This window comes from Antarctobacter sp., assembly GCF_048262615.1.
Lineage (GTDB): Bacteria > Pseudomonadota > Alphaproteobacteria > Rhodobacterales > Rhodobacteraceae > Antarctobacter.
Genome location: NZ_JBLXFB010000006.1, coordinates 112,687 through 225,160 on the forward strand (window position 1 = coordinate 112,687; position 112,474 = coordinate 225,160).

Sequence of the window (112,474 nt, forward strand, 5' to 3'; positions counted from 1 at the left end):
TCAGTCCGGATCGACCTTGCCACGTGTTGCCTTGATCTCACCCCGCTGTTTTTTCGCATCGAGGCGTCGGCGTTTCGAGCCAAGGGTGGGTTTGGTCGGTATCCGGCGTTTGGGTTTTTCGGTCGCTTTTTGCACAAGCTCGGCGAGGCGTTGGCGCGCAATCTCGCGGTTGCGGGCCTGGCTGCGGGTGTCTTCGACCTGAATGACCAGAGCGCCCTCTTTGGTCCAGCGGCGTCCGGCCAGTTTGCGCAGCCGGGTTTTGACGGCAGGGGGCAGGTTCGGGGAGCGTTCTGCCTCAAACCGCAATTCGACCGCCGTGGACACCTTGTTCACGTTCTGGCCGCCGGGGCCGGAGGCGCGGATGAACTGTTCTGTCAGTTCCCAGTCCTCGATGGTGATATGGTCGGTGACGCGCAGCATGGTGTTCATTTAGGGCAAAAGAAAAAGGGCCGCCAGATCAGCGGCCCTTCGAGAATACGGAGGCGGGGCCGGTTAGGCGCTGCCAATCCGGGGGGTTGTCACCCCAGGGGTTGCCCTAGAGCGCATCCTCCCGAACTGTTCCGACACCTCTCTCCAATGCTTCTCTCGACACTGGATCACCTCCTTTCAGCTGTTGAAAACGCAAGATGATGGTGGCACGGGTATCGCCGACCACAAAGTCTTTTTTGCGTATCAAGCTGATTTCTGTTCCGGGCGTGCCTTTGAAACGATCAGACGGAAGGGGATGAGGGCGAGCAGGGCGAGGCTCAGCTTGACCATCCAGTCGGCCGCGGCGAGTGACATCCACAGCGGTGCATCGGGGCCGGAGCCGAGGAACGGCAGGATTTCATTGGCCCAGCTGACGTCATTTGCCGGTTCGATCCAGCTGAGCCCGGCCGAAAAGGCGATGGTGAAGAACAGCGCCGTGTCCAGTGTCGAGCCGACCAGCGTCGAGGCCAGCGGCGCGCGCCACCATGTGCCTTCGCGGAGGCGGTCAAAGATCGCCACGTCCATCAGTTGCGCAGTCAGGAACGCCAGACCGGAGCCGATGGCAATCCGCAGCGTGACTGCCGGATAGCTGTATCCATCGCCTTGCAGCATGATCTGCGTGCCGATCAGCGAGCAGACGACGCCGACGACAAAGCCGGCAAAGACCACCTTCCGCGCCGGGCCGGGGCCGTAGATGCGGTTCATCAGGTCGGTGACGAGGAAGGCCAGTGGATAGGTGAACGCCCCCCATGTCAGCCATTGGCCAAACAGGAACTGGACGAGGATGTTGGAGGCCAGAACGATGGCCGCCATGGCAAGAATGCCGGGAAGATGTGCGCGTGTCATGATGTGACCCGTTTTTGACAAGGTTGCGGGGACTTGATCCGGTTTTCCGGATTGGGCGCACATAAATGCGGCCTGTTGGGGCGTCAAGCGATTTCCGGGATCACTCCGTCACGCGGTATTCGACAAATTCGCTGCGCTGAAAGCTCATGAAGTTGTCGTCGGAGACCATTGTCAGCCGCAGCGCCCCCGCTGCGTCGCGCCAGACCGAAAGCCCTTCGAGGTTGCCATGTCGGTGCGCGGGCGTTTCAATCAGCACTTCTTCGCGGACAATCCGGTCGTCGGACAGGGTAAAGCGGCGAACGCGCGTGCGAAAGGCGATGCCGGAGAAGCCGCGTTCCAGCAGATAGAACCTGCCATCCGGTCCAAAGTCCGCGCCAACGGGCAGAAAGCCGCCGCGCCGGGGGAGCGTGAAGACCTGTGCCCAATCCGTGCCGTCGTAGCGCCAGACGGGGAAGGGGCGTGTCAACTGGCCGGACCGTTCGGGCAGGGTGTAAAGCCGGTCCTGCGCGTCTATCGCCAGCGCCTCAAAGCCAGCGTTGCCTGCCATCAGGCTGAAGGCCTCCGGGCGTGGCAGCGGGATCGCGGTTCCATAGTCCTTGTAGGCCCAGACCCGGTGGGTTCCTTCAAACGAAATGTAGGTGACATTGCTGGCGGACAGGGCCAGCCCTTCGGCATCGTTCAGGGCGCGGGACAGAAAGCGGCTTCTTTCGGTGCGCAGTCGGACGGCGGGGGCGTTTTCCACACCGACAAGGCGCCCGCCTTTGCGAATAAACTGCCCTGTGACGATCCGCGAGCGGTCAGAGAGCGCCACGAAGCGCGTGCCATCGTCGGTGACTTCCAGTCCAGAGAAACCGCCCAGTCGATGCATGCTTGCGGGCCAGTCGATGCGGCCCATGAATTCCGCCTTGGGGCCGGAGCCAAACGTGCACCCCGCCAGAAGCCCAAGCGACAGGCAGGCGACAAGCCGCCTTTGCAGGCGTTTCAACAGTGTTCGGAACATATGCCGGGGTCAGTTCGCGGACAGAACGTCGGCGCATTGGCGCGGCAGATCGCCCAGCGTCAACTCTCGCTTTGGCGGCGAGGGTTTGGCGTTGGGGTCGGGCGGCGGCGGGTTGAGGATACGATCAACCCAGCCTTGGGCCTCCTTGCAACCGTCGCCCGGCGGCGGGGCGGCCTGATCGACGCAGCCGGTCGCGCCCTTGGGACAGCTCAGGCGGACGTGAAAGTGATAGTGGTGCCCCCACCACGGCCGCACCTTGCGCAGCCACGCCTTGTCGCCCTTTTCGTCGTTGCACATCTGCACCTTGGCACCGGGAAAGATAAAGATCCGCGCCACCCGCGGGTCGCTGGCGGCGGCCTTGAGAATCTCGTGGTGCTGTTTGGTCCATTTGTCGTTGGTGTAGGCACCCGACGCGCGGCGCATGGAGATCGACGAGATGTTCTCACGCGCTTTGACCGACAGGTTCAGGTTGTCGGCGGGCAGCATCCAGATGTCGGCGTCCAGACCGATCTGATGGCTGGCGTGGCCGGTCAGCATCGGACCGCCCCGTGGCTGGCTGAAATCGCCCAGATACAGACCGTTCCAGCCGGGTTGCGCGGCGGCATTGCGGCTGAGGTCCTGCACGTAGTCGATCAGGTCCGGATGGCCCCAGTTGCGGTTGCGCGACAGGCGCATGGCCTGCCATGTCGGACCGGTTTCCGGCAATTGCACGCCCCCGGCGAGGCACCCCTTGGCATAGCCGCCGAATGGGGCCGAGGCCTGTGGCGAGGCCTGCGCCTTGGCGCCGAACAGTTGTTTGGCCTGTTTCGATGACAGCACCGGGTCCAGCGGACGGGCCGGGGTGCGGTCACCTGAAATATCGCGCCCGCTGCCGCCACAAGCGGCCAATGCGAGGACAAGGGAAATGGCGGTAACAAAACGGATCATGCGGGTCTTTCTCCCTGCGGATGCACCCAGGTTAGCAGAATGAGGCCCAGCAGGAAAAGCCCGATCACAGGGAGAAAGCCCAACTGGTTGGATTGAGTGGAATAGGTGAAGATCGTGATCATCGCCGGGGCCAGAAAGGCCGTGGCCTTGCCAGCCAGCGCAAACAGGCCAAAGCCCTCGGCGGGCCGCATCGGATCGCAGTGACGCACCATCATCGACCGCGAGGCAGAGTACAGCGCGCCGCCTGCACCGCCGATGACAGCGCCGCAGATGTAAAAGATGATGTCCGGAACCGGCGATCCTTCGGCCAATGGCATCCCGAACAGGCTTTCACGGGACATCCCGACAATGATCGAACCGACAAGGATCAGCACCCAAATGCAGAAACGGATCACCGGCTTTGGGCCGAACCTGTGATCGGCGATACCTCCGACCCAGCTGAGAACAGCCGCCGCGATGGCGGCGATGATGCCAAAAACGCCGACCTGGATCACCTTCCATTCCAAAACCAGCGTCGCGTAAATTCCGCCGTAGGCATAAAGGGCGGTCAGCGCGTCGCGATAAAACAGCGAAGACAGCAGGAAGCTGCGGCAGGACGTGCGGCCCCAGACGCGGATGATTGAGGTCTTCATGTCGGACAGGACGCCGCGCACGCTTGCGGGGGTCTTGCGTTCCAGCGGGTCATCCCGGTTCCACATGAAAAATGGGATCAGGAAAATTGCGAACCACAGGCCGATGAACGGCCCGACAAACCGCGTGCCTTCGCGCGCCTCTGGGTCAAGGCCAAAGGCGGGGGACAGGCCGATCAGCGTCTTTCCGGTCTCGTTTTCGGCAAAGAACAGCAACATCAGGAACAGCGACAGCACCCCACCCCAATAGCCAAAGGCCGTGGCGGTGCCGGAGATGCGCCCGACCTCTTCCGGCGTGCCAAGGCTGGGCAGGATGGCATTGTTCAGGTTGAAGGCGGATTCACTGGCGACAAAGCCCAGCCAGAACAGCGCCAGCACGAAATACAGCCCGGTGCCGTCCGGCTTCAGCATCCACAGAGAAAAGGCGGCGGCAATTGCGATGCCGGTGAACAGCCAGAACCACGGGCGTTTGCGTCCTGTCGCATCGGCCCAGGCCCCCAGCAGCGGCGCGGAAAAGGCGATCGCCAGTCCGGCAATTGTCTGGGCCGAGGACCACAGGCTTTGTGCGCCCGCCTTGGCGGCGTCGCTGCCAGCGCCTTGGGCAAGGAAATAATCGGCGGCGACGGCGGCGAAATAGGGGCTGAAGATAAAGGTCAGGCCAAGGGTGGCATAGGGCTGTTGCGCCCAGTCGAAGAACATCCAACCCCAGATGCGTTGCTTTTTCGTTGGCTGTGCCATGGCTGCCCCCTGCCCAATGCCGCGATAGAACCTATCGCGGCATGGTGTTGCAAGGGGCCTTGCGCAAGGGAAAACTGTGCGGCGGTCCCAGTTGCGGGCTTATGCGGCGTCTTTGGCCTGTGCGGCGGCGATCAGTTCAGGCGCATTGCGGGTTTGCGGGGGCCACGGGCGGGCGTTTTCGGCCTCGATCCATTTCAGCACCCATGCCGGCAGCGGCGGGCTTTCGGTGGGCACGCCAAGCGCCGTGGTCGACCGATCGGTGGTCACGATGCCGTTGGCGTCGGTCAATGCGGTCCGATAAACCGCATGACTGGCGCAGTCGCCGTTTGTCTTCCACATCGATTGATCAATGTAGATGAATCGCTTGTCCCAACCCAGCAGGCGTGAGTGCATTTCTATCTTTTCGAACAGGCGCACGCGCCGACGGTAACGCACGACCGATCCCGCAACGGTCAGGCCCCAGCGTTCACGCTGGAGCACGTCGAACAGCCCGGTTCGATACCCCAGCGGGATACGCCCGAGATCGTAGATCGTCAGTGTGCGCCCGTTGTTCAGTTCCATCCACAGGTCAAGATCCCATGGCATGCAGAGATGGGTCGAGACATGTGTTTCCAAAAGGCCAAGCCGCGGGGCGCGACGGGCGAGATAGCTTTGCCAGAAGAGGCGCAGAAAGGGATACATGGGCTGGCTCCTTTGTGTCCTTGTTGCTGCGCTGCGGCGGGCACGTCAATCAAGACCTTGCGGCACACTTGTTCTTAAGCCTTGGTGCGCATAGGTCTGTGCCAGTCGGACGCGCGGAACAAAGGTCTATCGGATGCAGTCGCTTTTTCAAATTCTGAACATGATCCTCAGCATCGCGGTCTTTGTGATCGTCGCCCATGTGATCATGAGCTGGCTGATCAACTTTCAGATCCTGAACCTGCGGCAACCGATTGTCGCCTCGATCTGGGAGGGGCTGAACCGGCTGCTGGAACCGGTGTATTCGCGCATCCGCAGTATCCTGCCGCCGATGGGCGGACTGGACCTTGCACCGCTGATCGCGCTGATCGGGGTTTACGCGTTGCAGATCATCCTGCGCAACAACGCGGCCTTTTTCTACGGCTTCTGACCGGGCAGGGGGCGCTGCCCCCCTCGGCCTGCGGCCTCCCCCCGGAATATTTTCGGACAGAAGAAGCGGCGGAGTCATGGGGGCCAATGGCTCATATTGTGGCCCGTAGGGGTTGATTCACCGATTCGTAGTATGTGATTGTCTGGCAACGATCCGATCCAGACATATCGACAGGGACATCCATGCCGCGCGACGCCGGGACCGCCGAGGCGCTTCTCAAGGACATCTTCGGCTTTGACGCCTTTCGCCCCGGTCAGGGTGAGATTGTCGATGCCGTGGCGGGTGGCCAGAACGTGCTGGCCATCATGCCCACAGGTGGCGGCAAATCCCTGTGTTTCCAGTTGCCTGCCTTGATCCGCTCTGGGGTGACGGTGGTGATTTCCCCGTTGATCGCCTTGATGCGCGATCAGGTGCGCGGCCTGCGGGAGGCCGGGGTGGCGGCGGGGGCGCTGACCTCTGGCAACACGCCGGAAGAGACCGATGCGGTCTGGGACATGCTGCACGCGGGTGAATTGAAACTGCTGTACCTCGCCCCCGAGCGGCTGGCCAATGTCGGCACGCAGCGGATGCTGGCGCAGGCGAGTGTGTCGCTGATTGCGGTGGATGAGGCGCATTGCGTCAGCCAGTGGGGCCATGATTTCCGCCCCGATTACCTGCGCATCGGCGAATTGCGCCGCGCGCTGGATGTGCCGCTGGCCGCCTTTACCGCCACGGCGGATGTCGAAACCCGCGAAGAGATTGTCACCCGTCTGTTCGACGGTCACGCGCCGACCACTTTTCTGCGCGGGTTCGACCGGCCGAACATCCACCTTGCCTTTCAGCCCAAGGACGGCCCGCGCGCGCAAATCCTGAGCTTTGCCGCCGCCCGCAAGGGGCAGTCCGGCATCGTCTATTGCGGCACGCGCGCCAAGACCGAAGGCATTGCCAAGGCGCTGCGGGATGAGGGGCACTCGGCCTGTTATTATCATGGCGGGATGGAGGCGGGGGACCGTCGCCATGTCGAGGAACGCTTTGCCCGCGAGGATGGGCTGATCGTTGTGGCGACCGTGGCCTTTGGCATGGGGGTCGACAAACCTGACATCCGCTGGGTCGCCCATGCGGATCTGCCCAAGTCGATCGAGGCTTATTATCAGGAAATCGGGCGCGGCGGGCGTGACGGCGCGCCTGCGGAAACGCTGACCCTGTACGGCCCCGAGGACATTCGCCTGCGTCGGTCGCAGATCGACGAAGGGATGGCCCCGCCGGAACGCCGTGCCGCCGATCACGGGCGGCTGAACGCGCTTTTGGGGCTGGCAGAGGCGCAGGGATGTCGGCGCAAGGTCCTGTTGGGCTATTTCGGCGAAGAGGCCGGGAATTGCGGAAACTGCGATCTGTGTGACAGCCCGCCAGAGCTGTTCGATGGCACGCTGGCGGTGCGCAAGGCGCTGTCGGCGGCGCTGCGCACGGACGAAAGCTTTGGCGCCGGGCATCTGATCGACATCCTGCTGGGCAAGGACACCGACAAGATCCGCCAGCGCGGCCATGACAGCCTGCCCACATACGGCGTGGGAAAGGACCTCAGCCGGGGGCAGTGGCAGGCTGTGTTCCGGCAGATGATGGGGCATGATCTGATGCGCCCGGATGCGGAACGCCATGGCGCGCTGGTCATGACCGACCGCGCCCGCCCGATCCTGCGCGGCGAAGAGACAATCAGTCTGCGCAAGGATGCGGTGACAAAGGCCGCTGAGCGGCGTCCGGCGGTCAGGGAACTGGTCCCGGAGGAGGACGCGCCGCTGTTTTCCGCGCTGAAGGCCAAGCGCACGGCGCTGGCACGTGAGGCGCAGGTGCCGCCCTATATGATCTTTCCCGACCGGACCCTGATCGAGATGGCAGAGAAACGTCCGGCCTCGCTGGATGATATGGCGCGGGTTAACGGCATCGGCGCGAAAAAGCTGGAACGATATGGCGCGGCTTTCCTTGAGGTGTTGAATGGCGCGGCGCAAGAGGTTCATCCCCGGCGGCGCAAACTGGCCGTGACCGGGGCGGGCGGCGTCTACGATGCCTTGATGGAGGCGCAGGCCAGCCTGTTGCGCGGGCAGGACGGGACGCAGAAACCGCTGTCCTGCTCGGCCTCCCTGCTGGCGAAACTGGCGGACCGGCCACCGCAGAACGAGGATGCCTTGTGCGCGCTTCTGGGCAGCAAGCGCGCCGACCGGTTTGGCGCGGCCTTCTGGGACGTATTGCAGGGCGGTGCGCGGTAAACCGACGACCCGCAATTGCGCCCGTGCTGGACCTTGCGGGGGGCGCGGACTAGATCAGGGGTTCGACGCAACGGAAAGACGGAGGGGACGGGCGTGCTTGTCGTGATTTCACCGGCCAAGCGGCTGGATTGGCAGGAACGGGCGGTCGAAATGACGGTGCCTGCGTTCGAAAGCGATGCACAGCGGCTGGCGCGGTCCGCGCGCAACCTGACGCTGAAGGATCTCAAGGGGCTGATGGACCTGTCCGACGATCTGGCGCGGCTCAACCGGGATCGTTTTCGCGCTTTCACCGACACGCCCGGACCAGAAGACCTGCGCCCCGCCGCGCTGGCCTTTGCGGGGGATACCTATATCGGGCTTGAGGCCGGGTCACTTGATGCCGAGGAACTGGATTGGGCGCAGGACCACCTGCGCATTCTGTCCGGACTTTATGGTCTGCTGAGGCCGCGTGACGGCTTTCAGGCGTATCGGCTGGAGATGGGTTCGCGCCTGAAGACACGGCGCGGCGGCAACCTGTATGATTACTGGCGCGACCAGATCGCCAAGGCGCTGAACGCGCAGGCCGAGGATCTGGGGACGGATGTCTTGGTGAACTGCGCCAGTCAGGAATATTTCGGAGCGGTTCCTGAAAAGGCATTGAAATTGCGGGTGATCACGCCGCAGTTCATGGAGGACAAGCCCGGCGGACCGAAGATCGTCAGCTTTTTCGCCAAGCGGGCGCGCGGTGCCATGGCGCGTTTCATCATCCAGAACCGTCTGACCGATCCAGAGGGCCTGCGCGATTTCGATCTGGGCGGGTATCGTTATCAGCCCGATATGTCCGCCCCGGACCGCCCGGTCTTTTTGCGCCCCGCAGAGGTTGAGGCGCTGTCGGCCTGATCCGGGTTTATCCCGTGGCTTGGGCCGCGGGCTGTGGCGAATAGAGTTTGATCTTCTCGCCAAGCGCGGCCTTGCGCAAAGGTTTGGTCAGGTAGTCGTTCAGGCCGGCCTCAAGGATGCTTTCGCGGTCACCCGCCATGGCATGCGCGGTGACGGCAATGATCGGAACCTGAGGGCCGTCCCCCTCCAGTGTGCGGATTTCGCGTGTGGCCTGCTTGCCATCCATCTGCGGCATGGAAATATCCATGAAAATCATGTCGGGCCGCCTGTCGCGATACGCCTCGACCGCCTCGATCCCGTTGTTGGCAAAGCGCAGCGACACGTTGAAATCCTTGGCCATCTTGCGAAAGACCAACTGGTTGGTCTTGTTGTCCTCGGCCACGATCACGTCCAGCGGGACCGAAGGCTCCGGGATGGCGGCGGGTGTTTCTGGCCGTGCAGGACTGGGCGGAGACGTAATCGCCTGCGGTTTCGGCGCGTCAATCAGGCTGGGATATTTGGCGGGCCCGATCTTTTCGAGCGTCGAGAAAAGCACCCGGCGGGGGACGGGTTTTTGCAGGATGGCGGCCACCTCGATCCCGGCAAGCTTGCCGATGCGGGCGGGATTGTTGGCCAACAGGATGACCGGAATGCGACGCCCGCCCCGGCAAAGCTGAGCGGCCAGTTCCTGCCCGTTCATATCGGGCAGATCCTGTTCGATCAAAAGCAGATCGGGGCGTGTTTCCATGCGGTCGATCGCCTCGGAGCCGGTCTTGCAGAATTCGGTCTTGAGGCCGATGATTTCCAGCTGTTTTGACAGGATCGCCCGGTTCGCGTTGTGATCGTCGACAACCAAAACGCGTTTCAGGTGTGTGGGCAGGCTGGCGGTTTCGAACACGGCCGGTTCTTCGGCTGGCAAGAGGATGCGCATGCCAAAACAGCTTCCTTTGCCAAGATCCGATTCGGCCCAGACCTCGCCGCCCATCAGTTCGACAAGGCGGCGGGTGATGGCAAGGCCAAGGCCGGTGCCTTCGAACTTGCGGTTGCGATCGTCCTCGACCTGATTGAACTCGCCAAACACGTGATCGACCTTGTCGGGCGGGATGCCGATGCCGGTGTCCTCGACGGTGATATGGATAGCGGTGTCGCCCTCGCCATGGGGCACGCCGACCACCCGCACAAGAACGTGCCCCTGCACGGTGAATTTCACCGCATTGCCCAGCAGGTTCGTCAGGATTTGACGAATCCGCCCCGCGTCGCCGATGAAACGGGTCGGCAGGAACATGTCAAAGTCCACGAAAAGCGCGATATCCTTGTCGCGTGCAGTGGGTTGCAGCAGCATCACCACCTCGTGGATGGCGCGTTCCAGATCAAAGGGTTCGGGATGGAGCTGTAGTTTTTCTGCCTCGATCTTGGAGTAATCCAGAATGTCGTTGATGATCACCAGCAGCGCCTCGCCGGAACTGCGGATCGTGTCGGCGTACAGTTGCTGTTCCTCGTTCAGGGTGGTGTCCATCAGCAGATCTGCCATGCCGACAACCCCGTTCATGGGGGTCCGGATTTCATGGCTCATGTTGGCGAGAAAGGCGGATTTCGCGCGGTTGGCGGCCTCGGCGCGGGTCATTGCCTCTTTCAGGCGTTCCTGATCCTGTTTGATCTGGCTGATATCGACGCGCAGCCCGACGCGGCCGCCGTCGCGTGTCCGGCGTTCATAGACCCGCAACCAGCGTCCGTCCGACAGTTGCTGTTCCTGTTCCGTCTCGGGCAAACGATGTGCGGACAACCGCTCTTCGAGCCATTCCTCTTCGCGACCCTCTGCCTCGGCGTATTGCCCGCATTTCAGGCCGAAGCGCAAAATGTCTTCAAAGCTGTTGCCGCGCTGCATGGCCGGCGCGCTGGCAGCATAGATATCCTTGTATTGCTGGTTGCACATCAGCAGCCGATCCTCGGCGTCGTACATGACAAAACCGTCCGGCATTTCCTCGACCGCCGACCACATGCGCATCAGCCCGGTGATATCAATCCCCAGACTCACGATGCCGCCGTCGGGCAGCCTGCGGTCGCTCAGTTTGACAAAGCGGTTGTTCCACAGCCGCAAAGTCTCATTCGGGATCGTTTCCATGTCCCAACGGCCGCGCATCCGACGTATCCACTCAGTGCCGCGCTCCCCCTGAAGATCGACGATTCCTTCGTCAACAAGCACACCCAGAACGTGTTCATAGGGCGCGCCGGGCGCGATGCTTTCCACGCCTTCGAAAACTTGCAAATAGGCGGGATTGGCCAGTTCGAGGCACAGGTTTTCGTCGTACATGGCAAAGCCGTCGCGCATGGTTTCCATCGCGCTCCACAGCTGATCGGTGACGACCTCGATCTTTTGCGTGGCTTCGCCCAGCTGGTGCATGACGCGCTGGTTCTCGTCCCGGACCACCTTGACCTCTGTCCGGGTCTCCTGAATTTCGTTGCGCAGTTGCAGCGCATGTTTGCCAAGACGGCGGTTGGCCTCAAACAATTCGGCCTGTTTTTGCTCCAGCAGTCGTTCGGCCGCCAGTCGCGCGCGCCGTTCCTGGGCCAGCCGATCGGCCATGTCCATGCCATGCCCTCCTTGCAGGCCACCCCTGACTCATGCGTCGCCGAGGTGAAAATCCTGTTAATCGCGGCGGCATGACAAACGTGTCGGGGTCAGGATTCCCTGACCCTGTCGAATCCTTGTCTTGCCGTGGTCCGCGTGGCACCATGGGAAGCATTGTTCTGAAAGGAGCTTTTTATGCGTCGCTTTGTTCTGGCCGCCTTCGCGGCCGTGGTCGGCCTGTCATCGGTTCAAGCACAGGAGGCCATGCCGGACCGGCGATTCGTGGTCACACGGGATATCGATTATGTCGGGACAGATTTGCAAAATCTGTTCGACACGACGCTGGATGCCTGCCAGCGCACCTGTCTGGACACAACCGGATGCATCGCTTTCACGTTCAATGCCCGGACCAATGCCTGTTTCCCCAAGTCAGAGGTCATCGACCGCGCCGCCTATGAGGGGGCCACATCGGGCCGCGTGGTCGTAACCCCGGCCGATGCGCTTGCGCTGGCCGCAACCCGCCGTGACGATCTGGGTTTCCTGCGCGACAACGACATCACCCACGCCCGCGAAGAAGCGATGGATCTGGCCGTTCGCCACGGCGGCGGACAGTGGACGGTCACGGCGTTGCTGGATGCCGCGCAAGAGGCGCGTGACAACGGCGACCTGAGTGACGCAATCCACTGGACCGGGGCCGCGCTGGCGCAAAACGACGACCCGGCGCTTTGGCTGCAATACGGCCAGTGGTCGATGGACTATGCGGAGTCCGTGCAGGGGGCCGACAAGGACAAATACTACGGCCGCGCGTTGCTGGCCTCGATCAACGGATACTTGCGGGCTGCCGAGGACTCTCAGCGTGTCACCGCCCTGATCGACATGGCCCGCGCGCTGGAGGCCGAAGACCGTGGACGGTTCATGATCCCCGCGCTGCGTCTGGCCGAAACGCTGGACGACCGCCCGGTCGTGACCGAGATGCTGGACGATGCCATCGGCAAATACGGCTTTCGCGTGGACGATCACATCGTCGAGGCCGACACCGCTACGCCGCGCATCTGCGCCAGTTTCAACGAACCGCTGGTCCGCTCGGGGCAGGACTATGCGCCTTATGTCAAGCTGCCCGATCCGCGCCTTGCGGTGGTGCAGGACGATCAGCGCATCTGCGTGACCGGGGTTGAGCACGGCTCGCGCTACACGATCACCTTTCGCTCTGGTCTGCCCGCCCAATCGGGTGAGGCGCTGATCCGCGACGTGCCGATCACCGCCTATGTGTCTGACCGCGCGCCGACGCTCAGCTTTCCGGGGCGCGCCTATGTGCTGCCGCGCACCGCCGACGCTGGCCTGCCGATTGAGACGGTCAATCTGGACGAGGTCGATCTGGTGCTGCGCCGCGTGTCCGACCGCAATCTGGTGCGTGCGATTCAGGACAACTATTTCGGTCGCCCGCTGGGACGCTACGATGAGGATTACTTTGCCCGCGACGTGGCCGAGGAAATCTGGCGCGGCACCGGCGCAGTCGAAAATCGCCTGAACGCCGACATGATGACCCGCTTGCCGATGGGTGACGTGCTGGGCGACCTGCCCGCCGGGATCTATGCGCTGACCGCCGCCGTGCCGGACCCGAAGCAGGGCAGTGAACGCCGCGCGACCCAGTGGTTTATCCTGTCCGACATTGGCCTGACCACCCTGCAAGGTACCGACGGGCTGACCGTCTTTGCCCGTGATCTGGGCGACGCAACGCCGATGGCCGGGCTGGAGGTGTCGCTGCTGGCAGAGGCCAACCGCGTTCTGGAAACCGTGAGCACCGACGCAACAGGTGTGGCGCGTTTCGCGCCGGGTCTGCTGCGCGGCGCGGACGGCAGCGCCCCCGCTTTGGTCATGGCCAAACGCGGCGATGCGGATCTTGCCTTTCTCTCGCTGACCGATCCGGCCTTTGATCTGGCCGACCGGGGCGTTGCGGGCCGTGCGCCCGCCGGGCCGCTGGATGCGTTTATCGCCACCGATCGCGGCGTCTATCGCGCTGGCGAAGTGATCAACGTCACCGCCCTGCTGCGCGATGCGCAGGCCGATGCGGTTGTGGACGTGCCTTTGACCGCCGTTTTGACCCGTCCTGACGGGGTGGAATACTCGCGCCACATCTCTGAGGGCGGCGACTCTGGCGGGCATGTCTATACCCTGCCGCTGGGACCGACCGTGCCACGGGGCACATGGCGTCTGGCGGTCTATGCTGATCCCAAGGGAGAGGCGCTGACCTCCGAGACGCTGCTGGTCGAGGATTTTGTGCCAGAGCGGATCGACTATGACCTCAGCCTGCCGGATGGCCCGATCAACCCGCTGTCGCCGCCGCTGCTGGGGGTCGATGCACGTTACCTGTTCGGCGCGCCGGGGGCGGATCTGGATATCGAGGGCGAATTGCGGCTGGCCACGCGGACCCGGCTGGACACCTTCCCCGGCTATCGCTTTGGCCGCCACGACGATGACGCCATCACCCGGATCGAAAGCTTTGACGCTGACCTGACCACGGACACCACGGGTGCCGCGCAACTGGCTCTGCCGATGCCGGATATCGACCCGCAGGGCCGTCCGATGATCGCCACCGCCGTGCTGCGCCTGTCCGAGGCCTCGGGCCGTCCGGTTGAACGCACCATCTCACGTCCCGTGGCCCCTCCGACGCCGATGATCGGCATCAGGCCCGCCGCAGAGGAGTTCGCCGAAGGGGCAGAGGCGCGGTTCAGCGTGATCGCCGTCGGCCCGGACCTGCGCGCGCAGGACATGGATGTGACGTGGCAGGTCAACCGCGTGCGCACCCGCTATCAGTGGTATCAGGACTACGGCAGCTGGTACTGGGAGCCGGTGACCACCCGTGAGACTGTCGCACGTGGCGAAGGAACGCTGGGCGCGGACCCGCTGCAAATTGCGGCTGAGGTCGACTGGGGCCAGTTCGAGGTTGTGGTCGAGCGTAAAGACGGTGCCTATCTGGCCGCCTCGATGAGCTTTTCGGCAGGCTGGTACGCGCCTGCGGATGCCGCCGACGCGCCCGATATGCTGGAACTCTCGCTGGACAAGCCGGCCTATACGCAGGGGGAGACCGCGACCCTGCGCATGGTCCCGCGTTACGCGGGCAAGGCGCTGGTGACGGTACTGGCCGACCGCGTGATTTCCATGCAGGCGGTTGAGGTCACCGAGGGTGAGAACACCCTGACCCTGCCAGTGACAGAGGATTGGGGCGCGGGTGTCTATGTCACAGCACAGGTGATCCGTCCGATGGATGTGACGGCGGGCCAAAACCCGGCGCGCGCGCTGGGCCTGACCCATGCCGCCGTCGATCCCGGTGATGCACATCTGAACGTCGCCTTTGACGTGCCAGAGGAAAGCGCCCCGCGCGGACCGCTGACCGCCAAGGTGAAAATCGACAACGTGATGCCGGGCGAAAACGCCTATGTCACCGTCGCCGCCGTGGACCTTGGCATCCTGAACCTGACGGCGTTTGAGACGCCGGACCCGGCGGGCTACTACTTTGGTCAACGCCGTCTGGGCGTCGAGATCCGTGACATCTATGGCCGTCTGATCGACGGGATGAACGGCGCGATGGGAACGGTCCGGTCGGGTGGTGACGCCGCAGCAGGCATGCGCCTGCAAAGCCCGCCTCCGACAGAGGCAACCGTCGCCTTCTTCTCGGGCCTTCTTCCCGTGGCGGAGGATGGCAGCGTCGAGGTCTCTTTTGACATTCCCGACTTCAACGGCACCGTGCGGTTGATGGCTGTGGCGTGGTCGCCCTCTGGCGTCGGCGCGGCAGAAGCGGATGTTCTGGTGCGCGACCCTGTGGTGACCTCGGCCTCATTGCCGAGGTTCCTGTCACCGGGGGACGAAAGCCGCCTGCTGCTGGAACTGACCCACGCCAAAGGCGCGACCGGTGAGATGCCGCTGGAGATCACAGCCGAGGGTGTGACGCTGGACAAAAGCGCGCTGCCTGCTGCCGTGACATTGGGGGAGGGCGAAAAGCTGGCGCTGGACTTGCCGCTGACGGCCGCCGCCATTGGCGACCACAAGATCGAAATCGCCGTGACCACGCCGGACGGTCTGCGCCTGACCAAGGAATTGACCCTTGGCGTGCGCTCAAACGATCCGGACGTGGGCACCACCCGCCGGTTCCAACTGGCCGCCGGGCAGACGTTCACACTGGACGCAGAGGTTTTTGCCGATCTACGGGTCGAAAGCGCCTCTGCCATGATGTCCGCCGGTCCGCTGGCGCGGTTCGATGTGCCGGGTCTGCTGGCCTCGCTGGATCGCTATCCCTATGGCTGTACCGAGCAGGTGACCTCCAAGGCGCTGCCGCTGCTGTACATGTCGGCAATTGCCGAGCCGCTGGGCCTTGGCAACAAGGACCGGATCGACCTGCGTATCGAACAATCCATCGCGCAGGTGTTGACGCGGCAGGCCAACAACGGGGCCTTTGGCCTCTGGGGGGCGTGGTCGGGGGATTTCTGGCTGGACGCCTATGTCACCGACTTCCTCAGCCGCGCCAAGGCTGCGGGATACGACGTGCCCGACATCGCGTGGCAGAACGCGCTGGACAACCTCAGGAACCGCATCGCCTATGCGCCGGACTTCGACAAAGGGGGCGAGGATATCGCCTATGCGCTGATGGTTCTGGCGCGTGAGGGCGAGGCCGCCATGGGCGATCTGCGCTATTACGCCGACGAAAAGGCGGATGGTTTCGCCACGCCGCTTGCCCAGGCCCAGCTTGCCGCCGCTTTGGCCAGCTACGGTGATCAGCCGCGCGCCGATGCGATGTTCGGGCGAGCCGCCGCGCGCCTGTCGGCGACACCGGTCTCGACCAAACAGGACTACCGCGCCGACTATGGCAGCACGGTCCGGGACGCGGCGGGCCTGCTGGCACTGGCGGTAGAGGCCCGCTCGGACAGGTTTGACCGCAATGCGGTTGTCCGCCGCATCTCGGACGTGAACCGCCCACTGTCGACGCAGGAACAGGCGTGGTCGCTGCTGGCCGCGCACGCGATGGTTCAGGACCCGACGGTTTCGGGCCTTGCGCTGAACGGCGAGGCACTGAAAGGCCCCTTCGTGCGCCGGATCGAGGCTGCGGGTCTGGAGCCGGTGACGCTGAAGAACACCTCTGACACACCCACCGACGTCACGCTGACCACGCTGGGCAAGCCGCTGGGGGCGACAGAGGCGGGGGGATATGGTTATGCGCTGACGCGCGAATACTTCACCCTTGATGGCGATCCGATCACTGAAATCCACGCGGGTGACCGCATGGTCGCGGTCCTGACGATCAAACCTGCCGAAAAGACCGCCGCGCGGTTGATCCTTGATGATGCGCTGCCTGCGGGGTTCGAGATCGACAACCCCAGCCTGCTGCGGTCGGGTGACATTCGGGCGCTTGACTGGTTGAAGCTGGCGGACGCGGAACATGCCGAGTTCCGCACAGACCGCTTTCTGGCCGCGGTCAACCAGCAGAACGACAAGCCACTTGTGCTGGCCTATATCCTGCGCGCGGTGTCGCCCGGCAGTTTCCATCACCCGGCGGCCCTGGTCGAGGATATGTACCGGCCTGAATATCGCGCCACGACCGCCTCTGACCGGGTAACGATCCTGCCATGAGCGGCGAGACGGTTGCGACAATCCACTGGCGCGCGCTTGACCGCGATGGCGAGGACAAGTGCCGCCTTGCCCGTCTCGATCAGGGTTGGATGCTGGTGGGCCACGCGCGGTTCCGCGATGGCAATGGATGGGCCGCGCTGGACTACGTGATCCGCGTGGATGCGGACTGGCGTACCACCAGCGCCGATGTCACCGGCGAACACGGCGGTGACACAGTGGCCATGCGGCTGGTGCGCGGGCCGGATGGCTGGATCGTCAACGATGAGGCGCGCCCGGACCTGAGTGGGGCCGAAGATGTGGACCTTGCCTTTACCCCGGCCACCAACCTGATGCCGCTCAATCGTCTGCCAGAGGTCGGGCGTCTGGAAACCACATCCGCCTGGGTGCGGTTTCCGGGGCCGATGGTGTCGCAGCTCACGCAGAGCTACACGCGAGAGCGTGGCGGCATGGTGCGGTATTCCGCCGAGGAAACCGGGTTTGAGACACACCTGACCGTTGACGGGCATGGCTTTGTCGCCACCTATCCCGGCCTTTGGGAGGCCGGGTCGTGAAACGGCTGCTCGTACTGGTGGTTGCCCTTTGGGCCTCCGCCTTTGCGCGCGACCGGTTCGACACCTTTATCGACGACACCACCCTGCCGGTGCTTGTGCACGCCACCTCACCCGAGGTGCGCGACCGCAACGGTGAGCTGCTGCGCGCCTACACCATCGAGAACGGCCTTTGGCGGATGGAGGTTTCCCCCGATCAGGTCGATCCGCTCTTTTTCAAGATGCTCGTCGCCTATGAGGACAAGCGGTTTTACAGTCACAACGGCGTTGACCTGCGCGCCACCGCCCGCGCCGCCGGGCAGGCGCTGCGCAATGGCCATATCGTCTCGGGCGCCTCGACCCTGACCATGCAGGTGGCGCGCCTGCTGGAGGATGGCACCACCGGTCAATGGCGCGGAAAGCTGCGTCAGATGCGCTTGGCGCTGGCGCTGGAACGGCAGTTGACCAAGGATGAGATCCTTGGGCTGTATCTGCGGCTGGCCCCATATGGCGGCAACGTCGAAGGGCTGCGCGCGGCCTCCTTGATCTGGCTGGGCAAAGAGCCGACCCGCCTGACGCCTGCCGACGCGGCGTTGCTGGTCGCCTTGCCGCAGGCCCCCGAAAGCCGCCGCCCCGACCGTTACCCCGATGCCGCCCGGAATGCCCGCAACCGGGTGTTGATGCGGATGGCGAATGCCGGGGTCATCCCGATGGCGGCCGCGCAGTCCGACCGGCTGGACCCGGCGCCGCTGGGCCGCAAACAGATGCCACATTTCGCGCCGCACATGGCGGACCGCGCCATCGCGGCGGGCCCCGGTCGGCACGACCTGACGCTGGACCGCGCGACGCAGGCGAGCCTTGAGGATCTGGCCCGCCGTTACATGTCTGGTCGCGACGATCACCTGTCGGTCGCGCTGATCCTCGCCGACCATCAGACAGGTGATATCCTAGCCTCGGTCGGGTCCAAGGATTACACCGACATGATCGGGCAGGGCTTTGTCGACATGACGCAGGCCCAGCGTTCTCCGGGGTCGACGCTCAAGCCGCTGGTCTACGGGTTGGCCTTTGACCGGGGTCTGGCGCATCCCGAAACCCTGATCCTCGACACGCCGGTGCAGTTCGGCAGCTATGCGCCGCAGAACTTTGACGGGGTGTTTCGTGGTGAATTGCCGGTGCGGCGGGCGCTGCAACTGTCACTCAATATCCCGGTGATCCGCCTGACAGAGGCGCTGGGTCCGGCGCATCTGATGGCCGCACTGGAGCGCGCGGGGGTCGAGCCGGGACTGCAAGGCGGCGCACCCGGTCTGGCGCTGGCGCTGGGCGGGGTCGGCGTGACGCTTGAGGAAATGGTGCAGCTTTACGCGGCGCTGGCGCGTGGCGGAGAGGCGCTGCCGCTGCGCTGGCGGGCCGATCAGGACCGGGGCGACATCGTCCCGCGCCGCATTCTCAGCCCGGCGAGCGCGTGGCAGGTCGGCAACATCCTTGCCGATGTCGCGCCGCCTGCCTCTGCCGGGCCGCCGGGGCGCGTGGCCTACAAGACCGGCACCTCGTACGGGCATCGCGACGCATGGGCGCTGGGCTGGACCGGGCGGCACGTGGCGGGCGTCTGGATCGGGCGGCCCGATGGCACGCCAGTGCCCGGTGCCTTTGGCGGCGGGCTGGCGGCGCCCTTGTTGTTCGAGGTGCTGGGCCGGGCTGAGGCGCGGCTGGAGCCGCTGGCCCCGCCGCCGCCCGAGACCCTGCTGGTCAGTCGCGCGCAATTGCCCGAACCGCTGCAACGGTTCGGCCCGCGCGAGGAGGTGCCCGCGCTGCAACTGACCTTTCCTCCCGATGGCGCGCTATTGGCGGCGACGGGGGGCGGGGTGCCGGTCAAGCTGCGCGGCGGTCGCCCGCCTTATACCTTGCTGGCGGATGGGGCCGTTCTTGCCACCGGGTTGCGGCGGCCCGAGTTTCTGGCCCCGGTGCTTGGCCCCGGTTTCACGACGCTGTCGGTGATCGATGCGCAGGGGGCCTCTGGGCGGGTGTCGATCGAATTGCGGTAGGGCGAGAGGCAGGGCACCAACGCCCGGTCCCTGCGGAGGATTGAAAACCGTAACGGACCGGCGTGGTGCGCCATTTCGGCAATCCGCCGCCGGTGCAATCACGGGCGCATTTCCCCGGCCACAATGTGCTTGGCCCGTGTTAGAATCACCCCGAGGTTCGAGCAGACGGAGACGAATATGACGCAGGGGCTGTGGCGGCTGGCGATGGCCGTCGTCCTTGGCGGAGCGGCAGGCGCGGTTCACGCGGCGGATATCGCGCTGTCGGACGGTCAGGACATGGGGTGCCAGTTGCGCATCGACGGACCCATTGTCCCCGGCGATGCGGACCGCCTTGATGGCGCGTTGCGCGACCTGCCATTCCCCGATGGCACAACCCCCGTCGGGCAGCGCATTTGCCTGAACAGTTCCGGCGGATCGCTGGTCGAGGCGGTGCGCATGGGCGATCTGATCGCCGAACGCTTTATGGGGACCGCCGTGCCCGAAGCGGCGACCTGCGAAAGCGCCTGCGCGCTGGTCTTTCTGGGTGGGCGGTTCGCGCACCCAGAGGCGGATGGCAATTTCATCCCCGACCGGGTGCTGCATCCGCGCGGGACTTTGGGCTTTCACGCGCCGGCCCTGGTGGTCGAGGACCGCGCCTATGGCCGGGATGAGATCAACCGCGCCTATTCCGTGGCGCTGGGCAGCATGGGAGAGATCCTGCGCCTGCGGTCCGACCACGCGGCAGAGATCCCGGATTCGCTGTTTTTGACCATCCTCAACACGCCCGCCAGCGACATGACCTATGTCGAGACGGTAGAGCAGGCCGCGCGCTGGCAGATCGAGGTGGCGCCGGTGGCCCTGACGGCTGCGGATATCTCATCGGCGCTGCGTCATGCCTGTCTGAACGCCGATGGCGGGATGCTGGATCAGCGCCCCTCGGACAGCTATCTGTACGGCTCGGCCAATTTGCCCTTTACCTATGCCAACCTTGGGGCCGACCACGCGCAGGTCACGTCGCGCGGGGGATTCCGGGCCGAAGATGTGGCCAGTTGCGACATGACCCTGCGGGCCGATGGCGATCCGCTGGACAGGATCGGCTACGTCACCATCGACGGCGGCGGTGCGAACCAGAACACACGGCGCGAGGTGTACCCCTATATGTTCCATGACCCGCGTCTGCCGTTGTCGGCCCTGCCGGTGGCGCGCAGTGCGGCAGAGACCGGCGAGCAGATCTTTTTCGCGGCCATTCAGGCAGCGGCGCGCGAGGAACTGTCAGAGGTCGAGATCCGGTCCTGCTGGCTGCTGTCGCCCGAGGCGCGGATCGTGAACGTGAACGACTACGTCAATCTGCGGGGCGGGCCGGGGTTTGAGGCCGAGGTGCTGCGCAAGGTGCCTTTGGGGGAAAAGGTGCGGGTGATCGCAACGCAGGATTTGCGCACCCCCGGAACCGGGGACCGGGTCCGAAGCTGCCTGAAGGCCTGCAATGATCTGGCGGTGGACAGTTCCGATATTGACCTACGCGCGCAGGTCGACCGCTGCATCGCCGGGAATGTCTTTTGGTACGAAATCCGCGACGGGTCGGGCACCGCAGGTTATGTCAGCCGCAAATTCCTGAGCGATTGACACGCGCACCCGTCCCGGACCGGAGCCGGGACCTCTGCCTGCTCAGCGAGCGTTGGTGACAAGGTTCCACACGCTGCAATCCCGCCTTCGCGCCCAGCCCGGTGCGTGCTAGCCTTGCGCGGACATTTCCCAGCACGAGACCCGATATGCATATGATATTCAGATCCCTCTGCGCGGCGTTCGCCTGCGTTCTTTTCCTCATACCGCAGCCGTCAGCCGCCGCCACAATCACCCTTGGCGGATCGCAGGAGATGGGTTGCCGCATCTCAATTGACGGCCAGATCGGCAAAGGCGACGCCGAAACGCTGCGGGCGGTCTTTGAAGAGATCGGCTATCCCACGGAATACACCCCGGTCGGGCGGCGCATCTGCCTGAACTCGGCGGGTGGATCGCTGCTCGAAGGGTTGGCGATGGCCGATTTGATCGCCGAGTGGAACTATGGCACGGCGGTTCCTGACGGCGCGTCCTGTGAAAGCGCCTGTTCGATCGTGTTTCTTGCCGGGCGTTTCAACAACCCCGAGGCTGGCGGCGCGTTTAGCGTCGACCGGGTCATGCATCCGCGCGCCCGCGTCGGATTTCACGCGCCCTCTTTGCTGCTGGGGGAACGGTCCTATTCCCGGCAGGAGGTGGACAAGGCCTATGCCATCGCATTGGACAGCATGGCCGGCATCCTTCGCCATCGCGCCGAAAGCCTGACCTCTATTCCGGACTCGCTGTTTCTGGACCTGCTGGGCACCCCGCCCTTCGAGATGACCTATGTCGAAACCGTGGGACAGGCGGCGCGGTGGCAGATTGCCGTGGTGCCGGTCGCCTTGCCCTCTGGCGGGGTTCCGGAGGCCCTGAGCCACGCATGCTGGCATGCCGATTCCGGTCTGCTCGACTATTCCCTGACCGAATACGGCAGCCCCAGTGTTCTGGAGTTCAGTTTTGAGGAACTGACCGACGAGGCGCTTCGCGCGTCAAGCTCACGCGAGTTCCGGTATGAGGGGTCCGCACAGTGCGAACTGGGGATTTTCGCCAGCGGCGGTTTCAACGACTACAGCGCGGTCAATTACGTGGGCGTGGCGCAATACACCGGCGGGGCGACGGATCAGGACGTTTCCGGCACCGTCTATGCCTACATGCTGTATCCGCCGGAACAGCGCATCGACACCCTGCCGATCCTCCGGCCCGGTGAAGACCTGCGGGCGAGCGGGTTCTTTCGTGCCGCGCGCGGCGCGCCCGGCGGCGATGCCCCGACCGGCGGGCTGACCTCTTGCCGCCTGACGCAGACCAACGCGCAGGTCATCAACGTCAATGAGTTTGTGAACCTGCGCGCGGCTCCGGGCCTGCGCGCGCCCATCGTCGGCCAGTTGCGGCTGGCCGAACGGGTGCAGGTGCCGGATATTGGTTTGCTGCTGCCCGTGCGCGGCGCGCCGCGCGGCCCCACCTGTGTCAGTATTTGTGATGGACTGTCGCGCAGCCCGTCCGACGTGGGTCTGAAGGACAGCGCCGAAGGCTGTATCGCAGAGAATATGCTGTGGTATCAGGTCATCAGTTCCTCCGGCGTCACCGGCTATGTCAGCCGGTATTTCCTGACCGACTGACGTCAGGAAAGCCACACTTGCGATCTGCGGCGCGCCGGGGTTTTCTGTCCCAAAGTCCGCGTTGCAGGAGCAGGACCATGTGGAAATACGTGATGGCGGGATGTCTGGGCGTTGTGTCGGCCGGGTCAATGGCGCTGGCGCAAGAGCGCGGCAGCGCCCAGCCGATCCCGGACGACACATGGGCGGCCATGCAGGGGGTCAGCTGGCACAGCGGATTGCCCTGTCCGGCGCGCGCGGACTTGCGGCTGTTGACCGTGCCCTATGTCGACTTCAAGGGCCGTACGCAGTCGGGCCAGTTGATCGTCGCGGCAGATGTGGCACAGGAAATGCTGGATATCTTTGCTGACATTCACGCGGCGGGCTATCCGATCCAGAGCATGAAACTGGTACATCACTTTCGCGGCGATGACGGGTTTTCCATGGCCGCCAACAACACCAGCGCCTTTAACTGTCGTGTCGTGGCGGGCACCTCGCGCCTGTCACAACACGCGCTTGGGCGGGCCATCGACATCAACCCAGTGCAAAACCCCTATGTGAACGGTGGGCGCACCTCGCCCTCTGCCGGGGTCGATTTTGATGAGCGGTCCGAACGCCGGGCGGAAACCGGCGGCGTGATCGTGGCGGGCGATGCGGTGGTGACGGCCTTCAAGAAACGTGGCTGGGGCTGGGGCGGCGACTGGACCTCGATGAAGGATTACCAGCACTTTTCGGCCAACGGGAACTGACGCTTGGCACAGGTCGGTTTGCGCTAGGGCCTATCCGGTGCGCCAAAAACAAGGTCGGCGTGTTGGGCGAGGTAGATCCGCAGCCACGGCGTGAACCGCTCGGGGGTTTCGCAGACGTCTTTGGCCAGTTGAATCCGGTCCACCCAGCGCGTGTCCATGACCTCTTCCGGGTTCGGGTCCAGCGTCATCTGCGGCGTCGCCTCGGCGCGGAATATCTCGACCACCTCGTGTTCGATCAAACCGCCGCCGACTTCGGCGCGGTACTCGATCTGACCCATGTGGCGGGGGGTGACGCCGGTGATCCCCAACTCATCGTCCAGGCGCCGCAATGCGCAGGTATCGGCACGCTCATCCCAATAGGGATGCGTGCAACAGGTGTTCGCCCACAGACCGGGCGTGTGGTATTTGCCCAAGGCCCGCCGCTGAATCAGCACCTCATCCCCGCGTGTCACAAAGACGGACACGGCCTTGTGCCGCAACCCGCGCTGATGCGCGGCCAGCTTGTCGACGGGTTGCAGGGTGCCATCCACCCAAGCGGGGATCATGATCGTCATCGTAAATTCGGGCCTTCGGGGCGTTTCAGGGTCCGGGGTATATAGGGTTTTGCTGCGCGGGTTTGCACGCCGAAAGCGCAGTGGTGGAAAACCCGACTGTGTCGGAGCGCCTGCCGCCCGTAGCCTGAGAGGGATGCATTGACCCTGAATTGAGTGCGACACCGGAGTTAGCGACATGGATTTTGACGCCCTGTTCACCACGCAACTGGACACGTTGAAGTCCGAAGGCAATTACCGAGTCTTTGCGGAGCTTGAGCGCGATTGCGGGGCCTTCCCAAGCGCACGGAGCTTTGATTCCGACGCCCCGGACCGGGTCACGGTCTGGTGTTCGAACGACTACCTCGGGATGGGACAGCACCCGTTGGTCCGCGACCGGATGAAAGACGTGATCGACCAATGCGGCACCGGGGCGGGCGGCACGCGCAATATCTCTGGCACCAACAGCCACCATGTGGCGCTGGAGCGGGAACTGGCGGATCTGCACGGCAAGGAGGCGGCGCTGCTGTTCACCTCTGGCTATGTCTCCAATTGGGCGGCGCTGTCGACACTGGGCGCGCGGCTGCCCGACGCGGTGATCCTGTCCGATGAACTGAACCACGCCAGCATGATCGAGGGCATCCGCCAGTCGCGCGCCAAAAAGGTGATCTGGCGGCACAACGACCCTCAGGATCTGGATCGCAAGCTGGCGGCCCTGCCCGCCAATGCGCCCAAGATCGTGGCGTTTGAATCGGTCTACTCGATGGATGGCGACATCTGCCCGATGGCAGAGATTGTCGAGGTGGCAGAGAAACACGGCGCGATGACCTATCTGGATGAGGTCCACGCCGTTGGCCTGTACGGCCCGCGCGGTGGCGGTATTTCGGAACGTGAGGGGCTGGCAAGCCGGATCACGTTGATCGAGGGCACGCTGGGCAAGGCCTATGGCTGCATGGGCGGCTATGTCGCCGGCAGTCACGCGCTGTGCGATTTCATCCGCAGCTTTGCCAGCGGGTTTATCTTTACCACCGCCTTGCCGCCTGCGGTCGCGGCGGCGGCGCAGACCTCTGTCGCCTATCTGAAATCCTCAAACAGCGAGCGCCGGCAGCAGCGCCGTCAGGTCGCCCGCCTGCGCGCCGCGCTGGACCGGCGCGGTATTCCGCATCTGGACAACCCCAGCCACATCATTCCGGTGATGATCAAGGACCCGGTGAAATGCCGGATGCTGGCGGATATCCTGATGCGCGACTGGGGTATCTACGTGCAGCCAATCAACTATCCGACCGTGCCGAAGGGGACAGAGCGGCTGCGCTTTACCCCCGGACCGCTGCACACGGATGCGGATATTGACCACCTTGTCGAGGCGCTGACCGTGTTGTGGAAACAATGCGCCTTGGCGCATGAGGTGGCGTAGGGCGGGGTTTAGCCCGCCGTCTGGCCCGCCGCACGCGCAGCGGGCCAGGGCCATGTGTCAGAGACGCTCGATCGCCAGGGCGATGCCCTGACCGCCGCCGATGCACATGGTGATCAGCGCCTTGGAGCCGCCGATACGCTCCAGTTCATACATCGCCTTGACGGTGATGATCGCCCCGGTCGCGCCGACCGGGTGGCCCAGTGCGATGGCCCCGCCGTTCGGGTTCACCTTGGCCGCATCCAGCCCCAGCCCCTTGTTCACCGCCAGTGCCTGCGCGGCAAATGCCTCGTTCGATTCGATCACGTCGAAGTCGTCCACCGACAGGCCGGTGCGGGCCAGCAGGTTTTGCACCGCCGGGACCGGGCCGATGCCCATGACCTCGGGGCGGACACCGGCGTGTGCATAGCCCAGTACCCGCGCGCGGGGTTTCAGCCCGGCGGCCTCTGCCGCACTTGCCCGCGCCAGCACCAGCGCCGCCGCGCCATCGTTGATGCCGCTGGCGTTGCCCGCCGTGACGGTGCCGTCCTTCTTGAACACGGTGCGCAGACCGGCCAAAGCTTCGGCTGTTGTCGGCTTGGGGTGTTCATCGACGGCGAAATCCACCATGTCGCGTTTGCGGCGCACCTGCACCGGCACGATCTGTTCGGCAAAGCGGCCTTCTTCGATGGCGCGTGCGGCGCGGGTCTGGCTTTCCAGCGCAAAGGCGTCTTGGTCGGCGCGGCTAACGTCATGTTCGGCAGAGACATTTTCCGCCGTCACGCCCATGTGGCCGGTGCCAAACGGACAGTTCAGCGCGCCCAGCATCATGTCCAGCGTCTTGATATCCCCCATCTTGGCGCCCCAGCGCTGATCGGTGATCGCAAAGGGGGACCGCGACATCGCCTCGGCCCCACCGGCCAATGCGAAATCCGCGTCGCCCAGCATCAGCGACTGCACGGCAGAGACAATCGCCTGCGCGCCCGAGCCGCACAGCCGGTTGACGTTCATCGCGGGCACGCTGTCGGGCACGCCCGCCTGCATCGCGGCGACGCGGCTGAGGTACATGTCACGGGGTTCGGTGTTGATGACATGGCCAAAGACCACATGGCCGATCTGGCCACCCTCAACCCCGGCGCGCTCAAGCGCCGCCTTGGCCGCTGCGGTGCCCAGATCAATCGGGGGCGTGCCCGCAAGGCTGCCGCCAAAGGTGCCGATGGCCGTGCGGGCGCCGCTCAGGATGACGATATCGTCGCTCATGTCTGTTCCTCCTTGGGTTGGCGCGATCATGCGCCCGGCGCATGACTTTGTCAGCCCTCCGAGGGCGTTTGCAAATTGAGACGTAACGGCACGGGCTTTGTGGTAAAACGGTCCGGACCCAAGGGAGGAACCGTGATGTCCGCAAGTTTACAGGTGCTTTATCCGGCGACGGATGGCACTCATTTCGACTATGAGTATTACATCAACACACACCTCAAGATGGTCGGAGAGGTCTGGGGCCCGCACATGAAGTCGGCCTTGGCGACCAAGGGGCTGGCCGGTGGGCCGGACACGCCGCCGGGATTTCATGCCATCGCCACGCTGGTGTTCAAGGATGGCGATGCGATGCAAGAGGCGATGGGCAAGGCCGCGCCGCTGCTGGACGACATCCCCAAGTTCACCAACACCACGCCGCAGATGCTGGTCGGTGAGGTCATCGGCTGAGCGCCGCTTGACAGCGCGGGGCTGCCGCCGCAGCCTCGCGCCATGATCCTGCCTTCTGCCATCGATGCCATCGGCAACACCCCCCTTGTCGATCTGACCCGCGCCTGTGCCGCGCTGGGCGTTGAGGGGCGCATTCTTGCCAAGCTGGATTTCCTGTTGCCGGGGTTCTCGAAAAAGGACCGCGCGGCGAAGGCGATCATCGAGGCGGCGCATGTTGACGGCAGTTTGAAACCCGGCCAATCGGTGGTTGAACTGACGTCGGGCAATATGGGCACCGGGCTGGCCATCGTCTGCGGCATCCTTGGGCATCCCTTTATCGCGGTGATGAGCCGGGGCAATTCGGTCGAACGGGCGCGGATGATGGCGGCGCTGGGGGCCGAGGTGGTGCTGGTCGATCAGGCTCCGGGCGGAACGCCGGGACAAGTCTCAGGCGCGGACCTTGCGCTGGTTGAGGCAACGGCGCAGCGTCTCACCGCTGAGCGGGGGGCCTTTCGCGCCGATCAGTTCGGCCATCCGGGCAACCCTGCGGCACATGAAACCGGCACCGGGCCAGAGTTCTGGGACCAGTCTGGCGGCGCGATCCAGGTCTTTGCCGATTTCGTCGGGTCCGGCGGCACGCTGGCAGGCACGGCGCGGTTCCTGTCGCCCAAAGGTGTGGCCTGTTACGCGGTAGAGCCGCAGGGGGCAGAGGCGCTTTCGGGGGGCGATACCGCGCACCCCGACCATCCGATTCAAGGGGGCGGTTACGGGATGGCGGACCTTGACCATATGCGGAACGTGCCGCTTGCAGGCACAGTGACCGTGACCGGGCAAGAGGCGCGCGAACATGCCCGCCTGCTGGCGCGGACAGAGGGGTTGTTTGCGGGCTATTCCGCCGGGGCCAATCTGGCGGCGGCGGCGCAGCTATTGCGCGGGGCAGAGCGGGGCCGGACCGTGGGGATTGTTCTGTGTGACAGCGGGCTCAAGTACCTGTCGACCGACCTTTGGGCCGAAGCGGCAGGCGACCCAGACGGGCCGCCCGCGTCGGAGAGTTGAGAGAGTCGCTTCGTACCCCTGATTAAGCCTTGGAAGCTTGACGAAACCTTAATCGACGGGCGGCGCAGCGCCCTTTTCCGCGACACGCGATGACCCATCCTCGCCCAGCAAACGCACCTCGCGCTGTGGGAAGGGGACAGAGATGCCCTCGTCTCGAAATGCATCCCAAAGCGCCAGATAGACATTGCCCCGGATGTTGGTCAGCCCCTGTGTCGGGTCACGAATCCAGAAGCGCAGGATGTAGTCCACGGACGAGTCGCCGAAACCGACGATATGGCAGACCGGCGGGCGCAGGGTCAGCACCCGGTCCACGCGCTTGGCGGCCTCGATCGCGACCTTGCGCACAAGGTGCGGATCGTCGCCGTAGGCGGTGCCGAAAAAGATATCGAGACGGACAAAATCATTGGAGTGAGTCCAGTTCACCACCTGACCCGTGATCAGGTCTTCGTTCGGGATCAGGTATTCCTTGCCGTCGCGCGTGGTGATGCTGACGTAGCGCGCGCCCAGCGCGTTGATCCATCCGAATGTTTCGCCAAGGCTGATGACATCTCCGGGTTTGATTGACTTGTCGAGCAGGATGATGATCCCGCTCACAAGGTTGGAAACAACCTTTTGCAGGCCAAAGCCAAGGCCCACGCCAATCGCACCGGACAAAACGGCCAGCCCGGTCAGATCGACCCCGACAAGCCGCAGACCCAGAAAGAAGGCAGTGCCATACAGCATCACCTGAAGCACCTTGACCGCCAGCACCTGCATCGAGGGGCTGATATCCTCGTTCCGGCGAATGCTGGCGGTGCTGGCGGTGGTGAGGAAACGCGCCCCGGCGATCAGCACGGCCAACAGCGCAATCGCCTTGAACAGAAGCCATAGCGAGAACCGGCTGTCGCCGATGGAAAAGGCGATGCTTTCAAGGAGCGTTTGCGTCTGGGCCGTCAGATTCAGGATCGACAGAGTCACCCATGTCCATGCGCCATAGCGTACAAGTGCACGAAGCAGGGGATTGAGGATCAGGCGCGTCGCGAAGGCGATGAACAGCCACGCGGTGGCGAGGTCGGCGATGATACCCAACAGGTATGATCGCGACGGCCACGTCACCTCGCGCATGATGAAATAGGTTGTCCAGATCAGCGCGACAAAAACGATCATGCGCATGCGCCGGTGAACGATCAGCCCAATCCGCAAGCGCCACTTCGCCCAGCCATCGCGAGAGCGTAGCCACGCATCGAAACGCGGACGCAGAAATGTGGCCAGCAGCGTCGCCACCAGCAGCAAGGCAATCGCAATGCCGACCTGATAGGCCACCCACGGCCTCAGCAGCGACCCCGCAAAGGACTGCACCTGCACCAGAATGGCTTGAAAGATCGACACCAGAGCATCGAGCGAGAGGATATCTTCAGGCGGTGTGTCCGGGTTCATGCCATGGCCTTGGGAATTTTACCAAGACTTGCACCCCGATTGCCGTCGGGCAAGCCCGCTCAGGGCAGCAGCGTTTCGTTGATCGGCTGCACGTACCGAGGTTCCTCCGCGAACGCGACCATCGCCGCTGCGATCAGGACGGCGATCATAACGGAGTTGACGATGTTCAATGCGCTGCGCATCGGGGGCCTCATAGAAGTCTGATACCGGGTACGGGGCGGTCCGGGGGGCGGATCACAATTTTCGGATGTGTGTCGCGGTTTCTCCGGCGACCGACGGCAAGTGGTATACTTCGCGGGGGCGGGCAAGGGGGGCGCGTCAGTTTGTCCGTCATGCGGTCCGGCATCTTGGCGGCGTCCGGGCGGCAGGTCGTTGCGCAACCGACCTCTTGCTCTCTGTCCGTGATGCTGGCAGGCTGCCTTTATTGCGGTTATCTGCCCCGCCTCTACAAGCTTGGAAATGGATTTTTACATGGGTCAGTTCACTGTTCTGTCCGCCACCTATTACAATCAGTTCACTATCGGCGGCGTCCCGTCAGGGTGGAACAAGCAGGCCAATACAGGGTCTAACCCGGTCTACGGCTCTTCGATCTATGAAGAACAGGGCGGCCCGATCGACGAAGAGGTCGAACAGGGCGAAGTCATCAATCCCGACTATTCTCCGAATGATGCCACCTTCCTTGGCAAGGTGACCTTTGGTGGCCGCGACTTTTATTTCATTCAGGATGAGTTCGGCTATCTGCTTGGCTCGACAGAGGCGAACCTGCCTTATTCCGAGTTCCCCCCAAGCATTGATCCCAGCGATGTCATGGACGAGAACATGCCTGCCTGTTTCCTGGCAGGCACCGCGATCGGCACCCCGGATGGCCGGATCGCTGTAGAGGATCTTCGCATCGGATCGGAAATCCTGACAAGCGATGGGGCACGGGTGCAGGTGAAATGGATCGGGCGGCACAGGGTCTCCACGCGGTTCGGCCCCGCTGACCGCCTGATGCCAGTGCGCATTCGGGCCGGGGCGCTGGGCGCAGGCTGCCCTGAACGGGATCTGCTGCTGACGGCGGACCACGCCTTGCTGATCGACAGCGTGTTGATCAACGCCGGTGCGTTGGTGAACGGCGACGGAATTTCATGGGTGCCCTTGGCTGAACTGGGTGAGGGTTATACCGTTTATCATGTCGAAACCGAAGCTCATGATGTCATCCTCGCCGAAGGCGTCGCCGCGGAAAGTTTTGTCGATTATGCCGGGCGGCGTGCCTTCGACAATCACGATGAATACATCGCGCTTTACGGCGAGGACCGGACCATTCCGGAATTGACCTTGCCGCGCATTTCCTCTGCCCGGCATGTGCCTGTGGATCTTCGTCTGCGACTGGCCCGGAGCCGCGCGGCCTGAACCGGGACGCCCCTGGACAACCACCGCATTCGCGGCCCGCGTCTCTCTCTTGCGGGAATCTGCGGCAGGCTGTATCAGCTTGCCCCATGACACCCCATGTCGACAGGACCGACCGCGCCCGTCTGCGCGAACGTTTCCACGGTGCCACGCACACTGTGCTGGCCCGGCTACAGGCGCGCGCCTGATTGCCTGCGCGTCACTGCGCACCCTTTCCGAACAGCCACACGCCAACAAACGGGAGAGGACCTATGTCCCCCAAGACGCTCTATGACAAGATCTGGGATGCCCATGTCGTCCATGAGGACGAAGACGGCACCTGCCTTCTGTATATCGACCGCCACCTTGTGCACGAAGTCACCAGCCCGCAGGCCTTTGAGGGGCTGCGCATGGCGGGGCGCAGTGTGCGCGCGCCGGACAAGACCATTGCCGTGCCGGACCACAACGTGCCCACCACGCCGGGCCGCGACAATCCCGACCAGATGCCCGAGGACAGCCGCATCCAGGTGGCCGCGCTGGACAAGAACGCCAAGGATTTCGGCATCCATTACTACCCGGTAAGCGACATCCGTCAGGGCATCGTGCACATCGTCGGCCCCGAACAGGGGTGGACCCTGCCGGGCATGACCGTGGTTTGCGGCGACAGCCACACCGCCACCCACGGTGCCTTTGGCGCGCTGGCGCATGGCATCGGCACCTCCGAGGTCGAGCACGTGCTGGCCACCCAGACGCTGATCCAGCAGAAGTCCAAGAACATGAAGGTCGAGGTCACCGGCAAGCTGCTGCCGGGCGTCACCGCCAAGGACATCGTTCTGCGCATCATCGCCGAGACCGGCACCGCGGGCGGCACCGGCTATGTCATCGAGTATTGCGGCGAAGCGATCCGCAACCTGTCGATGGAAGGTCGCATGACGATCTGCAACATGGCCATCGAGGGCGGTGCCCGCGCCGGTCTGATCGCGCCGGATGAGACCACCTTTGCCTATGTCATGGGCCGCCCCCACGCGCCGAAGGGCGCGCAGTGGGAGGCCGCGCTGAACTGGTGGAAAACGCTCTATTCCGACGATGATGCCGCTTGGGACAAGGTTTTGACCATCGCGGGCGAGTCGATTGAGCCGACCGTCACCTGGGGCACCTCGCCCGAGGACGCGCTGCCGATCAGCGCCGCGGTGCCATCCGCCGACAGCTTTACCGGCGGCAAGGTCGCTGCCGCCCAGCGGTCGCTGGACTACATGGACCTCAAGCCCGGCACGCCGCTGACCGATATCCAGATCGACACGGTCTTTATCGGCTCCTGCACCAATGGCCGGATCGAGGATCTGCGCGCCGCTGCGGAAATCCTGAAGGGCCGCAAGATCAAGGAAGGCATGCGCGCGATGATTGTGCCCGGTTCGGGCCTTGTCCGTGCGCAGGCCGAGGAAGAGGGGCTGGCCGACATCTTCAAGGAGGCCGGTTTCGAATGGCGTCTTGCGGGCTGTTCCATGTGCCTTGCCATGAACCCTGACCAGCTGAAGCCGGGAGAGCGGTGCGCCGCAACCTCGAACCGCAACTTCGAGGGCCGTCAGGGGCGCGGCGGTCGCACGCACCTGATGTCACCGGCGATGGCGGCAGCGGCGGCGGTCACCGGGCACATCACCGACGTGCGCGAGCTGGTGTGATGCGGATCGAAAAGGGGCGCCCCGACAGGGACGCCCCACGTTACGCCGGATGCCTTGCCTCAGTTGGTCAGCGTGCCATCCGAGTTGTTGATGCCGGGAACGGGAATGGAGGTTTCCATGAACTCGCCGCTGCTTGTGCGGCAGTTCGCGTAAAGCGTGACGCCATCGACCTCTGCGTCCAGCGTGATGCTGCCACAGCTCATCTGGAAGGTCGCGGCAGACCCGCCCAATTCCAGCATGCCGTTGTTGTTGCCGATCGGCGGCATCGCGATGCTGGTCTGGTTCGGCATGCCGTCGGACTTCAGGCACACGGCCGAGATCTGCGCGCTCCCGTCCGCGCCGTATTGGAAGGCAATGTTCGAGCAGGTGTTCTGAAAGGTGCTTGCGCCCGAATGGCTGCCGGCAAAGGCAGCGGTCGAGGCGAGGGCAAGAAAGGCTGTAGCGACAACGATTTTCATGATGGTCTCCCAATCCACAAGATGATCGCCGGTATCGGCGATCTGCCCAGCTTTGCGCGTGGCCGCGATTCTCGCAAGGGTAGAGGCGGTGGTGAAGTGAGCCCGTTTTGCGAGAAAAGCTTCTGTTACGGAATGTGGCGGTCTCTTCCTCCAGAAAATCGCCGATCAAGATCGTTTTCCTTGGCGTCCCTGCGTCCGTCCACACCGGCACAAGGTCACCAATTTTCTCCAATCCAACGGCAGGACATGCCGCCAGCACTGGCACGGACCGGGACTCGCGGTTGCGGCCTGCCCTCTCATCTGAAGCCAAGGAGGCTTTGACATGGACAAGTTTGAAAAGCTCACCGGGATCGCGGCCCCCATGCCGCTGGTCAATATCGACACCGACATGATCATCCCCAAGCAGTTCCTGAAGACGATCAAGCGCTCGGGCCTGGGTGTTCACCTTTTTGACGAGATGCGGTTTGACGACAATGGCGAGGAAATCCCCGATTTCATCCTGAATAGGCCGCAGTACCGCGAAACGCAGGTTCTGGTTGCCGGTGACAACTTTGGCTGCGGGTCGTCGCGTGAGCATGCGCCCTGGGCGCTGAAGGATTTCGGCATCAAGGCTGTTGTCTCGACCAGCTTCGCCGACATCTTTTACAACAACTGTTTCAAGAACGGCATCCTGCCGATCACCCTGCCGCGAGAGGCGGTCGATGTGTTGATGAAGGACGCGGAAAAAGGCTCCAACGCGCGCATGATCGTCGACCTTGAGGCGCAGACCGTGACCTCTTCGGATGGCGAGAGTTTTGCGTTCGAGATCGATCCGTTCAAAAAACACTGCCTGTTGAACGGTCTCGACGATATCGGCCTGTCGCTGGAGAAAGTGTCGTCCATCGACACGTTCGAGGCGCAGGCCGCGCAGGCGCGGCCCTGGGTCTGACGGTGTGACATGGCCTCTCCCGCGTGTGCGCGGGAGAGGTGCCCAGCCTTGGCCACAGGCCTTACCTGCCCAACTGTTTAAGAACTCGTGAACCGGCCTTTGTGCCCCCGGCCCGTTACGTTGTGGTGGAATTTCCTTTTACCGCAACATATTGCGATGCGTTCTTGAAGTGCCTCTTTTGTGCCCGGTAATTGATGCAATCCCGCACCAGTGCCTTCGTGAAAGGGCCACGATTCTGCGCAAGCGTTCCTTGACCGCTTGAGCAATTGAGGCACACGAGGCAAGAATTGGGCAAGATTGAGGCAACCCGCCATAATGTGCGGGCTCGGGATGGAACAAGGGCGCGGCATCGTATCGCGGCCGTCCGGAACGAAAGGGCAGAGCTGTGATATCGCGAATGGTGGCCGCCGCTGCGCGGGCGTTCCTTGTTGCATTGCTGGTGGCGACACCGGCCTTGTTGTTGCCGGGGACGCGCACTGAAACCACTCAGATCATTGCGTTGATCGGCTTGCTTGCCGCGATCCTTACCTTTGTCGAATACGTTGCCGACTCGCCCTCTTTGATAGAGTTCCGCGCCGCGCCACCATTTAATCGCATCCGGTTTGTGTCTCTGGCGATCACAGTTGTGTTGCTGACGCTGATCTGCCGAGGCGATATGGTGGCCTCGCCTCTGACCAAGGCTTTGACCGGGTTCGGTGCCATGGTTGGTGAGGCGATGGATTTCCCGTTTTCGCCGGTGCGGCTGATGTTGCTGGTTGCGCCGGCGGTAGAGGCGGAGTCCCAAATCCGCTCTCTGGCGGGACTGGCTTATGTGATTTCTCTGCTTACCCTTCTGGGCTTTGTTGCCCTTGTCCGGCTGCTCGACTGGCCATTGCGTTCCGGTGCGTTCAATTTCTGGATCAACCTGCCGCTGTATGACCCCACCGCCGGTGGCGATATCCTGACGCGGCTCAAGCGCGACAGCCACGTTAACGTGGCCTTAGGGTTTCTTCTGCCATTCCTGATCCCGGCGGTCCTGAAGGCTGCCGCGGTCTATGCGACACCACTTGCGCTGACCGATCCGCAGACGTTGATTTGGACGATGAGCGCATGGGCCTTTCTGCCAGCAAGCCTGATCATGCGGGGGGTGGCGCTGATGCGCATCGCCGACCTGATCGAGGAGAAGCGCCGCCGCGCCTACGCGCAGGCGGATTTGCAGGCGGCCTGATCCTTTTCCTCAGTTACCTGTTGGTGGCCTGCGCCGCCTGTGCCGAGCCTGTGCGCGTCGGAACATGGCATGGCGATTTCAGCCGCAAGGGGCCGGGGCTGATGCTGGCCGAATTCGACAAGACCTTGCCAGACCTGACGCCGGTTCTGACCGCCGCGCCGGATGTTCTCTTGCTGACCGATATCGATTATGACGCCGGTCTGGTGACCTTGGCGAAACTGCGCGATGTTCTGGGCAAGGCCGGTTTGACCTATCCGCATCTGCTGGCCGCGCGACCGAACACCGGAATGCCCACCGGGCTGGACATCGACGGTGACGGACGGCGCGGCGGGCCAAGGGATGCGCAGGGCTTTGGCTGGTTCGCGGGGCAGGGCGGTATGGCGGTCCTGTCACGGCATCCGGTGGATCTGATGGCGGACCACAGTGCGCTTTTGTGGAAGGACACTCCCGACAGCGCCATCGCCGCGGACGACCCGGCGTTTGAAACGCAACGGCTGTCCAGCTCGGCTTTTTGGGCGGTGCGCGTGGCCACACCGGAGGGCGATCTGACCCTGCTGACGCTGGCGGCTACGCCGCCGGTCTTCGACGGGCCAGAGGATCGCAACGGGCGCCGCAACCGGGATGAGGTCATGCTGTGGGCGCATGTTCTGAACGGTGACTTTGGCCCGATCCCGGACGGCCCGGTTGCGGTGATCGGCAATCTCAACCTTGACCCGGAGCGCGGCAATGGGTTGCACAGGGCCGCGCAAACCCTGCTGGCGCACCCGCGCCTTCAGGACCCGATGCCGGGGGTTCAGACCGTAGCCTGGGACAGTACCGGCCCGATGCGGGTCAGCTATGTGCTGCCGGACCGGACGCTGTCCGCTGGCAACCACGGCGTCACGCCGCCGTCGCCTGACCTTGGGCCGCATGGTCTTGTTTGGGTTGATCTGTCGTGGCGTTGAGGACCGGCGCAATCGCCAAGGCCAGCGCCTCTGTTACGTCGGTTTCGACGAAACCGGGCAAAAGCCCGTCGAACCCGTCGCGCGAAAGGTGGTGCGGTTTGTCCCAGAGATAGCGCATCTCCAACAGCTTTGCGCCCATCCTCCAGACCGGGCTGACCAGTCGCAGCGGCCACCACGCCATGCGCCTGATCCGGACCGGGCGGCCCAGAACCTTGCCGCACAGCACCGCCATTTCCCGACCCGTCAGGGTAAAGCCGGGGAAGGTTATGTCGGCAAATCGGGGCAGATCCGCCCGTCTCTCTGCCAGCGCAACGGCGGCGCGCGCAAGGTCCGGAAGATAGGCCCATGCATGCGGTGCGTCCGGGTTGCCCGGATACGTCAGCACGCCCTTGCGCAGCGTCGGTGCCATTTGCAGGTCGAACCAGTTGCCAGAGGCGGCGGTGTCCAGAAAGTCGCCGGCCCGCAGCAGGATCACCGGCACACCCGAGGCGCGATAGGCGGCCTCCATTTCTATGCGGGTGCGGCCCAGCGGGTTTGTCGCGCCATGGGCGGTGTCAGGCCCAAAGTGGTCCGGCGCGTCTTTGCCAAAGACATAGACATTGCCCGGCACAATCACCGTCGCGCCGGACGCCCGCGCCGCCGCGATCACCTGTTCGGTAAGGCTGGGCACCATTGCCGCCCAGTCCGTATAGGCCGGGTTCCAGCCGTTCACGATGACATCCGCGCCCTGTGCCGCCTGCGTCAGGTCGTCCTTGGCGCGGTCAAACAGCCGGATGCGCCAGCCGGCGTTCCAAAAGGCCTCTGCCGCATTGCGCCCAAAGCGACCGTTCCCGCCAAGGATCAAGACTGTTCCCACCATTTTCGCACCCTCCGTCCAGCTTGTGGGAAATCTGCGATATTCATGAGATTCGAGGAATTGCCAGAATGCGCAGGGCGTGTATTCATCTGTGCATGGATGGGGCTTTCACAAAACTCGACTGGTCATTGATCCAGACCTTTCTGACCGTCGCCGAAACCGGCTCCTTGTCCGAGGCGGCGCGGAAGCTGACGATCTCACAACCCACCGCCGGGCGTCAGATTCGCCAGATCGAAACCGCGCTGGAGCTTGAGCTGTTCCAACGTCAGCCGCGCGGTCTGTCGCTGACCGACGCGGGCGCGGCGCTGGTGCCTCACGCCCGCCGAATGGCCGAAGGGATGCAGGGCTTCAGCCTTGCCGCCGCCGGTCGTTCTGAAACCCTGTCAGGCCCGGTTCGCATCACCGCCAGCGTCTTTACCGCGCAGCACTATCTGCCGGCGATCCTTGCCCGGCTGCGCGAGGAAGAGCCGGACATCACCATTGACCTTGTCCCCACCGACCGGTCCGAAAACCTGCTGTACCGAGAGGCGGACATCGCCGTGCGCATGTACCGCAGCGAGCAGCTGGACATCGTGACCCGCCATCTGGGGGAGCTCAGCCTCGGGCTTTTCGCCGCCAAGCGCTACCTTGACCGACGGGGCCGACCGGAGCGGTTTGAGCAGTATTTTGACCACGATCTTGTCGGCTATGACCGGTCCGATCTGATTCTGCGCGGCCTGCGTGCAATGGGGCTGGAGGCGCAACGCGAATGGTTCGCCACGCGGACCGACCATCACAGCGTTTATTGGGAAATGGTCCGGGCCGGTTGCGGCATTGGCATCGCGCAGCTGCGGGTGGGGCGGGCAGAGCCGGTTGTCGAACAGGTGTTGCCGGATGTGCCCTTGCCAACGCTGCCGCTGTGGCTGGCGGCGCATGAGGCGGTGCGGCGCACGCCGCGCATCCGACGTGTCTGGGACGCGCTGGCCGAAGGGTTGTTGGCGCAGGTGGACTGACCCGGAATCCGCAGGTGATATTGACCCGACCGCGCGCGCGCGCTACGGCCCTGACGTCACGAAAAGGAGAGCCGACCATGTCCAACCCTTCGCTTCTTATCCTGCCCGGCGACGGCATCGGCCCCGAGGTCATGGCCGAAGTCCGCAAGGTCATCGACTGGTACGGCGCCAATCGCGCCCTTGCCTTTGACGTGTCCGAGGATCTGGTCGGCGGTGCCGCCTATGACGCGCATGGCACGCCCTTGACCGATGAGACCATGGCCCGCGCGCAAGAGGTGGACGCGGTGCTGCTGGGGGCCGTGGGCGGCCCGAAATACGACGTTCTGGATTTTTCCGTCAAACCAGAGCGCGGATTGCTGCGCCTGCGCAAGGAAATGGACCTGTTCGCCAACCTGCGCCCGGCCCAGTGCTTTGACGCGCTGGCGGATTTCAGCAGCCTGAAAAAGGACGTGGTCGCCGGTCTGGATATCATGATCGTGCGCGAACTGACTTCCGGCATCTACTTTGGGGAGCCACGCGGCATCATCGAAGAGGGCAACGAACGGGTCGGCATCAACACCCAGCGCTATACCGAATCGGAAATCGACCGGGTCGCGCGGTCGGCGTTTGAACTGGCGATGCGCCGGGGCAAAAAGCTGTGCTCGATGGAAAAGGCCAACGTCATGGAATCCGGCGTGCTCTGGCGCGAGGTGGTGACCGAGGTGGGCAAGGATTACCCCGAGGTCGAGTTGAGCCATATGTACGCCGATGCCGGTGCCATGCAGCTTTGCCGCTGGCCCAAGCAGTTTGACGTGATCGTGACCGACAACCTGTTTGGTGACTTGCTGTCTGACGCTGCCGCGATGCTGACCGGCAGCCTTGGCATGCTGCCTTCTGCGTCGCTGGGCAAGCCGATGGCAAACGGTCGCCCAAAGGCGCTGTATGAGCCGGTGCACGGCAGCGCACCGGACATCGCGGGGCAGGGCAAGGCAAACCCCATCGCCTGCATCCTCTCGTTTGCCATGGCGCTGCGCTACAGCTTTGACCAAGGCGATGAGGCGACCCGGCTTGAGGACGCCGTGGAAAAAGTACTGGCTGACGGTTTCCGCACCGCGGATCTGCTGGGCGAAGAGGGTGTTGACCCGGTTTCGACCAGCCAGATGGGCGACGCTGTTGTGGCCGCGCTGGACGCCTCGCTGTAAGACTGGACAGGGGCGCGCGGGTTGGACAGGCTGGACCTGTCCAACCGAAAAGGCAACTGACATGCTGCGCCCCGTTCTGATTTCCTGCCTCCTTGCCGGTCCTGTCGCTGCGCAGGAGGTTGAAATTCTCCCCGGATACTCTGATTTTCGCCAGCCGGAGACCCGTGTGGTCCACCGCCCCGTCAGTCTATTCGAAGACTGGATGTCCGGGTTTCCGGAAAGCGGCGAAGGTGCGCCGTCACTGGACCTGTCTGCCGGGTTCGAAGGTGACCGTCTGGTGATGGTGCTGACTTTGGGTGGCGGCGGCGACGATTCCGTCAGCGCCGTGCAGCGACGGATAGAGTTCATTCAGGTCGAAAACCTGAGTTGGGCCGTGATGGCCTATGGCTTTCGCCAGACATGCCATCGCGGCGTCGCCGACGGCTGGACAGCAGAGCCCTGTCCCTGATCTCTCAAAAATGATCGGAAATGCAATCTGTGTGGTCGCCGTGCTTTCGTTCTGCGCCGCAGGCGTGCTAGCGGAGTGACAAGGCCAATGGCCGTTCCAGCCGAAATGGTTCTCCGATGACATCCAACGCCCGAGGCGCCCTGTTCGCGCTGCTCGCCTTTGCCACGTTTTCCCTGCACGATGTCATCGTGAAGTATCTGGGCAGTCACTACAGCCCGGTGCAGATCGTGTTCTTCGCGGGACTTTTCTCTTTCCCACTGGTCTCTCTTATCCTGATCCGCGAGACAGAGCCGGGCACGCTGCGCCCGGTGCATCCGTGGTGGATGCTGATGCGGACCGTGGCGACGGTGGTCACCGGGTTTTCTGCCTTCTACGCGTTTTCCGTGCTGCCGCTGGCGCAGACCTATGCGATTCTCTTTGCGGCCCCTCTGCTGATCACCGTTCTGGCCATTCCTGTTCTGGGCGAACAGGTGGGCCTGCGGCGCGGTCTTGCCGTGGCCGTCGGCCTGTGCGGTGTGATGGTGGTCCTGCGCCCCGGTGGCACCGAGTTGAGCCTTGGCCATCTGGCGGCGCTTGTCGCGGCCTTTGGCAGTTCGCTGGCCTCGATCATCGTGCGCAAGATCGGCAAGGAAGAGCGCAGCGTGGTCCTGCTGCTGTACCCCATTCTGGCAAACTTCGTCGTGATGGGGGCGATGCTGCCTTTTGTCTATGTTCCGATGCCCACCGTGGATCTGGGCGGTATGGCGCTGATGTCGGCGATGGCGTTCGCGGCCTCGGCGCTGATCATCATGGCCTACAGGGCGGGTGAGGCTGTTGTCGTGGCCCCGATGCAGTATTCGCAGATCATTTGGGCGGCGTTCACCGGTGCGATCTTCTTTGACGAATATCCGGATGCCTGGACCGTGGCGGGGGCGGCGATCATCATCGCCAGCGGCATCTACATCGTGCTGCGCGAAGGCGGCAAGTCCGGGACGATGCGCCCTGTCCTTCAGACACGGTCGCGGTTTGAAACCGGTGCGATCCCGCGTATCCACTTCTTTGGCAAGCTCTCCCGGAACAAGCTTAAAGATGCGGAGCCGACAGCAGATTGAGCCTTGCCAAAGCCCCGTGGCTCAGCTATCCCGCCCGCCACGGTCGGAGTGTAGCTCAGCTTGGTAGAGCACTGTCTTCGGGAGGCAGGGGCCGGAGGTTCGAATCCTCTCACTCCGACCAATTCATCTGATAAATGCCCTGTCTTGGGACGTCGACCGCTGGGCTAGACGGGCTATGAGCGATGGCACGCAGCAATGCAGCCTGTCTGCATACGTACCGTATTGAATCGCGTGCGGGCGGATTATGAGAACTTGCCCGCTCGGATGCAGGTTTCAGGCGCCGCTCTGTGCGACCTCTGATCGAATTGCGGTCTGCATGCCGACGGAGAGCATGCGCTCCAGCCGCTCAATGACAGCCGCGCGCCACTGAGCCGAAGTCAGAAGTCGTTCCGGGCAAACCCCCGGCAGGTTTGCGATCCGGTCATACACCGTTGCCGCAGTTTCGGACGCGCCGATAGTGGGCGCAAGCTTGGCGCTGAGCGGATCGCGCAGGTCATACGCCTCATTCTCATCCGTGCGGCCAAGCGTGTAGCGCATCCAGGCTGCGGTGGCGAAGGCGAAGGCCTCCAGCGGCTGCCCCTTGTCGAACCCATCAAGCGCCGGGGCAAAGATTCGCTGCGGCATCTTTTCAGAGCCGTCCATGGCGATTTGATAGGTTTCATGCCCCAGATGCGGATTGGCAAAGCGCGCGGTCAGCTGTTTTGTGTATTGAGCAAAGTCGACGCCGGGCAGTGGGTCGAGGGTGGAGGCGGCTGCCTCCAGGTGACGTGTGACAAGTTGGGACAATGCGGAATCGCCCATAACATCGCGCACGTATTTGTGCCCGGCCAGAAAACCGGTGTAGGCCAGCATAGAATGCGACCCGTTGAGCATTCGCAACTTCATGTCCTCGAACGGGCGGACATCCGGGACAAAAAGCGCGCCGCCGGTCTCCCAGGCTGGGCGGCCAGTTGGAAAGCGGTCCTCGATCACCCATTGGCGAAAGGCCTCGGTCTCGACCGTGGCGCGATCTTCGAGGCCGGTCATGGCCTGCGCCAGTGCGAGGGTGTCGGGGGAGCGTGCCGGCGTGATCCGGTCAACCATGGTGCAGGGAAAGGCAACGTCTCGGGTGAGGTGGTCTACCAGATCGGGGGCGCAGTGGCGGGCCATATCGGTCAGCAAAGAGCGGACGAGATGGCCGTTCTCCGGCAGGTTGTCGCAACACAGCACGGTGAAGGGCGGCACGCCCCTGCGGCGGCGCTCTGCCAGCGCCCAAACCAGCAATCCGGCTAGACCCTCGGGGGCATCGGGCCGGGCGAGGTCGGCGGCAATCGCCGGGTGGCTGGGGTCAATCCCGCCGGTGGCGCGGTTCAGGCCATAGCCCTTTTCGGTGACGGTGATCGAGACGATCCGTGTCGAGGGCGCACAGAGGGCTTCCAGCACAGCCGGGCGGTCCGTCTTCAGACACAGAGCGCGGGACATCGACCCGACCACCCGCGCACGGCTGCTGTCGACGCTGCGTTCGATGAGGGTATACCGACCGTCTTGGGGAGAGAGTTCTTCGGCCGGGGCGGCGCTGCGCAGGCTCACCCCGACGATCCGCCAGTCACCGCCCGCTGCGGCAAGGGCGTCATCGGTGTAGACCGCCTGATGCGCCTTGTGAAAGGCACCAAGGCCAATGTGAACGATCCCCTCGCCATGCGCGGCGGGATCGTAGGCCGGAGGTGTTACGCCCTCCGGCAGCGCGGCACGGGCCGTCAGACGCTGGGTCATGCGGTGATCCGGGGCGACAGGGCGGCAACGATGCCACGAAGCTCTGCCAGACCTTTCAGGCGTCCGATCGACGGGTAGCCCGGCTGCGCCTTGCGGTTCAGGTCGTCGAGGATGTCCTGCCCATGATCCGGGCGGAAGGGAATGGACCAATCGCTGCGCCCTGCGGCCTTGCGGCGCGCCTCTTCCTTCAGCGCCGCCTCGACCAGCGCAACCATGTCGGTGTCGCCGCCAAGGTGCTCTGCCTCGTAGAAAGATCCGCGGATATCTGATGTCTCTCGTTTGACGTTGCGCAGGTGCAGGAAATGCACCCGGTCGCCAAGACGGGTCATCATGCCGGGCAGATCGTTGTCGGGCCGCGCCCCTAGCGAGCCGGAACACAGCGTGATGCCGTTGGCGGGCAGGTCCACCGCCTGCATGACGGTCCGGTAATGCGCCTCTGTCGACATGATGCGGGGCAGACCGAGCAGCGAAAACGGTGGGTCGTCGGGGTGGCAGCACAGCCTGAGGCCCAGATCCTGAGCCACCGGCGCGACCTCGGAGAGAAAGTCGATCAGGTGGCCGCGCAGGGTGTCCTCGGTCATCTCGGCGTATTGCGCCAGATGCGCGCGCACGTCCTCCAGCGAGAAGTGTTCCGCCGCGCCGGGCAGGCCGAACACGACGTTTCCGGCCAACGCCTCGCGCGCGTCCGGCGTCATGTTGGCAAAGCGGCGTGCGGCGGCGTCTCGCAGGTCCGCGTCATAGTCGTCCTCGGCCCCCTTGCGTTGCAGGATGTGCAGGTCGAAGGCGACAAAATCGGTCAGGTCGAACCGCATGCAGGTCGCGCCGGTCGGCAGACGAAAGGCAAGGTCGGTGCGCGTCCAGTCCAGCACCGGCATGAAGTTGTAGCAGATCACTTCTATGCCCGCATTGGCGAGGTTCCGCAGGCTGGTCTTGTAGTTGGCGATGTGTTCGCGCCAGTCGCCCTGCTGTTTCTTGATGTCTTCGGAGACGGGCAGGCTTTCGACCACCGACCAGTCGAGCCCCGAGGGCGCGCCATCGCGCATCCGGGCGATCTCGGCCTGACGGCGGGAAATTTCGGCAGGTGTCCAGACGGCGCCGCTGGGTACGTGGTGCAGGGCCGAAACGATCCCCTGGGCCCCCGCCTGGGTCACATCGTCAATGGTCACAAGGTCTTTTGGCCCGAACCAGCGCCAAGTTTGCTTCATGATGTCCTCCCTCGAGTCGCAGCGTCGTGGATCTTTTAGCATCTCGCAAGTTTGATAACTAGTATGGAAGTATGGAAGTATGGTAGATCGTCCGTGGGAGGACGGCGAATCATGACGGCTGAGCGCAGGACAACGTGGTCACTGGACCCGGCGACACCGATCACGCCGCAGATTTCCCGCATTCTGCGCGAACGCATTATCCGCAACGACCTGAAGCCGGGGGATCGCCTGTCGGAATCCGAGGTGGCGCGCGGCTATGACGTCAGCCGTCAACCGGTGCGCGAGGCCTTTATCCGGTTGGCCGATCAGGGCCTGCTGGCGGTCCTGCCGCAGCGTGGCACCATTGTCAGCCGCATTGGATATGCCGCCGTTCTGGACGCGCGCTTTCTGCGCGAAGCTATCGAGGCGGACATTGCCAAGATCCTTGCCCAAACCCCCGATCCGGCGCTGATCGCAGAACTGCGGGCCCAGTTGACCCGGCAGGAGGCTGCCACGCGCGGCGCTCCGGAAGCGTTCATCGAACTCGACGAGCTGTTTCACCGCACGCTGGCGGATGCCGCCGGCAAGGCCGGGGCGTGGAAGCAGATCGAGGGGCTGAAGTCGCAGATGGACCGCGTCCGCTTTTTGTCTTTGGGGCAGTTCCCGCTGCGCAAACTGATCGCTCAGCACAGCGCCATCGTCGACCAGATCGACAGCGGTTCTATCCGGGGGGCCAATGAGGCCGTCCGGCTGCATCTGCGCGAAGTGCTGTCTGACCTGCCCCAGATCGTGGCGGCCAATGCCGCCTATTTCGAATTGCCGGAGGGGGATTTGCCCCTGCCGGTCAATGCACCCATCCAAGGAGGAGAACTGGAATGACTTTTGGCTTCAAGATGACGGCACTTGCCGCAGCTATGGCAACACTGGTCGCGGCCCCGCTGACAGCACAGGAAATGACGCTCAAGCTGGGTCACCTCGCGAATGAGGAAAACTCCTGGCACAAGGCCTCGGTCAAGTTCGGCGAAGAGCTTTCGGCGCTGACAGATGGCCGGATCGTGGTCGAGGTTTTCCCGAACGAATCGCTCGGCAAGGAAATCGACCTGATCAACGGTATGCAACTGGGCACCGTCGACATGACGATCACCGGTGAATCGCTCCAGAACTGGGCCCCGATGGCGGCGCTGCTGGCGGTTCCCTATGCGTTCAAGACCATCGAAGACATGGACGCCTTTGCCTCTGGTCCGGTTGGCGAAGACATCAAGGCGCAGATCGTCGCCAACGTGCAGATCCGCCCGATTGCCTATTTCGCCCGTGGCGCGCGTGACCTGACCTCGAACCGTCCGATCACCTCGCCCGCTGACCTGAACGGTCTGAAAATGCGCGTGCCGAACGTGCCGCTGTTTGTCGACGTCTGGAAGGCGCTGGGCGCGAACCCCGGCCCGATGGCGTTTTCCGAGGTCTTTACCTCGCTGCAAAACGGCACCATCGAGGCGCAGGAAAACCCGCTGGCCCTGATCCGTTCCGCCTCTTTCTATGAGGTGCAGAGCCACGTGAACCTGACCGACCACGTCCGGTCGTGGATCTACCTGACCATCGCCGACCAGACATGGGCCAAACTGTCGGACGAGGACAAGGCCGCCGTGATGGAGGCCGCTGCCCGTGCGCAGGCCTATGAGCGTGAACTGTTCGAGCAGAGCCTTGCCGACGACCGCGCGTTCCTTGAGGAAAAGGGCATGACCTTTGTGGACGTCGACGCCGCTGCCTTTCAGGCCGCTGCCAAGGACGCCGTTCTGGCCAACGTCAACGACGAGATCAAGCCGATCGTCGAAGGTCTATTCGGCCAGTAAGCGCTATCAGCACCGACACCGCGCCCCGGTTCAGAACCGGGGCGTGTTTCCTCAGACCCTGTCAGGAGCCGCAGCATGACCCTTGCCAGACGATTGATTGACGCTTTTGTTCTGCTCGCCAAAATCGGCGCGGGCCTTGCCTTTGCGGTGTTGATGGGCGCGGTTCTGGTACAGGTGGTCGGCCGCTTGACCGGCTCCTCGCCGGTTTGGTCCGAGGAGCTGACCCGCTACGCGCTGCTTTACATGATCGCCTTCGGGGCCGGGGTTGCCTTTCGCACCGGGGACCTTGTGAACGTGGATGTGATTTCAGAGGCGTTGCCCGCGCCGTTCCCGTGGATTTTGCGCCTGCTGGGGGCGTTCGCGACGGCGGGGCTGGCGCTTTACCTGCTGCCGCATGCGTGGAAATTTGTCGCCATCGGCAAGATGCAGACCGCCCCGGCGCTGGGCATCCGCATGACATATGTGCACCTGACCGTCTGGCTGGTGCTTGTCGGACTGGCGCTTTTTGCCGTCCTGCGCGTGATCGGAATGCTGACCGGCACCGATGACGGCAAACCCCACCGACCCGAGGAGGAATAAGGCGTGGATGTCACCATCCTGTTCACGGTTTTTGTCATTGGGTTGATGCTGGGCATCCCCGTGGCGATCACACTGGGGCTCTCATCTTTGGCTTACCTGCTGTTCGCGGGAATGCCGCCGGTGGTGATGCCGCAAAAGATGTATGCTGGCATGGATGTCTTTGTCCTGCTGTCGATTCCGGGTTTTATTCTGGCCGGGAACCTGATGAACCAGGGCGGGATCACGCATCGGATCATCCGCTTTGCCAATGCGATCGTCGGCTGGATCAAGGGCGGTCTTGGCCTGACCAATATCGCCGCCTCGATGCTGTTTGGCGGCATCACCGGCACCGCCGTGGCCGACGCGGCCAGCCTTGGCGGCGTGCTGATCCCGGGCATGAAAAAGGCGGGCTATCCGGCGGATTTCTCCGCTGCCGTGACAGCGGCTTCTTCGACCGTCGGTCCGATCATTCCGCCCTCAGTCCCCATGATCATCGTCGGCGCGCTGTCGGGTATCTCGGTCGGCAAGATGTTTCTTGCGGGCGCGATCCCCGGCATCCTGATGGGCGTCGCCATGATGGTGACCTGCTACATCATCTCTGTCCGACGCGGTTATCCGCACCAGCCGTGGCAGGGCTTTGGCGAGGTCGCCCGCTCCTTCGGCGGGGCGTTCTGGGCCATCGCAATGACCTTTCTGATCATCTACGGGCTGCTGTCCGGCTATGCCACGCCGACCGAAACCGCGGTTGTCGCCTCTGTCTATGCCTTTATCGTCGGGGCTTTCATCTACCGCGAGCTGCCTATCCGCAAGCTGCCCGCCATCATCGCCGACAGCGCGGTTTCGGCGGCTGGCATCCTTGCGCTGGTCGGGTTCGCCAATGTCTTTGGCTGGATTCTGGTGTCCGAGCGTATCCCGCAGGCCATCGCCGACTCCGTGCTGTCCCTGACTGAAAACAAGTTTCTGGTGATCCTGCTGATCAACCTTCTGCTGCTTTTCGTCGGCATGTTCATGGAGACGATTGCCGCGCTGATCATCCTCTTTGTGCCGCTTCTGTCGCTGTCGAACGCGGTCGGCATTGACCCGCTGCATTTCGCCACCTTTGCGGTGCTGAACCTGATGATCGGGCTGACCACGCCCCCGGTGGGTGTCTGTCTCTTTGTCTGCGCCAACATCGCGCGGCTGCCGCTGGCGCCCGTTGTGCGGGCGATCCTGCCGTTCCTGTTTACCAATATCCTCGTGCTGTTGGCGGTGTCGTACTTCGCACCGCTGGCCACGTGGCTGCCATCCATTCTGACGAAATAGGAGACCCCAAAGTTGCAATCCCGAGTGTGCCGCCTGTACGGCCAGAACGACCTGCGTATCGAAACCGAAGAGGTGGCCGCGCCCGACGCCGGACAAGTCTTGGTCGCCATTGCGGCGGGCGGAATCTGCGGGTCCGACATGCATTACCTTTCGGATGGCGGCATTGGCACAATCCGCGTCCGGGAACCGATCATCCTTGGTCATGAGGCCTCGGGCCGGGTGCTGGTCGTGGGCGAGGGCGTAACCGGGCTGGCACCGGGGGATGCGGTGGCGCTGAACCCCAGCCGCCCGTGCGGTGCCTGCGCGTATTGCCACGAAGGCCTGCCGATGCATTGCATGAACATGCGGTTCAACGGCTCGGCCATGCGTTTGCCGCACGAACAGGGGCTGTTCCGGGACCGGATCGTATTGGCGGCCGCGCAATGCATTCGCCTGCCCGCGGACGCGGACCTGAACGCCGTCGCCTGCGCCGAGCCGCTGGCGGTTTGTCTTCATGCCGCCCGTATGGCTGGAGACATCAAGGGCAAGCGTGTGCTGGTCACCGGCGCCGGACCCATCGGCAGCCTTTGCGTCGCGGCGGCGGCTGCGGCAGGAGCGGCGGAAATCGTTGTCTCCGATTTGCAGGACGCCCCGTTGAAGGTGGCCGAGGCAATGGGCGCAACCCGCACGATCAACGTGCTTTCCACGCCCGAGGCGCTAGAGGCCTATGCCGCCGAAAAGGGGTATTTCCATCTTGCTTTCGAATGCTCCGCCGCAGCCCCCGCGATCAAATCGGCGGTGGCCGCCCTGCGACCGCGCGGTACGCTGGTTCAGGTGGGAGTGGCTGGTGACACCGCCATGCCCGTCAATGCCCTTGTGGCCAAGGAAATCCGCTTGCAGGGCAGCCATCGCTTTCACGAGGAATTCGCCGAGGCCGTTGCGGCGATTATTGCGGGACGCATAGACGTGCGTCCGATCATCACCGGGCGTTACCCGCTGGAGGAGGCGGCCAAGGCCTTTGCCGTGGCGGCGGATCGCACGCAGGCGGTCAAGGTGCACCTCTCGTTTGCCCCGCCGGATCAAACCGCCTGACCGGCCCTGATGGTTTGCCGAGGCCCGGCGACGGGCTGGACAAAAAGGGGCATTGTTGCGCCTTTGCCGACAGGATGAAAAGCCACACACCGACCCTCGGGGGGGATTGCTCTGCGAGGGTCGGTACTTTCGTTTCTGTCGAATGTCTGATGACCACGCCGGATGATAGAGGTGGCTAGACGCAAGCCGCTCCAAAGGCCTTTGGACGCTGACGGCGCGCCGATTTTGGTGTGTCGGCGCCTTGCGATCCATATTATTTCGAATATACATGAAATATGGAAAAGACAGGCGCAATCTCGACTCTCTCCGCCCTTGCCCACGACGTGCGGATCGACGTGTTCCGCCTGCTGATACGGGCCGGGGCCGAAGGTGTTTGCGCCGGACAAATTGCCGATACGTTGAAAATCCGGCCAAACACCCTGTCCAACAATCTCAAGATCCTGTCGGGCGCGGGCCTCGTTACGTCCCTGCGCGAAGGCCGCTCTGTCCGGTATTTCGCCAATATAGACGCGATGCGCGCTTTGCTGTCCTACCTGATGGAGGATTGCTGCGGCGGGCGTGCGGACCTGTGTCAGCCGGTGCTTGATCAGATCACCTGCCCCCCATTCCCCGCAAATCTCATGGACCCTGACCGATGACGGACACGACCCCCGCCGACAGCGTGCTTGGCACCTTTGAACGCTATCTGACCCTATGGGTGGCGCTGGCGATGATCGCCGGTCTGGCCATCGGAGCGTTTGCCCCCGAACTGGTGCAGGCAATCGCTGCGGTCGAGGTCGCCAACATCAACCTTGTTGTCGCGGTGTTGATCTGGGCGATGGTCTACCCGATGATGGTGGGCGTGGATTTCGGTGCCGTGGCGGGCGTGGCCCGTCAACCGCGCGGGTTGATCGTGACGCTGGTGGTCAACTGGCTGATCAAGCCCTTCACCATGGCGCTGCTGGCGGTGCTGTTCTTCGACTACGTGTTTGCGCCATGGATCGCACCAGAGGATGCGGCGCAATACACCGCCGGTTTGATCCTGCTGGGGGCGGCCCCCTGCACGGCGATGGTCTTTGTCTGGTCGCAACTGACGCGCGGGGATGCCACCTATACGCTGGTGCAGGTTTCGGTGAACGATCTGATCATGGTTGTCGCCTTTGCGCCCATCGTGGCCTTTCTGTTGGGTGTGACAGAAATTTCGGTGCCGTGGGAAACGCTGGTTCTGGCGACGGTGCTTTACGTTGTGCTGCCGCTGGTCGCCGGTTTGTTGACCCGCCGCGTTCTGGCCAGTCCGCAGGCGATCGAGGCCTTCACCGCGCGGGTCAAACCGTGGTCCGTGGTCGGCCTGATTGCCACCGTTGCCATCCTTTTCGGCCTGCAAGGAGAGGTGATCCTGTCGCGCCCGCTGGTGATCGCGCTGATCGCCGTGCCCATCGTGATCCAGAGCTATGGCATGTTTGCGCTGGCCTATGGCGCGGCCTACGCGCTGAAGGTGCCGCACCGGATTGCTGCGCCCTGCGCAATGATCGGGACGTCAAATTTTTTCGAACTGGCGGTCGCCGTCGCGATCAGCCTCTTTGGTCTCACCTCTGGCGCGGCGCTGGCCACCGTCGTCGGCGTGCTGGTCGAAGTGCCGGTGATGCTGTCGCTGGTCGCCTTCGCCAACCGCACACGCGCGCGCTTTGCCTGAACCGCTCCGCCGCCGGACCGCCGCTTTTGACAGAGGCAACCGGCCACGCCCGGCCCCCATGCGCCACGCATCCTGATCCTTAATTGGACGCTACGTGAGTGCAATTTGGTCCGGGGGGCCGGCCCCTGACCGGGCAGCGGGGGTCACAGCGACGCCGTGATCCCGCCGTCCACATACAGGGTGTGTCCGTTGACGAAGCTCGACGCATCCGACGACAGGAAAACACAGGCCCCCACCAGTTCCTGAACATTGCCCCACCGTCCCGCAGGAGTACGCTTTTCCAGCCAGGCGGAAAACTCCGGGTCCTCGACCAGTGCCTTGTTCAGGGGCGTGTCGAAATAACCGGGAGCAATCGCGTTGCACTGTAATCCGTGCCGCGCCCAATCCGTCGCCATGCCCTTGGTCAGGTTGCCAACAGCCCCCTTGGTGGTGGTGTAGGGGGCGATGCCGGGGCGCGCCAGCGCGGTCTGGACAGACGCGATATTGATAATCTTGCCGCGCCCGCGTCCGATCATGTGCCGCGCGCAGGCTTGGCCTACGTGAAAGACGCTGGCGACGTTGGTTTGCAGTAACTTTTCAAACATCTCCGCCGGGAAATCCTCCAACGGGGTCCGGTGCTGCATGCCGGCGTTGTTCACTAGGATGTCGATGGCACCCTGCGCGGCCTCAAACCCGTCGACGGCACGGCGCACGCCCTCATGATCTGTCGCGTCAAAGGTCAGTTCATGTACGGTTGCGCCCTCGGCCCGCAGCGTGTCGGCGGCGGCGGCCAGTTTGGCGGTATCGCGTCCGTTCAGCACGACCTCCGCACCCGCCTGCGCCAGCCCGCGCGCCAGCGCCAGCCCGATGCCCTGCGACGATCCGGTAATCAACGCGCGCCGAGTGTTCAGCGAAAACAGATCCGACATGAAATCCCTCCTCCAGTGTCTTGGCCGCGATTGCGCGCAGCGAGGGGCAGGGATGTCAACCCGAAGGTGTTACCGCAAACGGGGCTTGGTCATGCGGCAACGGAACCGCACGGCAAAATGGGCGATTGTCATGCCCTTGGCGCGCCGAAGAAGGTTTACGGGGCTCATTGGTTCCTCCAAACCGCGCGGCGTTCCGCCGCCCGCCGAGATATATCGGAGAGGGCCTTCATCTATCGCGCATCGATCCGAGCGCCGATTGAACCGGGCCGCCAGACAGCCATCGCCTGTAAGTCCAGATAGAAGGCCGCGCCCCATCGGGGGTGTCTGCCTCGGTCCTTGGCTTGGGGATCTGTCACCGGGCCGAGAAAGAGGCGGTGAGGGTGCCGACATCTGACCCTTTCGGGTCTTGCGCTGATGCGGCGGGGACGGACAAGGCCTTGCCTTGCTGCTTGCCAAATGGGATTTGAGTGCGGGAAGGAGACCGCCCGCCATGACCGAGACACCACAATGGGTCGCCGCCGACTGGGGCACCTCACACCTGCGCCTCTGGCCGATGGGCGGGGACGACCGCCCTCTGCGGAGGATCGACTCGGACCAGGGCATGTCGCGGCTGACGGCTGACGACTATGAGCCCACCCTGCTGAACCTGCTGGGCGATGACCTGCCCGACACATTGCCGGTGATCATCTGCGGCATGGCCGGGGCGCGACAGGGCTGGGCAGAGGCCCCCTATGTCGAAACCCCCTGCGCGGTTCCGGTCGATGGCCTGCCTTTGACAACCCGCGACCCACGCCTGCGGGTGCATATCCTGCCGGGGATCAGCCAGATGCGGCCGCCCGACGTGATGCGCGGCGAAGAGACCCAGATCGGCGGCTTTCTTGCCAGGGAGCCGGACTTTGACGGCGTGCTCTGCCTGCCCGGTACGCATAACAAATGGGTGCATATCAGCGCCAAAGAGGTCGTCTCTTTCCGGACCTTCATGACCGGCGAGATGTTTGCGCTGCTCAGCGGCCAGTCGGTCCTGCGGCATTCGCTGGGCGGGGACGGCTGGGATGAGGCTGCCTTCGCCGAGGCGGTCAGTGACACGCTTTCGCGGCCTGCTGCGCTGACCTCGTCGCTTTTTGGCCTTCGCGCTGGCTCTTTGCTGAACGGCACCGGCGCAGCCGTGACCCGTGCGCGGCTGTCGGGTCTGCTGATCGGCGCGGAACTGGCGGCGTCGCGGCCCTATTGGCTGGGTCAGGACATTGTCATTCTGGGCGAGGACACCGTGGCAGAGGCTTACCGCGCCGCCCTGTCGGCCCAAGGTGCCGCCGCGCGGCTGGTGCCTGCGGGCGACATCACTCTGGCGGGTCTGACCGCCGCTTATCACCATTTGAAAGACAAGCCATGACCCGAGAGATCATTGCCATCCTGCGTGGGCTGACCGCTGCTGAGGCCGAACCGGTTGCCGACGCGCTTATCAATGCCGGCATCACCAAGATCGAGGTGCCGCTGAACTCACCCGATCCGTTCGAAACCATTCGCCGCATGGTCGTTCATGCGGGCGACCGCGCCCTGATCGGTGCGGGCACGGTGGTGGACCCGGTGCAGGTCGGCCAATTGCGCGAGATCGGCGCGGGAATGGTGGTCTCTCCGGACTGCAATCCGCGTGTGATTGCGGCGACCAAGGCGGCAGGCATGCTGTCCTATCCCGGTGTCTTCACCGCGACAGAGGCGTTCACCGCCCTGCGCAACGGTGCGGACGGGCTGAAGTTCTTTCCTGCCTTCAAGCTGGGTCTGGACGGTTTGTCCGCACTCAAGGCGGTGCTGCCACCCGAGGCCGCGACCTACGCGGTGGGCGGTGTGGGACCGGCGGATTTCGGCGCTTGGCTCAAGGCGGGGATCACCGGGTTTGGCATTGGATCGGCCCTGTTCAAGCCGGGTATGCCCGTGTCCGAGATCGCAGAGCGCGCCGCAGACATGGTGGCGGGATGGGACGCGGCGGTCCAGTGACCGCGCATTGGGGGTCGGCGGTGGCGCGGGCGGAGGGTGGTTGTGGATACGCTCGACATCTGCCGCGCTACCCCGAATGCTGGACCACTAGCCGGACATGCTGGCCGTCGAAGATCTCAATCAAAACATCCTGCCGATTGGCGGTGTCGCCCGGCGAATGATCACGACAACATTGGTGCGGGCGTTTCACTAAACCGTTACAAAAGCGTAAAAAATCCGAGACGAAACCCGCCTATGCGCAACGGGACAATCCGCCAACTCGGAAGGCACTTTCCATGAAAAAGACTCTCGCATCCGTTGCAGCCATCGCTGCCGCGTTCCCGGCCTTCGCGCAGGATTTGCCGCAGGCGTCCAGCGACTGGTTCACCGCAGGTCAGGCGCATGTCGACGCCCTGATCGCGCGCCAGCCCAACACCGGGCGCGCCAAGAACGTCATCGTTCTGGTGGCCGACGGCAACGGTGTCGGCACCAACTATGCCACGCGCCTGTTCGTCGGTCAGCAGATGGGCAAACTGGGCGAAGAGCACGTGCTGCCTTATGAGACGACCGATTGGTCCTCGGCGCTGGTCAAGACCTACAACATCAACGCCCAGACCCCGGACTCTGCCCCGACTGCGGGTGCCTTGAACACCGGCGTCAAGCAGCGTTTCAACCTGATCAATCTTGGCGGCGACGCGATCCATGACGACTGTGGCACCGTGGCCGGGAATGAGTTGACCACCTTCGCCGAGATCGTGTCTGGCATGGACAAATCTGTTGGCGTCGTTTCGACCGCGCGCCTGACCCACGCCACCCCGGCGGCTGTCTACGCCAAGACCGCCAACCGCAACTGGGAAGACAGCGTGCCAGAGGGTTGCACCACGCAAAAGGACATCGCGGCCCAATTGGTCGACATGATGGGCGCGGGCGTGATCGACCTTGCGATGGGCGGCGGCCGCCGTCACTTTGCGCCCGCAGGCGTTGTCACCGATGAGGGCAAAGAGGGGCGCCGCAAAGATGGCGTCAACCTGATCGACGCGGCCAAGGACGCCGGTGCGCAATATGCATGGAACACTGAAACCTTCGGCGCGCTGACCATGGACAGCCCGATCCTTGCGCTGTTCAACGACAGCCACATGGAGTACGAGGCCGACCGCGCCGACGACGATGAGCCGTCGCTGGCCGACATGACCCGCAAGGCGATTGAGTTCCTGTCGCAGAACGACAACGGCTACTACCTAGAAATCGAGGCGGGCCGGGTCGACCACGCCAACCACGATGGTAACGCCTACCGCACGCTGACCGATGGACGTGCCTTTGCCGAGGCCGTGGCCCTTGCGGATGAGCTGACCGATGATGCCGATACGCTGATCATCGTCACCGCCGACCACGAGCACGCGATTGCGTTCAACGGCTACTGCGGTCGCGGCTCTGACATTTTGGGTCTGTGCTACGGCGTGGCCAAGGAAGGCGAAAAGCACACGGACGAACCGCTGCTGGCCAAGGATGGCAAGCCCTATACCGTCATGGGGTACTTGAACGGGGCCGGGTCGGTGCTGGTCGAAGAGGGCAATGACTTCAAAGGCGCGCGCCCCGACCTGACGCAGGAAGAGGCCACCGATATCGACTACGTCCAGCAGGCGCTGATCCCGATGTCGTCGGAAACCCACTCTGGCGAGGACGTCATGGTCTATGCCAAAGGGCCTTGGGCGCATCTCTTTGACTCGACGATTGAGCAGAACGTGATCTTCCACGTGATGCACCACGCCATTACCGCTGAGTAATCCCCAAGCCGGGGCACCGGCCCGGAGCGTCTGTTCCGGGCCTTTTTCTTTCGCGCCCGCTGACTTATGTCTGGGGTGGCGCGCAGCGGACGTTGTCACGTTCGGTACAATGACAGTTTCCAGACGACCGAACCCGAAACCACAGGAGGCCCGCCATGTTCCGCCGCACGTTTCTTCGCGCAGGTCTTGCCGCACCCGCCCTTATCGCGGCCCCTGCATGGGCAGCCGACGGGCCGCTGAGGATCCGCGAGTTGTACAAGAAGGGCGGCGGCATGTCCGAGATCGCCATGCAGAACAATGGCGCACGTCTGACATTCGAGGGGTTCATGGCACCACCGCTCAAGGCGGAATCGCAGTTCTTTGTCCTGACCAAGCGGCCGATGGCGGTCTGTCCTTTCTGTGAGACAGAGGCCGACTGGCCCGATGACATTCTGGCGATCTATGCCAAGCGCGTGGTCAATGTCCTGCCCTTCAACGTCAAGATCGAGGCGCGCGGCGTTCTGGAGCTGGGCAGGTTCCGCGATCCTGACAGCGGTTTTCTCAGTCTGGTGCGTCTGACCGACGCCACCTATGCCAAAGCCTGAGCCGATGAGCCTGCCTCTGGACGTCTGCGACCTGAGTGTTGTGGCGGGGCCGCGGACCCTGTTGCGCGTGCCGTCGCTGGCGGTGCCGGCCGGATCGCTGATCGGGGTGCGCGGGCCATCCGGGGCGGGCAAGTCCACCTTTCTTCAGGCGCTGAGCGGTCTGCTTGCGGCAAACGGCAGCGTGCGTTGGGGGACTACCGATCTGGCGCGGCTGTCGTCAGAGCGGCGCACGGCCTTTCGCGCCGCGCATATGGGGCTGATCTTTCAGGATTTCCTTTTGTTCGATGAGCTTTCTCCGCGGGCAAATGCCAGCCTTGCGGCGCTGTTTTCGAAACGCGGCGCGCGGGCGCAGATCGACGCCCGTGCGGCGGATCGGCTGGACCGGCTGGGCGTCCCGCAGGACAGCCGCACCGTGGCCTCCTATTCCGGGGGAGAGCGGCAGCGGGTGGCGATTTCGCGCGCGCTGGCCACCGATCCGGCGATCCTGCTCGCCGATGAGCCGACCGCCAGCCTTGACCGTCCCGCAGCGGACCGGTTGATCGAGGATCTGGTGGCGCTTGCGCGGGACAGTGGCAAGACGCTGATCGCGGTCAGCCACGATCTGCACCTGCTTGACCGGCTGGACCGGGTGCTGACCATCGAAGACGGTCAATTGACCGACGACAGCCCTGTTGGTGCGTCGTGACGTACCGCTTTTGCAGAAGTGAGCCGAACACATGAGAGAGGTCTGGGACACTTTGCCAGTCCTCGCGCAGGACATTGCAATGGCCGCCGCGCTGCTGCTGCCGCTGGTTGTGATCGGGACTGCGTTGTTGCGCGGGTTCCGCCCGATGCCCTTGGTGCGGGCGCTGCTCTGGCGGTTTCGATGGGCCAATGTGATGTTCATTCTGCTGATCGCCGTGTCCACCGGCATGGGCATCGGCCTGATCGCGCAGGAACGGGGGTTGCGGATCGGCACCGCACGGGCGGCGGAGAAGTTCGATCTGGTGGTCGCGGCTCCGGGGTCTGAACTGACCCTGATGCTGGCCTCTGTGTTTCTTCAGCCCTCGGCGGTGCCGCTGCTGGACGGGGCCGCCTATGACCGCATCGCTAGCCACCCTCGGGTCGAGATCGCGGCGCCCATCGCCTTTGGCGACAGCTATGCGGGCGCGCCCGTGGTCGGGACCATTGAGGATTTTGTCACCTATCTGTCCGACGGCCAGATCGAGGGCCGTATCTTTGCCCGTACCGGCGAGGCCGTCATCGGCGCGGCCATCGATCTGGACATCGGCGATCATTTCACACCCGCGCATGGAGAGGGCGGAGCGGCCGAAGGCGACGCGCATGAGGGGTTCGAAATCGTTGTGGTGGGCCGTATGGCGCGCAGCGGATCGCCGTGGGACCGCGCCATCCTGATCCCGGTCGAGACGGTCTGGGAGGTGCACGGGCTGGCCAATGGCCACCCGTTCGCGGACGGTGACCGCATCGGCCCGCCCTTTGATCCGGCGCTGTTTCCCGGTACGCCAGCGGTGATTGTGCGCGCCTCCGAGCTTTGGGCGAACTACGCCTTGCGGTCTGAATTCACCGAGGCGGGAGAGACGATGGCGTTTTTTCCGGGCACGGTGCTGGCCAATCTCTACCGGGTGATGGGCGACGTGCGGCGGGCCATGCAGATCATGTCGATTGTAACGCAGGTGCTGGTCGCGGCCTCTGTCCTGCTGGGGCTGTTCATCCTGTCGCGCCTGTTCCAGCGGCAACTGGCCATGCTGCGCGCGCTGGGCGCGCCGCGCCGTTTCGTGATGGCGGTGGTCTGGGGCTACGGTGTCACGCTGCTGGCGGCGGGCACGGCGCTGGGCGTTGCATTGGGGTTCGCCTCGGCGGCGGTCCTGTCGCGGATTGTGACGGTGCGGACCGATATCCTCGTTTCCGCGTCTATCACATGGTCCGAGGTCAACCTTGCCTTGGCGTTCCTGTCGGCCACGTCTTTGCTGTCCCTTGTCCCGGCGCTTGTCGTATTGATGCGCCCCATCGTGGAGAACCTTCGCCAATGAAACGCCTGCTTGCCGCTGCCCTGCTGATGGCCGCCCCGGTTCTTGCCGAAAACGATCACGGCGCACCGGTCCATGTCTTCGAGATCGGTGGGCTGGAGATCCTGCACCCCTGGACCAATGCCACCGACCACGACCATGCGTTGGTGTTCATGGAACTGCACAACGAAGGGGATGCCCCGATCGAGATTATCGGCGCACGGCTGGACAGCGGGCTGGAGGGACAGCTGGTGGGGTTCCGGATGAAAGACGGCGAGATGGGCTTTGACCCGCTGCCGCCGATCCCGGTTGCCCCCGGCACACATCTGGATCTGACGCCGGACGGGTTGGCGATCCGGTTTGACGGGTTCACCGAGGCGCTGGAAGAGGGGCATCACTGGGAGGTGGTTCTGGTGACATCCGTGGGCGTGCTGGAGATCGACGTGAGCGTCGAAGACGAGGACGCCCGCACACACGGGCACGCGGGCCACGCGCACTGACGGGTTTGCCTGACAGCATTTGAAGAACGGGACGGGGTCGGACGCTTGTCCCGGAGTGCCTCCGGAACGTCGCCCCGCCCACCGTCCCTTTGGGCGTGATCCGAACCGGTTGCGCCTGCGTCGATTGCGGGAGGGGGCGCTGCCCCCGTCGCCGTTGGCGACCCCCCGGGTGTATTTTTGCAAAAGAGAAACCGAAGCGGGCCGTGGGATTTCCCCGTGCTTGTATCTGCGTGGCAAAATCAATGTATGCTGGATGTATACAATGATTGACCGAATCGATGTACAGCTCGTACACATTCAGCGAGAGGAGCCGCCATGACCGTGACCAACAAGACCGCCTGCCGCGATGCCCTGAAGGCGCGTATCCTGAGTCTGGATCTTGCGCCCGGTGCGGAACTGGATGAGACCCAGATCGCCGGTGAATACGGTTTGTCGCGCACGCCGCTGCGCGAAATCTTTCAGGTGCTGGCGGGGGAGGGGTATCTGCGGCTGGAAACCAACCGGGGCGCGCGGGTCACCTCGATGGATCTGGCGGTCCTGCGGATGTTTTTTCAGACCGCCCCGTTGGTCTATGCCACCACCGCGCGTCTGGCCGCCGAGAACCGCCGCAGCGACCAGATTGCAGGTTTGAAAGAGACGCAGGCGCGTTTTCTGGCGGCGACCGAGGGTGCGGACAGTGCCGCCGCCGCGCTGGAGAACCATGCGTTCCACCGCCAGATCGGCGAGATGGCGGCCAATCCCTACATGATGCCCGCGTTGAGCAGGATGCTGATTGACCACACGCGGTTGAGCCAGACCTTCTATCGCCCCGCGACGAAGAAGGAAAAGAAGCTGGTCAAGAAGGCGGCGCAGCAACATGACGCGATGATCGCCGCCATCGAACGACAGGCGCCCGACGTGGCGGTTGATCTGACCTTGCAGCATTGGGATCTGTCACGGGACCAGTTGGAGCGCTTTGTCCGGCCTGACCCGCTGCCGTTGGATGTGGTGCGTTTTGATGCTCTGAAAGAGGCTCGCAACAATGCAGTTTGACGGAATCTATACCCCGCTGGTCACCCCCTATCATGCGGATTTCTCATTGAATGAGAGCGCTTTGGCCGAGGCGGTGGAGGTTTTGGTGGCAGCGGGGGTCAACGGGATCATCGTCGCGGGCACCACGGGCGAATATTACGCCCAGACCACCGAGGAGCGGCTGGATATGATGGCCCGCGTCAAGGGATTGATCGCGGGTCGCGTGCCGATGATCGTCGGCACCGGGGCGATCCGGACCGAGGACGCGATTGTCTTTGCCGAAGCGGCAAAGGAGATCGAGGCGGACGCCATCCTGATTGCGACGCCGCCCTATGCCTATCCGACTGCGCGGGAAATTGCGCTGCACGCGCTGGCCATCGACCGCGCCGCGAACCTGCCGGTGATGCTGTACAATTATCCGGGTCGCATGTCGGTGAACATGGACGAAGAAACGCTGGACCGCCTTGGCCGCTCAGCCAATTTCTGCGCGATCAAGGAAAGCTCTGGCGACATCAACCGGCTGCACATGCTGGCGCGCGATTATCCGCATATCGCATTGAGCTGCGGAATGGACGATCAGGCGCTGGAGTTCTTTGCATGGGGCGCGCGCAGTTGGGTTTGCGCCGGGTCGAACTTTGCGCCCGAGGCACATATCGCGCTGTATCGCGCCTGTGCCGTGGAGGGGGATTTCACCAAGGGGCGGGCGATCATGTCGGCCATGTTGCCCCTGATGCGTGTTCTGGAACAGGGTGGGAAATTTATCCAGTGCATCAAGCACGGGTTGACCCTGCGTGGCATCGATGCGGGACCGCCGCGCCGTCCGTTGCAGCCGCTGAACTTGGATGACAAGCGCGAGCTGGAAGCGGTCATTCGCACGATGAACATAGCCATTGCCGCCATCGAAGGGGCCCTTGCATGACCGATCTGCTGACCCGCGCGGACTATGCCGCGATTGCCGCCGACCTGACCTTTCCCGCCACGCCTTTTATCGACGGCAAGTTTCGCCGTGGCAGGGGAAAAACGATGGCCACGTCGAACCCGGCCACCGGAGAGGACCTGGCGCAGATCTCTACCGCGGATGCGGCGGATGTGGATCTGGCGGTCGAAAAGGCGCGCGAGGCCTTTGAACAGGGTCGCTGGGCGCGGCTGCATCCGTCCGGGCGCAAGGATGCGTTGATCCGTCTGTGCAAGTTGATGACCCGGAACCGGCGGGAGCTGGCGGTGATGGAAAGCCTCGAGTCGGGCAAGCCGATCCGGGACTGTGAATTGGTCGACGTGCCGGAGGCGATCCATACGATCAAGTGGCACGCCGAGGCGGTCGACAAGCTGTACGATCAGACCGGGCCTGTGGGCGACGACGCGATTTCGATGATTGTACGCGAACCCATTGGCGTGGTGGCCGCGATCCTGCCGTGGAACTTTCCGCTGCTGATGCTGGCTTGGAAGATTGGCCCGGCGCTGGCGGCGGGGTGTTCGGTGATCGTGAAACCGGCTGAGCAGACCTCACTGACCGCGCTGCGTCTTGCCGAACTGGCGATGGAGGCAGGGCTGCCGCGCGGCGTTCTGCAAGTGTTGCCGGGCGATGGGCCGTCCGTGGGCGAACCGCTGGGCCGCCACATGGGGGTCGATATGGTCAGCTTTACCGGCTCGACCGAAACGGGGCGGCGGTTTTTGCACTATGCGGCGGATTCCAACCTGAAAAAGGTTGTTCTGGAATGCGGCGGCAAGAACCCTGCGGTGGTGCTGGAGGATGCCGAAAACCTTGATCTGGTGGCGGCGCATGTCGCCAATGCGGCCTTCTGGAACATGGGTGAGAACTGTTCCGCCGGGTCGCGGCTGATCGTGCACAAGGCGATCAAGGCACCGTTGATAGAGCGGCTGCTGGCACGTTTGCGCGACTGGAAGACCGGCGATCCGCTGGACCCGCAGACCCATCTGGGCGCACTGATCGACGCCGATCATTGCGCCAAGGTGGCCAGCTATCTGGGCGGCCCCGCATTGGCGGGCGGCGCGGCAGAAGGCGCTTTCCTGCCGCCCACGGTTTACGAGGTGAGCAGGGACGACCCGCGCGCCCGTGAGGAGATCTTTGGCCCGATCCTGAGCGTGATTGAGGTCGCCAGCACGGAAGAGGCCTTGGCCCTTGCCAACGACACCGACTATGGGCTGGCCGCCAGCGTGTTCAGTGCCAACGGGCGCACGGCGCTGCGCGCGGCCCGGACCATCCGCGCCGGGACCGTGACCGTGAACTGCTATGGCGAGGGCGACATCAGCACCCCTTTCGGCGGCTACAAGCAGTCCGGGTTCGGCGGGCGCGACAACGGCTTGCACGCCTTTGACCAGTACACCGAACTGAAAACCATCTGGGTCGACCTGAGCGATCCGAACGACGCTGACAATCTGGGGTAGGGCGGGGCTCGCCCGCCGCCATTTGAGGAGCCACGCTGATGAACGTCCCCGCCCGTCCGGTCCGTCGTGGCCGGGGTGCCCGCAAGGCGATCCGCGAGACGCGCGATTTCACCATGTTGCCGGCGCTCAAACGTCGCCTGCCGCTGGTTGAGCCGATGGATATGGTGCAGGTCGCGCGGATCGACGCGGCCTCGATGGATATCCTTGAAAACGTGGGAGTCGTGTTTCGCGATCCGATCGCGCTGGAGGATTGGCGGCGTGCCGGGGCCAAGGTGGCGGGCGAGACCGTCTATCTTGATCGCCACTTGGTGCGGGAGTTGATCCGGACCATCCCCGAAAGCTTTACCTATCATGCGCGCAATGCGGCGAACGACCTGCCGTTTGGTCTGGATCATTCGATATTCGTACCGATGACGGGGGCGCCGTTCCTGCGCGATCTGGACGATGTGCGGCGGGTGCCGACCATGGCGGACCTGTCGAATTTCCACAAGCTCAGCCACATGCTGCCCGCGATGCATTCCAGCGCGCATCACATCGTGGAGCCCTGCGACCTGCCGGTGTCGCACCGGCATCTGGCGATCACCTATTCGTCGATGATCCATTCCGATAAGACCTTTATGGGGATGACCACCAGCCCGAAAAACGCCGAAGACGTGATGGAGATGTGCGCCGTCCTGTTCGGTGAGGCCTATATGGAAACGCATGCGGTCACGACCGGGAATTGCAACGGCAACTCTCCCCTTGTCTGGGATGAGACGATGCTGGGTGCGATGCGTGCCTTTTGCCGCCGCAACCAGCCGGTGCTGTGCTCACCCTTTGTGCTGGGCGGGGCGAATACACCGGCCTCTGTCGCGCCGACCGTGGCGCAACTGAACGCCGAGGCGCTGAGCGCGCTGGCCTATACGCAGGTGATCCGCAAAGGCTGTCCCGCGATCTATGGCCACTACCTGTCGACCGTCAGCATGAAGTCCGGCGCACCGATGGCGGGGACGCCGGAAATCAGCCTCATGAACTTCATGATCGGCCAGATGGGGCGGTTTTACCGGGTGCCTTGGCGGACATCCAATACGCTGGGCGGGGCCAAGACATTTGACGCGCAGGCCGGGTACGAAAGCGCCACGACCCTGCAAGCGGTGATCATGGCCGGGGCCAATTACATCTGGCATTCGGCAGGTTGGAACGAGGCGGGGATGCATTGCTCGATGGCCAAGTTCATCGTTGACGCCGAACAATGCGCCATGGCCTACCGCATGGCCGAGGGCATCCGCTGGGACGACTTCGATGAGGCGCTGGCGGCGGTGGCAGAGATCGGGCCGGGCGGGCACTACCTTGGACACCCGCACACGCTGGAGAATTTTCAGCGCGCGTTCTTCATGCCCGAGATGTTCGACAACAACTCTGTCGAGCAATGGGCCGCCGAGGGCAGTGTCGAGATCACTGCGCGTGCGCTGACGCGCGCGCGCGATCTGCTGGGGGACTATCAGAAACCGCCGATGGAGGCGGGCAAGGAGGACGCCCTGAAGGACTATATGGCACGGCGGATGCAAGAGATCCCGGCGGTGGACGCGCTTAACCACACCCATTGAGCGCGGTCGTCGGGGTCATTGAGTAGTGTCACACAGAAAATGCGGAGCGTCTTATGAAGATCAAACGCTTGCCCGTCGATCCCGGTCCCGCAGCCTGGAATGCCCTTTTGCCAGAGGCCCCGCCACCGACACCGCTGGAGGGGGCTGTGACGGCGGATTGGCTGGTGATCGGCGCGGGTTTGGCCGGGTTGGCGGCCGCGCGGCGTTTGGCGCAACTGCATCCCGGCGACCGGATCGTGATGTTAGAGGCGCGACGCGTGGCCGAGGGGCCCGCCGGGCGGAATTCCGGATTCATGATTGACCTGCCGCATGACCTGACATCGGAGGATTACGGCGGCGCGATCGAGCGCGACAGGTTCCAGATCCGCGCTAACCGGCACGCCATCGGGTTTGCGAAAGCGGTCGTCGAAGAGTTCGGCCTGACGTCCGAAGCCTTTGATCCGTCGGGAAAGACCAACGCGGCGGCGACCGAGAAGGGACACGCGCATAACCTTGATTTTGCGCGGCATCTGGCGGCTCTGGGGGAACCCTGCGAGATGCTGGACGCGCGTCAGATGCACGAGATGACCGGGACAGATTATTATCGCAGCGGGCTGTTCACGCCGGGGGCGGTGATGCTGCAACCGGCGATGTTTGTGCGGGGTGTCGCGGCGGGTTTGATCGCGGCCGGGGTGCGTATCCACGAGATGTCGCCGGTGGTCGCGCTGGAGCGTGCCGGGGACTGGGTGGCAAAGACGCCGAACGGACAGGTGACGGCACCGCGGGTGATTTTGGCGGTGAACGGGCACGCCGAAAGTTTCGGGCAGTTCACCGGGCGGCTGATGCATGTGTTCACCTATGCCTCGATGACACGGGGTCTGACATCGGATGAGGTCGCGCGGCTGGGCGGGCACCCGCGATGGGGGGTAACGCCGTCGGACCCGCTGGGGACAACGGTGCGGCGCATGTCCGGCACCGGCGGGGACCGGATCATTGTGCGGAACCGGTTTACCTATAACCCGTCACTGGAAAGCTCTGCGGCGCAATTGATGCGCGTCGCGCGGGATCATGACCGGGCGTTTGCCGCGCGCTTTCCGATGCTGGCGGGCGTGGGGATGGACTATCGCTGGGGCGGACGGCTGTGCCTGTCGCGCAACGGGGTCTCGGCCTTTGGCGAGGTGGATGAGGGGCTGTTCGCGGCCTGTTGCCAGAACGGTCTGGGGACGGCCAAGGGGACGTTGTCGGGCCTGCTGGCGGCGGAGCACGCCTCTGGTGTCGGGTCCGATTTGCTGGCCGGGATGCTGGCAGAGGCGGCACCGCAGAAACTGCCGTGGCGGCCCGTCGCACAGGTTGGTGCGACGGCGATCCTGCGCTGGGGAGAGATGCGGGCCGGGCGCGAGCTGTGATCCTCGTGGGTGCCGGATCAAGCCCGGATCAGGCCCGGATCAGGCCCGGAACGGGGTTATGCCCCCTCGGCGAGGTCTTGCAGGATCGGACAGTCGGGCCGGTCGTCACCGTGGCAGGCATCGACCAGTGTTGCCAGCGTGGCCCGCATGCTCTGAAGCTGGGCAATCTTGTCGTCGATGCTGGCGAGGTGCTCCTGAGCCAGTCGCTTGACGTCGGCGCTGGCGCGGGTTTCGTCCTCGTAGAGACCCAGCAGCAGGCGGCATTCCTCGATCGAGAACCCCAAGGCACGGGCGCGGGCGAGGAAGGCCAGCTTGTGCAGGTCGGCCTCTCTGAAGGCGCGATAGCCGTTGGTGTCGCGTGGCGGCGTCACCAACCCGATGTCCTCATAGTAGCGGATCGTCTTGGCGGGCAGGCCCGAGCGGCTGGCAACCTCTCCGATGTTCATGCGGTGGCCTCCTGCGGTTGCGGCATTAGGGCGGCGGCGGGTGCCTCTGCCAGCGCGCTTTGCAGGCGGCGCAGGCGCAGGGCGTTGGTCAGCACAAAGACTGAGGACAGCGCCATCGCCCCGGCGGCCAGCATGGGCGACAAGAGCAGACCGGTGAGGGGATACAGCACCCCGGCTGCGACCGGGATCAGGGCGACGTTGTAGCCGAAGGCCCAGACAAGGTTCTGCCGGATATTGCGCATCACCGCGCGGCTGACGTGCAGCGCATTGACCGCGCCCGCCACCGCGCCCGAGGACAGCACCACATCGGCGCTTTCGATTGCGACATCGGTGCCGGTGCCGATGGCAAGGCCAACCTCGGCCTCTGCCAGCGCGGGGGCGTCGTTGATGCCGTCCCCGGCAAAGGCGACGGGGCCGAATTTCTCGCGCAGGGCGCGGATGGCCTCGACCTTGCCCTCTGGCAGGACCTCGGCCTCGACGTGGTCGATGCCCAGATCGCGGGCGATGGCCTGCGCCACCGCGCGGGCGTCACCCGAGATCATGGCGACCTCCACTCCTTCGCGTTTCAGCGCGGCTATGGCGTCCCGCGCGCCGGGTTTGATCCGGTCAGCGACGGCGAAAGCGGCGGCGATGTGCCCGTTTACAGCCACAAGGACCGGGGTCTGGGCCGCGGTTTCCATATCGAACATGGCGTCAGAGAGCGGTGTGGTATCCACGCCCTCGCGGGCCATCAGGCGGGCGGTGCCGACCAGCAGGTCTTGCCCTTCGACACGGGCGCGCAGCCCGTGGCCGGGGATCGCTGTTACCTCTTCGGGGGCGGGCACATCCCGCGCGGCCTGCAACAGCGCGCGGGCGATGGGATGTTCCGAGCTTTGTTCGGCGCTGGCGGCAAGACGCAGGATGGTATCGGCGTCAAAGCCCTTTGCCGCGACGGCGTGGACCAGTGCCGGGCGGCCTTCGGTCAGGGTGCCGGTCTTGTCAAAGGCCATGACGCGGGCGGAGTCGAGCCGTTGCAGCGCCTCTCCCTTGCGGAACAGCACGCCCAGTTCGGCGGCGCGCCCGGTGCCGACCATGATGGACACCGGCGTGGCAAGGCCCATGGCGCAGGGGCAGGCGATGATCAGCACCGATACTCCGGCGACCAGCGCATGGGTCAGGCCGGGGCCGAAGGTAAGCCAGACAAGCACGGTCAGCGCGGTGATGACCAGAACCGCAGGCACAAACCACAGCACAACCTTGTCGGCGAGCGCCTGAATCGGCAGCTTGGCCCCCTGCGCCTGTTCGACCATGGCGACGATGCGCGACAGGACGGTGTCGGCACCCACTGCCTCGGCCCGCACCCGCAGCGCGCCCGCGCCATTGACAGTGCCGCCGACGACCTGCGCCCCTTCGGATTTTTCCACCGGGGCAGGTTCGCCGGTGACCATGCTTTCCTCGACATAGGAGCGACCGGTCAGGACAATGCCATCGGTGGCGATGCGTTCGCCGGGGCGGATTTGCAGGACGTCGCCTTTTTGCAGATCGGTGAAGGGGATCTCGACAAGGCCATTGTCACGCTCGACGCGGGCCAGATCGGGGCGCAGGTCCAGCAGGTGCCGGATGGCGGCGCCGGTGCGGCCCTTGGCGCGCGCCTCCAGCCAGCGGCCCAGCAGAATCAGCGTGACGATGACGGCGGCGGCCTCGAAATACACCGCGCGCGCCGTTTCCGGCAGCAAGGCGGGCGCAAAGAGTGCGACGGTGGAATAGCCCCAGGCGGCCAGCGTGCCGAGCGCGACGAGCGAGTTCATGTCCGGTGTGCCCTTGGCCAGCAGCGGCAGGCCAATGCGGTAAAAGCGCCGTCCGGGTCCGATCAGCACCAAAGTCGTCAGGACAAATTGCACCAGCCACCAGCCGGTCTGGCCCAGCGTGCCATTGATCCCGTGATGCAGGGCGGGGATCAGGTGGCCGCCCATGACGCCAAGGAACACTGGCAGGGTGAGCGCCCCGGCGATCACGGTCTGGCGTTTGAGGGCGGCGGCCTCTTCGGCCTGCCGGTGTGCCGGATCGGGGGCGGTGTCGCCCTCCATCACCTGTGCGGGGTATCCGGCCTTGGTGACGGCCTGGGCGAGGGTTGCGGGGGCGACGCTGCCGGTCAGGATCAGCACCTCGGCGGTCTGGGTGGTCAGGTTCACGCGGGCGTCGAGAACGCCGGGCAGGGCGGCCAGCGCCTTTTCCACGCGGCCCACGCAGGAGGCGCAGCTCATGCCGTCGATGCTCAGACGGATGCGGGTCTCGGCGGCGGGATAGCCAGCGGTTTTCAGCGCGTCGCGCAGGTCCGTGGCGGGTTTGTCGGTCTCGACCGTCGCCATACGGGTGGCGAGGTTGACCGAGGCCTCTGCCACACCCGGCACTCCGGCCAAGGCACGCTCGGCCCGCCCGGCGCAGCCGCCGCAAGTCATTCCGGTCACTTCGAAACGTAGAACACTCATGAGTCGTCCCTCCTGCGACCGGATATAGGGCTTCCAGTCACGGGAAGGTAAAGACCCGAGCGCGATTTATTTTCGCCGGATCAGGAGAGGCCGGTTTCCTGCGCGATCTGGGCGCGGGACTTGCGGGCGCGTTCGGTCGCCGACTTCAACTGACCGCAGGCGGCCATGATGTCCTCACCGCGCGGCGTGCGGATCGGAGAGGCGTAGCCGGCCTTGTAGATAATGTCGGCGAATTTCTCGATCCGGGACCAGTCGGAGCGTTGATAAGGCGCGCCGGGCCATTCGTTGAAGGGGATCAGGTTGATCTTGGCCGGAATGCCCTTGATCAGGTTCACAAGGCGGCGCGCGTCGTCGTCGGTGTCGTTCACATCCTTCAACATCACGTATTCAAAGGTGATGCGTTCCGAGTTCGACAGGCGCGGGTATTCGCGCAGCGTGTCCAGCAAGGTTTTGATGTTCCACCGCTTGTTGATCGGCACCAGCTTGTCGCGCACCTCATCGGTGGTGGCGTGAAAGCTGACCGCAAGCTGACAGCCGATTTCCTCGGCGGCGCGGGCGATTTCAGGGACCACGCCCGAGGTCGACAGGGTGATGCGGCGGCGCGACAGGGCGATGCCCTCGCCATCCATGGCGATGTTCATCGCGTCGCGGACGCCCTCAAAGTTATACAGCGGCTCTCCCATGCCCATCAGCACGATGTTGGACAGCAGGCGCGGGCCGTCCACGCCGGTGCCGGTGCCCGGTGCGGGCCATTCGTCCAGATCGTCGCGCGCCAGCATGATCTGGCCGACAATTTCACCCGCCGTCAGGTTGCGCACCAGTTTCTGCGTGCCGGTGTGGCAGAAGGAACAGGTCAGCGTGCAGCCCACCTGGCTGGAGATACACAGCGTGCCGCGATCCGCCTCGGGGATATAGACCACCTCGACCTCATGCCCGCCGGCGATGCGCACAAGGTATTTGCGCGTGCCGTCGGCCGAGACCTGCTTCGACACGACCTCGGGCAGGGAAATCACAAAGTTCTCCGCCAGCATGGCGCGGTAGGGCTTTGCCAGATTGGTCATCGAGTCGAAATCGCGCACGCCCCAGTGATAGAGCCATTGCCACAGCTGGTTCACCCGCATCTTGACCTGCTTTTCGGGCGTGCCAGCCGTCAGCAGCGCCTCCCGCAACTGCGGGCGGGTCAGTCCGATCAGGTTGACCGGTCCCTCCGGCAGTTTGCGGGGGATGGTCACAAGGTCCTGGGTGATGGGCGTCGTCGCAGTCATGCGAGGGGCTCCTGTCTGGCGCGAAGCCTGCCGTATACAGGATTCGCGGGCGAATGCCAAAGGGCCGGATGACACGAGGTCATGCGGCCCTTGCTGTGATTGTCGTCATATCGTCACCCGACCCGAATTGGGCCGGATTACAGTGTCAGGAACAGCGCTTGTCCGCGTCCTCGATCGCGGCGGTGAAGCCGAGCAATGAGAAGGTGTCCTTGGTCTCTGTCCCACGGCTGGACACGGCGGTGACCACGGCATCTGCGCCGCGCTTCATCGCTGTGATCAGCTTGACGTCGTCCTGCGGGGTCGCGGGCCAAGCCCATTCGCCTTCGGTGTAAAGTTCGAATTCGGTGTCGCCGATGGCCATGTTCACCGTCGAACCGGTGGCGAAAGGATAGCCGCCGGTAAAGGCGACCTGACCCTTTACGCCCGCTTCGGGGCGATAGAAGACCATCAACAGAATCTCACCGCGCGTCACCGCGACCACGCGACCGTCCTTGGTGTTGACGCTTTCCTTGTAGGTGGTCACCGCCCAGCATTCCCGCGGGCTGGCCTCTTCAAAGACCGACCAGTCCGTCATGGCGTCCACGCGCGCCGTGCTGCTATCCTGAGCGCCTGCTGCGGTTGCGCACAGCAAAACCGCCAGTGCGCCCAATCCCCGACCAAGACCTGACATCATTCCTGCCGCCTCCAGCGTTCTTTACCTCAAATGTCCCGCACGATCCGCACGTCCCTGATGCAGGATGCGTTACTGGGTTTTTATCTCGACGGCGGGACAATAGCCTGAAAGAACCGAGGCGTAAAAGCCCCGGTGGCAGATATTCGCTCAAGACTTGGAGGTCATTGGATGACAGCGGTTCCCATGGTCGAAATTCATCGCGGACCCCTGATCGAAAGCTGGCATTCCGGCCATGCCGTGATCTGTGACGGGACCGGGCAGATTGTTGAGTCCTGGGGCGATCCGGGGGCTGTGGTGCTGCCGAGAAGCTCTTCGAAGATGATTCAGGCGTTGCCTCTGGTGACTTCGGGGGCCGCGCGCGAGGCGGGACTTGGGTCGGACCGGCTGGCGCTGGCCTGCGCCAGTCATGTGGGTGCAACGCTGCACTCGCGGCTGGTCGAGGCGTGGTTGGCAGAGCGCGGGTTGTCCGAGCACGACCTGATTTGCGGCCCGCAGGCCTCCAGAGACAAGGAATTGCGCCACGAGATGATTCGCGAGGCGCGCGCGCCCGGACGGGTGCACAACAATTGCTCGGGCAAGCACACCGGGTTCCTGACGCTGACGCAGCACCTCAAGGCGGGACCGGATTATGTCGACCTCGCGCACCCGGTGCAGATCGCCTGCCGGGAGGCATTCGAGGAGGTGACCGGCGAAACCAGCCCCGGATTCGGCATCGACGGCTGTTCGGCACCGAATTTCGCCACCACGATGGTGGGCATGGCGCGGGCGATGGCGTTTTACGCCAGCGCCGGGACGCGGGGCGATGCGCAGTCGCGGGCGGCGGCGCAATTGGTCGAGGCGATGATCGCTCATCCGATGCTGGTGGCGGGGGAGGGGCAGGCCTGCACGCTGTTGATGCAGACCGCCAAGGAACCGGTGGCGATCAAAACCGGGGCCGAGGGCTATTATGTGGCCATCCTGCCGAAACGGGGCATGGGCATCGCCGCCAAGATCGTCGATGGCGCGACGCGGGCGTCGGAATGCGTCATTGCCGCGCTGCTGGTCCGGCTGGGTGTGCTGGAGGCGGCACATCCGGATGTTGCGCGGTTCCTGAACCCGCCGGTGCGCAATTGGGACGGGCTGATGACCGGAGAGATTCGGCCCGTGGCGGGGCTGGCGGGATAAGGACCGCGCGACCGCGCCCCGGTTTCGGTGCCTCTTGTGGGCACCGTGGAGGCCCCGGATCAGGTCCGGGGCGCGCGGGCTCCGGTTTCGGCGAAATCGCTTTTGGCATAGCCTTGCAGGTACAGCAGCGCGGTCAGGTCGCCGTGGTTCACCCGCAGGTCGCATTGTGCCTGAACGCTGGGTTTGGCATGCAGGGCAACGCCCATCCCCGCGCGGCCCAGCATCCCGAGATCGTTGGCCCCGTCGCCCACGGCGATGACATCCGCCTCTGTGATCCCCAGTCGGGCGGTGATCTCTTCAAGCGCCTGCACCTTGGCCTCCCGCCCCAGAATCGGGCGGCCAACCTCACCTATGAGGTGCCCGTTCTCGATCATCAGCGTGTTGGCGCGGTTCTCGTCAAAGCCCAACAGGGTTGAGACGCGGGAGGTGAAGGCGGTGAACCCGCCCGAGACCAGCACACGCCGCGCGCCCTGTGCGTGCATCGTGTCCAGCAGGGTTGTGCCGCCGGGCATCAGGGTGATGCGCGTCGCGACCACCTTGTCGATGACCGTTTCCGGCAGGCCCCGGAGCAGTCTGACCCGTTCGATCAGCGCCCCTTCGAAGTCCAGTTCCCCGTTCATGGCGCGGGCGGTGATGTCCTTGACATGTGCGCCGACGCCCGCCTCTTCGGCCAGTTCGTCGATACACTCCTGCTGAATCATGGTGCTGTCCATGTCCGCCAGCAGCATCTTTTTGCGGCGGTTTTCGGCGGGCAGAATGTTGAGATCGGCCATGTCGGCAATCGAGGTGCGGATCTCTTCGAGGTTTGTGGGCAGCGTTTCCAGCGGGAATTCCGCCGCCTCGTCAGGCGAGAGCCAGTCGGCACTGCCGCCGCCAAGCGCGTTGCGGAGATTTTCCACCAGCGCGGGGTCCAGTTGGCCGGGTTTGGTGATGAGTGTGGCGATGAACATGCGCGGCGCTCCTTCGTGGTCGGGGCGCTTTTGGCATGGGTGGGCGTGCTTGGCCAGTGTTGGTGGGGGCGCTGCCCCCGTCTCCCTGCGGGAGCCTCCCCCGGGCGTATTTGGACAGAGAAGAAACCGGGGGGTCCGTGTCAGGCAAAGCTGCCGTGGCAGAACCAGCCGGGAGAGGTCACGCCGCCGTGGGCGTAGAACAGCCAGAGCTGGTCTCCGCGGTCGGTGTCGATGCGCCAGTAGTCGCGCGGGCCAGAGCGCCATTCGGGATCGTCGAGCCACCATTCCGGGGCGATGCGTTCGGGGCCGGTTTGCGCCTTGGCCTGCCAGTCGCGCCCGCGCCAGCGGAAGGCCTGTGGCGGGTGCGGCTGGTCGGGGGCTGTCACCGGTTCCGGTCGCCAGAGCAGCAGCGGGCGGAGCACCGGCGATCTGGGCCAGTCGCGCGCGGCCTCGGACCATGCGGCGGCGAGGGTCAGGGCGGATTTTTCGGGGATGTGGCTGGAGGCGGGCGCGCGGCGGGTGATGGCCTCCATCCCCAGTCGCGCGCCGAGGCGGCTGACCAGATCCTCAAGCGCCGCCCCGCCTTGCAGACGGCGGCTGCCGTGCTGCGCCGCCTGTATATGGCCGCTGCGGGTGCGTTCCTGTCGGGGTTCGTGGTGCACCGCCTCGATCCGCAGCATGTCGATGCCGGGGCCGGCGTCGATCTGGGGGAGCTTGAGACGGATGAGGGGTATCAACCGGTGCGGTTGGGCGCTGGCGCTGGCGCTGGTGATGGTCTGCCAGTGCATCTGGTGGTCGCAACGGTGCGCCTCTATCCGGAGGACGCGGGCACCGCGCGATTTGGCGTCGAGCATGGCGCAGAGCTGTTCGGTCATGCGTGACAGCGCCTCGGCCACGTCCTCCTCGAACCCGATGGGGTCGGGGAACGACATGCGCACGGCGAAACGGTCTGACGGAATCGCGGGCGAGACGGGTTCAGGCACGGCACCGGTGGCCTGATCCAGCCGGTCGACAAGGCCACGGCCAAAGCGGCGGGCCAGCGGTGCGCGGGGCTGACCCAGCAGGTCGCCGATGCGGCGCAACCCGAGGCGGGCAAGCTGTTCGGTCACCTGCGGGTCCAGCCGCAGCGCCGCGATGGGCAGCGATGCCAGCGCATCGCGGGTCTGGCCGGGGGGCGCGATGCGGGTTTTCTCGGTGCCGGTGGGGGCACTGCGTGTTGGGGCGGCGCCGCCGCGTTCCCAGTGGCGGCGTTTGCCCGCGCGGGCGCGGGTGGCGGGGGCCTCTTGGTCGATGGCGTCGCCAGAGCGGGCGTGGGCCGCGTCCTGCCTTGAGAACCGCGCCAGCGCCCATGCCGCGCCCAGCGTGTCGGCGATGCCAAAACAGACCGTCAGGCCCAGATCGGCGCAGTCCTGCGTGACCTGCTGGGCCAATGGCTTCTCTCCGCCAAAGAGATGGGCGCAGCCGGTGAGGTCGATCACCAGCCCGTCGGGCGCATCCGAGGCCACCCAGGGTGAGAATTTACCCGCCCAGCGGTGCAGCGCGCCCAGAAACGCCTCTTCGCGCCGGGGCTGGGCAGCGCGGGTGATCAACCCGGCGCACATGGCATGGGCGTCGCGCAGCGGCTGGCCGCTGCGCAACCCGGCCCGCGAGGCGGCCAGCGACAGCGCGCCCAGCACCTGAGCGGGCCCCTGCTGTGCGGCGGTGGCAAAGGGGACATCGGCCAGATGCGGTTCGGCCCGGATCAGCCTTTCGGCGCCGAGGCGGGGAAACCAGAGCGAGAGGATACGGCGGTGGGGCATGGGAATCGCGGCAACATGTTCTCATTTTGTTCTATACGTCGTGTTGCCGGGAGTCGAGTCGGCCTGCGCCCTGTGCGGCGCGGGATTTTTTAGCCGAGCATGCATAAAATTCGGGGAAAGGGATTGAATCCTATGATCTATTCTTCGAAATTCCGGGCAAATTCGACCTGACGACTGGAGCACGGATGACCCCCAATATCGCACCCCTTGCCGCCTTTTGCCTGTTTGCCACCGGTGCCGTGGCCCAGCCCGTGGCCGACACGGAATTGGACACCCTTTACAAGGTCTATTCCGGGGCTGTCCCGATCGGCGATCCGATTTTCGAGACCAGCTATACCACCCGCTTTCTGGGGGCCGAGGGCGATCTCGTCCTGACGGAACTCTGTTACGAGCAGATCCGCAGGGGCAAGCCGACCTGCGATACCGTTACCGGGCAGGCGGTGTTGAACGGGGTGATCCCGGTGGCAAACCTGAACTGGCGGCGCAGGGACGGCGACCGCGCGGCGCTGACCGCGGCGCTGCGCGCGGCTCCGACCGATGAGGGTGTGACCCTGCCGGACCGGGATTTCCTGCCGCTGACCGAGGGCAAGACCGTCACCTGGGTCCAGCCGTCCAGCGCGGGCCCCGTGCAGAACACCCTGACGCAGACCTGCTGTTCCAACACGACGTCGCCCTTTGGCGCCGATCATGAGGTCTGGACCCTGCGGGTTGCGATGACAAACATGGATACGGGTGAGCCGCTGGGCATTGCGGCGCTGCAATACGATGCCGTGGTCGGCTGGGTCTTTGCCCAGCAGTCCAGCAATGACGCCGGTGGCAAGACCACCGTGATTGGCCTGCCCACGGACCTGCGCCTGCCGGAATAACCCGGCGCGTGCCGAATGTCGCAGGCATCCGCGCGGGCGTGGATGCTTGCGGCGAAAGGCGCTTTCCCTCAGGGTGGGCGCTAACGCGATCCACAGGAGGGACAGAAGATGCGCACGCGTGCAGCGGTGGCTCTGGAGGCGGGCAAACCGCTTGAAATCATGGAAGTGAACCTTGAGGGACCGAAGGCCGGAGAGGTTCTGGTCGAGATCAAGGCAACGGGGATCTGTCACACCGATGAATTCACCCGTTCGGGTGCGGATCCGGAGGGGCTGTTTCCCGCCATCCTCGGCCATGAAGGTGCGGGCGTGGTGCTGGAGGTGGGCGAAGGCGTCACCAGCCTGAAGCCGGGCGATCATGTCATCCCGCTCTACACACCGGAATGCCGTCAGTGCGACTACTGCCTGAACCCCAAGACCAACCTCTGTCAGGCGATCCGGACGACGCAGGGCAAGGGGGTGATGCCCGACGGCACCTCGCGCTTTTCGATGCTCGATGGTACGCCGATCCTGCATTACATGGGCTGTTCGACCTTTGCCAATCACACGGTCCTGCCGGAAATTGCGCTGGCCAAGATCAACCCCGACGCGCCATTCGACAAGGTCTGTTACATCGGCTGCGGCGTGACCACCGGCATCGGCGCGGTGATCAACACCGCCAAGGTGGAAATCGGCAGCCGGGGGATTGTCTTTGGTCTGGGCGGGATCGGCCTGAACGTCATCCAGGGCCTGCGGCTGGCGGGCGCGGACCAGATCGTTGGCGTTGACCTGAACAACGACAAGAAGCCGATGGCCGAACATTTCGGCATGACCGACTTTGTGAACCCCAATGATGTCGAGGGCGATCTGGTGGCGCATCTGGTCGACCTGACCAAAGGCGGCGCGGACTATACCTTTGACGCCACCGGCAACGTGAATGTCATGCGCACGGCGCTGGAATGCGCGCACAAGGGCTGGGGCGAAAGCATCGTCATCGGCGTGGCACCGGCAGGGGCCGAGATCAGCACGCGGCCGTTCCAACTGGTCACCGGCCGGACATGGCGCGGCACCGCCTTTGGCGGGGCGCGGGGCCGCACCGATGTGCCGAAGATCGTGGACTGGTACATGGACGGCAAGATCGAGATCGACCCGATGATCACCCACACGCTGACGCTGGACGAGATCAACAAGGGCTTTGACCTGATGCACGCGGGTGAATCGATCCGCGCGGTGGTGGTGTTCTGATCGGTGCTTGACCGGGGCGGTGGGGTGAAACCCCACCCTACGGAAAGCCGAGACGCCGGTTCCGGGCGGGAACCGGCGTTTTGCTGTTACGACCCTGCGCTGTCAGCGCAATGCCGTGATGCTGAAATCATGCGGCAGAGCGTGAAGCATGTAGGGCGCGGGAGAAGACGTGTTGGACTGTTGGGCTGCCTGAAGCGCGATTTCTGGCGACGAGTCGGACAAGAAGATGCGTGGATACCATTGGTCCTTGAAGATCGTGAACCTGGCGACACAAGTGGAGACTTCCATGCCCGTTTCGGTGGCGTATGCATAAACGGTCTGGATGCCGGTGGTTCTGGAAGGGGGCAGGAATTTGACTTTCGCCGCCCATTCAGCGACTTGCTGATGACGTGAGTAGTCATTTGCTTCCGATTTAAAGCTCGCGTCAATTCGGGCGACACTATCTCCACTCTCCCACACGCCAAGATTCAGACACATGCGGGCGACATCGGCTTTGTCAGGGCGCCATTTTGATTGATCCATTGCGACCGCGATCTTCCAGCGCGCAAAGTCATCGACCTTGTCCAGAACGTACATTTGATCGGGCGGTGTTGCGATCATGGTCTCGACCAGGGACACCGGAATGTCGAACCGGTCGCGGCGGTCCAGAATGCTGGAAATCGATTCCAGCGCAAGGCCATAGGAGGCCGTCAACGCCTGTGTCGGCACCAGATCCCCCGCTGGCAGGCTCAGGCTGGGGGCGTGAAACCCAAGCTGGCCGCCCGGCTCAACGGTCCGGCTGGTCCAGAATTCGTTGGCGACGAGGCGGGAACCGCCCAGAAAGGCCACGGCGCAGGCCGACAGACAGGTGGCCTTTGCGTCGATCCGTGTTGCGATCTGCAAGTCTCGAAACGTGTCCATCAGCCGAATGGCCTCGGCCAGCGATCCACCGGGGCTGTCGAGGGTGATGGTGACGTAGTGGCTGTCTGGATAGTAGCCCTTGACCTCATCGGTCATGAGGTCCCGCAGGTTTTGGGCGTCACCGGCCTCGATCGGTCCGGTCAGGCTGAGGCGGGCAAATTCCTCGGGGTCAGCGGATTTCGCGCCAATTTCAATGTTCGCGGCACCTGCACCCGTCGAAAAGGACAACAGCAGAAGAGACGCGGCAAAAAGCAGATTTCGGTACATGACACTCATTCGGGATTGTTGGCTGGAGACGGGTTGACCTTGGCTGCGAGAAAAATAATGTCATCTTTCCGGTGATTTGGTGTATTCCCTTTCGGGGCAGGCTACGGTCCGGCTGTTGCACTGGCAATTCAAATCCATGACGTTTTGGAAGGACTGCAATTGTCGGGTGGGGTCCGCCCGCGTCTCTCATCCGGCTCTGTCAGGACAGCGGGTTTTGTACGGCGGGACAGATCGGTGCTGCGTTTCCTTGTGGGCGTTTCATCCTAAACTCTTGCCAGCCCCCCAAAGGAGCGGTCATGCGCAACACGATCCGTGAGCTTTACGTGGGAGAGAGTGACCGGGCGCACCGGTTTCGTTATGCGTTGCTGGGCTTTGATATCGTGACGATCCTTTTTGTGATCGTGACGTCCTTTACCCAACACGGTCCCTTTGTCGAAACTGTGGACGCGGTCTTTGGCATTGTGATCCTGACCGAATTCGGCGCGCGGTTCTGGATCTCGACCAACCGGCTGCGGCTGATGACGCGGATCGTGACGCTGGCGGATCTGATCGCGATAGTCTCATTCCTTGCACCACTGGCCGGGGAAGGGCTGGGGTTCCTGCGGGTGATGCGGACGCTGCGGCTGTTGCACACCTATCACCTGTCGCAGCAGCTCAAGCGGGACTTTCCCTATTTCCGGCGCAACGACGACGTGGTGCTGGCGGTGCTGAACCTTGGCGTTTTTATCTTCATCATGACCGGGCTGGTCTATGCCACGCAGTACACCGTGAACCCGCAGATCGGGAATTATGCCGACGCGCTCTATTTCACCGTCACCGCGCTGACGACGACGGGATTTGGCGACATTACCTTGCAGGGGCCGTGGGGGCGGATGATCTCTGTCATCGTGATGATTTTTGGCGTGACTTTGTTCCTGCGTCTGGTGCAGGTCATCCTGCGGCCTGACAAGGTGCGGCACGAATGCCAGACCTGCGGTCTGGTTTTGCATGACGCGGATGCGGTGCACTGCAAACATTGTGGCGAGGTGGTCCACATCAAGACGGAAGGCCAGACATGATCATTCGAGAAGCTGTGGACGCGGACCGCGCGGGCGTCTGGGCGATGCTGAGGCCGGTGTTCCGGGCGGGCGATACATATTCCATCGACGCGGATATCACGCGCGAAGACGCGCTGGCCTACTGGTTCGGTCCGGAACGGCAGGTCTTTGTCGCCGAATACGACGGCGTGTTGCTGGGCACCTACTATATCGTGCGCAACCAGAAGGGCGGCGGCAGCCATGTGTGCAACTGCGGCTATGTCACGTCAGAGGCGGCGCGCGGCAAGGGGGTGGCGCGGGCGATGCTGGCGCATTCGCTGGACATCGCACCAAAGCTGGGCTTTCGCGCGATGCAGTACAACTTTGTCGTCGCCACCAATACGCGCGCGGTCGAGACGTGGAAGCGCGCGGGATTTGACGTGGTGGGACGCCTGCCCGAGGCGTTCAACCACCCGGAGCAGGGGTTTGTCGACGCGCTGGTGATGTACCGGACGCTTTAGCCGTGCAGACGGTCGATGATGCGCCGGACCAACGCCATATCGTCGAACACGCCGTGAAGCTCTTCGGTGATCTTGTCCACCGGCTCATTGATCTTGGCCATTTCCAGAAACGGCTTGGTGCGTGACAGCGCCAGCCAGAAATCTGTGCCCTCGAAGGCCGCGACCATGCCGGATGTGCCGCCCTCGGCCTCTGCCGCGCCAATGGCGGTGAGATTGTCCAGAAAGGCGGGCGGCAGATAATCCAACACGCCATCGGGCGACTTGGCGTGCAGTTCAAAGTCCTTTTCAAACTCGACATGCCCGGTTTCGATCCGGGGCATGCCACGGGTCTTGTCGGACGCAAAGAAGCTGGCCAGCTTGTTCAGGGTGCGGCCAAAATTGCGCGCGATCAGGATGCGCGTCGGCGCGGGATGCGGCAGCGAAATCCGGAACAGCAGGCCCTGAAAAACCGTGGATTCATTGGAAGAGCTGTTGCTCTTTGTGCGGGTTGTCAGCTTGGCCTCGACCATCTCAAACCCGGTGCCGCGCCATGTGCCGGTCATGTGGTCCTCCAGCCTTGCGTGGTCAAAGCCGCGAACCAACCCCATTTCCTTCGCCTGCGTGGCCGAAAAGCTGTTTGCGGCCTTGCGGTCATACTGAACGTCACCCAGAAAATCGCAGACCGCGGGCATCACCGTTTCCGCCACTTCGCCGGACCATTTCTTGGACTGGCTGCCGCGGATCGCAAAGGCGGGGATCAGAAAGAACACCACGACTATGATGCCGATGACCAGATCGCTCCAGATCGCCAGCGCGCCGCCGAGCACCGCGCCGACGACCATGGTGATGCCGAAATTGCGCCAGCCTGCCTTGCGCAGTTCGGCGCGTTTGGCCTCCAGCGCGTCCAGTTGCGGTGCGACCCGTTGTGCGAAAACCTCGGCAAAGCCGGTCTCAATGGGGGTTTTTTCTATGAATTGCATGGCGTTCCCAATGGCTGTTGTCTGAAATTCCTGTCAGACTGGGGCCTAAGATACCATTCTGGCAAGTGCCTATTGCCCGACACGGTACAAACCGAAGAACGCGGAGACCCAATGGCAGACAATACACTCCTGGCCGTGCTGATCGACGCGGACAACACTTCTCCCAAGTACACCAAGGCCATCTTTGATGAGATCGCGATCCTTGGCGAGGCAAGTGTCAGACGTTGCTACGGTGATTTTTCCAGCCAGCAGATGGCGGGCTGGAACAAGGTACAGGCCGATTTCGGCATCGTGCCGCATCATTCGCCCGCCAACACGGTGGGCAAGAACGCCAGCGATATCGCGCTGGTGATCGACGCCATGGACCTGATGCACACGGGCCGGTTCGACGGCTTTGTGCTGGTCAGTTCAGACAGCGATTTCACCCGGTTGGCCAGCCGCATCCGCGAACAGGGGCTGGAGGCCTATGGCATGGGTATGCAGAAAACGCCCGATGCCTTTCGCAAGGCCTGCAAGCGGTTCATTTTCCTTGAGAACCTCGACTCTGCCCCGGAAAAGACCACGGGCGCGAAACCGGGCACGGTGCACGACCTGACGGCGGTGCGGGATTTGATCTTCAAGGCGATGGAGTCGATTGATCAGGATGACGAATGGTATCGCTTGGGGGACATCGGTCAGGTGATCACCGCCGCAAACCCGGATTTCGACACCCGCAGCTTTGGCAAACGCAAGCTGTCGGACTTGGTGGCGGAGCTGAAGGTCTTCGAGACCAAGCGCAGTTCAACGGGCAACCAGTTGCTGGTGCGCCGGGTGGACTGAGCGCGGGCGGTGCGGCAGTGGCGGGGCGCGAGACGCCGGTCCTGCGGCCTGCGTGATCAGTTCCCATCCGGCCTGAAACCCCTTATAGCCGTGCGGAGATCCTGAAAGGATACGTTATGCCCAAATCCAAGAAGCCCAAGGTCAAACGCCCCGCCGCCAATCCGGTCAAGCAGCCGGCCTGGTACCAATCGCTCAACGGCGCGGCCGGGCAGCACGCCCAGCGGCCGAGCAAGACCGGCAAGAAGGCGCAGAACAAATCGGCCTGACCCGACAGGTCTTTCCTGTAGTGAATGCAGGGGTGGCGGGGGAAGTGCCGGGTCGGTGCCGTCAGTCGCACGGTCCCGAATCGCAAAGCACCTCGGCGTACCAATCCATGAAGGCTGTGCTTTCCTCGGCCTGTCGCAACTGACGTTCCTGTTGCAATTTTCGCAGACGTTCTGCGCAGTCGAGTTGTTCGGAGGCAAGCTGCCCGGCGTAGTCCTGTGCGATCCGGCGCAGGCGCTCTGTGCTGCGGCCGTCCTCGGCGACACGTTCGAACGCTGCCTTGATGAGATCGACGGCGCTGCAACTGGTTTCGCGTTGTTCCGCCACGATCGCATAGTCGAACATGCCTTCGGGCATGATCGACCGCCAGTGGCGTCCCTTGACCAAGGCGGACAGCCGGAGATAGGCGGCGTCTGCATCATATCCTGGCCCGGTGTAGCCCTCCTTGAGAAGCGTGGCCAGTTCCTTCGCGCCGCGGGGTTCGGCACCTCGCCAATGGGCAGGGTAGGCAAGGTCGGCACATAGCCCAGCGTGTCCTTGTCTAGGGTGGCGTGCTGCCGGTCTACCCAGAGGTCGGCATAGTCGAGCGCATTGGCCAGACAGTCGTAGATCGCGCGATGCTGATCTGCATTCAGGGCTGGTGTCGGCTCCTCGATGGTGCGGCGCACGACTGGGTCGGCCTGATCGTAAGGGATGTCGCGGTCGGGCTGGGCATGGGCCGGTGTCAGCGCCGAAACGAGAGCAATAAGGATGCCGGAAAAGAAACGCATGGAAAAAAACCTGCACCGATAGTCAGCCGTTTCAGCATCGCCCACGCGCGGCGGTGGCGCAAGGGCTGGGCTGTCAGAGTGCCGTCACGGTCGCGATCACCGCGCTGACGGTCAGGATGCTGACGGCGGTCGAGATCAGGATCGAGGCGGATACCCGCTGCGGCGCGATGCCATAGTGCTGGGCAAGGATGAACACGTTGCCTGCCACCGGCAGGGCGGCGGCAGAAACGGCGACGGCGGCGCGGTAAGCGTCGACCGGGAAAAAGACATAGACCCCAAGGCCCACAAATAGCGGGTGCAGGACCAGCTTGGCAAAGCTCAGCCAAGCGGCGATCTGGATACGCTCGGCAGATTTCGACGCCAGCGATGCGCCGATGGCAAACAGCGCGCCGGGGGTGGCGGCATTGCCCAGCGTGGTGAGAAAGCTGTTGGCGGCCTCGGGCACCGGCAGGCCGCTGGCAGAGACCATGAGACCCAATCCGATGGAAACGATCATCGGGTTCTTGAGCAGTCCGGCCAACAGTTTGCGCAGGATACCAATATGCATTCGCCCTTCGCGCGCGCCGGTCACCATCAGTGTCAGCAATGAGGAAAACACGATCAGGTCGATGGACAGGATCAGGATGATCGGACCGACCGCCTCTTGCCCCAGCAACAGCGCCAGCATCGGCACGCCGAGAAAGCCGGTGTTGCCGATGGCGGCGCATTGCGCCTCGATCGAGGCGGTGGACAGGTCCAGCCCGCGCAAAAAGGCGACCGCCATGCCCAGACCCCAGGTAAAGGCGGTGCCCCAAAGATAGGCAGCGGCGAGGCGTGGCTCAAATATCTCGTCAAAGCGCAGATTGGCGGAAAAGCGGAACAGCATCGCCGACAGGGCAAAGTAGAAGACGAATTTCGTCAGGCTGGCGCTGGCCTCTTCGGAAAAGAACCGCGTTTTTGCCGCGCCGTAGCCCAGCGCGATCAGGCAGAAAAAGGGTACGGTCTTCAGGAAGATGTCGAGCATGGCCTTGCTGTAGCACGGGCGACGGTGGCGTCAACGCCGAGCGGTCGTTGACAGCGCCCCTTATCGGCCCGGATCATGGGGGCATGACACCGGGAACGGCCTTTTTGACGCGTGAGGAGATTCGCAGCCTCTCGACCCGCTCTGACCTTTGGGGGGCGGCGCTGGTGCTGCATTGCTGGGGGGTGATCCTGACAGCGGCGGGGGTGTTTGTGTGGTGCCCGAACGTAGCGACATTCCTGCTGGCGCTTATGGTCATCGGGTCGCGCCAGTTGGGGCTGGCGATCCTGATGCATGAAGCGGCGCATAACGCGCTGTTTCGGACGCGGTGGCTCAACGAATTTGCCGGGAACTGGCTGTGTGGCGCGCCGATCCTCGCCGATCTGGCCGCCTACCGGCATTATCACCTGATGCACCACCGCCATACACAGACCGACAAGGACCCTGATCTGCGACTGTCAAAACCCTTTCCCACCACCCGTGCGTCGCTGCGGCGCAAGCTGGTGCGCGACATAACCGGCCAGACCGGGATCAAACAGCGCGCGGCGCAGATCATGTTTGCCTTTCGCCTGGTCGGAGAGACAGAGGGCGTGTCGAGTCAGGATCTGGCGCAGGCTTTTGGCGGTCCGGTTCTGTCCCGCGCGCTGGTCGCCAATCTTGTGCTGTTTGCGGTGTTCTGGGCCTTGGGCGGCGGGTGGCTGTGGCCTGCACTGTGGTTGTTGCCGCTGCTGACGTGGTTCCAACTGGTCCTGCGCATCCGCAATATCGCCGAACACGGCGCTGTCGAGGCCGGTGACGATCCGCTGCGCAACACGCGCACAACGCTGGCCGGGCCGCTGGAACGGATGTTCCTTGCGCCCTACTGGGTGAACTACCATCTGGAGCATCACCTTGTGATGCATGTGCCCGCGCACAATCTGCCCCGCCTGCACGCGCTGTTGCGCCAGAAAGGCATTGCGACCCGCATGACATTGGCCCGAGGCTATGCTCAGGTCCTCCGCGACGCCTCGTCTCGCCCGGAACGCCCCGCTGCATGAGCTATAGACGCCACCAGATCATGACGGCCCCCGCAGAGCCGCGCGCCGAGTTGTGGCGTCTGGCGCTGGGTCTGGTGCTGTGTATCGTGATCTGGTTCGGGCTGGCGCGGGGGATTATCGCGCTGCTGGGGGGCGTGATGGCGGGCGACGCTTATCTGACCTTGCTGGCGGGGCTACAGACCGGCACCACACCGGGAAGCCTGCTGCTGGTGCTGCTGCTGACCGGGGCGCTGGGCGTGGGGGCGATGATGGTGGCGCAGATGCTGCACGACCGTCGCGGCATCAGCTTGCTGGGGCCTTGGCGGTTGTTCCGGTGGGATTTCCTGCGGGTCGCTGGTGCGCTGGTGGTGCTGAACGCAGCGGTTCTGGCATTGCCGCCCTGGGATTTGCTGACATCGACGCGGCCGGGGCTGCCGTTGAATACATGGCTGATGGTTCTGCCAGCGACGCTGGTGGTGGTTTTCATCCAGACCGGTGCAGAAGAAGTGTTCTTTCGCGGATATTTCCAATCGCAACTGGCGGCGCGGGTGCGGCATCCGGCGATCTGGCTGGGGCTGCCGTCGCTGGCTTTTGGTCTGGGGCACTACATGCCGGGCGTCTATGGCGACAACGCCCTGATGGTGGCGGGGTGGAGCGTGCTTTTCGCCTTGGCCGCGGCCGATCTGACGGCCCGGACCGGCAATCTGGGGGCGGCGGTGGCGCTGCATTTCGTGAACAATGTCATGGTGTTCGCGCTGGTCTCCCTTGGCGGGGATATGTCTGGGCTGGCGTTGCGGCAACTGCCCTTTGGCCCCGAGGATACAGGGGCCATCGCGGCACTGTTGCCGCTGGATCTGGCGATGATCGGGGTCAGTTGGTTGACCGCCCGTGTGGCGCTGCGGTTGTGAGCGGGCAAGGGGCGTCACACAAGTGGCCTGCTTGCAACATGACCCCCGGCTCCCTTTGGTCGCGTCCCGCGGGATATTTTTGGACAGAAGAAGCCGGGGCCGTGCGTGTGCCCATGGTTGATTGCATTTCCGGTGCGGCTTGCCTATCTCTCGGCCATCTTGGAACTTGCGCAGGCCGCTCATGAACTGGATCACCAACTACGTCCGTCCCCGGATCAACTCGATCTTCTCACGCCGCGAGGTGCCTGAGAACCTGTGGTCCAAATGTGACGACTGCGGCACGATGCTGTTTCACCGCGAGATCAGCGATAACCTGAATGTCTGCACCAATTGCGGACATCACATGCACATCACCCCGCGTGACAGGTTTCTGGCGCTGTTTGACGGTGGGGTGTTCACCGAGTTGGCGGTGCCCGAGCCGCTGGCCGACCCGCTGCATTTCCGCGATCAAAAGCGATACCCTGACCGGATGAAGGCGGCGCAGAAGTCGACGCATGAGAAAGAGGCGATGCTGGTCGCCGCCGGCGAGATCGGTCGCACGCCGATCGTGGCGGCGGCGCAGGACTTCAGCTTTATGGGCGGGTCCATGGGGATGTATGTGGGCAACGCGATCGTTGCCGCCGCGCAGGAGGCGGTCAAGCTGGGCCGCCCGCTGGTGCTGTTTTCCGCCGCCGGGGGCGCGCGGATGCAAGAGGGCATTCTGAGCCTGATGCAGATGCCGCGCACGACCGTCGCGGTGCAGATGCTCAAGGAAGCGGGGCTGCCCTATATCGTGGTGCTGACCCATCCGACGACCGGCGGTGTCACCGCGTCTTATGCCATGTTGGGCGACGTGCAGATTGCCGAACCCAACGCGCTGATCTGTTTTGCCGGGCCTCGGGTGATCGAACAGACGATCCGCGAAAAGCTGCCCGAAGGGTTCCAGCGGGCAGAATATCTGCTGGAGCACGGGATGCTGGACCGCGTCACCGACCGTCGCAAGATGCGCGAAGAACTGATTGTCATCACTCGGATGCTGATGCAGTTGCCGCCCGCCACATGGGGCGACCTGCCGCCACCGGGCTCCGAAGAGATCAAAGCCGAGCCGAACGCGGCACTGGACGACACCGCGAAGTGATCTTCGCCATTTCGAAGGGGTGCAGGGCATGAGCGCAGAGGCGCGCGGGTCCGACCTGCTGCTGCAACGTATGATGACGTTGCATCCCAAGATCATAGATCTCACGCTGGACCGGGTCTGGCGTCTGCTGGCGGCGCTGGATCATCCCGAGCGCACGCTGCCTCCGGTGATCCATCTGGCCGGCACCAATGGCAAGGGATCGACGCAGGCGATGATCCGCGCGGGGATCGAGGCGGCGGGAAAGACCTGCCACGCCTATACCTCGCCGCATCTTGCCCGGTTCCATGAGCGTATCCGGCTGGCGGGCGCGTTGATTTCCGAACCGGCGCTGGAGGCGGTGCTGGACGAATGCGTTGTTGCCAATGGCAGCGAGTCCATCACCTATTTCGAGATCACCACCTGTGCGGCGCTGCTGGCGATGAGCCGGGTCCCCGCGGACTATGTACTGCTGGAGACCGGGCTGGGCGGGCGTCTGGACGCGACCAACGTGATGGCGCGCCCTGCGGCGACGGTGATCACGCCGATCTCGATGGATCATGAGCAGTACCTTGGCGATACGCTGGCACTGATCGCCGGTGAAAAGGCCGGTATCCTGAAGCGGGGTGTGCCCTGTGTGGTCGCACCGCAACCGGATGAGGCGATGCAGGTGATCGAGGCGCGCGCGGCGGCGCTGGGCGCGCCTTTGCTGGCGCATGGTCAGCAGTGGCATGTCTGGGAAGAGCGCGGGCGGCTGGTGTTTCAGGATGAGACCGGGCTGCTGGACCTGCCCTTGCCGGTATTGCCCGGCGCGCACCAGTTGCAGAATGCGGGGGCCGCGCTGGCGGTGCTGCGGCATCTGGAATTGGGCGATCGCGCGTTTGAGGGCGCGATGACCAACGCTGACTGGCCCGCCCGGATGCAACGGCTGCGCTCTGGCCCGCTGGCAGAGGCCGCGCCGGGGGTCGAACTGTGGCTGGATGGCGGTCACAACCCTGCCGCCGGAGAGGCGCTGGCCGTGCATCTGGCGGGGTTGCCCAAACGGCCCACGCATCTGATCTGCGGTATGCTGAACACCAAGGATGCGCGCGGATTTCTGCGGCCCTTGGCGCAGGTGGCCGACAGCCTGACCGCCGTGTCCATCCCCGGTGAGGCGAACACCCTGCCCGCGCTAGAGACCGCGCGGCTGGCCCGCGAGGTGGGGCATGACACCCGCGAGGCCGGGGACGTGCAGGCGGCGCTGACCGCCATTGCGGCGCAGGCCCCAGAGGCGCGCGTGCTGATCTGCGGATCGCTTTACCTTGCCGGGCATGTGCTGCGCGGGATGGTCTGACGGCCTGCGCGCCTTGGGCGCATGCCTCGGCGGGTTGTTTGCGCCGGGGCTTATTGACTGATTCGCCAACTCTGCCCTATATTTCGTGGCAACGATAAGAGGCGATCGCCAGATCGGCGCCCGGAGGACGAGCAGATGTGGAAAGGTCTTGTTTTGGCCCTAGGCTGCGCCATGGCCAGCCTTGTCGGGCTTCCCGCCTTTGCTCAGGCCAGTCACATCACCGAAGACCGCCCCGATTTCTCTTTGTTACTCAATGGTCAAACGCTCAAGATCAGCCGGTCTGGCGTGACCTGTCCGCCGCGTTGTGTGCAGCCGATGATGGCGGCACCGGGCGTGGGGACGGTTGGGGAACTCGAAGTTCTGGAGTTTCTTGAGATCTTTGTCGGCGGCGGACAGGGTCTGCTTGTCGATGCCCGTCTGCCTGATGACTATGCCGCAGCGACCCTGCCCGGCGCGGTCAACCTGCCGGCCACGACGCTGCGCGCCGACAACCCGTATCGGGACGATCTGTTGAATGCGCTGGGGGTTCGGAACGGCGATCACGCCGGGGCGTTCGATCTGGTTGTCTTTGGGGCTGGTGCCGATGACGAAGAAGCGCCCGCCGCGCTACGTCGTCTGCTGGAGACCGGCTATCCCGCCACGAAACTGAAGTATTACCGGGGCGGGCTGGACAGTTGGCGTGCGCTTGGCCTGACCGTTGCTGGCGGGTTGTGAACGATAAGGTGGTGTGATGATCAGAATGGTACTTCTGGCGCTGGGCTTTGTCGCGGTGACTGTCGCGCTTTTGGTGGTGCAGCCGGGGGCGCTTCGCCGTTCGGCAGAGCGACCCGCGCCGGAGCCGGTCACACGGGCCGAACCCGTGGCGGCAGTCGTTCCGATCCGGCCCGCGCCATCGCCTGAACCGGCAAGACGGGGGCTGGGGTATCCGGCGGGTCTTGCGCCCGCGACCCGGCCCGCACCGCCCGTATCCGGGCGGCTTACCGGCGCGTCCGCCGCCCTAGATGACGCGGAAATGCGCCGGATGACGTGGGACGCGCTGTCCGGGCTCAATCAGGCCACCGGGCGCGACAGCGCGCCGGGACAGCCGGGCAGCCTGTTGCACACGATCGTGCGGCGGTCTCTGGGTGAGGGGCCTGCGGCCTCCGTTGCCGGATCGCCGGACCTGGATGTCTATGTCGTCCAGCCCGGTGACAGTCTGGTGTCCATTGCCGAGCGGGTCTACGGCGACGTCAACATGACCGGGCCGCTTTTTGCCGCAAACCAGTCCGTCCTGCGGCGTCCGGACGATCTGCGCCCCGGTCAAAGCCTGATTTTGCCGCCAAAATAGGCCCTAGATCTGGGGCGGAAATTCACACACTTTAATACGGCTTGACGTTGCGACCATATATTGACACAGCGGCGGTGATTCGCCTATAGTCGGGCAGGGCACGCGCATCTGCCACAATCACGGCGCGGCCCCTGGGGGACATTCAGCGTGACAATCTTGTGCGACGCCATACGACGGGCGTGCACCCTTCTGATGTGCGGGAGGTTTGCATGATCCGGCTCACCGTTCTGACCGTCGGGTTCATCACGTCTACGGCCGCGCTGTTGTGGTCGGTCGGCGAGACGCCACAGCCGGACCGCACCGAAGACGTCAGCCGCGCGCGCCCGGATGCGCTGAGCTTGCAACCCGCAACCACGCTTCTTGCCCTGCCATCCGATACCAGCCTGTCTAAGCGGCCCGATCCGGTACAGCAGGTCGCGGCATCGCTGCCGGTTGTTACGGCCTCGTTGCGCCCCAAGGCGCGACCGGCGCAGGTGGCGACACCCGCGCCAGCAGAGCCGCCGCTGAGCGACGCCGACGACGATGTGATGAACATTCTGCGGGCCATGAGCTATGGCATTGTCGAGGAGATGAAGAAACCGGCCCAGTCAGGGACAGCGCCGGTGATCGTCTCGAAAGCGCCAGCCAACCCGGATCGCGCGCAAACGCGCACCCCGCAGGGCGCGCCTGCCGGGCGCAGCTATACGGTGCAGCCGGGGGATAGCCTGCCGGGCGTCGCCTTTCGGTTTTATGGCACGACAGTCGCCTACCTTGAAATTCTGGAGGCCAACCGGGGCCTCATGAACGATCCATCGGACCTGCGCGCGGGCATGACCCTGCGCATTCCGGACCTGAATTAACACGGGCAGCAAAGCCTTAACGAGCAGCAGCATCTGGGGATCCTTCGGGATCCCCTTTTTTTGTCTGGCCGTCCGGGGTCAGCCTGCCTCGACCGCCCAGTCCGCGGCCTGCATCTCACGCAGGCGCGAGGCGGTGCGTTCGAATTCGAAACTGCCCTCGCCCTCGACATACAGCATCTCGGGCAGGGCGGCGGCAGAGGCGATCAGCTTGACCCGCGCCTCATACAGCGTGTCGATCAGGGTGACAAAGCGCCGGGCTTCGTTGAAGTTGCGGCGCGACAGTTGCGGGATGTTTTCCAGAATCAGGACCCGGACGCTTTCGGCCAGTTTGAGGTAATCGGCAGGGCCCAGCATCCGCCCGCACAGGTCAAAGAAGTCCGCCCGCGCGACGCCGTTGTGATAGCGGGGCAGTTCGACCTCGCGGCCTTTGACGTGCAGGGTCAGGGTTTCTTCCAGCCCGTGTGTCAGTTCCTGCCAAAGGCTATCGATCTGCGCGCGTGCGACGGGATTGGCAGGGCTGAAATAGACCTGCGCCCCGGCAAGGCGGTCCTGCCGGTGATCGCGTTCAGAGGCCAGTTCGCGCACCACCATGCGGTCTTTCAGCAGCCCGATGAAGGGCAGGAACAACTGTCGGTTCAACCCGTCCTTATACAGATCGTCTGGAACCCGGTTCGACGTGGTGACAACGGTGGTGCCGCCCTCGAACAGCGCCTGAAACAGGCGGCCGACGATCATGGCGTCGGCGATATCGGTGATCTGCATCTCGTCGAAGGCCAGCAGGCGCACCGCCTCGCTGATGTCCTTGGCGACGGGCTTGATCGGGTCTTCGGCCCCTTCGCCGCGCAGGGTGTGAATCCGGCCCTGCACCTCTTGCATGAAGGCGTGAAAGTGTACCCTGCGGGCGGGCACCTCAAGCGTGTCGACAAAGAGATCCATCAGCATGGATTTGCCGCGCCCGACGCCGCCCCAAAGGTACAGCCCCTGCGGGGCCTCGACGCTGCGCCGGAAAAAGCCGCGTTTCTGCGGCTGCGCCAGATCGGCGCGCAGGCGCTCGAACTCGGGCAGGACAGCGGTCTGCGCCTCGTCGGGCTTGATCTTTCCGGCGGCGACGCGGGATTCGTAGAGGTCGATGACGTTTGGCATGCTTTCGCATACCCAATGCGCGCGGGGTTGTGTAGAGGCGGCGTGACGGGTGCGCTTGTGCCGTCCCGATCCGCGTGTCACTTTGCGGATCGGACAACAGGAGCGGGCGCATGGCGCAGGGCGACAACGAGGCGGCGCTGGAAGCAGAGGTCCAAGACATGATCCTGTCGGTCAAGATGAACCGGCGTGACGGCATGTCCTTTCTCTACCTTGAAAGCAACGAGCCCCTGCGCCGCTTGCCCGAACAGATCGGGCGGCTGGACTGGATGACATGGTTGGATCTGGAGGGCACGCAGGTGTCGGACCTTGGGCCGCTTGCCCCGCTGACGCGGCTTGAAAAACTGGACCTGCGCGGCACGGCGGTCGCGGATCTGTCGCCCCTCAAGGGTATGACCGCGTTGCGGCATCTGTTTCTGGAAGGCTCGGGGGTGTCGGACCTGTCGCCGCTGGCGGGCATGGGGCGGTTGCGGGAACTGTGGCTGAATCACACCGGGGTCACGGATCTGTCGCCGTTAAAGGACTGCATTGGCCTGCGTCAGCTATCCTTGCGCGGCACCGAGGTCAGCGACCTGTCGCCGCTGGCCGGTCTGCCCGATCTTGCGGTGCTGGATATCACCGGCACGCAGGTGGGCGACCTGACGCCGCTTCTGCGCCTGCCGGCCTTTTGCGAAGGCGAGGGCGAAGTTGGGATTTCCTTTGAAAACACACCTGCCGCCGCGCGCAGCAAGGCGCTGTCCCGGATCGCCACCGACGAAGAGGACCCCGGCCTGCGGGCCGAGGATCTGGTGGATCATCTGACCGGCGGCGCACTACAGGCCGGATGGCGCGGCGACGCATAAGCAAATTTGAACTGACCCATCAGCCATTCCCGTTTGACGGCTTCGGCGCGACGCGGCACACCTGCGCGGCGCAGTTCCGGAGTGTTTCGTCATGTCGACCCGTGCCCCCCTGTTTACGCCTGTCCTGATCGTCGGGTGTTTCATCATCATGGTGAGCTTTGCCGTCCGGGCGAGCTTTGGCGTGTTTCAGATCCCGATTGCCGAGGAATTCGGCTGGGCGCGGGCCGAGTTCAGTCTGGCGATTGCGATCCAGAACCTTGCCTGGGGCATCGGCCAGCCGTTGTTCGGGGCCTTCGCCGAGAAATTGGGCGACCGGATGGCCATTGTACTGGGCGCTTTGCTCTACGCTGTGGGTCTGGTGATGTCGGGCCTTTCTGTGGACCCGTTTTCCATGCAGGCATGGGAGGTTCTGGTGGGCTTCGGCATCGCGGGCACCGGATTTGGCGTGATCTTGGCTGTGGTCGGGCGCGCGTCAAGCGCCGAGAACCGGTCGATGTCGCTGGCCATCGCCACGGCGGCGGGCAGCGCGGGTCAGGTGATCGGCGCGCCGGTGGCCGAGGCGCTGCTGTCGACGATGAGCTGGCAGCATGTCTTTTTCATCTTTGCCGGTGCGATCCTTGCGATGCTGATCACCCTGCCCCTGATGCGCGCGCCGGTCGCCTCCAAGATCGAGATCGAGGAAAGCATGGGCGTAATTCTTGGCCGTGCTTTCCGCGACCCGTCGTTTTCGCTGATCTTCATCGGCTTTTTTTCCTGCGGCTATCAGCTTGCCTTCATCACCGCGCATTTCCCGGCCTTCGTGACAGAGATGTGCGGCCCAATCGCATCGGGCAGCATCCTGCATTCGATCGGTGTGACGACCACCTCGGCCCTTGGGGCGGTGTCGATTGCGCTGATCGGGCTGTTCAATATCGTCGGCACGCTGACGGCGGGCTGGCTGGGCGCGCGGTTCTCCAAGAAATACCTGCTTGCGGGGATCTACACGGCGCGGACCCTTGCGGCAGCGGCCTTTATCCTGATGCCGATCACACCGACCAGCGTGTTGGTCTTTTCGGCGGTGATGGGGTCGCTCTGGCTGGCCACCGTGCCGCTGACCTCGGGGCTGGTCGCGCATCTGTATGGGCTGCGCTACATGGGCACGCTTTATGGCGTGGTGTTCCTGAGCCATCAGATCGGCGGCTTTCTGGGCGTCTGGCTGGGTGGGCGGTTGTATGACGTGTCGGGCGATTATTCGTTTGTGTGGTGGATCGGCGTGGGCGTCGGCGCGCTGAGCGCACTGGTGCATCTGCCGATCCGCGAAAACCGCCCGCCGGTGGTCGCGGTCCCGGCATAAAGGAGGCGTCAAGCCAAAGGCATGCGTCCAGCATGGCCCCCGTCTCCCTGCGGTCGACTCTTCCGGATGTATTTGGACAAAGAAGAAGCCGGGCGCGTCGTCAGGCGGTTAATGCGCGCGCAAGGTCCGCTGTGTGGGTGTAGGGAAGGCCGTGGCCCGCCCCGGCAATGACCTCTTGGCGGGCATTGCGGTTCCATTGTGCGAGTGTGCCCATAGCGCGGATTGGAATGACCTTGTCATCACGTCCCCAGATGGCGGTCACCGGCAGGCCGGTGGCGGCGATCCGGCGGTGATCTACTTCCAGCGGGGTACGCAGTTGGCCCCGCAGGGAGGACAGGACAGAGCGGAGAAAACCGCGCCGGTCCAGTTGCGCGCCTTGCCGGTCGCCGATGGTGTCGACCGAAGAGGGCAGGGCACGTTCGGCCGCGATCCCGCCGCGAAACTGGTGCGGGTAGCCCATGTGGAAAGCCCAGTCACCCAAGACAGGTACATCGACCGTGAAACGGGCCAGCGGCCCGAGATCATGTCCCATGCCCGCAGGCGCGATCAGGATCAGGCGATGGGTGCGGTCCGGGTTTGCGGCGGCAAAGCTGGTGGCGATTGCGCCGCCCATGGAATAGCCGATCAGGGTGACGGGCACGTCGATGCCCTCATGATCCAGCAGGTCTGACAGTTGCCGGGTGAAAAAGGCGGACGACTGCGCGCCGCGCGGGGCGTCGGAATAGCCGCGCCCGTACAGGTCATAGCTCAGGACTTGTACGCCGTTTTTGATCAGATGCGGGATCAGCCCCTCCCACACGAAGGAGGGCGTGGTGAGCCCGTGGATGCAGACGACGACGGGGGCATCCTGTGGCCCGTGCCACTGGAAGTGAGTGCGCCCCTGCGAGAGGTCGGCGAACGTGCCGGGCGCGGCGGCGCGCAGGTCTTTGACGGGTTTGCGGAGGGCTTCGCGATAGGCGGGCAGCGCGGCTGCGCCAAGGGCGGCCAGCGCCAGTGTGCCGCCCAAGAGGCTCATGCCCCGCGCCACGCGTCTAGGATGTAGCGCGCGCACATGAGGTCCAGATGCGCACCGCCGCCGTTCTTGAACAGGGTGATCTGGTCGTCGCTGGTGCGGCGCATGGCGTCGGGTGCGTAATAGTCGGCCAGCACGTCGGCTTGGCTGATGACGCCCTCGGCCAGCGGGATTTTCAGCTCGCCGATATGGCCCAGCGTTGTGTCATAGCTGTCCACGAAGACGTGGGCGCGGGTCAGTGCGGTATTGTCCGCCTCGCGCATGTCAGGACGGTACGCGCCGATCAGGTCGATGTGTTGGCCGGGCTGGAACCAGTCACCTTGCAGGATCGGATCGGTCGACATGGTGGCGGAGGTGACGATGTCGGCGGCGCGCACTGCGGATTCAAGATCCTCGGCCCAGTCGATTCCATGTGCCTTTGCAAAGGTGCGGGCCTTGTCGGGTGTGCGGTTCCAGACGGTGAATTTTGCCTCTGGGAAGCCCGCAGCATAGGCCGCGTGCAGCGCGGTGCCGACGGTGCCCGCGCCGACAATCAGGATGTTTTTGCTGTCAGGGCGCGCCAGCTTTAGCGCGGCGCACAGGCTGTCGCCGGCGGTTTTCCACTTGGTCACAAGGTGGAAATCCACCACCGCGGCCAAGCTGCCGTCCGCATCGTCGAACAGGTTCACCGCGCCGCCGATCATCGGCTTGCCCTTGGCTGGATTGCCCGGAAAGACCGTGGCCGCCTTGACCGCCAGCCCCAGCCCGTCGATCCATGCCGACCGGTTCAGCAGCGTGTCCTTGCCGCGATAGAGGAACACATCGGCAATTTCGGCCTTGGGCAACTGGTGGCCTGCGTCAAAGGCGCGGGTGAGAGCCAGCCAGTCGAGGTTTTTCTCGCCCTCCTCAAAGGGAATGATGGTGGTCATAATGCCTGCTCCTCGGTCAGCAATCCCTCGTCCACCAGTCGCCGCGCCCAGCCGTCCGCGCCGGTGAAATGATGTGTCTGCCAGCCGCGCGCCGCGGCGGCCTTGATGTTGTCTAGGCGGTCGTCGGCAAAGATCAGCGCCTCACCGGGGAGGTTCAGGTGCTCTTCGACCATTTCGTAGATGCGGGCCTCTGGCTTGATGACGCCCATGTGGCCGCTGACAAAGGCGTGGTCGAATTCATTGAGAAAGTCGTAGGCCGGGGTGGCGATGGCCCATGTGCCGATGCCAAAGTTGGTCAGCGCATGGACCGGCGTGCCTTGCGCCCGCAGGGCGCGCAGCAGGCGGACGGATCGCGGGATCGCGGGTTTCGCCATCTCCAGCCAGTCGTCATGCCAGAGGCGGATTTCCTCCGCCCATTCCGGAGTCTTGTCGGCCCAGTCATAGACCGTTTGCCGGAAATCGCCGCCCCGGTCGATGATGTCGTTCATGCCGTGCAGGTCCAGTTCGGCGAACATGGCGCGGCGGCGGTCCTCGCCGATTTTGGCGTCGTAGTAGCGTTCCGGGTGCCATTCGATCAGCACATTGCCGATGTCAAAGATCACCGCCTTGAGGGTCATGCCGTCTTTCCTGCCTGCCTGAGAGTGCGTTCCAGCGCGTCGAGAAAACGGCTGCGGTCGGCCTTTGTAAACCCCTTGCCAGAGCCTTGGCGAAAGGGATCGGCGGCGCGCAGGTCGGACATCAGGTCACGCATGGCCAGTTGCTGGCCGATGTTGGCCTCTGTCAGCGCGCTGCCGTCGTGGCGCAGGACCAGCGCACCGGCCGCGACGCATTTCGCCGCCAGCGGAATGTCGGCGGTGATGACCACGTCGCCCTTGCCCGCGCGGTCTGCGATCCACATGTCGGCCACGTCCGGCCCGTCCGGGACGATCTGCAACGTCACCAGCGGGTTGCGCGGCGGGCGCAAGCCGCCGTTGGCGACAAGGATCATCGGCACCTTGTGCCGGGTGGCGACGGTTTCGGCCTCAGCCTTGACCGGGCAGGCGTCGGCATCAATGTAAAGGGTCATATCGGTGCGCGCCCCGGATGAGATCCGGGGCCTTCTTTGATGAGGTCCCGGCGCAGGGCCGGGACGGGGTCACGCATGAAGCGCCTCGGCGTGAAAGGCCACGTGGTCCTCGATAAAGGTCGAGACAAAGAAATAGCTGTGATCATAGCCTTTCTGCATCCGGAACACGCCGTCCTGACGGCGGGCAGCCATGGCCTGTGACAACGCCTCGGGCTTGAGCAGGTCAATGAACTGATCGCTGCCGCCCTGATCGATCAGCACCGGCCCGTCAAAACCTTTTTCACGCATCAGCAGAGTGGCGTCATGTGTGGCCCAAGTCGCTTCGTCCGCACCCAGATATGCGCCCAGTTGTTTGCGGCCCCAGTCGCTGGTGGTCGGGTGCGCAATGGGCGCGAAGGCAGAGACAGAGGCAAAGCGTCCGGGCAAGTTCATCGCCAGCGTCAATGCGCCATGACCCCCCATGGAGTGCCCGGTGATCGCTTGTCGGTCCATGTCGAGCGCAAAGTGTTCGCCCACCAACGCGGGCAGTTCGTCGGCGATGTAGTCCCACATGCGAAAATGCGGCTGCCACGGGTCCTGTGTGGCATTGACGTAGAACCCAGCGCCCTTGCCCAGATCGTAAGCCTCATCATCGGCCACGTCCTCGCCGCGCGGCGAGGTGTCGGGGAAGATCAGCGCAATGCCCTGTTCGGCGGCCCAGCCCTGTGCGCCCGCCTTGACCATCGCGTTTTCATGGGTGCAGGTCAGGCCCGACAGATACCACAGCACCGGCACCGGCACGTAAGCCGCCTCTTCGGGCAGGAAGAGCCCAAAGGTCATGTCGCAGGCGCAGGTCTGCGATTCATGGGTGTACACGCCTTGTGTTCCGCCAAAGCAGCTATTCTCGGATACGGTCTTCATCAATTCTCCCCAGCGCGCCCGCCGGGGCGCTTGTCATGCGCCGTAACGTGCCATGAAGGTGTCGACAGCGCCATCCACAACCCGCGCGATTTCCGCGTCGGTAAAGCTGGTCTGGATACCGAACAGCGCCTTGGGCCAGAGATCGGCCTTGCACAGTTCCGCGAACTGATCCGCCGCAAGGTCGATGTCGTCAATCCGCAATTCTTCGCGGTCGCGGGCGGCGGACAGATAGTCGGTCATCACCCGGCGCATGATCATCGGCCCGCTTTGGTAGAACTGACGGCCAAGATCCGGAAAGCGTTCGGATTCGGACAGGCAGATCTTGAAGATGCGTTGACCCATCTCGGAGTAGAGAAAGCTCAGAAACTTGCGTCCGGCCTGCGACAGGACCTCACGCGGGGGGCGGGACATGTCGATGGACAGCACGGCCTCATCGGCCTGCCGCCCGCATTGCGCGCTGGCGACCTCGATGAAAAGCAGGCGCTTGTCCGGGAAGTAGCTGTAAAGCGTCGCCTTGGAGACACCCGCCTCGCGGGCAATTTCATCGACGCTGGCGCCCTCAAACCCGTCGCGCAGGAAAATGTTGCGCGCGCCGTCGATGACCTGATCGAATTTGCGTCCCTTGCGGACGGTCGCCTGTGTGGACATTTCAGTCCTCCCCTTGCCGGGCAGTTATAAACCGCCCGGTTCAGTTTGGGCAAGAAATGCGCTGCGTCATGAGCAGGGGTGTGCGGTCACGCAGCCTTGGGTGGATGTGTCCGGTTGCGACGGCGGAGCGGGAAAGGTGAAGTCCGGCAAAAAGACCGGTCCGACATCGGCGAGCGCCGGTCCGGCGATCAGGGCGCAGGCGGTGGCGAGAGACAGGAGAGTGCGGGTCATGATTTGCTCCATCAAGATACTGAACTGAACTGTTCAGTTCGAAAATGGATCGCCGCGGCCCGAATTTCAAGACCGGATCGGACACCTGCGGCAGAATGAACATCTTCGGGACTACGGGCTTGAGCTTTTGCCGTCACGATATAGTTTGGAATCGTTCTAAAGAGGGGCGTGGTCATGCTGTATATGGGAAGTCGTCGCCGGTTCCGGGACCTGAGCGAACAAGAAGTGCTGGCGCTGGCGATCTCCTCGGAAGAGGACGATGCCCGCATCTATCGCGGCTATGCCGAACGCCTGCGGGCGGCGTATCCCGACACCGCAAAAATTTTTGAAGGCATGGCGGGCGAAGAGGACGGCCACAGGCGCGCGTTGATCGACCTGCACCGGACCCGTTTCGGCGAGGTCATCCCGTTGATCCGGCGCGAGCATGTGGCCGGGTTCTATGCCCGCCGCCCGGTCTGGCTGGCCGAGACCCTTTCACTGGACCGTATCCGCGAAGAAGCCGGGAACATGGAGCGCGAGGCCGAACGGTTCTATCACATGGCGGCGCAGTCGGCGCAGGACGCGGACACGCGCAAGCTGTTGGGGGATCTCGCGGCGATGGAGGCGCGGCATCAGGATGCGGCGCACAAACTGGAAAAGCAGCATCTGGGCGAAGAAGCCCGCGCCGGCGAGGATGACCGCGCCAAGCGCCAGTTCCTGCTGACATGGGTGCAGCCGGGTCTGGCGGGTCTGATGGACGGATCGGTTTCGACCCTTGCGCCGATCTTTGCCACCGCCTTTGCCACGCATGACCCCTGGACGACGTTTCTGGTCGGGCTTGCCGCCTCTGTCGGGGCGGGGATTTCCATGGGCTTTACCGAAGCGGCCTCGGACGATGGCGAATTGTCGGGGCGCGGCTCTCCCGTCAAGCGCGGGATTGCCGCCGGAGTCATGACGACGGTGGGCGGGCTGGGGCACGCGCTGCCTTATCTGATTCCGCATTTCTGGACCGCCACAACCATCGCGCTGGTCGTTGTCTTTATCGAGCTTTGGGCCATCGCATGGATCCAGAACAGGTTCATGGAAACGCCGTTCCTGCGCGCCGCCTTTCAGGTGGTTCTGGGCGGCGCGCTGGTCTTTGCCGCCGGGGCGCTGATCGGATCCGGATGACGGTGGGCGCCGCTCGTTGCCTGCGCAACATCGCCCCGCCCGCCGTCCCACCGGGCGCGCATCGCGGGGCGGGTGCCGGAGGAGAGGGTGGACGGGGTATTTTGGCAGAGAAGAAGGTGCAGGCCGCGCCTTGCCTCGATTCCGAAGAGATCCCCAAAACGACTTGAACTGCCGCGCCCGATGCGCGGGCATGCCATGTGGCGCTTGACGCTTGTGCAGGCTATGCCGCTTCGCTATTCCAAGGAAAAGCCATTCTGCGGGAGGAGCCAATCCGATGCTCAAGCGTCCATTCGACAAGACAAAACTGCCCAGCCGTCATGTGACAGAGGGCCCGGAACGTGCCCCGCACCGCTCTTTTCTGTACGCAATGGGCCTGTCCGAGGATGAGATCCATCAGCCGCTGGTCGGCGTGGCAACCTGCTGGAACGAGGCTGCGCCGTGCAACATCTCGCTGAACCGGCAGGCGCAGGCGGTCAAGCTGGGCGTCAAGGAAGCCTCTGGCACCCCGCGTGAGTTCACCACCATAACCGTGACCGACGGCATTGCCATGGGGCACGAGGGCATGCGCTCTTCGCTGGCGTCGCGTGAGGCGATTGCCGACACGGTTGAGTTGACCATGCGGGGCCATTGCTATGACGCCATCGTCGGTCTGGCGGGCTGCGACAAGTCGCTGCCGGGGATGATGATGGCCATGGTGCGTCTGAACGTGCCGTCGGTCTTTATCTACGGCGGTTCCATCGTGCCGGGCAAGTACAAGGGCAAGGACATCACCGTCCAGGACGTGTTCGAGGCCGTGGGCAGGCATCAAGCGGGCGCGAACAGCGACGAAGAACTGCGCGCCATCGAAAAGGCCGCCTGCCCCAGTGCGGGTGCTTGCGGTGGCCAGTTCACCGCCAACACCATGGCCTGTGTGTCCGAGGCCGTCGGCCTTGCGCTGATGAATTCGTCCGGCGCGCCGGCCCCTTATGAAAGCCGTGACGCCTATGGCACGGCCTCGGGCATTGCCGTGATGCATCTGCTGGAGCAGAACATCCGGGCGCGTGATATCGTCACCCGCAAGAGCCTTGAAAACGCCGCGCGCGTTGTTGCCTGCACCGGCGGGTCGACCAATGCCGGTCTGCACCTGCCTGCCATCGCGCATGAGGCCGGGCTGGAATTCTTCCTTGACGATGTTTGCGATATCTTCCGCGATACGCCCTATTTCGTCGACCTCAAGCCCGGCGGCAACTATGTGGCGAAGGATCTTTATGAGGTCGGCGGCGTGCCGGTCGTGATGAAGGAACTGCGCCGCGCGGGCCTGATCCACGAGGATTGCATGACCGCAAGCGGCCGCGCCATTGGCGAAGAGCTGGACCTGATCGAGCGGGAAGCGGATGGCAAGGTCATCTATCCTGTGGACAAGCCGATCACGCCGACCGGCGGTGTCGTGGGTCTGAAGGGCAACCTTGCACCGCAGGGCGCCATCGTGAAAGTCGCGGGCATTGCGCCCGAAGATCAGGTGTTCACCGGCCCGGCGCGAGTGTTCGAATGCGAAGAGGACGCCTTTGAGGCGGTCAAGATGCGCGCCTACAAAGAGGGTGATGTGCTGGTGATCCGCAATGAGGGGCCTGCTGGCGGTCCGGGCATGCGCGAGATGCTGTCGACCACCTCGGCGCTGTCGGGGCAGGGCATGGGCAAGAAGGTGGCGCTGATCACCGACGGCCGATTCTCTGGTGCGACGCGCGGTTTCTGTGTGGGCCACGTCGGCCCCGAGGCGGCGCATGGCGGGCCGATCGCGCTGATCGCGGATGGTGACATGATCACCATCAACGCGGTCACCGGCGACATTTCGGTCAACCTCAGCGATGAGGATCTGGCCAAGCGCAAAGAGGCCTGGACCGGTCCGAGGGACACCATCTATGCCTCGGGCGCGCTGTGGAAATATGCGCAACTGGTGGGCGAGACCTACAAAGGTGCCGTGACCCATCCGGGCGGGGCGGAGGAAAAACACGTCTACGCGGATCTCTGAGCCATGTCGGCGGTGCGCAATCTTCTGTGCGCCGCTGGCGTGCTGCTGGTATCGGGATGTCTGGCCGGTGAGCCCGCATCCGGTCCCGGCGGGGCCGAAACAGAGGCCCGCGAAGGGCTGGCCGCGTTCTTTGCGCGCGGCGGCCCGGCTGGCGGGCCGCGCAAGCCGCCGCTGGCGCGGGTCAGTCTGGCGGGGGGCGACGTCGTTGTCGCGGGGCCGGACGGCTATTGCATTGATCCCTCGACCCGGCGCACCGCCCCGGAACGGGGGTTCGCGCTGATTGCGTCCTGCCACATCCTGAGCGGCGGCCGGGCCGGGCGGCCCGTGGTGCCGATGCTGGTGACGGTCACGGTGGGGCCGCGCGGTGACGGCCCCGACCTGCCGACGCCCAAGGCGCTGGCGCAGGTCGCGAATGCGAAATTGCTGGCGAGCAAGACCGCGTCCGACCGGGTGGTGGCGCATCTGGGCAGCGGCGGCGACATCATGTTCGACGGCAGCGACCCGCGCTATTGGCGGGCGGCCTTTCTACAGGGCGACCGATTGGTCGGACTTGCGCTGTACGCGCCGCGCGGCAGCGCCCTGGCCGGTGAGCAGGGGGCGGCGATGATCTCGCGGGTCAGGGACCGGATAGCGCAGCTTAGCGCCGCCAACCCGCGCCGCAGCGTGACACCGACGCAAAAACCGACCGGCGGATGGCTTGGTCGTTTATTCAATCGTCAGGACTTGCCACAATAGTTTCCATACGGGAAATTATCCCTCGGGTTCGGTGGGCCAAAGGCGCGACACCGGAAACGGGCAAAACGGTCATGGGAGCAGGTGTGCAGGACTGGTTGGGCAAAGCGGCCTATGCGGCAGGGTTGCGGCGATGGACGCGCGCCGCGCGCGACGCGCCGCAAACGGAACTGACCGAGTTGCGCCAACAGCGCACGCAGGCACGGCGGCTGAAGACGCAGCTGGATGAGTTGATCCATCACGCGGACGCGCGGCTTGCGCTGCCGATGATCGGCAACCAGTCCTTTCCAAGGCCAGAGGATGCGGATTGGGCCTGGCGGCCGGAACTCTGGAGCGGCACGCTGCCGATCAAGGGAATAGTCGGTGTGCGGAGCAAGGCGCAGCTGGGGCGCGAAGCGACGTTGTATCACGATTGCCAACGGACCGAATTGACCCTGCGCCAGATCCGCAACACCCGCGCTGCCGATCTGGCCGCCTTTGGGCTTAAACTGGATGTTTTTGGCTTTACCGGATCTTACCTGTCGCTCGCGGTGGATTTGCCGGAAAGCGCGGTTGAGGGGCTGACGCGCCAGCATCTCATCCGGGTCGAAACCATCGTCGAATCCGAAGAACCGCTAGAGATTTTTGCCCGTCTGAACGTCAAACACGGGCCCAATACGGAACAGGTGGTGCGCGAATTGCCGTTGCACGAAGAGACGGTGCAGGTGGAATTCGACCTTGCCTATACCCGGCTCAACGAAAAGCGGGTTGAAAAGATGTGGCTGGACCTGATTTTCGAAGGACCGCGCATGAATCAGGTGATCCTGCGCGACCTGACATTCAGTCGTCGCAGGCGGGCCGCGTTGTGACACGCGGGAAAGGATCGGAATGAGCGGTTTCACACTGACCAAGACCCGCTTTCGCGATGGCGTCTGGGAAGGGTTGCTGGTTGCCGAGGCGGGCAATGACCGCCCGCCCGACGTGGTGGCCAGTTTCGAGGAACGCCCGGTCCACGGGGTTGTTGTCGCCGACACGGCAGAGCGAAATCGCTGGGTGGTCGAGGTGCCGGTCCCGGTCGAGGCCTTGGGCGACGGTGTGCGGACGGTTCTGATCCGCGATGCCCGCGACGATGCGCTTTTGGACAGCTTCACGGTGATCGCAGGAGAGGCGCTGGATGAGGACATCCGCGCCGAAGTGGCGCTTTTGCGGGCCGAACTGGACCTGCTCAAGCGCGCGTTTCGCAAGCATTGCCGCGAGACCACCTAAAGGCGCGGCAAACCCGGTGACGACCACAGGGGGCCGATTGACCTTTGCCGCCTGCGGGGCCACAGTCGCGCCATCCCCGAAGGAGCCCCCATGTCCCCGCTGCGTGGCATCGCGCTGAAGCTGACCTCTGTCGTTTTGTTCACCATCATGGCCTCGCTTATCAAGGCGAGCTCTGATCATGTGCCAACCGGAGAGGCGGTGTTTTTTCGGTCGTTTTTTGCCATGCCGGTGATCGTGGCATGGCTGGCGATGCGCGGGGATCTGAAAACCGGGTTAAAGGCGCAAAACCCGATGCTGCACATCTGGCGCGGGCTGATCGGGGTGACGGCGATGGGCTGCGGCTTTGCCGCGCTTGGTCTGTTGCCGCTGCCAGAGGTGACGGCCATCGGCTTTGCCGCGCCGATGATGACGGTTCTGCTGGCGGCCATGCTGCTGGGAGAACGGCTGCGGCTCTTTAGGATGTCGGCGGTCGGGTTGGGCCTGATGGGGGTGGTGATCGTGCTTTGGCCGCGCCTGTCGCTGGACGAACTGGGGGGCTCGGCGACGCTGGGCGTGGCCCTTGTTCTGGCCTCTGCGGTGATGCGCGCAATGGCGCAGATCCAGATCCGCAAGATGGTGGCCGTCGAGGAGACCTCGGCCATCGTGTTCTACTTTTCGCTGACCGCGACAGTGTTTTCGCTGGCGACGATCCCGTTCGGCTGGGCATGGCCTGCGCCGGAGGTTGTGACGATGCTGGTGGCGGCGGGGCTGATTGGCGGCATTGCGCAGATCTTTCTGACCTCGGCCTATCGTTTTGCCGGGGCGGCGGTTGTGGCGCCGTTTGACTATGCCTCTATCCTGCTGGCGATCCTGTTTGGCTACTGGTTCTTTGACGAAGTGCCGACAGCCATGGTGCTGATCGGGTCGGTGATTGTGGTGGCCGCGGGCGGGATCATCATCTGGCGCGAAAGACAGCTTGGCCTGCAACGCGGCAAGGCGCGGCCCAATATGACCCCGCAGGGCTGAGCCACCGCCCCTGTCAGAGGTCCAGCGCCTCGGCCCCCAGATAGGCGGGGGCCAGCAACAGGCGGCGATATCGGCCCAGCGGAAAGCGCGGCGGCGCGGAGCCCAGCCAATCGGGGGCCTGCGTGGGCAACCCCAGCAGCTTGTCCGCGACCAGCCGCCCCGCGTATGACCCCATGGCAACCCCGTTGCCGTGATAGCCCATTGCCGCAAACAGCCCGGTCTGATCGGGCACCGCGCCAACGAACGGCACAAGGGGGCACATCAGGCAGACAAGGCCGGACCATTCATGGGTGATGCCGACCTCTGCCCAAGCTGGAAACATCCGCGCGAAATCGCGCCGGATGCGCCGGGACAGGCGCGCCTGTGCCGCAGGTGTCGCGCGCAGCCCGCCGCGCATGCCGAACAGGAACCGCCCGTCAGGCAACTGGCGAAAGTAGTGCAGCAGGAACCGCGTGTCGTAGGCCATTTGCGCCGAGGTCCAGCCCGCCGCCTGTCTCTCATCCTCGGTAAGCGGGCGGGTGACGATGACACTGGACTGCACCGGCAGCGTCCGGGCATTCAGCCACGGCGGCAGGTCCTCGTGGCCATAGCCATTGGTGGCGATAATCACGCTGTCCGCGGTCACACGCCCCTGCGGGGTTTCAAGGTGCCAGAGCGACCCGTCCCGTTGCAGGCGGGTTACAGCGCTGTGCGCATAGAGGCGCGCGCCCGCGTCTTGCGCCGCCCTGGCCAGCCCCGCGTGATACTTGCGCGGGTTCAGGGCAAAGCCGATCGGCAGCGTCATGCCGCCAGACCAAGGACCGCCTATGCCATTGTCATGCAGGTCCTGCGCAGAGTGCAGGGTAGGGGTGACGCCATAGGCCTCGGCGGTTTCTTCTATCGCTGCTTTCAGCGCGTCAAAGGCGCGTGGTTTATGGGCCAGCAGGGTCTCGCCGTGCGAATGCCGGTCGACGTCCCAGCCATGCCGGTTGATCAACGACGCCACATGGGCGACGGCGGATATCTCTGTCTGCGCCCAGCGGCGCGGCGCATCTGGCCCAAACTGTCGCCGCAGCATGGCATCGGGCGCTTTGGCACCGCCAAGGCAGCAGAACCCACCATTGCGCCCCGATGCGCCCCAGCCGGGATGCTCGGCCTCCAGCACAGCGACGGAGGCACCTTGCTGGGCAAGGCGCAGCGCGGCGTTTAGGCCGGTGAAGCCGCCGCCGATGATCGCCACGTCGCAGTTTGTATCACTGTCGAGCGTGGGCCAGATCTCTGGGGTTACCGTGTCGGCCCAGAAACAGGCCCCCTGCGGCCCGTAAGCCGCAGGCTCAAACAGGCCCGTCACGAGGTGCGCTGAGCGGCCTGTTCCTCGCGCGCGCGTTGGACAGAGGCCCGTTTGGTGATCAGTGAGGCCGAGATGACCCCCACCGTCACAAAACCGATCAGGATGGTGGACAGCGCGTTGATCTCGGGACTGACGCCAAGACGGACGGCGGAAAAGACCTTGATCGGCAGGGTGGTTGCGCCGGGGCCAGTGGTAAAGCTGGCGATCACCAGATCGTCCAGCGACAGGGTAAAGGCCAGCAGCCAGCCAGAGATGACCGCAGGCGCGATGATCGGCAGGGTGATCAGCGTGAAACTCTCAAACGGAGAGGCGCCCAGATCCAGCGCCGCCTCTTCCAGCGCCTGATCAAAGGTGCTGAGGCGTGACGACACGACAACCGATACATAGCACATCGAAAACGTGGTATGGGCCAGCACAACCGTCATAACGCCCCGGTCCAGACCCAATCCGATGAACAGCAGCAGCAGCGACAGGCCGGTGATGACCTCCGGCATGACAAGCGGTGCGTAGATCATGCCGGAAAACAGCGTCCGTCCCGGAAAACGCCCGGCACGGACCAGAACATAGGCCGCCATCGTGCCAAGAACCGTAGCAATCGAGGACGAAAAGAGCGCGACCTTCAGCGTGACCCAGGCTGCATCAAGGAATTCCTCGTTCTGTAGCAGTTCGCCATACCATTTGGTCGAGAACCCGGCCCAGACGGTGACAAGACGGCTTTCGTTGAAGGAATAGATCACCAGCAGGACCATCGGCAGATACAGAAAGACAAAGCCGAGAGTCAGCGAGGTGGCGTTGAACCACGAAAACCGTCTCATGTCCGGACCTCCGGGCAGGGGCGAATTTTCGACGAAAATTCGTCTCGCGTCATCTTTCGGCCTCCCGTGCCTTTTCCTCGGACCGCTGGAACAGCACGATCGGGATGATCAGGATCAGCAGCAGCACAACCGCCACCGCCGAGGCCACCGGCCAGTCGCGGTTGGAAAAGAACTCTTCCCACAGGACCTTGCCGATCATCAGCGTATCGGACCCGCCCAGCAACGAGGGGATCACGAATTCCCCGATGGTCGGGATGAACACCAGAAAACACCCGGCGATGATACCATTGCGCGACAGCGGGATGGTGATCAGCCAGAACGCCTCGAACCGGGAAGACCCCAGATCTTCCGCCGCCTCCAGCAGGCTTTCGTCCAGCTTTTCCAGCGCCGAATAGATCGGCAGGATCATAAAGGGCAGGTAGGTGTAGACGATGCCGATATAGACCGCCCAGTTGGTGTTGAGGATGTTCAACGGTTCCGAAATCACGCCAATCGCCATCAGGAACTGGTTCAGCACGCCCTCTGTCGACAGAATGCCGATCCACGAATAGACCCGGATCAGAAAGCTGGTCCAGAACGGCAGGATCACCAACATCAGCAGCGTCGGACGCCATTCTTGCGGCGCGCGGGCCATGGCGTAGGCTACGGGATAGCCCACCAGCAGCGTCACGAAGGTCGCGACCAGCGCGATGCGAAGTGAGCTGAGATACGCCTTCCAATAGAGGTCATCGGTGGTCAGAAAGGTGAAATTCTCGATATCGAGGCCGGAAAAGAAGGCGCGCACACCGGCCCAGCCTTCGTTCCAGTCCAGTTGCGGCGCGTAGGGTGGTCGCGCCAGCGCGTAGTCCGACAGCGAGATCTTCAGCACGATGAGGAAGGGCACCAGAAACAGCGCCAGCAGCCAGAAGTAGGGGACGGCGATCAGGACGGCGCGTCGCATCACGCGTCCTTCAGCACGACACCGGCGGTTGCCGAAAAGCTCAGCCAGACCTCGTCTTCCCAAGTGATATCACGACGCGAGATGCGGCGGGTGTTGGCGGCCTGCGCCTTGATCATGGTGCCGCCTTCGATCTCGACATGATAGGTCGAGATATTGCCGAGATAGGCGATGTCGATGACCTTGCCGCGCAGCGTGTTGGGGGCATCGGGGCGCTGCTTGGCGATACCAACCTTTTCCGGGCGCAACGCGATGACCACCGGTTGCCCGGCCATTGCCGGATCGCCATTGGTGGCGATCACCGGCGAATGGCCCTCGGCCCAATGGATAGCAAGGCCACCGGCGGGCAGATCGGGTGCGGAGTGTTGCGCGGGCGTCAGAGCCGCAGCCGGGGCCGGCGTTGGTGCTTCCGTCTCCGTCTCTGACGGTGGCGGCAGGCGGCGCTGTTCGTCGTCGATCCACTTGCCGAAGATCGGGCTCAGGACCCGATCATGCAGGGCGCGCCCCATATCGTTGGGTTGCGGGGCGGATTGGTGCGGCGCGGGGGCCGTCGCCGGTTCCGTGACAGGCTCTGGCGTCGTTGCGGGGGCTGGTTCCGGCATCTCCGCCGCAGGAGGTTCCGGGGCTTCGGGGCGGGCCTCGGCCATGCCGCGGATCAGGTTCACGTCGCCGATGAAATCGGCCACATAGACGGAATTCGGCGCCTCATAGATCACATCCGGCGTCGACACCTGTGCGATCTTGCCTTCGTTCATCACCGCGACGCGGGTGGCGACGGTCATCGCCTCTTCCTGATCGTGGGTGACGATGATGAAGGTGGTGCCGGTCTTTTCCTGAATGTCCATCAGCTCGAACTGGGTTTCTTCGCGCAGCTTGCGGTCCAACGCGCCCAGCGGTTCATCCAGCAGCAGCAGCTTCGGGGCCTTGGCCAGCGACCGGGCCAAGGCCACGCGCTGACGTTGTCCGCCGGAAATCTGGTGCGGCTTGCGGCCGGAGAACCGTTCCAGACGGGTCAGGCGCAACATTTCCTGTACGCGGGCATGCACTTCATCTTTGGGCTTTTTCTCGCGCCGCAGGCCAAAGGCGATGTTGTCATAAACGGACAGATGCGGAAACAGCGCGTAGCTCTGGAACATCATGTTCACCGCGCGTTTGTTCGGCGGCACATGGGCAATGTCGCGCCCGTCCAGCAGGATCTGGCCCTCGGTCGGTTCCTCGAACCCGGCAAGCATCCGCATCAGGGTGGTCTTGCCGCAGCCGGACGGGCCGAGCAGAGCAAAAAACTCGCGTTCGTAGATATACTGGGTCAGGTCGTCGATGGCGGTGAAGTCGCCAAATCGTTTGGTCACGCCCCTGAACTGGATAAGCGGCTTGGCCGCCGGGTCTGTCCACGGAGCAAATACAGGTTCGGCCATGTTATTTCACCACGCAAGGCAGGGACCGCGCCAGCCTTGGCGCGGCGCGGTCCGGAGTGGGCTCAGGTGCCCGATTTGATCTTGGTCCACAGACGCGTCACGACGCGCTGCACCTTGGGCGGATAGGGGGTGGTGGTGAAGGTGTTGTCCATCGCCGCCGCATCCGGGTAGATCGCGCTGTCGTCGATCACGTCCTCGACAAGGAATTCCTGCGAGGCAAGGTTGCCGTTGGCGTAATAGACATAGTTCGACGCCGCCGCCATGTTCTGCGCATCCATGATGAAGTTCAGGAACGTGTGGGCCGCGGCAGGGTTGGGCGCATCCACCGGGATCGCCATCTGGTCAAACCACATCTGCGCACCTTCGTCCGGGGCGTAGTAGCTGATCACAACGCCATTGTCGGCCTCGGCGGCGCGGTCGCGCGCTTGCAGCACGTCACCTGACCAGCCCACCGCCACGCAGATGTCACCATTGGCCAGCGCGTTGATGTATTCCGAGCTGTGGAATTTCTGGATGAACGGACGGATCGGGCCAAGCACCTCTTCGGCGCGGGCGATGACCTCGGGATCGTGGCTGTCGGGGTCAAGGCCCAGATAGTTCAGCGCCGCCGGGATCATCTCCGTCGGGGCGTCCAGCATGTGGATACCGCAGGCGGCCAGCTTTTCGGCGTTCTCGGGCTTGTAGATCAGGTCCCAGCTGGTCACCGGGGCATCGTCGCCAAGGATTTCCTTGACCTTCGCCTCGTTCACGCCAAGGCCGGTGGTGCCCCACATGTAGTTGATCGAATAGTCGTTGCCGGGATCATAGGCGGCGGTCCGCTTTGAGATGACGTCCCACATGTTGGCCAGATTGGGCAGCTTGGACTTGTCCAGCGGCTGAAACGCGCCCGCCGAAATCTGGCGCTGAAGGAAGGTGCCCGTGGGGACAACCACGTCATAGCCCGACCCACCGGCCAGCATCTTGGTCTCCAGCACTTCGTTGCTGTCGAACACGTCGTAGATGAGGTCGATGCCGGTTTCCGCCTCGAATTTCTCAAGCAGGGCTTCGTCGATGTAGTCAGACCAGTTGTAGACGCGCACTTCCTCGGCGGCGGCCATGCCGGCAGCCAGCGCAAGGGACGCTGTCAGGGTCACAAGGGTTTTGGTCATGTCGTTCTCCCGTTGGTGGCGGGGGTCTTTGTGCGCCCCGTCCCCAATTTTTGATCATAAGTTGCGCCGTCGTGCAACATGCGCGATGGTTCCACGGCCCGGTGTCCTGCGCAAGGGATGGCTGAGACGGGGCGGGATTGGGGAGCGGCGATGGCGGAAAATGTGGCAGAGGCGAAACCCCAGGCCGGGTTGCCCGCGCATGAGCGGGTCTACCGGTCATTGCGGGACGCGGTGTTGTTCGGGGCGCTGACGCCGGGAGAACCTGTTACGATTCAGGGGCTTGTTGAGCGTTTGAACGCGGGGATGACACCGGTACGTGAGGCGATCCGGCGGCTGACCGCAGAGGGGGCGTTGCAGGCGCTGGGCAACCGCCGCATTCAGGTGCCGGTCCTGACGGCAGCGCTTGTCGAAGAGTTGACCGAGGTGCGGCTGGCACTGGAGCCACGGCTTGCGATGCGGGCGGCGGAACGCGCCGGGGCCGAGGATGTGGCGCGGCTGGCGGGAATCGATGTGCGGCTGGACCGCGCGATTTCGCGCGGGGACATTGAGGGGTATCTGCGTGAAAACCATAGCTTTCACGCCTGCCTGAACGGTATGGCCGAGGCCCCGATCATGACCGCCCTTGCGGATTCGCTATGGCTGCGGTTCGGGCCGTCGCTGCGGGTGGTCTGCGGGCAGGTCGGGACGCGGCACCTGCCGGACTGTCACAAGGATTTGTTGCGGGCCTTGGCTGCGGGGGATGGCACGATGGCGGCACGGGCCATCGAAGAGGATCTGGTGCAGGGGATGGAAGTGGTCCTGAGCAGTCTGTGAGACTGTCGGGGCGTTGATCCGGCTGCCGGTTCTTCGGGGCGACACCTTGGCCAAGGGCCCTGCGATGCGGGCCTTTCGGGTCGGGTGTTGCGTCCAGAATGGATGGGTGTGGCCGGTTGCCGTTCCTGCGGAACGCCACCTTGGCCACCGGCCCTGCAAGACGGGGCTTGCAGGGCCTGATTCGATTGACTTCCCATAATTTGATCATATTCTGCGGCTCACCAATTCCGGAGTGCCCGCATGACCATCCTGACCCCCAATTCGCCCACCGCCGAACTGCAAGCGCTAGATGCCGCGCACCACATGCATCCCTTCACGCATGGTGCCGCATTGTCCAAGAAAGGCGCGCGGATCATCACCCGCGCAGATGGCTGCTGGCTGACCGACAGCGACGGCAACCGCATTCTGGACGGCATGGCGGGCCTTTGGTGTGTGAACGTTGGCTACGGTCGCACCGAACTGGCCGACGCCGCGCATCGCCAGATGCTGGACCTGCCGTTCTACAACACGTTTTTCCAAACCAGCCACGTGCCCGCGCTGAACCTTGCCGCGAAACTGGCGGAACTTGCACCCGGCGATCTGAACCACGTCTTCTATGCGTCCTCCGGGTCCGAGGCGAACGACACCAACCTGCGCCTTGTCCGCACCTATTGGGAAGAAAAAGGCCAGCCAGAGCGGCAGGTCATCATCTCGCGCTGGAACGCTTATCACGGGTCGTCTGTTGGCTCTGGGTCGCTTGGCGGGATGAAGGGCATGCACGCGCAGGGCGGCATGCCGATCCCCGGCATCCACCACATCGATCAACCGAATTGGTGGGCCGAAGGCGGTTACAGCACGCCCGAGGCCTTTGGCCTTGAACGCGCGCAGGCGCTGGAAACCGCGATCCTTGAGATTGGCCCGGAAAAGGTCGCCGCCTTTATCGCGGAACCCGTTCAGGGGGCCGGTGGCGTGATCATCCCGCCCGAAACCTATTGGCCCGAGATTCAGCGAATCGTCGACAAATACGGCATCCTGCTGATTGCGGATGAGGTGATCTGTGGCTTTGGCCGCACCGGCAACTGGTTTGGCAGTCAGACATTCGGCATCACACCCGACATCATGACCGTGGCGAAGGGCCTGTCGTCCGGCTATCAGCCCATCGGCGCGTCGATTGTGTCGGATGAGGTCGCCAGCGTGATCGGCAACACCGAATTCAACCACGGCTACACCTATTCCGGCCACCCGGTCGCCTGCGCTGTGGCGTTGGAAAACCTGCGCATCCTCGAAGAAGAGGGCATCGTTGACCGCGTGCGGACTGAAACTGCGCCTTACCTGAAAGAGCGGTTCGAAAGCCTTGCCGATCATCCGCTGGTGGGGGAGGTCAAGATCGTCGGCATGATGGGCAGCCTTGCGCTGACCCCGGACAAGGCGACGCGCGCCGCCTTTGCCGAAGGTGGGACCGCTGGCTTCATCTGCCGTGAGCGTTGTTTTGCGAACAACCTGATCATGCGCCACGTCGGCGACCGGATGGTGATTTCTCCGCCGCTGGTGATCTCCAAGGATGAGATCGACACGCTGGTGACGCGCGCTCGGCTCAGCCTTGATGAGGCGCTGGAGCGGTTGCAGAAGGACGGCCTGATGCAGGCCGCCCCCGCGTGATCGTCAGGACTTGATCCAGACCTTTGCCTGCTCAAAGGAGTCGGCCTCGAAAAACTTGGTCTTGGCCCCGCTCAGGCGGCCAAGCACCTTTTCCGCCAGCTTTTGCCAGCCAGAGTTGCCGATGATGGCGGCGCGGTCGATCTGGCGATAGTGATCGCGCACCACCTTGAGGTGTTCAAACAGCGCGGCCATGCCCTGCCAGCCGTCGAAATCCCGCGCATCAATCAGCAGGCGAAAGCGGTCGTTGGCGCGGATGAACGCGTTCAGATCCTCGGTTTCCTCGGCATAGATCGAACTGTCGATCTGCCCGCGCAGTTGCAGGTGCAGCACCCCGTCGCCCAGATCGGTCTGGTGGATCGCGCCCAGCGATTCCGACAGCCAGCGGCGCGCGTCATCGGCCTCTTCCAGCGGAAAGACCCGCACGGGGCAGGGCAGGAACACGCCAAGGCCTAGAACGGACCGACGAATCCAAGGCTTTTCGGTGACCACGGCCAGCCGGTCAAATCCCCGCCAGTGGCGCAGGCCCATGCGCGCGTCGTCCAGCAAGGCCCCCAGTGTGAAATCCTCGAAATCCGCGTCGAAAATGACCAGCACGCGGATACGGTCATGGTCTTCAATGGCCTGCTCAAGCGCGGGCATGAGCATCTGTTCATAGTCGATGTCGGTCACGACGCCGGAAAGGCGGACCTCGTAGAGGCCTTCGCGACCGGTGGGTTGCACGTTGATCATGGCAGGCTCCTGTCTGAACTCCGGAATAAGCCTGCGCACAACACGCGAGTCTGCGCATTGACGCAGGTCACATTGGATATGCGCCGCCCGTGGATGGGCGGCGCGCTGCGGATCAACGGCCCACGCGCTGCGGTGCGCCAGTGGCCATGTTGGTGCCGACATAGGGCTTTTGCGCGGCTTTCCACGCGCCGAACCCGCCCTCCATATGGGCAATCTGCTTGACGCCCGCATCGATGGCCATGCGCGACACCTTTTCCGAGCGCATGCCGGACCCGCAGTGAAAGACGATCCGCTTGTCGGTCTGGCCGGGCAGGGCGTCCGCCTTGAAGAAGGCGAGCGGCATCAGGAACGCGCCCTCGATGTGTTCGAACATGTATTCCTGCGGCGTGCGCACGTCGATCACAACGATGGATGTGTCGGCGATGCCTTTGGCGACCTCGTCTACGGTCCATGTCTCAAACGTGGCGTCGCCCACGGTTTCGGTTTTCATGTGTGTTGTTCCTCAGAATTTGTTTGCGGGGATCTTGTAGTAGTGGTGCCCATCCTGTTCGGCGGGGGGCAGCCGCCCGCCGCGCAGGTTGAATTGCAGCGCGTACAGCATCCGGTCGGGCAGTTTCAGCGTCGCGTCGCGGTCGTCGCGCAGCTTGCGATAATCGGCCTCTGTCGTGCCGCCGCCGACATGTGTGTTGTTGGCGCGGTGGTCTGCGACGGTGGCTTCCCATGCGGGGTCCTTGCGGTTGCCGACGGGGGGATAGTCATGGCCGACAAACAGGCGCGTGTCGTCCGGCAGCGCAAGGATTGCCATAAGCGATTCGTAGAGGTCGGCGGATGACCCGCCGGGGAAATCCGCGCGGGCGGTGCCGGAATCGACGTGCATAAATGTGTCATGCACAAAGGCCGCGTCTCCGATGACATAGGTGATCGACCCCAGCGTATGGCCGGGTGTCAGCATCACGCGGACAATGAGGTTGCCCAGTTGAAAGGTGTCGCCATCGGCGAACAGCCGGTCGAAATCGCGGTCGACGTCAAAGGCGTCGGGCAGGTTGTAAATCTCACGCCACAGTTTGGCGATATCGCGCACGTGTTCGCCGATCGCGTTGGGCGCGCCGGTCTCTTGCCTGAGCCATGCGGAGGCCATGAAGTGATCGGCGTGGGGGTGGGTGTCGAGCACCCAGGACACCTCCAGCCCGGTGTCACGGACGTAGTCCAACACCTCGCGCGCGCTGTCGGTGCGGATACGGGCGTGCGGCGGGTCAAAGTCCAGAACGGTATCGATCAGCGCCGCTTTTTGGGTTTCGGGATCAG

General features: G+C 64.0%; 107 protein-coding genes, 1 tRNA gene and 1 pseudogene (1 of these 109 cut by a window edge). 66 read left to right on the forward strand and 43 right to left on the reverse strand.

Annotation, left to right across the window (positions count from 1 at the left end; all coding sequences use genetic code 11):
* The 6 genes from arfB to ACN0S5_RS08800 form a co-directional block, all read right to left on the reverse strand.
* A complete protein-coding gene (gene arfB / locus ACN0S5_RS08775; RefSeq protein ID WP_417207795.1) occupies positions 1–420 on the reverse strand; it encodes an alternative ribosome rescue aminoacyl-tRNA hydrolase ArfB in 420 nt (139 codons plus the stop codon).
* 252 nt (positions 421–672) lie between these two features.
* Positions 673–1,314: a queuosine precursor transporter gene (locus tag ACN0S5_RS08780; protein ID WP_417207796.1), complete on the reverse strand. Its 642-nt coding sequence runs from the start codon at positions 1,312–1,314 to the stop codon at positions 673–675.
* A gap of 100 nt (positions 1,315–1,414) precedes the next feature.
* On the reverse strand, positions 1,415–2,314 hold the full coding sequence (locus ACN0S5_RS08785) for an esterase-like activity of phytase family protein (RefSeq protein WP_417207797.1): 900 nt from the start codon (positions 2,312–2,314) through the stop codon (positions 1,415–1,417).
* A 9-nt stretch (positions 2,315–2,323) separates the two neighbouring features.
* Positions 2,324–3,241, reverse strand: coding sequence for a penicillin-insensitive murein endopeptidase (gene mepA / locus ACN0S5_RS08790; protein ID WP_417207798.1), 918 nt, complete (start codon positions 3,239–3,241; stop codon positions 2,324–2,326).
* A complete protein-coding gene (locus ACN0S5_RS08795) occupies positions 3,238–4,608 on the reverse strand; it encodes an MFS transporter (RefSeq protein WP_417207799.1) in 1,371 nt (456 codons plus the stop codon). Before ACN0S5_RS08795 ends, mepA begins: the two co-directional genes overlap by 4 nt.
* A gap of 99 nt (positions 4,609–4,707) precedes the next feature.
* Complete coding sequence (locus tag ACN0S5_RS08800) at positions 4,708–5,289, reverse strand: acyl-CoA thioesterase (protein ID WP_417207800.1); 582 nt, start codon at positions 5,287–5,289, stop codon at positions 4,708–4,710.
* A 133-nt stretch (positions 5,290–5,422) separates the two neighbouring features.
* Between ACN0S5_RS08800 and ACN0S5_RS08805 the strand changes: the two genes are divergently transcribed.
* The 3 genes from ACN0S5_RS08805 to yaaA all read left to right on the forward strand — a co-directional run bounded on the left by ACN0S5_RS08805 (position 5,423) and on the right by yaaA (position 8,835).
* On the forward strand, positions 5,423–5,716 hold the full coding sequence (locus tag ACN0S5_RS08805) for a YggT family protein (RefSeq protein ID WP_417207801.1): 294 nt from the start codon (positions 5,423–5,425) through the stop codon (positions 5,714–5,716).
* 182 nt (positions 5,717–5,898) lie between these two features.
* Positions 5,899–7,956, forward strand: coding sequence for a DNA helicase RecQ (gene recQ, locus ACN0S5_RS08810; protein WP_417207803.1), 2,058 nt, complete (start codon positions 5,899–5,901; stop codon positions 7,954–7,956).
* A gap of 93 nt (positions 7,957–8,049) precedes the next feature.
* A complete protein-coding gene (yaaA, locus tag ACN0S5_RS08815) occupies positions 8,050–8,835 on the forward strand; it encodes a peroxide stress protein YaaA (protein WP_417207805.1) in 786 nt (261 codons plus the stop codon).
* Positions 8,836–8,842: 7 nt separating this feature from the next.
* On the opposite strand, the gene ACN0S5_RS08820 is transcribed toward yaaA, so the two are convergent.
* Positions 8,843–11,404: a response regulator gene (locus ACN0S5_RS08820; RefSeq protein ID WP_417207807.1), complete on the reverse strand. Its 2,562-nt coding sequence runs from the start codon at positions 11,402–11,404 to the stop codon at positions 8,843–8,845.
* Positions 11,405–11,578: 174 nt separating this feature from the next.
* Here ACN0S5_RS08820 and ACN0S5_RS08825 point away from each other — a divergent pair, with 174 nt between their 5' ends.
* From ACN0S5_RS08825 to ACN0S5_RS08850, 6 genes are all read left to right on the forward strand, one after another.
* Positions 11,579–17,005 (forward strand): alpha-2-macroglobulin family protein, encoded by a 5,427-nt coding sequence (locus ACN0S5_RS08825; protein WP_417207808.1) that lies wholly within the window; start codon positions 11,579–11,581, stop codon positions 17,003–17,005.
* Positions 17,002–17,556, forward strand: coding sequence for a putative glycolipid-binding domain-containing protein (locus ACN0S5_RS08830; protein ID WP_417207809.1), 555 nt, complete (start codon positions 17,002–17,004; stop codon positions 17,554–17,556). Before ACN0S5_RS08825 ends, ACN0S5_RS08830 begins: the two co-directional genes overlap by 4 nt.
* A complete protein-coding gene (pbpC, locus tag ACN0S5_RS08835; RefSeq protein WP_417207810.1) occupies positions 17,553–19,574 on the forward strand; it encodes a penicillin-binding protein 1C in 2,022 nt (673 codons plus the stop codon). The genes ACN0S5_RS08830 and pbpC overlap by 4 nt, the downstream gene beginning before the upstream one ends.
* A 177-nt stretch (positions 19,575–19,751) precedes the next feature.
* The gene (locus tag ACN0S5_RS08840; protein WP_417207811.1) at positions 19,752–21,176 is read left to right on the forward strand and encodes a hypothetical protein; all 1,425 of its coding nucleotides are present in this window, start codon (positions 19,752–19,754) and stop codon (positions 21,174–21,176) included.
* A 251-nt stretch (positions 21,177–21,427) separates the two neighbouring features.
* Positions 21,428–22,762, forward strand: coding sequence for a hypothetical protein (locus ACN0S5_RS08845; protein WP_417207812.1), 1,335 nt, complete (start codon positions 21,428–21,430; stop codon positions 22,760–22,762).
* Positions 22,763–22,839: 77 nt separating this feature from the next.
* Positions 22,840–23,487 (forward strand): M15 family metallopeptidase, encoded by a 648-nt coding sequence (locus tag ACN0S5_RS08850; protein WP_417207813.1) that lies wholly within the window; start codon positions 22,840–22,842, stop codon positions 23,485–23,487.
* A 23-nt stretch (positions 23,488–23,510) separates the two neighbouring features.
* Here the strand turns inward: ACN0S5_RS08850 and idi are convergent, their stop codons facing one another.
* Positions 23,511–24,041 carry an isopentenyl-diphosphate Delta-isomerase gene (gene idi / locus ACN0S5_RS08855; protein ID WP_417207814.1) on the reverse strand — a complete coding sequence of 177 codons (531 nt, stop codon included), beginning with the start codon at positions 24,039–24,041 and terminating at the stop codon, positions 23,511–23,513.
* Positions 24,042–24,216: 175 nt separating this feature from the next.
* Between idi and hemA the strand changes: the two genes are divergently transcribed.
* Positions 24,217–25,431, forward strand: a complete 1,215-nt coding sequence (gene hemA, locus ACN0S5_RS08860; protein ID WP_417207815.1) for a 5-aminolevulinate synthase — start codon at positions 24,217–24,219, stop codon at positions 25,429–25,431.
* A gap of 57 nt (positions 25,432–25,488) precedes the next feature.
* On the opposite strand, the gene ACN0S5_RS08865 is transcribed toward hemA, so the two are convergent.
* A complete protein-coding gene (locus tag ACN0S5_RS08865; protein WP_417207816.1) occupies positions 25,489–26,667 on the reverse strand; it encodes an acetyl-CoA C-acyltransferase family protein in 1,179 nt (392 codons plus the stop codon).
* A 135-nt stretch (positions 26,668–26,802) separates the two neighbouring features.
* On the opposite strand from ACN0S5_RS08865, the gene ACN0S5_RS08870 reads away from it, so the two are divergent.
* Together ACN0S5_RS08870 and ACN0S5_RS08875 are read left to right on the forward strand one after the other, a co-directional pair.
* Complete coding sequence (locus ACN0S5_RS08870) at positions 26,803–27,111, forward strand: EthD family reductase (RefSeq protein ID WP_417207818.1); 309 nt, start codon at positions 26,803–26,805, stop codon at positions 27,109–27,111.
* Between the two features lie 42 nt (positions 27,112–27,153).
* Positions 27,154–28,146 carry a PLP-dependent cysteine synthase family protein gene (locus ACN0S5_RS08875; protein ID WP_417207819.1) on the forward strand — a complete coding sequence of 331 codons (993 nt, stop codon included), beginning with the start codon at positions 27,154–27,156 and terminating at the stop codon, positions 28,144–28,146.
* A 48-nt stretch (positions 28,147–28,194) separates the two neighbouring features.
* Here the strand turns inward: ACN0S5_RS08875 and ACN0S5_RS08880 are convergent, their stop codons facing one another.
* Positions 28,195–29,562 (reverse strand): mechanosensitive ion channel family protein, encoded by a 1,368-nt coding sequence (locus tag ACN0S5_RS08880; protein ID WP_417207820.1) that lies wholly within the window; start codon positions 29,560–29,562, stop codon positions 28,195–28,197.
* A gap of 59 nt (positions 29,563–29,621) precedes the next feature.
* On the reverse strand, positions 29,622–29,744 hold the full coding sequence (locus ACN0S5_RS08885; protein ID WP_417207821.1) for a hypothetical protein: 123 nt from the start codon (positions 29,742–29,744) through the stop codon (positions 29,622–29,624).
* 289 nt (positions 29,745–30,033) lie between these two features.
* On the opposite strand from ACN0S5_RS08885, the gene ACN0S5_RS08890 reads away from it, so the two are divergent.
* The 3 genes from ACN0S5_RS08890 (at position 30,034) to leuC (ending at position 32,609) form a co-directional block, all read left to right on the forward strand.
* Positions 30,034–30,954 (forward strand): Hint domain-containing protein, encoded by a 921-nt coding sequence (locus ACN0S5_RS08890; RefSeq protein ID WP_417207822.1) that lies wholly within the window; start codon positions 30,034–30,036, stop codon positions 30,952–30,954.
* 86 nt (positions 30,955–31,040) lie between these two features.
* The gene (locus ACN0S5_RS08895; RefSeq protein ID WP_417207823.1) at positions 31,041–31,139 is read left to right on the forward strand and encodes an isopropylmalate isomerase; all 99 of its coding nucleotides are present in this window, start codon (positions 31,041–31,043) and stop codon (positions 31,137–31,139) included.
* Positions 31,140–31,202: 63 nt separating this feature from the next.
* The gene (gene leuC / locus ACN0S5_RS08900; RefSeq protein WP_417207824.1) at positions 31,203–32,609 is read left to right on the forward strand and encodes a 3-isopropylmalate dehydratase large subunit; all 1,407 of its coding nucleotides are present in this window, start codon (positions 31,203–31,205) and stop codon (positions 32,607–32,609) included.
* A gap of 59 nt (positions 32,610–32,668) precedes the next feature.
* Here leuC and ACN0S5_RS08905 read toward each other — a convergent pair whose 3' ends face one another.
* The gene (locus tag ACN0S5_RS08905) at positions 32,669–33,067 is read right to left on the reverse strand and encodes a CVNH domain-containing protein (protein ID WP_417207825.1); all 399 of its coding nucleotides are present in this window, start codon (positions 33,065–33,067) and stop codon (positions 32,669–32,671) included.
* Positions 33,068–33,389: 322 nt separating this feature from the next.
* Between ACN0S5_RS08905 and leuD the strand changes: the two genes are divergently transcribed.
* The 3 genes from leuD to ACN0S5_RS08920 all read left to right on the forward strand — a co-directional run bounded on the left by leuD (position 33,390) and on the right by ACN0S5_RS08920 (position 36,146).
* On the forward strand, positions 33,390–33,995 hold the full coding sequence (leuD, locus tag ACN0S5_RS08910) for a 3-isopropylmalate dehydratase small subunit (RefSeq protein WP_417207827.1): 606 nt from the start codon (positions 33,390–33,392) through the stop codon (positions 33,993–33,995).
* Positions 33,996–34,392: 397 nt separating this feature from the next.
* The gene (locus tag ACN0S5_RS08915) at positions 34,393–35,202 is read left to right on the forward strand and encodes a hypothetical protein (RefSeq protein ID WP_417207828.1); all 810 of its coding nucleotides are present in this window, start codon (positions 34,393–34,395) and stop codon (positions 35,200–35,202) included.
* Between the two features lie 50 nt (positions 35,203–35,252).
* Positions 35,253–36,146, forward strand: a complete 894-nt coding sequence (locus ACN0S5_RS08920; RefSeq protein WP_417207829.1) for an endonuclease/exonuclease/phosphatase family protein — start codon at positions 35,253–35,255, stop codon at positions 36,144–36,146.
* On the opposite strand, the gene ACN0S5_RS08925 is transcribed toward ACN0S5_RS08920, so the two are convergent.
* Complete coding sequence (locus ACN0S5_RS08925) at positions 36,082–37,005, reverse strand: epimerase (protein ID WP_417207830.1); 924 nt, start codon at positions 37,003–37,005, stop codon at positions 36,082–36,084. The two genes, ACN0S5_RS08920 and ACN0S5_RS08925, sit on opposite strands and share 65 nt — an antisense overlap.
* Before the next feature lie 65 nt (positions 37,006–37,070).
* Here ACN0S5_RS08925 and ACN0S5_RS08930 point away from each other — a divergent pair, with 65 nt between their 5' ends.
* From ACN0S5_RS08930 to ACN0S5_RS08950, 5 genes are all read left to right on the forward strand, one after another.
* Positions 37,071–37,994, forward strand: coding sequence for a LysR family transcriptional regulator (locus ACN0S5_RS08930; RefSeq protein WP_417207831.1), 924 nt, complete (start codon positions 37,071–37,073; stop codon positions 37,992–37,994).
* A gap of 77 nt (positions 37,995–38,071) precedes the next feature.
* A complete protein-coding gene (gene leuB / locus ACN0S5_RS08935) occupies positions 38,072–39,175 on the forward strand; it encodes a 3-isopropylmalate dehydrogenase (RefSeq protein WP_417207833.1) in 1,104 nt (367 codons plus the stop codon).
* Positions 39,176–39,236: 61 nt separating this feature from the next.
* On the forward strand, positions 39,237–39,623 hold the full coding sequence (locus ACN0S5_RS08940; RefSeq protein ID WP_417207834.1) for a hypothetical protein: 387 nt from the start codon (positions 39,237–39,239) through the stop codon (positions 39,621–39,623).
* A gap of 116 nt (positions 39,624–39,739) precedes the next feature.
* Entirely contained in the window at positions 39,740–40,714 is a 975-nt protein-coding gene (locus tag ACN0S5_RS08945) for a DMT family transporter (RefSeq protein WP_417207835.1), read from the forward strand.
* Positions 40,715–40,758: 44 nt separating this feature from the next.
* Positions 40,759–40,835: transfer RNA gene (locus tag ACN0S5_RS08950), tRNA-Pro, on the forward strand.
* Between the two features lie 152 nt (positions 40,836–40,987).
* Here ACN0S5_RS08950 and ACN0S5_RS08955 read toward each other — a convergent pair.
* Together ACN0S5_RS08955 and uxuA are read right to left on the reverse strand one after the other, a co-directional pair.
* Positions 40,988–42,466 (reverse strand): mannitol dehydrogenase family protein, encoded by a 1,479-nt coding sequence (locus ACN0S5_RS08955; protein ID WP_417207836.1) that lies wholly within the window; start codon positions 42,464–42,466, stop codon positions 40,988–40,990.
* A complete protein-coding gene (gene uxuA, locus ACN0S5_RS08960; protein WP_417207837.1) occupies positions 42,463–43,671 on the reverse strand; it encodes a mannonate dehydratase in 1,209 nt (402 codons plus the stop codon). Before uxuA ends, ACN0S5_RS08955 begins: the two co-directional genes overlap by 4 nt.
* A gap of 111 nt (positions 43,672–43,782) precedes the next feature.
* Between uxuA and ACN0S5_RS08965 the strand changes: the two genes are divergently transcribed.
* The 7 genes from ACN0S5_RS08965 (at position 43,783) to arsB (ending at position 50,100) form a co-directional block, all read left to right on the forward strand.
* A complete protein-coding gene (locus ACN0S5_RS08965; RefSeq protein WP_417207839.1) occupies positions 43,783–44,529 on the forward strand; it encodes a GntR family transcriptional regulator in 747 nt (248 codons plus the stop codon).
* Entirely contained in the window at positions 44,526–45,497 is a 972-nt protein-coding gene (locus ACN0S5_RS08970; RefSeq protein WP_417207841.1) for a TRAP transporter substrate-binding protein, read from the forward strand. The genes ACN0S5_RS08965 and ACN0S5_RS08970 overlap by 4 nt, the downstream gene beginning before the upstream one ends.
* Before the next feature lie 75 nt (positions 45,498–45,572).
* Complete coding sequence (locus ACN0S5_RS08975) at positions 45,573–46,076, forward strand: TRAP transporter small permease (RefSeq protein WP_417207842.1); 504 nt, start codon at positions 45,573–45,575, stop codon at positions 46,074–46,076.
* 3 nt (positions 46,077–46,079) lie between these two features.
* A complete protein-coding gene (locus ACN0S5_RS08980; RefSeq protein WP_417207843.1) occupies positions 46,080–47,357 on the forward strand; it encodes a TRAP transporter large permease in 1,278 nt (425 codons plus the stop codon).
* A 12-nt stretch (positions 47,358–47,369) separates the two neighbouring features.
* Positions 47,370–48,428, forward strand: coding sequence for an L-idonate 5-dehydrogenase (locus tag ACN0S5_RS08985; RefSeq protein ID WP_417207845.1), 1,059 nt, complete (start codon positions 47,370–47,372; stop codon positions 48,426–48,428).
* A 275-nt stretch (positions 48,429–48,703) separates the two neighbouring features.
* Complete coding sequence (locus tag ACN0S5_RS08990) at positions 48,704–49,066, forward strand: ArsR/SmtB family transcription factor (RefSeq protein ID WP_417207846.1); 363 nt, start codon at positions 48,704–48,706, stop codon at positions 49,064–49,066.
* Positions 49,063–50,100 carry an ACR3 family arsenite efflux transporter gene (gene arsB / locus ACN0S5_RS08995; RefSeq protein WP_417207847.1) on the forward strand — a complete coding sequence of 346 codons (1,038 nt, stop codon included), beginning with the start codon at positions 49,063–49,065 and terminating at the stop codon, positions 50,098–50,100. Before ACN0S5_RS08990 ends, arsB begins: the two co-directional genes overlap by 4 nt.
* Positions 50,101–50,243: 143 nt before the next feature.
* Here the strand turns inward: arsB and ACN0S5_RS09000 are convergent, their stop codons facing one another.
* A complete protein-coding gene (locus tag ACN0S5_RS09000) occupies positions 50,244–51,008 on the reverse strand; it encodes an SDR family oxidoreductase (protein WP_417207848.1) in 765 nt (254 codons plus the stop codon).
* 490 nt (positions 51,009–51,498) lie between these two features.
* Between ACN0S5_RS09000 and ACN0S5_RS09005 the strand changes: the two genes are divergently transcribed.
* The 12 genes from ACN0S5_RS09005 (at position 51,499) to ACN0S5_RS09060 (ending at position 64,241) form a co-directional block, all read left to right on the forward strand.
* Complete coding sequence (locus ACN0S5_RS09005) at positions 51,499–52,398, forward strand: 2-dehydro-3-deoxygalactonokinase (protein WP_417207850.1); 900 nt, start codon at positions 51,499–51,501, stop codon at positions 52,396–52,398.
* Positions 52,395–53,000, forward strand: a complete 606-nt coding sequence (locus ACN0S5_RS09010; protein ID WP_417207851.1) for a 2-dehydro-3-deoxy-6-phosphogalactonate aldolase — start codon at positions 52,395–52,397, stop codon at positions 52,998–53,000. The genes ACN0S5_RS09005 and ACN0S5_RS09010 overlap by 4 nt, the downstream gene beginning before the upstream one ends.
* 275 nt (positions 53,001–53,275) lie before the next feature.
* Positions 53,276–54,763 carry an alkaline phosphatase gene (locus ACN0S5_RS09015; RefSeq protein ID WP_417207852.1) on the forward strand — a complete coding sequence of 496 codons (1,488 nt, stop codon included), beginning with the start codon at positions 53,276–53,278 and terminating at the stop codon, positions 54,761–54,763.
* Positions 54,764–54,918: 155 nt separating this feature from the next.
* The gene (locus tag ACN0S5_RS09020; protein ID WP_417207853.1) at positions 54,919–55,347 is read left to right on the forward strand and encodes a hypothetical protein; all 429 of its coding nucleotides are present in this window, start codon (positions 54,919–54,921) and stop codon (positions 55,345–55,347) included.
* A 4-nt stretch (positions 55,348–55,351) separates the two neighbouring features.
* Entirely contained in the window at positions 55,352–56,032 is a 681-nt protein-coding gene (locus ACN0S5_RS09025; RefSeq protein ID WP_417207854.1) for an ABC transporter ATP-binding protein, read from the forward strand.
* A 31-nt stretch (positions 56,033–56,063) separates the two neighbouring features.
* Positions 56,064–57,377, forward strand: a complete 1,314-nt coding sequence (locus tag ACN0S5_RS09030; protein ID WP_417207855.1) for an ABC transporter permease — start codon at positions 56,064–56,066, stop codon at positions 57,375–57,377.
* Positions 57,374–57,853 (forward strand): copper chaperone PCu(A)C, encoded by a 480-nt coding sequence (locus ACN0S5_RS09035; protein WP_417207856.1) that lies wholly within the window; start codon positions 57,374–57,376, stop codon positions 57,851–57,853. The genes ACN0S5_RS09030 and ACN0S5_RS09035 overlap by 4 nt, the downstream gene beginning before the upstream one ends.
* Before the next feature lie 315 nt (positions 57,854–58,168).
* Complete coding sequence (locus ACN0S5_RS09040) at positions 58,169–58,885, forward strand: GntR family transcriptional regulator (RefSeq protein WP_417207857.1); 717 nt, start codon at positions 58,169–58,171, stop codon at positions 58,883–58,885.
* Entirely contained in the window at positions 58,875–59,783 is a 909-nt protein-coding gene (locus tag ACN0S5_RS09045) for a dihydrodipicolinate synthase family protein (protein ID WP_417207858.1), read from the forward strand. The genes ACN0S5_RS09040 and ACN0S5_RS09045 overlap by 11 nt, the downstream gene beginning before the upstream one ends.
* Positions 59,780–61,270 (forward strand): aldehyde dehydrogenase, encoded by a 1,491-nt coding sequence (locus ACN0S5_RS09050; protein WP_417207859.1) that lies wholly within the window; start codon positions 59,780–59,782, stop codon positions 61,268–61,270. The genes ACN0S5_RS09045 and ACN0S5_RS09050 overlap by 4 nt, the downstream gene beginning before the upstream one ends.
* A 38-nt stretch (positions 61,271–61,308) precedes the next feature.
* Complete coding sequence (locus tag ACN0S5_RS09055) at positions 61,309–62,856, forward strand: trimethylamine methyltransferase family protein (RefSeq protein WP_417207860.1); 1,548 nt, start codon at positions 61,309–61,311, stop codon at positions 62,854–62,856.
* A gap of 53 nt (positions 62,857–62,909) precedes the next feature.
* Complete coding sequence (locus ACN0S5_RS09060; RefSeq protein WP_417207861.1) at positions 62,910–64,241, forward strand: NAD(P)/FAD-dependent oxidoreductase; 1,332 nt, start codon at positions 62,910–62,912, stop codon at positions 64,239–64,241.
* A gap of 56 nt (positions 64,242–64,297) precedes the next feature.
* Here ACN0S5_RS09060 and cueR read toward each other — a convergent pair whose 3' ends face one another.
* The 4 genes from cueR to ACN0S5_RS09080 all read right to left on the reverse strand — a co-directional run bounded on the left by cueR (position 64,298) and on the right by ACN0S5_RS09080 (position 69,093).
* Positions 64,298–64,687 (reverse strand): Cu(I)-responsive transcriptional regulator, encoded by a 390-nt coding sequence (cueR, locus tag ACN0S5_RS09065; protein WP_417207862.1) that lies wholly within the window; start codon positions 64,685–64,687, stop codon positions 64,298–64,300.
* Positions 64,684–67,155, reverse strand: a complete 2,472-nt coding sequence (locus ACN0S5_RS09070; protein ID WP_417207863.1) for a heavy metal translocating P-type ATPase — start codon at positions 67,153–67,155, stop codon at positions 64,684–64,686. The genes cueR and ACN0S5_RS09070 overlap by 4 nt, the downstream gene beginning before the upstream one ends.
* A gap of 80 nt (positions 67,156–67,235) precedes the next feature.
* Complete coding sequence (rlmN, locus tag ACN0S5_RS09075; protein WP_417207864.1) at positions 67,236–68,420, reverse strand: 23S rRNA (adenine(2503)-C(2))-methyltransferase RlmN; 1,185 nt, start codon at positions 68,418–68,420, stop codon at positions 67,236–67,238.
* 145 nt (positions 68,421–68,565) lie between these two features.
* Positions 68,566–69,093, reverse strand: coding sequence for an invasion associated locus B family protein (locus ACN0S5_RS09080; protein WP_323768234.1), 528 nt, complete (start codon positions 69,091–69,093; stop codon positions 68,566–68,568).
* Between the two features lie 168 nt (positions 69,094–69,261).
* On the opposite strand from ACN0S5_RS09080, the gene ACN0S5_RS09085 reads away from it, so the two are divergent.
* A complete protein-coding gene (locus ACN0S5_RS09085) occupies positions 69,262–70,257 on the forward strand; it encodes an asparaginase (protein WP_417207865.1) in 996 nt (331 codons plus the stop codon).
* 59 nt (positions 70,258–70,316) lie between these two features.
* On the opposite strand, the gene serB is transcribed toward ACN0S5_RS09085, so the two are convergent.
* Positions 70,317–71,207, reverse strand: coding sequence for a phosphoserine phosphatase SerB (gene serB, locus ACN0S5_RS09090; RefSeq protein ID WP_417207866.1), 891 nt, complete (start codon positions 71,205–71,207; stop codon positions 70,317–70,319).
* Positions 71,208–71,347: 140 nt separating this feature from the next.
* Positions 71,348–73,006, reverse strand: coding sequence for a Y-family DNA polymerase (locus ACN0S5_RS09095; protein ID WP_417207867.1), 1,659 nt, complete (start codon positions 73,004–73,006; stop codon positions 71,348–71,350).
* Positions 73,007–73,191: 185 nt separating this feature from the next.
* Here ACN0S5_RS09095 and ACN0S5_RS09100 point away from each other — a divergent pair, with 185 nt between their 5' ends.
* The gene (locus tag ACN0S5_RS09100) at positions 73,192–73,872 is read left to right on the forward strand and encodes a hypothetical protein (protein WP_417207868.1); all 681 of its coding nucleotides are present in this window, start codon (positions 73,192–73,194) and stop codon (positions 73,870–73,872) included.
* 108 nt (positions 73,873–73,980) lie between these two features.
* Positions 73,981–75,093 carry an S-(hydroxymethyl)glutathione dehydrogenase/class III alcohol dehydrogenase gene (locus tag ACN0S5_RS09105; protein WP_417207869.1) on the forward strand — a complete coding sequence of 371 codons (1,113 nt, stop codon included), beginning with the start codon at positions 73,981–73,983 and terminating at the stop codon, positions 75,091–75,093.
* Between the two features lie 102 nt (positions 75,094–75,195).
* Here the strand turns inward: ACN0S5_RS09105 and ACN0S5_RS09110 are convergent, their stop codons facing one another.
* Positions 75,196–76,089, reverse strand: coding sequence for a hypothetical protein (locus ACN0S5_RS09110; protein ID WP_417207870.1), 894 nt, complete (start codon positions 76,087–76,089; stop codon positions 75,196–75,198).
* Positions 76,090–76,556: 467 nt separating this feature from the next.
* On the opposite strand from ACN0S5_RS09110, the gene ACN0S5_RS09115 reads away from it, so the two are divergent.
* Both ACN0S5_RS09115 and ACN0S5_RS09120 read left to right on the forward strand, forming a co-directional pair.
* Entirely contained in the window at positions 76,557–77,318 is a 762-nt protein-coding gene (locus ACN0S5_RS09115; RefSeq protein ID WP_417207871.1) for a potassium channel family protein, read from the forward strand.
* Complete coding sequence (locus ACN0S5_RS09120; protein ID WP_417207872.1) at positions 77,315–77,797, forward strand: GNAT family N-acetyltransferase; 483 nt, start codon at positions 77,315–77,317, stop codon at positions 77,795–77,797. Before ACN0S5_RS09115 ends, ACN0S5_RS09120 begins: the two co-directional genes overlap by 4 nt.
* Here the strand turns inward: ACN0S5_RS09120 and ACN0S5_RS09125 are convergent.
* A complete protein-coding gene (locus tag ACN0S5_RS09125) occupies positions 77,794–78,756 on the reverse strand; it encodes a DUF3137 domain-containing protein (RefSeq protein ID WP_417207873.1) in 963 nt (320 codons plus the stop codon). The two genes, ACN0S5_RS09120 and ACN0S5_RS09125, sit on opposite strands and share 4 nt — an antisense overlap.
* A gap of 111 nt (positions 78,757–78,867) precedes the next feature.
* Between ACN0S5_RS09125 and ACN0S5_RS09130 the strand changes: the two genes are divergently transcribed.
* The gene (locus tag ACN0S5_RS09130) at positions 78,868–79,575 is read left to right on the forward strand and encodes an NYN domain-containing protein (RefSeq protein WP_417207874.1); all 708 of its coding nucleotides are present in this window, start codon (positions 78,868–78,870) and stop codon (positions 79,573–79,575) included.
* Positions 79,576–79,691: 116 nt separating this feature from the next.
* Positions 79,692–79,841 carry a hypothetical protein gene (locus tag ACN0S5_RS09135; RefSeq protein WP_417207875.1) on the forward strand — a complete coding sequence of 50 codons (150 nt, stop codon included), beginning with the start codon at positions 79,692–79,694 and terminating at the stop codon, positions 79,839–79,841.
* A gap of 61 nt (positions 79,842–79,902) precedes the next feature.
* Here the strand turns inward: ACN0S5_RS09135 and ACN0S5_RS09140 are convergent, their stop codons facing one another.
* Both ACN0S5_RS09140 and ACN0S5_RS09145 read right to left on the reverse strand, forming a co-directional pair.
* Entirely contained in the window at positions 79,903–80,196 is a 294-nt protein-coding gene (locus tag ACN0S5_RS09140; protein WP_417207876.1) for a hypothetical protein, read from the reverse strand.
* A 486-nt stretch (positions 80,197–80,682) separates the two neighbouring features.
* Positions 80,683–81,612 carry an AEC family transporter gene (locus ACN0S5_RS09145; protein WP_417207877.1) on the reverse strand — a complete coding sequence of 310 codons (930 nt, stop codon included), beginning with the start codon at positions 81,610–81,612 and terminating at the stop codon, positions 80,683–80,685.
* Between the two features lie 83 nt (positions 81,613–81,695).
* Here ACN0S5_RS09145 and ACN0S5_RS09150 point away from each other — a divergent pair, with 83 nt between their 5' ends.
* From ACN0S5_RS09150 to ACN0S5_RS09180, 7 genes are all read left to right on the forward strand, one after another.
* Positions 81,696–82,646 carry a fatty acid desaturase family protein gene (locus ACN0S5_RS09150; RefSeq protein ID WP_417207878.1) on the forward strand — a complete coding sequence of 317 codons (951 nt, stop codon included), beginning with the start codon at positions 81,696–81,698 and terminating at the stop codon, positions 82,644–82,646.
* On the forward strand, positions 82,643–83,533 hold the full coding sequence (locus ACN0S5_RS09155; RefSeq protein ID WP_417207879.1) for a CPBP family intramembrane glutamic endopeptidase: 891 nt from the start codon (positions 82,643–82,645) through the stop codon (positions 83,531–83,533). The genes ACN0S5_RS09150 and ACN0S5_RS09155 overlap by 4 nt, the downstream gene beginning before the upstream one ends.
* A 181-nt stretch (positions 83,534–83,714) precedes the next feature.
* Positions 83,715–84,650, forward strand: a complete 936-nt coding sequence (accD, locus tag ACN0S5_RS09160) for an acetyl-CoA carboxylase, carboxyltransferase subunit beta (protein ID WP_417207880.1) — start codon at positions 83,715–83,717, stop codon at positions 84,648–84,650.
* Between the two features lie 28 nt (positions 84,651–84,678).
* Positions 84,679–85,959 (forward strand): bifunctional folylpolyglutamate synthase/dihydrofolate synthase, encoded by a 1,281-nt coding sequence (locus ACN0S5_RS09165; protein ID WP_417207881.1) that lies wholly within the window; start codon positions 84,679–84,681, stop codon positions 85,957–85,959.
* A 135-nt stretch (positions 85,960–86,094) separates the two neighbouring features.
* The gene (locus ACN0S5_RS09170; protein WP_417207882.1) at positions 86,095–86,673 is read left to right on the forward strand and encodes a rhodanese-like domain-containing protein; all 579 of its coding nucleotides are present in this window, start codon (positions 86,095–86,097) and stop codon (positions 86,671–86,673) included.
* Positions 86,674–86,689: 16 nt separating this feature from the next.
* Positions 86,690–87,286 carry a LysM peptidoglycan-binding domain-containing protein gene (locus ACN0S5_RS09175; protein ID WP_417207883.1) on the forward strand — a complete coding sequence of 199 codons (597 nt, stop codon included), beginning with the start codon at positions 86,690–86,692 and terminating at the stop codon, positions 87,284–87,286.
* Positions 87,287–87,495: 209 nt separating this feature from the next.
* A complete protein-coding gene (locus ACN0S5_RS09180) occupies positions 87,496–88,125 on the forward strand; it encodes a LysM peptidoglycan-binding domain-containing protein (protein WP_417207884.1) in 630 nt (209 codons plus the stop codon).
* A 78-nt stretch (positions 88,126–88,203) separates the two neighbouring features.
* Here the strand turns inward: ACN0S5_RS09180 and zapE are convergent, their stop codons facing one another.
* Positions 88,204–89,268 carry a cell division protein ZapE gene (zapE, locus tag ACN0S5_RS09185; RefSeq protein WP_417207885.1) on the reverse strand — a complete coding sequence of 355 codons (1,065 nt, stop codon included), beginning with the start codon at positions 89,266–89,268 and terminating at the stop codon, positions 88,204–88,206.
* 110 nt (positions 89,269–89,378) lie between these two features.
* On the opposite strand from zapE, the gene ACN0S5_RS09190 reads away from it, so the two are divergent.
* Positions 89,379–90,107 carry a leucine-rich repeat domain-containing protein gene (locus ACN0S5_RS09190; protein WP_417207886.1) on the forward strand — a complete coding sequence of 243 codons (729 nt, stop codon included), beginning with the start codon at positions 89,379–89,381 and terminating at the stop codon, positions 90,105–90,107.
* A gap of 91 nt (positions 90,108–90,198) precedes the next feature.
* Positions 90,199–91,440 carry an MFS transporter gene (locus tag ACN0S5_RS09195; protein ID WP_417207887.1) on the forward strand — a complete coding sequence of 414 codons (1,242 nt, stop codon included), beginning with the start codon at positions 90,199–90,201 and terminating at the stop codon, positions 91,438–91,440.
* 100 nt (positions 91,441–91,540) lie between these two features.
* Here ACN0S5_RS09195 and ACN0S5_RS09200 read toward each other — a convergent pair whose 3' ends face one another.
* The 7 genes from ACN0S5_RS09200 to ACN0S5_RS09230 form a co-directional block, all read right to left on the reverse strand.
* Positions 91,541–92,455, reverse strand: coding sequence for an alpha/beta fold hydrolase (locus ACN0S5_RS09200; protein WP_417207888.1), 915 nt, complete (start codon positions 92,453–92,455; stop codon positions 91,541–91,543).
* The gene (locus ACN0S5_RS09205; protein WP_417207889.1) at positions 92,452–93,360 is read right to left on the reverse strand and encodes an ornithine cyclodeaminase family protein; all 909 of its coding nucleotides are present in this window, start codon (positions 93,358–93,360) and stop codon (positions 92,452–92,454) included. Before ACN0S5_RS09205 ends, ACN0S5_RS09200 begins: the two co-directional genes overlap by 4 nt.
* On the reverse strand, positions 93,357–93,977 hold the full coding sequence (locus tag ACN0S5_RS09210; protein ID WP_417207890.1) for an HAD family hydrolase: 621 nt from the start codon (positions 93,975–93,977) through the stop codon (positions 93,357–93,359). The genes ACN0S5_RS09205 and ACN0S5_RS09210 overlap by 4 nt, the downstream gene beginning before the upstream one ends.
* On the reverse strand, positions 93,974–94,426 hold the full coding sequence (locus tag ACN0S5_RS09215; RefSeq protein ID WP_417207891.1) for a YaiI/YqxD family protein: 453 nt from the start codon (positions 94,424–94,426) through the stop codon (positions 93,974–93,976). Before ACN0S5_RS09215 ends, ACN0S5_RS09210 begins: the two co-directional genes overlap by 4 nt.
* A gap of 69 nt (positions 94,427–94,495) precedes the next feature.
* Entirely contained in the window at positions 94,496–95,326 is an 831-nt protein-coding gene (gene fghA / locus ACN0S5_RS09220; protein ID WP_417207892.1) for an S-formylglutathione hydrolase, read from the reverse strand.
* 33 nt (positions 95,327–95,359) lie between these two features.
* Positions 95,360–95,974, reverse strand: coding sequence for a TetR/AcrR family transcriptional regulator (locus ACN0S5_RS09225; protein WP_417207893.1), 615 nt, complete (start codon positions 95,972–95,974; stop codon positions 95,360–95,362).
* A 66-nt stretch (positions 95,975–96,040) separates the two neighbouring features.
* Entirely contained in the window at positions 96,041–96,205 is a 165-nt protein-coding gene (locus tag ACN0S5_RS09230) for a hypothetical protein (RefSeq protein ID WP_417207894.1), read from the reverse strand.
* A gap of 174 nt (positions 96,206–96,379) precedes the next feature.
* Between ACN0S5_RS09230 and mbfA the strand changes: the two genes are divergently transcribed.
* The 6 genes from mbfA (at position 96,380) to ACN0S5_RS09260 (ending at position 102,344) form a co-directional block, all read left to right on the forward strand.
* Positions 96,380–97,354, forward strand: a complete 975-nt coding sequence (gene mbfA, locus ACN0S5_RS09235; protein ID WP_417207895.1) for an iron exporter MbfA — start codon at positions 96,380–96,382, stop codon at positions 97,352–97,354.
* Positions 97,355–97,628: 274 nt separating this feature from the next.
* The gene (gene ilvD / locus ACN0S5_RS09240; protein WP_417207896.1) at positions 97,629–99,362 is read left to right on the forward strand and encodes a dihydroxy-acid dehydratase; all 1,734 of its coding nucleotides are present in this window, start codon (positions 97,629–97,631) and stop codon (positions 99,360–99,362) included.
* Positions 99,363–99,365: 3 nt separating this feature from the next.
* Positions 99,366–100,097: a dihydroxy-acid dehydratase gene (locus ACN0S5_RS09245; protein WP_417207897.1), complete on the forward strand. Its 732-nt coding sequence runs from the start codon at positions 99,366–99,368 to the stop codon at positions 100,095–100,097.
* A 71-nt stretch (positions 100,098–100,168) separates the two neighbouring features.
* Positions 100,169–100,942, forward strand: coding sequence for a DUF6478 family protein (locus tag ACN0S5_RS09250; RefSeq protein WP_417207898.1), 774 nt, complete (start codon positions 100,169–100,171; stop codon positions 100,940–100,942).
* A gap of 19 nt (positions 100,943–100,961) precedes the next feature.
* Positions 100,962–101,339, forward strand: a complete 378-nt coding sequence (locus ACN0S5_RS09255) for a hypothetical protein (protein ID WP_417207899.1) — start codon at positions 100,962–100,964, stop codon at positions 101,337–101,339.
* 90 nt (positions 101,340–101,429) lie between these two features.
* Positions 101,430–102,344, forward strand: coding sequence for a DMT family transporter (locus ACN0S5_RS09260; protein ID WP_417207900.1), 915 nt, complete (start codon positions 101,430–101,432; stop codon positions 102,342–102,344).
* A gap of 13 nt (positions 102,345–102,357) precedes the next feature.
* On the opposite strand, the gene ACN0S5_RS09265 is transcribed toward ACN0S5_RS09260, so the two are convergent.
* From ACN0S5_RS09265 to ACN0S5_RS09290, 6 genes and pseudogenes are all read right to left on the reverse strand, one after another.
* A complete protein-coding gene (locus ACN0S5_RS09265) occupies positions 102,358–103,674 on the reverse strand; it encodes an NAD(P)/FAD-dependent oxidoreductase (RefSeq protein ID WP_417207901.1) in 1,317 nt (438 codons plus the stop codon).
* The gene (locus ACN0S5_RS09270; RefSeq protein WP_417207902.1) at positions 103,671–104,489 is read right to left on the reverse strand and encodes an ABC transporter permease; all 819 of its coding nucleotides are present in this window, start codon (positions 104,487–104,489) and stop codon (positions 103,671–103,673) included. The genes ACN0S5_RS09265 and ACN0S5_RS09270 overlap by 4 nt, the downstream gene beginning before the upstream one ends.
* Positions 104,490–104,538: 49 nt before the next feature.
* On the reverse strand, positions 104,539–105,429 hold the full coding sequence (locus ACN0S5_RS09275) for an ABC transporter permease subunit (RefSeq protein ID WP_417207903.1): 891 nt from the start codon (positions 105,427–105,429) through the stop codon (positions 104,539–104,541).
* Positions 105,429–106,073 (reverse strand): TOBE domain-containing protein, encoded by a 645-nt coding sequence (locus tag ACN0S5_RS09280; RefSeq protein WP_417207929.1) that lies wholly within the window; start codon positions 106,071–106,073, stop codon positions 105,429–105,431. The genes ACN0S5_RS09275 and ACN0S5_RS09280 overlap by 1 nt, the downstream gene beginning before the upstream one ends.
* Positions 106,059–106,841, reverse strand: a pseudogene (locus ACN0S5_RS09285) (ABC transporter ATP-binding protein); the annotation flags it as partial. The gene ACN0S5_RS09280 and the pseudogene ACN0S5_RS09285, both read right to left, overlap by 15 nt.
* Before the next feature lie 62 nt (positions 106,842–106,903).
* A complete protein-coding gene (locus tag ACN0S5_RS09290) occupies positions 106,904–107,989 on the reverse strand; it encodes a polyamine ABC transporter substrate-binding protein (protein ID WP_417207904.1) in 1,086 nt (361 codons plus the stop codon).
* A gap of 150 nt (positions 107,990–108,139) precedes the next feature.
* Here ACN0S5_RS09290 and ACN0S5_RS09295 point away from each other — a divergent pair, with 150 nt between their 5' ends.
* Both ACN0S5_RS09295 and ACN0S5_RS09300 read left to right on the forward strand, forming a co-directional pair.
* On the forward strand, positions 108,140–108,802 hold the full coding sequence (locus ACN0S5_RS09295) for a GntR family transcriptional regulator (RefSeq protein WP_417207905.1): 663 nt from the start codon (positions 108,140–108,142) through the stop codon (positions 108,800–108,802).
* 240 nt (positions 108,803–109,042) lie between these two features.
* Entirely contained in the window at positions 109,043–110,440 is a 1,398-nt protein-coding gene (locus ACN0S5_RS09300) for an aspartate aminotransferase family protein (protein WP_417207906.1), read from the forward strand.
* Between the two features lie 3 nt (positions 110,441–110,443).
* Here ACN0S5_RS09300 and ACN0S5_RS09305 read toward each other — a convergent pair whose 3' ends face one another.
* The 3 genes from ACN0S5_RS09305 to ACN0S5_RS09315 form a co-directional block, all read right to left on the reverse strand.
* Positions 110,444–111,169: an STAS/SEC14 domain-containing protein gene (locus ACN0S5_RS09305; protein WP_417207907.1), complete on the reverse strand. Its 726-nt coding sequence runs from the start codon at positions 111,167–111,169 to the stop codon at positions 110,444–110,446.
* A gap of 112 nt (positions 111,170–111,281) precedes the next feature.
* Positions 111,282–111,659, reverse strand: coding sequence for a rhodanese-like domain-containing protein (locus ACN0S5_RS09310; protein ID WP_417207908.1), 378 nt, complete (start codon positions 111,657–111,659; stop codon positions 111,282–111,284).
* A gap of 12 nt (positions 111,660–111,671) precedes the next feature.
* Positions 111,672–112,474, reverse strand: partial view of an MBL fold metallo-hydrolase gene (locus tag ACN0S5_RS09315; RefSeq protein ID WP_417207909.1) — the 3' portion only. Its footprint extends 94 nt past the window's final position; 803 of the gene's 897 nt are visible here — the last part of the coding sequence; its start codon lies off the right edge, out of view; its stop codon occupies positions 111,672–111,674.

Bases quoted from the DNA above. Each gene is read 5' to 3' on its own strand.
- arfB (WP_417207795.1), bottom strand. From the start codon at position 420: ATGCTGCGCGTCACCGACCATATCACCATCGAGGACTGGGAACTGACA.
- ACN0S5_RS08780 (WP_417207796.1), bottom strand. From the start codon at position 1,314: ATGACACGCGCACATCTTCCCGGCATTCTTGCCATGGCGGCCATCGTT.
- ACN0S5_RS08785 (WP_417207797.1), bottom strand. From the start codon at position 2,314: ATGTTCCGAACACTGTTGAAACGCCTGCAAAGGCGGCTTGTCGCCTGC.
- mepA (WP_417207798.1), bottom strand. From the start codon at position 3,241: ATGATCCGTTTTGTTACCGCCATTTCCCTTGTCCTCGCATTGGCCGCT.
- ACN0S5_RS08795 (WP_417207799.1), bottom strand. From the start codon at position 4,608: ATGGCACAGCCAACGAAAAAGCAACGCATCTGGGGTTGGATGTTCTTC.
- ACN0S5_RS08800 (WP_417207800.1), bottom strand. From the start codon at position 5,289: ATGTATCCCTTTCTGCGCCTCTTCTGGCAAAGCTATCTCGCCCGTCGC.
- ACN0S5_RS08805 (WP_417207801.1), top strand. From the start codon at position 5,423: ATGCAGTCGCTTTTTCAAATTCTGAACATGATCCTCAGCATCGCGGTC.
- recQ (WP_417207803.1), top strand. From the start codon at position 5,899: ATGCCGCGCGACGCCGGGACCGCCGAGGCGCTTCTCAAGGACATCTTC.
- ACN0S5_RS08820 (WP_417207807.1), bottom strand. From the start codon at position 11,404: ATGGACATGGCCGATCGGCTGGCCCAGGAACGGCGCGCGCGACTGGCG.
- ACN0S5_RS08825 (WP_417207808.1), top strand. From the start codon at position 11,579: ATGCGTCGCTTTGTTCTGGCCGCCTTCGCGGCCGTGGTCGGCCTGTCA.
- ACN0S5_RS08830 (WP_417207809.1), top strand. From the start codon at position 17,002: ATGAGCGGCGAGACGGTTGCGACAATCCACTGGCGCGCGCTTGACCGC.
- ACN0S5_RS08840 (WP_417207811.1), top strand. From the start codon at position 19,752: ATGACGCAGGGGCTGTGGCGGCTGGCGATGGCCGTCGTCCTTGGCGGA.
- ACN0S5_RS08845 (WP_417207812.1), top strand. From the start codon at position 21,428: ATGGGTTGCCGCATCTCAATTGACGGCCAGATCGGCAAAGGCGACGCC.
- ACN0S5_RS08850 (WP_417207813.1), top strand. From the start codon at position 22,840: ATGTGGAAATACGTGATGGCGGGATGTCTGGGCGTTGTGTCGGCCGGG.
- idi (WP_417207814.1), bottom strand. From the start codon at position 24,041: ATGACGATCATGATCCCCGCTTGGGTGGATGGCACCCTGCAACCCGTC.
- hemA (WP_417207815.1), top strand. From the start codon at position 24,217: ATGGATTTTGACGCCCTGTTCACCACGCAACTGGACACGTTGAAGTCC.
- ACN0S5_RS08865 (WP_417207816.1), bottom strand. From the start codon at position 26,667: ATGAGCGACGATATCGTCATCCTGAGCGGCGCCCGCACGGCCATCGGC.
- ACN0S5_RS08870 (WP_417207818.1), top strand. From the start codon at position 26,803: ATGTCCGCAAGTTTACAGGTGCTTTATCCGGCGACGGATGGCACTCAT.
- ACN0S5_RS08875 (WP_417207819.1), top strand. From the start codon at position 27,154: ATGATCCTGCCTTCTGCCATCGATGCCATCGGCAACACCCCCCTTGTC.
- ACN0S5_RS08880 (WP_417207820.1), bottom strand. From the start codon at position 29,562: ATGAACCCGGACACACCGCCTGAAGATATCCTCTCGCTCGATGCTCTG.
- ACN0S5_RS08885 (WP_417207821.1), bottom strand. From the start codon at position 29,744: ATGCGCAGCGCATTGAACATCGTCAACTCCGTTATGATCGCCGTCCTG.
- ACN0S5_RS08890 (WP_417207822.1), top strand. From the start codon at position 30,034: ATGGGTCAGTTCACTGTTCTGTCCGCCACCTATTACAATCAGTTCACT.
- ACN0S5_RS08895 (WP_417207823.1), top strand. From the start codon at position 31,041: ATGACACCCCATGTCGACAGGACCGACCGCGCCCGTCTGCGCGAACGT.
- leuC (WP_417207824.1), top strand. From the start codon at position 31,203: ATGTCCCCCAAGACGCTCTATGACAAGATCTGGGATGCCCATGTCGTC.
- ACN0S5_RS08905 (WP_417207825.1), bottom strand. From the start codon at position 33,067: ATGAAAATCGTTGTCGCTACAGCCTTTCTTGCCCTCGCCTCGACCGCT.
- leuD (WP_417207827.1), top strand. From the start codon at position 33,390: ATGGACAAGTTTGAAAAGCTCACCGGGATCGCGGCCCCCATGCCGCTG.
- ACN0S5_RS08915 (WP_417207828.1), top strand. From the start codon at position 34,393: ATGGTGGCCGCCGCTGCGCGGGCGTTCCTTGTTGCATTGCTGGTGGCG.
- ACN0S5_RS08925 (WP_417207830.1), bottom strand. From the start codon at position 37,005: ATGGTGGGAACAGTCTTGATCCTTGGCGGGAACGGTCGCTTTGGGCGC.
- ACN0S5_RS08930 (WP_417207831.1), top strand. From the start codon at position 37,071: ATGCGCAGGGCGTGTATTCATCTGTGCATGGATGGGGCTTTCACAAAA.
- leuB (WP_417207833.1), top strand. From the start codon at position 38,072: ATGTCCAACCCTTCGCTTCTTATCCTGCCCGGCGACGGCATCGGCCCC.
- ACN0S5_RS08940 (WP_417207834.1), top strand. From the start codon at position 39,237: ATGCTGCGCCCCGTTCTGATTTCCTGCCTCCTTGCCGGTCCTGTCGCT.
- ACN0S5_RS08945 (WP_417207835.1), top strand. From the start codon at position 39,740: ATGACATCCAACGCCCGAGGCGCCCTGTTCGCGCTGCTCGCCTTTGCC.
- ACN0S5_RS08955 (WP_417207836.1), bottom strand. From the start codon at position 42,466: ATGACCCAGCGTCTGACGGCCCGTGCCGCGCTGCCGGAGGGCGTAACA.
- uxuA (WP_417207837.1), bottom strand. From the start codon at position 43,671: ATGAAGCAAACTTGGCGCTGGTTCGGGCCAAAAGACCTTGTGACCATT.
- ACN0S5_RS08965 (WP_417207839.1), top strand. From the start codon at position 43,783: ATGACGGCTGAGCGCAGGACAACGTGGTCACTGGACCCGGCGACACCG.
- ACN0S5_RS08970 (WP_417207841.1), top strand. From the start codon at position 44,526: ATGACTTTTGGCTTCAAGATGACGGCACTTGCCGCAGCTATGGCAACA.
- ACN0S5_RS08975 (WP_417207842.1), top strand. From the start codon at position 45,573: ATGACCCTTGCCAGACGATTGATTGACGCTTTTGTTCTGCTCGCCAAA.
- ACN0S5_RS08990 (WP_417207846.1), top strand. From the start codon at position 48,704: ATGGAAAAGACAGGCGCAATCTCGACTCTCTCCGCCCTTGCCCACGAC.
- arsB (WP_417207847.1), top strand. From the start codon at position 49,063: ATGACGGACACGACCCCCGCCGACAGCGTGCTTGGCACCTTTGAACGC.
- ACN0S5_RS09000 (WP_417207848.1), bottom strand. From the start codon at position 51,008: ATGTCGGATCTGTTTTCGCTGAACACTCGGCGCGCGTTGATTACCGGA.
- ACN0S5_RS09005 (WP_417207850.1), top strand. From the start codon at position 51,499: ATGACCGAGACACCACAATGGGTCGCCGCCGACTGGGGCACCTCACAC.
- ACN0S5_RS09010 (WP_417207851.1), top strand. From the start codon at position 52,395: ATGACCCGAGAGATCATTGCCATCCTGCGTGGGCTGACCGCTGCTGAG.
- ACN0S5_RS09015 (WP_417207852.1), top strand. From the start codon at position 53,276: ATGAAAAAGACTCTCGCATCCGTTGCAGCCATCGCTGCCGCGTTCCCG.
- ACN0S5_RS09020 (WP_417207853.1), top strand. From the start codon at position 54,919: ATGTTCCGCCGCACGTTTCTTCGCGCAGGTCTTGCCGCACCCGCCCTT.
- ACN0S5_RS09025 (WP_417207854.1), top strand. From the start codon at position 55,352: ATGAGCCTGCCTCTGGACGTCTGCGACCTGAGTGTTGTGGCGGGGCCG.
- ACN0S5_RS09030 (WP_417207855.1), top strand. From the start codon at position 56,064: ATGAGAGAGGTCTGGGACACTTTGCCAGTCCTCGCGCAGGACATTGCA.
- ACN0S5_RS09035 (WP_417207856.1), top strand. From the start codon at position 57,374: ATGAAACGCCTGCTTGCCGCTGCCCTGCTGATGGCCGCCCCGGTTCTT.
- ACN0S5_RS09040 (WP_417207857.1), top strand. From the start codon at position 58,169: ATGACCGTGACCAACAAGACCGCCTGCCGCGATGCCCTGAAGGCGCGT.
- ACN0S5_RS09045 (WP_417207858.1), top strand. From the start codon at position 58,875: ATGCAGTTTGACGGAATCTATACCCCGCTGGTCACCCCCTATCATGCG.
- ACN0S5_RS09050 (WP_417207859.1), top strand. From the start codon at position 59,780: ATGACCGATCTGCTGACCCGCGCGGACTATGCCGCGATTGCCGCCGAC.
- ACN0S5_RS09055 (WP_417207860.1), top strand. From the start codon at position 61,309: ATGAACGTCCCCGCCCGTCCGGTCCGTCGTGGCCGGGGTGCCCGCAAG.
- ACN0S5_RS09060 (WP_417207861.1), top strand. From the start codon at position 62,910: ATGAAGATCAAACGCTTGCCCGTCGATCCCGGTCCCGCAGCCTGGAAT.
- cueR (WP_417207862.1), bottom strand. From the start codon at position 64,687: ATGAACATCGGAGAGGTTGCCAGCCGCTCGGGCCTGCCCGCCAAGACG.
- ACN0S5_RS09070 (WP_417207863.1), bottom strand. From the start codon at position 67,155: ATGAGTGTTCTACGTTTCGAAGTGACCGGAATGACTTGCGGCGGCTGC.
- rlmN (WP_417207864.1), bottom strand. From the start codon at position 68,420: ATGACTGCGACGACGCCCATCACCCAGGACCTTGTGACCATCCCCCGC.
- ACN0S5_RS09080 (WP_323768234.1), bottom strand. From the start codon at position 69,093: ATGATGTCAGGTCTTGGTCGGGGATTGGGCGCACTGGCGGTTTTGCTG.
- ACN0S5_RS09085 (WP_417207865.1), top strand. From the start codon at position 69,262: ATGACAGCGGTTCCCATGGTCGAAATTCATCGCGGACCCCTGATCGAA.
- serB (WP_417207866.1), bottom strand. From the start codon at position 71,207: ATGTTCATCGCCACACTCATCACCAAACCCGGCCAACTGGACCCCGCG.
- ACN0S5_RS09095 (WP_417207867.1), bottom strand. From the start codon at position 73,006: ATGCCCCACCGCCGTATCCTCTCGCTCTGGTTTCCCCGCCTCGGCGCC.
- ACN0S5_RS09100 (WP_417207868.1), top strand. From the start codon at position 73,192: ATGACCCCCAATATCGCACCCCTTGCCGCCTTTTGCCTGTTTGCCACC.
- ACN0S5_RS09105 (WP_417207869.1), top strand. From the start codon at position 73,981: ATGCGCACGCGTGCAGCGGTGGCTCTGGAGGCGGGCAAACCGCTTGAA.
- ACN0S5_RS09110 (WP_417207870.1), bottom strand. From the start codon at position 76,089: ATGACCGATGAGGTCAAGGGCTACTATCCAGACAGCCACTACGTCACC.
- ACN0S5_RS09115 (WP_417207871.1), top strand. From the start codon at position 76,557: ATGCGCAACACGATCCGTGAGCTTTACGTGGGAGAGAGTGACCGGGCG.
- ACN0S5_RS09120 (WP_417207872.1), top strand. From the start codon at position 77,315: ATGATCATTCGAGAAGCTGTGGACGCGGACCGCGCGGGCGTCTGGGCG.
- ACN0S5_RS09125 (WP_417207873.1), bottom strand. From the start codon at position 78,756: ATGCAATTCATAGAAAAAACCCCCATTGAGACCGGCTTTGCCGAGGTT.
- ACN0S5_RS09130 (WP_417207874.1), top strand. From the start codon at position 78,868: ATGGCAGACAATACACTCCTGGCCGTGCTGATCGACGCGGACAACACT.
- ACN0S5_RS09135 (WP_417207875.1), top strand. From the start codon at position 79,692: ATGCCCAAATCCAAGAAGCCCAAGGTCAAACGCCCCGCCGCCAATCCG.
- ACN0S5_RS09140 (WP_417207876.1), bottom strand. From the start codon at position 80,196: ATGCCCGAAGGCATGTTCGACTATGCGATCGTGGCGGAACAACGCGAA.
- ACN0S5_RS09145 (WP_417207877.1), bottom strand. From the start codon at position 81,612: ATGCTCGACATCTTCCTGAAGACCGTACCCTTTTTCTGCCTGATCGCG.
- ACN0S5_RS09150 (WP_417207878.1), top strand. From the start codon at position 81,696: ATGACACCGGGAACGGCCTTTTTGACGCGTGAGGAGATTCGCAGCCTC.
- ACN0S5_RS09155 (WP_417207879.1), top strand. From the start codon at position 82,643: ATGAGCTATAGACGCCACCAGATCATGACGGCCCCCGCAGAGCCGCGC.
- accD (WP_417207880.1), top strand. From the start codon at position 83,715: ATGAACTGGATCACCAACTACGTCCGTCCCCGGATCAACTCGATCTTC.
- ACN0S5_RS09165 (WP_417207881.1), top strand. From the start codon at position 84,679: ATGAGCGCAGAGGCGCGCGGGTCCGACCTGCTGCTGCAACGTATGATG.
- ACN0S5_RS09170 (WP_417207882.1), top strand. From the start codon at position 86,095: ATGTGGAAAGGTCTTGTTTTGGCCCTAGGCTGCGCCATGGCCAGCCTT.
- ACN0S5_RS09175 (WP_417207883.1), top strand. From the start codon at position 86,690: ATGATCAGAATGGTACTTCTGGCGCTGGGCTTTGTCGCGGTGACTGTC.
- ACN0S5_RS09180 (WP_417207884.1), top strand. From the start codon at position 87,496: ATGATCCGGCTCACCGTTCTGACCGTCGGGTTCATCACGTCTACGGCC.
- zapE (WP_417207885.1), bottom strand. From the start codon at position 89,268: ATGCCAAACGTCATCGACCTCTACGAATCCCGCGTCGCCGCCGGAAAG.
- ACN0S5_RS09190 (WP_417207886.1), top strand. From the start codon at position 89,379: ATGGCGCAGGGCGACAACGAGGCGGCGCTGGAAGCAGAGGTCCAAGAC.
- ACN0S5_RS09195 (WP_417207887.1), top strand. From the start codon at position 90,199: ATGTCGACCCGTGCCCCCCTGTTTACGCCTGTCCTGATCGTCGGGTGT.
- ACN0S5_RS09200 (WP_417207888.1), bottom strand. From the start codon at position 92,455: ATGAGCCTCTTGGGCGGCACACTGGCGCTGGCCGCCCTTGGCGCAGCC.
- ACN0S5_RS09205 (WP_417207889.1), bottom strand. From the start codon at position 93,360: ATGACCACCATCATTCCCTTTGAGGAGGGCGAGAAAAACCTCGACTGG.
- ACN0S5_RS09210 (WP_417207890.1), bottom strand. From the start codon at position 93,977: ATGACCCTCAAGGCGGTGATCTTTGACATCGGCAATGTGCTGATCGAA.
- ACN0S5_RS09215 (WP_417207891.1), bottom strand. From the start codon at position 94,426: ATGACCCTTTACATTGATGCCGACGCCTGCCCGGTCAAGGCTGAGGCC.
- fghA (WP_417207892.1), bottom strand. From the start codon at position 95,326: ATGAAGACCGTATCCGAGAATAGCTGCTTTGGCGGAACACAAGGCGTG.
- ACN0S5_RS09225 (WP_417207893.1), bottom strand. From the start codon at position 95,974: ATGTCCACACAGGCGACCGTCCGCAAGGGACGCAAATTCGATCAGGTC.
- ACN0S5_RS09230 (WP_417207894.1), bottom strand. From the start codon at position 96,205: ATGACCCGCACTCTCCTGTCTCTCGCCACCGCCTGCGCCCTGATCGCC.
- mbfA (WP_417207895.1), top strand. From the start codon at position 96,380: ATGCTGTATATGGGAAGTCGTCGCCGGTTCCGGGACCTGAGCGAACAA.
- ilvD (WP_417207896.1), top strand. From the start codon at position 97,629: ATGCTCAAGCGTCCATTCGACAAGACAAAACTGCCCAGCCGTCATGTG.
- ACN0S5_RS09245 (WP_417207897.1), top strand. From the start codon at position 99,366: ATGTCGGCGGTGCGCAATCTTCTGTGCGCCGCTGGCGTGCTGCTGGTA.
- ACN0S5_RS09250 (WP_417207898.1), top strand. From the start codon at position 100,169: ATGGGAGCAGGTGTGCAGGACTGGTTGGGCAAAGCGGCCTATGCGGCA.
- ACN0S5_RS09255 (WP_417207899.1), top strand. From the start codon at position 100,962: ATGAGCGGTTTCACACTGACCAAGACCCGCTTTCGCGATGGCGTCTGG.
- ACN0S5_RS09260 (WP_417207900.1), top strand. From the start codon at position 101,430: ATGTCCCCGCTGCGTGGCATCGCGCTGAAGCTGACCTCTGTCGTTTTG.
- ACN0S5_RS09270 (WP_417207902.1), bottom strand. From the start codon at position 104,489: ATGAGACGGTTTTCGTGGTTCAACGCCACCTCGCTGACTCTCGGCTTT.
- ACN0S5_RS09275 (WP_417207903.1), bottom strand. From the start codon at position 105,429: ATGCGACGCGCCGTCCTGATCGCCGTCCCCTACTTCTGGCTGCTGGCG.
- ACN0S5_RS09280 (WP_417207929.1), bottom strand. From the start codon at position 106,073: ATGGCCGAGGCCCGCCCCGAAGCCCCGGAACCTCCTGCGGCGGAGATG.
- ACN0S5_RS09290 (WP_417207904.1), bottom strand. From the start codon at position 107,989: ATGACCAAAACCCTTGTGACCCTGACAGCGTCCCTTGCGCTGGCTGCC.
- ACN0S5_RS09295 (WP_417207905.1), top strand. From the start codon at position 108,140: ATGGCGGAAAATGTGGCAGAGGCGAAACCCCAGGCCGGGTTGCCCGCG.
- ACN0S5_RS09300 (WP_417207906.1), top strand. From the start codon at position 109,043: ATGACCATCCTGACCCCCAATTCGCCCACCGCCGAACTGCAAGCGCTA.
- ACN0S5_RS09305 (WP_417207907.1), bottom strand. From the start codon at position 111,169: ATGATCAACGTGCAACCCACCGGTCGCGAAGGCCTCTACGAGGTCCGC.
- ACN0S5_RS09310 (WP_417207908.1), bottom strand. From the start codon at position 111,659: ATGAAAACCGAAACCGTGGGCGACGCCACGTTTGAGACATGGACCGTA.